Below are 82,789 nucleotides of genomic sequence, written 5' to 3' on the forward strand. Positions count from 1 at the left end.
TGAATTCCTTATCGGCGCTTTGGGTAGAAGGGGCGGGAGGAGAAGTCTCCCACGGTCTGTACTGGTCAGAGTCAGAATCGAGTCTGTAGTCCCGCCCACCCCTTCAAGTCTAAACATACAAGCGAGCCTGCTCGCGAAGGCGTCCTGCCAGACAACATGACTGTCAGCTGGCAGAACGCTTTCGCGAGCAGGCTCGCTCCCACAGGGGAATGAATCAGTGCGTGCGGGCGACCGCGAACTCGCTCAGTTCAACCAGCGCATCGCGATATTCGCTCGCCGGCAGCGCTTCAAGGCACTTGATCGCACGGGCCACATAATCACGGGCCAGTTGTGCGGTGTATTCCAGCGAACCGGACGCTTCCACGGCGATGCGGATGCTTTCCAGGTCTTCGATCCCGCCTTTCTGGATCGCCTGACGCACCAGTGCTGCCTGTTCCGCCGTGCCTTCGCGCATGGTGTAGATCAGCGGGAGAGTCGGCTTGCCTTCGGCCAGATCGTCACCGACGTTCTTGCCCAGGGTTTCTGCGTCACCTTTGTAGTCGAGCAGGTCATCAACCAGCTGGAACGCCACACCCAGGTGATCGCCGAAGGTGCGCAGGGCTTCGCTCTGCTCGGCGGTGGCGCCGGCCAGGGCGGCGGCGCTGTGGGTCGACGCTTCGAAGAGCATCGCGGTCTTGCCGCGGATGACCTCCATGTAGGTTTCTTCGCTGGTGCTAGCGTCACGCACCTTGGACAGCTGCAACACTTCGCCTTCGGCGATGATGCGCGTGGCTTGCGACAGAATCTTCATTACCGGCATCGAGCCGAGTTCGACCATCATTTCGAATGAGCGCGAATACAGGAAATCGCCGACCAGCACGCTCGGAGCGTTGCCCCACATGGCGTTGGCGGTCGAGCGGCCACGGCGCATGCCGGACATGTCGACCACGTCGTCATGCAGCAAAGTCGCGGTGTGCAGGAATTCGATGGTGGCGGCCAGCAGGCGCATGTCATCGCCTTCGCGACCCAGGGCCTTGCCACACAGCAACACTAATAAAGGACGCAGGCGTTTGCCGCCGGCCGAAGTGATGTAATCGCCGATTTTCGATACCAGCGGCACTCGAGACGTCAGCTGCTTCTTGATGATGCCGTCGACGGCGCTAAAATCGTCCGCCACCGCGCGGTAGAAAGCTTGGGGTTGCATCAGCGAGAGTCGCTCCAGAAGGGTTGCGCGGCATGCTAGGACCCCCGTCCAGAGCTGTCAAGGCGCGATAGACGGCTACTTGCAAGCCTGCGGCGGCTTGCGTACAATCGCGCACCCTGAACTTCCTGGGCAGCACCTGCCTTACGCAATTGCACTTGGGCCGTTCCAGCCCCATGCAGCCATGCCAGCCAATACCTCTTCTTATAAAGAGCTGGGTGAGCAGGATTATCGGAGAAATACCATGTACGCAGTAATCGTTACCGGCGGTAAGCAATACAAGGTCGCTGAAGGTGAATACCTGAAGATCGAAAAACTGGAAATCGCTACTGGCGAATCCGTTACTTTTGATCGCGTTCTGTTGGTCGCCAACGGCGACGACGTGAACATCGGCGCACCAGTTGTTGCTGGCGCAACCGTCAAGGCTGAAGTGATCTCCCAAGGTCGTCACGATAAAGTCCGCATCATCAAGTTCCGTCGCCGTAAGCACCACATGAAGCGTATGGGCCACCGCCAGTGGTTCACCGAGATCAAAATCACCGGTATTCAGGCTTAATTACAGCCTAATTCCTCACTAGGAGAATTGAACTCATGGCACACAAAAAAGCTGGTGGTAGTACCCGTAACGGTCGCGACTCAGAAGCCAAACGCCTTGGCGTGAAGATGTATGGCGGCCAGGTCATCAAGGCCGGCAACATCATCGTGCGTCAGCGCGGCACCCAGTTCCACGCTGGCTACGGCGTTGGCATGGGTAAGGATCACACCCTCTTCGCGAAAATCGAAGGCGTGATCAAGTTTGAAGTAAAAGGCGCCTTCGGTCGTCGTTACGTGAGCGTTGTCGCGGCATAATCGCGAGATCGCTGGAAGAGCCCTGTCTTGCGACGGGGCTTTTTCGTTTGTGGGGTGAGTCTCTTGCAAAACTGTTTGTATGGGCTGTCGGCGTGCGCTGCAGGTCGTGTCTTGGGGGCGCTGCGCTCATTTTTGCAAGAGTCTTATGTCTTGATTGTTTTTCGGCTCGTCCGTATGGCGAGAGGCGTTGGTTATGAAGTTTGTTGATGAAGTATCGATTCGCGTAAAGGCCGGCGATGGCGGCAATGGCTGCATGAGTTTCCGTCGGGAAAAATTCATTGAAAACGGCGGCCCGAACGGCGGTGATGGCGGTGACGGCGGCTCCATCTACATGATGGCCGACGAAAACCTCAACACGCTGGTGGACTACCGTTACACCCGTCACTTCGATGCCGAGCGTGGCTCCAACGGCGGCAGCACCGACTGCACCGGCAAGAAAGGCGAAGACCTGATCCTGCGTGTGCCCGTCGGCACCACCGTGATCGACTCCGCTACTCAGGAAGTGATCGGCGACCTGACCAAGGCCGGTCAGAAACTGATGGTGGTGCAGGGCGGCTGGCACGGTCTGGGCAACACCCGTTTCAAATCCAGCACCAATCGCGCGCCGCGCCAGACTACGCCAGGCAAGCCGGGTGAGCAGCGCGACCTGAAACTGGAAATGAAAGTGCTGGCCGACGTCGGTCTGCTGGGCTTGCCGAACGCCGGTAAAAGTACCTTTATCCGTTCGGTCTCGGCCGCCAAGCCGAAGGTCGCTGACTACCCGTTCACCACCCTGGTGCCAAACCTGGGCGTGGTCAGCGTCGATCGCTGGAAGAGCTTCGTCATTGCCGACATTCCGGGTCTGATCGAAGGCGCTTCCGACGGTGCCGGCCTGGGCATTCGCTTTCTCAAGCACCTGGCGCGTACCCGTTTGCTGCTGCACCTGGTCGACATGGCGCCGCTGGATGACTCCAGTGCTCCGGATGCCGCTGAGGTAATCGTCAACGAGCTGATCAAGTTCAGCCCGTCGCTGGCCGAGCGTGATCGCTGGCTGGTGCTGAACAAGTGCGACCAGATCCTTGAAGAAGAGCACGATGCTCGCGTCAAGGAGATCGTTGATCGCCTGGAATGGACCGGTCCGGTGTACGTGATCTCGGCCATCGCCAAGATCGGTACCGAGCGTCTGTGCCACGACATCATGCGCTACATGGAAGACCGTGCCGATCGGCTCGCCGCAGATCCTGCGTACAAGGAAGAGCTGGCCGATCTCGACCAGCGCATCGAAGACGAAGCCCGTGCGCAGTTGCAGGCGCTGGACGACAAGCGTGCCCTGCGCCGCAGCGGCGTGAAGTCGGTCCATGACATCGGTGACGACGACTGGGACGAAGAAGATGTGGATGACGAGGACGGTCCGGAAATCATTTACGTGCGTGACTGATCCGTTGCGATAAACTTGAACGCCGCTCAATCGAGCGGCGTTTTAGTATCTGGAAATCGATCGTTGGTCGCCAATAGCCACGATTAACGTTACGGGCAGTGCCAGGTCGCGCTGTCCTCAAGCTAAGGTTGAAGATGATGCGGAGCAAGGTGACAGGTGCGCAGCGTTGGGTCGTGAAGATCGGCAGCGCTTTGCTGACGGCGGATGGCAAGGGGCTGGATCGCGCGGCAATGGGTGTCTGGGTCGAGCAGATGGTGGCGCTGCATGAGGCGGGCGTCGAGCTGGTGCTGGTGTCCTCCGGGGCGGTGGCGGCTGGCATGAGTCGCTTGGGCTGGACGGCGCGACCCAGTGCCATGCACGAGCTCCAGGCGGCTGCTGCAATCGGTCAGATGGGGCTGGTGCAGGCGTGGGAGTCGAGCTTCGCCGAGCATGGCCGGCATACCGCGCAGATTCTCCTGACCCACGACGACCTGTCGGATCGCAAGCGCTACCTGAACGCCCGCAGCACCTTGCGGGCGCTGGTCGAGCTGAAAGTCATCCCGGTGATCAACGAAAACGACACCGTGGTTACCGACGAAATCCGTTTCGGCGACAACGACACGCTGGCGGCACTGGTGGCCAATCTGGTCGAGGCTGATCTGCTGGTGATCCTGACCGATCGTGACGGCATGTTCGACGCCGATCCGCGCAACAATCCCGATGCGCAGCTGATCTTTGAAGCGCGCGCCGATGATCCGACGCTGGATGCGGTGGCTGGCGGTACCGGTGGTGCGCTGGGGCGCGGCGGCATGCAGACCAAATTGCGCGCGGCGCGGCTGGCGGCGCGTTCCGGTGCGCACACCATCATCGTGGGCGGTCGGCTTGAGCGTGTGCTTGATCGCCTCAAGGCGGGTGAGCGCATCGGCACGCTGCTGTCGCCCGAGCGCGGCATGCTCGCGGCGCGCAAGCAATGGCTGGCCGGGCATCTGCAAACCCGTGGCACTTTGGTGCTTGATGAGGGGGCGGTGGCGGCGTTGTCCAAAGGCAACAAGAGCCTGCTGCCGGTGGGGGTGAAACTGGTTCAGGGCAGTTTCCGTCGGGGTGAGATGGTTGTCTGTGTGGCGCCGGACGGTCGTGAGATCGCCCGTGGTCTGGCCAACTACAGCGCCCTGGAGGCGCAAAAAATCATCGGTCAGTCGTCGGATGCGATTGTCGGTTTGCTCGGTTACATGGCGGAGCCGGAACTGGTTCACCGTGACAACCTGATTCTGGTCTAAGGAAAATTCGATGCGTGTAGCGAAAGGATTGTTGGGTCTGCTGATGGCCATGCCGTTGCTGGCCTCGGCCGAGGAGATCGGTCAGGTATCGACTGTGTTCAAGTTTGTCGGCCCGAATGACCGGATCGTGGTCGAGGCCTTCGATGATCCGAAAGTCGAGGGTGTGACCTGCTATCTGTCGCGCGCCAAGACCGGCGGGGTGAAGGGTGGCCTGGGGCTGGCCGAGGATCGCGCCGAAGCGTCGATCGCCTGCCGTCAGGTCGGGCCGATCAAGTTCAAGGGTGAGCTTAAGGATGGCGACGAGGTGTTCAAGGAGCGCACCTCGCTGGTGTTCAAGACCATGCAGGTGGTGCGTTTCCTCGACAAGAAACGCAATACCCTGGTGTACCTGGTTTACAGCGATCGCTTGATTGAAGGCAGTCCGCAGAATGCTGTGACGGCGATCCCGATCCTGCCGTGGGTGCCGGTCCAGCAATAACACCGCAAAACCAACTGCAGGAGTGAGCCTGCTCGCGATAGCGGTGTGTCAGATGAGGGTTTCTATCTGACACACCGCTATCGCGAGCAGGCTCACTCCTGCATTTTTTTGCGTCGCATTCACCAAATTCCAGGCAATAAAAAACCGACCCTGAGGTCGGTTTTTTAATGACTACGTCGCTTAGGCAGCTTCTTTCAGTGCCTTGACGTGGCCATTCAGACGGCTCTTATGACGAGCAGCCTTGTTCTTGTGGATGATGCCTTTATCGGCCATGCGGTCGATAACTGGCACAGCCAGAACGTATGCAGCTTGAGCTTTTTCAGCGTCTTTTGCGTCGATGGCCTTAACTACATTCTTGATGTAGGTACGAACCATGGAACGCAGGCTGGCGTTGTGGCTGCGACGCTTCTCAGCCTGTTTTGCACGTTTTTTGGCGGAAGGTGAGTTGGCCACCGTCGAGCTCCTCGAAAGACTTTTTAGGAAATAGCAAACAAAATAGGCCGCGAATCATGCCGATGAAGACTTGTCTTGTCAAGGGCACTTGAATCGTTCCGCTAAGTGGTAGGTAGAAAGAGGCGGGATATTTATTTCCGGCGCTTGACCTGTAAACTCGCGAGCTTTGGCTCTGTGCTGTTGCGGCGCGGAGTATCGCACAAGTGGGCGCATTGTTCGCCTGCTGTTTATCGACAGGCACAAACTCTCTCAATGAATCTGCTCAAATCGTTGGCCGCCGTCAGCTCTATCACGATGCTTTCCCGGATTCTGGGGTTTGTTCGTGACACGCTGATCGCGCGGACATTCGGCGCCGGGATGGCGACGGACGCTTTCTTTATTGCCTTCAAACTGCCCAACCTGCTGCGGCGGATCTTTGCCGAGGGCGCTTTCTCCCAAGCGTTCGTGCCGATCCTGGCCGAATACAAAAGCCAAAAGGGCGAAGAGGCGACCCGCACCTTTATTGCCTATGTCTCGGGGTTGCTGACCCTGGTGTTGGCGCTGGTCACCGCGCTGGGCATGATCGCTGCGCCCTGGGTGATCTGGGCTACGGCGCCGGGTTTCACTGATACCCCGGAAAAATTCCAGCTCACCTCCGATCTGTTGCGGGTGACCTTTCCTTATATATTGCTGATCTCGCTGTCGTCGCTGGCCGGGGCGATTCTCAATACCTGGAACCGTTTCTCGGTGCCGGCCTTTGTGCCGACCCTGCTCAACGTCAGCATGATCGTATTTTCCCTGTTCCTCACGCCGTACTTCGATCCGCCGGTCATGGCCCTTGGCTGGGCGGTGCTGGTCGGCGGTCTCGCCCAGTTGCTCTATCAACTGCCGCACCTGAAAAAGATCGGCATGCTGGTGCTGCCGCGCCTGAACCTGCGCGACAGCGGTGTGTGGCGGGTGATGAAGCAGATGCTGCCGGCGATTCTCGGCGTCTCGGTCAGTCAGATTTCGCTGATCATCAACACCATCTTCGCCTCGTTTCTGGTTGCCGGGTCGGTGTCGTGGATGTATTACGCCGACCGCTTGATGGAATTACCGTCGGGTGTATTGGGTGTAGCGCTTGGCACGATTCTGCTGCCGACATTGGCCAAGACTTACGCCAGCAAGGATCGCCACGAGTATTCGCGGATTCTCGACTGGGGCCTGCGTCTGTGCTTTGTGCTGGTGCTGCCGTGCGCGCTGGCGCTGGGGATTCTTGCCGAGCCGCTGACCGCTTCGCTGTTTCAGTACGGCCAGTTCAGCGGCTTTGACGCCGAGATGACCCAGCGTGCGCTGATCGCCTATTCGGTCGGCCTGCTCGGGATTATCGTGATCAAAGTGCTCGCGCCGGGTTTCTATGCGCAACAGAACATCCGGACGCCGGTGAAGATTGCGATCTTTACGCTGGTCTGCACTCAGTTGTTCAACCTGGCGCTGATCGGTCCGCTGGCCCACGCCGGCCTGGCGCTGGCAATCAGTGCCGGCGCCTGCCTGAACGCCGGGTTGCTGTTCTATCAACTGCGCAAGCAAAAGATGTATCAACCGCAACCGGGCTGGGGCAAATTCGGCTTCAAACTGGTGGTGGCCGTGACGGTGATGTCGGCGGTGTTGCTGGCAGGCATGCATTTCATGCCTGCCTGGGATGAGGGGCATATGCTCGAGCGCTTCCTGCGCCTGGGCGCGCTGGTGGTGGCCGGGGTGGTGGCGTATTTCGGTATGCTGCTGCTGATGGGTTTTCGCCTGCGCGACTTCAATCGCAAGGCCTTGAGCTAAGGTTTCAGCCTTTATATACAGGCACGGGCCGGCAGTTTTGTCGGCTCGTTCACTTTGCGTTACGGTGTTGCCTGTCGTCGGCCGTCGGGTGTGGTTATAATCGACCACTTTATGAGCAAGAAGCGCGTTATGCAGCTGGTTCGAGGCCTCCACAACTTGCGCCCCCAGCATCGGGGCTGCGTCGCCACTATTGGCAACTTTGACGGTGTTCACCGTGGTCACCAGGCTATCCTGGCCCGACTGCGTGAGCGTGCGCTCGAGTTGGGCGTACCCAGCTGCGTGGTGATTTTCGAACCGCAGCCACGGGAATTCTTTGCCCCTGACACCGCGCCGGCACGTCTGGCGCGGCTGCGCGACAAGCTGCAGCTGCTGGCCGCCGAAGGCGTCGACCGGGTTCTGTGCCTGGCCTTCAACCAGCGTCTGAGCAAGCTCAGCGCCAGTGAGTTCGTCGCTACCATCCTGGTTGATGGCCTCGGCGTGCAGCATCTGGAGGTCGGTGACGATTTCCGCTTCGGCTGTGACCGCCTCGGTGATTTCGATTTCCTGCTGCAGGCCGGGCAGGTCCACGGTTTCTCTGTCGAGGCTGCGCAAACCGTCGAGCTGGACGGCATTCGCGTCAGCAGCACGCAAGTGCGCAACGCCTTGGCCGCCGCCGATTTTGCCCTGGCCGAACGCTTGCTCGGGCGCCCGTACCGCATCGCCGGTCGCGTGCTGCATGGCCAGAAACTGGCCCGGCAACTGGGAACGCCCACTGCCAACATTCAACTCAAGCGTCGTCGCGTGCCGTTCACCGGGGTCTATCTGGTGAACGTCGATATCGACGGCAAGACCTGGCCCGGCGTCGCCAATATCGGCGTGCGCCCGACGGTGCAAGGGGATGGCAAAGCCCACCTCGAGGTCCATCTGTTAGATTTTGCCGGCGATCTGTATGACCGGCGTTTGACGGTGGTTTTCCACCAAAAGCTGCGTGAAGAGCAGCGCTTCGCCTCTCTGGAGGCATTGAAAACGGCGATCAATGCGGATGTCGCCACCGCCCGTGCACTAGCCGCACCTAGCGCCCATCGCTAATGAAGAGCCTTAAATGACCGACTATAAAGCCACGCTAAACCTTCCGGACACCGCCTTCCCAATGAAGGCCGGCCTGCCACAGCGCGAACCGCAGATCCTGCAGCGCTGGGACAGTATTGGCCTGTACGGAAAGTTGCGCGAGATTGGCAAGGATCGTCCGAAGTTCGTCCTGCACGACGGCCCTCCGTACGCCAACGGCACGATCCACATCGGTCACGCACTGAACAAGATTCTCAAGGACATGATCATCCGCTCGAAAACCCTGGCGGGTTTCGATGCGCCGTACGTCCCGGGCTGGGACTGCCACGGCCTGCCGATCGAGCACAAGGTTGAAGTGACCCACGGCAAGAACCTCGGCGCGGACAAGACCCGCGAGCTGTGCCGTGCCTACGCCACCGAGCAGATCGAAGGGCAGAAGTCCGAATTCATCCGTCTCGGCGTGCTGGGCGACTTCGCCAACCCGTACAAGACCATGGATTTCAAGAACGAGGCCGGTGAAATCCGCGCCCTCGCCGAGATCGTCAAGGGCGGTTTCGTGTTCAAGGGCCTGAAACCGGTGAACTGGTGCTTCGACTGCGGTTCGGCCCTGGCTGAAGCGGAAGTCGAGTATGAGAACAAGAAGTCCTCGACCATCGACGTGGCATTCCCGATCGCTGACGAGGCCAAACTGGCTGCCGCGTTCGGACTCGCGTCGCTGAGCAAACCTGCCTCGATCGTGATCTGGACCACCACCCCGTGGACCATCCCGGCCAACCAGGCACTGAACGTGCACCCGGAATTCAACTACGCCCTGGTCGATATCGGCGACAAGCTGCTGGTGCTGGCTGAAGAACTGGTCGAAGCCTGCCTGGCGCGCTACGGCGTGGAAGGTTCGGTGATCGCCACCACCACCGGTAAAGAACTGGAACTGATCAACTTCCGTCACCCGTTCTATGATCGTCTGTCGCCGGTGTATCTGGCTGACTACGTCGAACTGGGCGCTGGCACCGGCGTGGTTCACTCCGCCCCGGCCTACGGCGTGGACGACTTCGTGACCTGCAAGAAGTACGGCATGGTCAACGACGACATCCTCAACCCGGTGCAGAGCAACGGTGTGTACGTGCCGTCGCTGGAATTCTTCGGCGGCCAGTTCATCTGGAAGGCTAACCCGGCGATCGTTGAAAAGCTCTCCGAAGTCGGTGCGCTGATGCACACCACCGTCATCGAACACAGTTACATGCATTGCTGGCGTCACAAGACCCCGCTGATCTACCGCGCCACTGCGCAGTGGTTCATCGGCATGGACAAAGAGCCGGTCAGCGGCGACACCTTGCGCGTGCGCTCGCTCAAAGCCATCGAAGACACCAAGTTTGTTCCGGCCTGGGGTCAGGCGCGTCTGCACTCGATGATCGCCAACCGTCCGGACTGGTGCATCTCGCGTCAGCGCAACTGGGGCGTGCCGATCCCGTTCTTCCTCAACAAGGAAAGCGGCGAGTTGCACCCGCGTACCGTCGAGCTGATGGAAGAAGTCGCCAAGCGCGTTGAAGTCGAGGGCATCGAAGCCTGGTTCAAACTCGACGCCGCCGAACTGCTGGGCGATGAAGCGCCACAGTACGACAAGATCAGCGACACCCTCGACGTCTGGTTCGATTCGGGCACCACCCACTGGCACGTGCTGCGCGGTTCGCACCCGATGGGCCACGAGAGCGGCCCGCGCGCCGACCTGTACCTGGAAGGTTCCGATCAGCACCGTGGCTGGTTCCACTCGTCGCTGCTGACCGGTTGCGCCATCGACAACCACGCGCCGTATCGCGAGCTGCTGACCCACGGCTTCACCGTCGACGAGTCCGGCCGCAAGATGTCCAAATCGCTGGGCAACGTGATCGCGCCGCAGAAGGTCAACGACACCCTGGGCGCCGACATCATGCGTCTGTGGGTCGCTTCGACCGACTACTCCGGCGAAATGGCGGTGTCCGAGCAGATCCTGCAGCGCAGCGCCGACGCCTATCGTCGTATCCGTAACACCGCGCGCTTCCTGCTTTCCAACCTGACCGGTTTCAACCCGGCCACCGATCTGCTGCCGGCCGAAGACATGCTGGCGCTGGATCGCTGGGCAGTGGATCGCACGTTGCTGCTGCAACGCGAGTTGCAAGAGCACTACGGCGAATACCGTTTCTGGAACGTCTACTCGAAGATCCACAACTTCTGCGTACAGGAGCTGGGCGGTTTCTACCTTGACATCATCAAGGATCGTCAATACACCACCGGCGCCGACAGCAAGGCGCGACGCTCGTGCCAGACCGCGCTGTTCCACATCTCTGAAGCGCTGGTGCGCTGGATCGCGCCGATCCTCGCCTTCACCGCCGATGAGCTGTGGCAATACCTGCCGGGCGAGCGTAACGAGTCGGTCATGCTCAATACCTGGTACGAAGGCCTGACCGAACTGCCGGAAGGCTTCGAGCTGGGTCGCGCCTACTGGGATCGCATCATGGAAGTGAAAGTCGCGGTCAACAAAGAGATGGAAATCCAGCGTGCGGCGAAAGCCGTCGGTGGCAACCTGCAGGCCGAAGTCACGCTGTTTGCCGAAGAGGCGCTGAGCGCCGACCTGGCCAGGCTGAGCAACGAATTGCGCTTTGTTCTGATCACCTCGACGGCCAGTGTCGCGCCATTTGTTCAGGCTCCGGCCGATGCAGTGGCCACCGAAGTCAGCGGTCTGAAACTGAAGATCGTCAAATCGGCGTTCCCGAAGTGCGCGCGTTGCTGGCATTGCCGCGAAGACGTTGGCGTGAACCCGGAACATCCGGAAATCTGCGGCCGTTGCGTCGACAATATCAGCGGCGCTGGCGAGGTTCGTCACTATGCCTGACGCCGTGGGCCGTTTCGGACGGCTGAGCTGGCTGTGGCTGAGCTTGCTGGTGCTGGTCATCGACCAGGCCAGCAAGTTCTACTTCGAAGGCAAGCTCGAAATGTTCCAGCAGATCGTGATCATTCCCGATTACTTCAGCTGGACCCTGGCGTATAACACCGGCGCTGCGTTCAGCTTCCTGGCTGACAGTTCCGGCTGGCAGCGCTGGTTGTTCGCTCTGATCGCAATCGTGGTCAGCGCGGTGCTGGTGGTCTGGCTCAAGCGCCTGGGGCGTAACGAGACCTGGCTGGCCGTCGCATTGGCGCTGGTGCTGGGCGGTGCGCTGGGCAATCTGTATGACCGCATTGCCCTGGGCCATGTGATCGACTTCATTCTGGTGCACTGGCAGAACCGCTGGTATTTCCCGGCGTTCAACTTTGCTGACAGCGCGATTACCGTTGGTGCAATCATGCTGGCACTGGACATGTTCAAACCGAAGAAAACCGAAGAGACCGCTCATGACTGAACAGGTATCGGCTGAGCAACGCATCGGCCAGAACACGGAAGTCACCTTGCACTTTGCCTTGCGCCTGGAGAACGGCGACACCGTCGACAGTACCTTCGACAAGGCTCCGGCGACCTTTAAGGTCGGCGACGGTAACCTGCTGCCGGGCTTCGAAGCGGCACTGTTCGGCTTCAAGGCCGGCGACAAGCGCACTCTGACCGTCGAGCCGGAAAACGCTTTCGGTCAGCCGAACCCGCAGAACGTGCAGACTATCCCGCGTTCGCAATTCACCGACATGGAGTTGTCACCGGGTCTGCTGGTGATCTTCAACGATGCGGCCAATACTGAATTGCCGGGCGTGGTGAAAGAGTTTGACGACGCGCAAGTGACCGTCGACTTCAACCACCCGCTGGCAGGCAAGACGCTGACCTTTGACGTCGAGATCATCAGCGTCAAAGCGATCTGAGTAATAATGCAAAACCAATGTGGGAGCGAGCCTGCTCGCGAATGCTGAATGACATTCAACGTTGATGTTGTCTGACACACCGCTTTCGCGAGCAGGCTCGCTCCCACACTGTTTTCCACAGAATTCGTTATTTCTTGCGCGCAAGACACGAGGCACAGCATGCAAATCAAACTCGCCAACCCCCGTGGCTTCTGCGCCGGCGTGGACCGGGCGATCGAAATCGTCAACCGCGCCCTGGAAGTCTTCGGGCCGCCGATCTATGTGCGTCACGAAGTGGTGCACAACAAGTTCGTCGTCGAAGACCTGCGCAGCCGCGGCGCAATTTTCGTCGAAGAGCTCGATCAAGTGCCCGATGACGTCATCGTCATCTTCAGCGCCCACGGTGTCTCGCAAGCCGTGCGCAACGAAGCCGCCGGTCGAGGCCTGAAAGTCTTCGACGCCACTTGTCCGCTGGTGACCAAGGTGCACATCGAAGTGGCCAAATACAGCCGCGACGGTCGCGAATGCATCCTGATCGGTCACGCCGGTCACCCGGAAGTCGAAGGCACCATGGGTCAGTACGATGCCAGCAATGGCGGCGCGATCTACCTCGTCGAAGACGAGAAAGACGTCGCCGAGTTGCAGGTGCGCAACCCGGAAAAACTCGCCTTCGTCACCCAGACAACCTTGTCGATGGACGACACCAGCCGCGTTATCGATGCCCTGCGCACGCGCTTTCCGGCCATCGGTGGCCCGCGCAAGGACGACATCTGCTACGCCACGCAAAACCGTCAGGACGCCGTCAAGCAACTGGCCGACGAGTGCGATGTGGTGCTGGTAGTCGGCAGCCCGAACAGCTCCAACTCCAACCGTCTGCGTGAACTGGCTGAGCGCATGGCGACTCCGGCCTACCTGATCGACGGTGCCGAAGACCTGCAACAGAGCTGGTTCGACGGCGTCGAGCGTATCGGTATCACCGCGGGCGCTTCGGCACCGGAAGTGCTGGTGCGTGGGGTGATCCAGCAATTGCAGGCCTGGGGCGCAACCGGTGCCGATGAGCTGGCCGGCCGTGAGGAGAACATCACGTTCTCGATGCCGAAAGAGCTGCGCGTGCGTTCGATCTGAGGTTTCTGCTTTTGTCGCACAGCGCCTGTTCAGCCTCCTGACTGCTCAGGCGCACGCGACCGGTCGCCGCCAGCACGATCTGACGCTGACTGACCGGTGCGCGCGGCGAGCAGATGTGTATTGTCCCTGCCTGAAACCGGCGTCCCGGCATCAGCGGTTGGCCCAGATGACTGAACCGCACATAACGGCTCACCCACCAATTGCCGACAATCGGCACCTTCGCCTCACTGGCGCGCTCCAACAGTAGCGGATTGCTGCTGTCCTCCGGGCCCTTGCCACTGATATCCAGAATGATCCGCCAGCCCCGACTCCAGTCATCGTCGATGCCGTGGATGACTACGCTCTGATTGTGGGTGATCGCCAGTGTGCGAGCGTTGCGGATCCCTTCGAGCAGCGACTGCGCGGCGTGGTCGCGTTGAGTCGCTTGCTTGAGCGCGGCGAACGCCGGGCTCACCAGCAGCAGAACAATTGCGCCAATCGCCAGTCCCATAAGCAGTTCAATCAGGCTGAAACCGTGTTGCGGCATGAAAAATCCCTCCGTGGAATGGAATGAGCGGCGCAATCCGTGCGCTGCGCAGGGCAAATCATTCGGCGCATACCGAGCGAATGTTCTAGCGTGTAGAAGCAGGTATAGCCGACGGCAACGGAGGGCATCGATGGATCTTCGTACAAAAGGTTTCACGCTGGTCGAGTTGCTGGTCGCCATCGCGGTGTTCCTGGTGCTGATCACGCTGGCGGTGCCGGCGTTTACCCGCACGATTCAAAGCAGCAAGGCCGATACCGAAGTCGGCGACCTGCAGCGCGCCATCAATTTCGCTCGCTTGGAGGCGATCAATCGCGGCGTGACCACCCGACTGCGTCCGACCGCTGGCGGCAGCGTCTGGATCGGTGAGCTGGCGGTCTACGACGGTACTGGCAATCCGGCCAATGTGTTGCGGGTTGTTCCAGCGATGAGCAGTGGCGCGACTCTGACGCTACCCTCAGGAGTGACCGCACTGGACTTCAACAATCTCGGCGGTCTGGCTGCGCCGTCGACGGCGGTGGTCATCAATTACACGCTGGGCACGCAAAGCAGGACGCTGAACGTGTGTTTGAACGGACGCATTCAACTGGGTGGAAATTGCGGATGAGGGCAGGGAGCAAAAACGCACAGGAGGGCATGACGCTGATCGAAGTGCTGGTCGCGTTGCTGATTCTCACTGTCGGGCTGTTGGGCGCGGCGGCGGTGCAACTCAATGCGCTGAAGTACACCGACAGCTCGCGGATGACCAGCCAGGCCAGTTTCATCGCCTATGACATGATGGATCGCATTCGCGCCAACTCCGGCGCCGACTACACCGTTACGCCGCCGACCTCGGGCAACCTCAGCGTTGCGCGTGATCAGGATCTCTATGACTTCACCACCAATATCGCCAGTTTCGGTGGTCCGACCGCGACGGGCAGCATTACCCTCAACCAACGGGTTTACACCATAACCATCACCTGGAGCGATGCCCGTGCGGCCAACGCTGCCAGTGCCCAGCGCAGTTTCGTGCTGACCAGCCGGGCAACGGTCGATCCGGTGGTGACACCATGAAGCGCTGGAATCGTGGTTTCGGCCTGATCGAATTGCTGATCGCCCTGGCATTGGGGCTGATCGTCGTGCTCGGCGTGGTGCAGATTTTCATCGCCGCAAAAAACACCTACGTCAGCCAGAACAGCGCGGCGGCGATGCAGGAAGACGCACGCTTTGTTTTGAGCAAGATGATTCAGGAAATTCGCATGGTCGGCATGTTCGGCTGCCTCGGCACTATCACCGATTCGAGCAGCGCGGGCGATTTCAACACAGCGCAGCTCACCCCGATCAGTTGGGATAACACCAATCTCAAACTGACCCTGGTCACTGCCGATGTCGGCAGCGGCGGGGGGACGCCGACCTGGACGGTGATTTCCGATTGTCGCAACAGTGCGGTCGCCTACAGCGGTTTGCGCAGCCCGACGACAGGGCAGATCGCTTTTCCGATCCGGCGTCTGCTCTACAGCTTCAGCAACAACCAGATCCTCATGGGCACCGGCGGCGGCAACCCGGCACAGCAAGTGCTGGTGAACAACGTCAGCGCCTTCAACGTGACGTTCGGTCTGGCCAGCTCCGCGACCGATGTAGCGGCGTCAACCTACAGCAGCAACCCCGGCGACCCCGCGCGCATCCGCAGTGTGCGCCTGAGCCTGACCCTCACCGACCCGAACAATCGGGTGCGCAATCAAACCTTCAACGTGGTTGCGGCATTGCGCAACCGCTTGCAGTGAGGGGGGCGGCGATGAGGATTCCCTTGCAGCAACGCCAGGCACAGCGCGGCATGGTCTTGCTGGTCAGTCTGGTGTTTCTGCTGTTGCTCACCTTGATCGGTCTGTCATCCATGCAAAGCGCCAACCTGCAGGAAAAAATGGCCGGCAGCGTGAGCTTGCGCAATCAATCGTTTCAGGCTGCCGAAGCGGCGTTGCGAGTCGGTGAAAGCGCGGTGCAACTGGACAGCTACGCGCTGGCGGTGTGCAGCGGCACGACGCAGTGTGCGCCGCCGGCAGAATCGTCAGTGGTCAATTCAGCCGGCTTCAATTCGACCTCCGGGGTGACCTGGATCGCTGCCGGTAATGGCTTTTATGGGGTACAGAACATCGGCACGACGCTGACTGCGGTAAATGTGCCGAGCAACACTTCGGCGACCTTGTATCGAGTCACTGCGGTCGGCATCGCCGGCAATTCGCGTAGCGTGGTGGAGAGTGTCTATGCGAAGTATTGAGCGCTGTGCGTCACTGCTGATCGGCATGCTGCTGAGTGTTTATCTGGCGGCGCCAGCGTGGGCATTCACTCCCTCCGATTCACCGCTGTTGAGCGCGGCCGCAGTGGCGCCGAATGTGATGCTGATGATCGACGATTCGGGGAGCATGAACAGCATCATTTACGCCACCGGATTTGATCCGTCTGTCAACCGCACACCCGCCCGGCAGTGCAATGCTTTTCTGGGACTGTGCTCTGCGCTGAATGCTCCACAGATCACCGGCGACACGGTGTTTCTTTCGAGCCTGCCGACCTCCGGGTGCTCGGGGGGCGCGTATGCGTTCTATAACAACAGCGTCACACCGTTGTGCCTTAAGCTGCCCGACCCGGTAGGCAATGAGAATACCCGGTATTCCGCCGATTACATTTCCTGGATTGTCAGCCAGGCCATCAGCAGCGGCACCCGGGATTTCACCACCGGCGCAATTCCCAACGATTTCCGGATGAATGTCGCGCGCAACGTTTCCACCGCGTTGGTCAGCAGCAACCGCACCTTGCGCATGGGCCTGTCGACGTTCAACCCGGCCACCAGCAGCAACCCGGGCAATGGCGGCTTCATCGCCCGCTCGATCACCGATCTGTCGCCCGTCACCGGCAGTGTGACCCAGGCCCAGGCCGACGCTAACTACAACGCGCTGATTTCATCGATCAACGGCTTGAACGCCGTGGCCAATACGCCGTTGGCCGAGAGCTATTACGAAGTCACTCGCTACATGCGCGGCCTGCCGCCTTATTACAACGGCACGCCAGCGACCTATACCAGCCCGATTCAGTATCGCTGCCAGAAAAATTACGGTGTGGTGATCACCGATGGCCTGCCGACCTATGATCGCACCTTCCCGACCAACGACCCGCTGGGCGGCAACCGCTTGCCAAACTGGGACGGCGTCAATAATGACGGCGACAACCTCAACGGCGACGGCGAAGGCGACACGCTGTATCTGGATGACATTGCCAAGTTTGCTTTCGACATCGACATGCGCTCGACCGGTACCGATGCCGCCGGCAAAAGCTGGAACGCAGTGGATTTTCCCAGACAGAACATGAACACCTACACGGTGGGTTTCGCGTCGGACAACGACATGTTGTCCGACGCCGCCAGCTATGGGCAGGGCAGGTATTATCAAGCCACGGACAGCTCCGGGCTCAATGCGGCTTTATCGTCGGCATTAAGTGATATCACTTCCAAGGCCGGCTCTGGTGGCGCCGGCGTTGCCAGCAGCAGCACCTTGACCAGTGGCAGCAGCTTTTATCAGACCACTTACGACCCCAAGGATTGGCGCGGCACGATCAGGTCGTTCGGCTTCACCTCGACCGGTACGGTGAATACCTCGACGGCGCAATGGACGACCGACACCACTATCGTGCCCTCGGCCACAGCGCCGACCTTCCAGTCATGGAACACCGTGAGCAATGCGCCGATTGCCCTGGCCTTCGGCAACTTTTCCCCAGCTCAGCAGACCACGCTGAATCAGGGCCTGCCCACCAGTATCAATGGCAATGATCTGGTTGAATGGAGTAAAGGCACCAACAAGGCCGGGCTCAAAGTGCGCACCGCGCTGCTCGGCGACATCATCAATTCACCGCTGGTGCTCGCGTCGCCGTCGGACAAGACCGCATCCGATCTGTCGGGCGATAGCACTTACACCAGCTACCTGACCACCAAGGCTGCGAACATGAATGCCAGTCTGGTAGTGAACGCCAATGACGGTTTCGTCAACGTGATCAATTCGGCGAACGGCACCCGACGTTACGCGTACATGCCTTCCAGCGTGCTGCCGTCGTTGCGGCTGATCGCGGACACCAATTACGTCAACGGCGTCAGCCACAAATTTCTGGTGGATGGTCAGGTCGGCGTGTTCGATGCGCAGGCCGGTACCACCTGGAAAACGCTGGCCATTGGCGGAACGGGAGCCGGCGGCAAAACCTTCTATGGGCTGCAACTGTTCGATGCCTCGGCGGGCAATGTCATCAGGGCATTGTGGGAGGTCAGTGCGCCGGTCACCGCCAGCACGGCGAACGCGTTCAATGATCTGGGTTACGCCTATGCCCGTCCGGAAGTGGCACGCTTGGCCAATGGTCGCTGGGCGACTTTCATCGCCAATGGCTACGGCAGCAATTCGGGGGTTGCGGCTTTGTATGTACTGGATGCGCTGGATGGCTCGCTGATCAGGAAAATCGTGATCGACAGCACGGAAACCACTAACGGTCTTTCTTCGGTGAAGCTCAGGGTCAATTCCTCGAATGTGGTGCAGGCTGCCTACGGTGGCGACCTGAAAGGACGCATGTGGAAATTCGACTTGAGTGCAACGGCGCCTGAAAGCTGGGGCGTGGCGTTTGCCGGCAAGCCCTTGTTCACCGCCCCGGGTGGGGCAACGCAGCCGATCACCGCGCAACCGCTGCTGGCGGATAACCCACAGGGTGGCAAGCAGGTGTTCTTTGGCACCGGCAAGTTCAACGAAACCGCCGACAAGACGAACAAGGATCTGCAGGCTTTCTATTCAATCTGGGATGCAGAAGGTGGGGCCGGACAAATCACCGTCAGCAGTTTGCAGGCACAGGCGATTACCGGTTCGTTCTCCGGCAGTTCCGGGCAGTTCCTCACCACCAGCCAGAATGAAACGACGTATCCGGGGGAGAAAGGCTGGTATTTGCCGCTGGTGTACAACAACGTGCTGACCGGCGAGCGCGTGATCAACCAGGCCAGCATTGTGTTGGGGCGAGTCGTTTTTACCACTGCCAGCGTCGACACCACCGACCCGTGTTCGAGCTTTGGTACGGGCAGACTGGTCGAACTGGATGCGTTCAACGGTAAGATGCTCAACTACGCCGTGATTGATACCAACGGTGACCGCTTGGTCGACAGCAATGACACGATATCCAGTGGCGTGGTATTCACCGGTGGCATTCCGACCCTTAACGTCATATCGGCCGGTGGTACGGGAAAGGTCTTGACCGATACCAGTGGCGTCATCACCACCGTTGTGGAAAAGGGTGGCGGCGGCAGCCGTCGTATCATGTGGCGACAAATCCAGTAAGCGAGAGTTTGAGGCATGCGCAGATCCAGCCGAGGCTTTACCCTGATCGAAATCATGATCGTCATTGCGATTATCGGGATCATCCTCACCATCAGCGTCCCCAGCTACAACGAATACGTGAAGAAGGGCCGGCGCGCCGAAGTGGTAGCGCTGCTCTCGGAGCAGGCGCAGACCCTCGAACGTTTCTACACCCGCAATAATGTCTACACCGGCGTCACCGGGCTGAGTACGGGAAATGACTTCTACACCATCACCCCGACCCTCACCGACCAGACATTCCTGCTGACCGCGACCCGTAAAACCGGCACGGCCATGGCCACCGACAAGTGCGGGGACTTCACCCTGACCAACACCGGCGTGCGCAGCATGAACAACGCGACCACCGGAGTGACCGCCAAGGACTGCTGGGGCCGCTGACGTATTCTCTTTCGGGCGCCTTTTGCGCCCCCTGTCTTTTTTACGGTTGGATCAAACATGACCAGGCAACAGCAAGTGGTGATTGTCGGTGGCGGGGTGATTGGCCTGCTCACTGCCTACAATCTTGCCTCCGAAGTGCGCAGCGTAGTCCTGCTGGATCGCTCGAATGTCGGCCAGGAATCGTCCTGGGCCGGCGGCGGCATCGTCTCGCCGCTGTACCCATGGCGCTACAGTCCGGCGGTTACCGCGCTGGCGCATTGGTCGCAGGATTTTTATCCACAGCTCGGCGAGCGTCTGTTTGCCGGCACCGGGGTTGATCCTGAAGTGCACACCACCGGTCTGTACTGGCTGGATCTGGACGATGAGGTCGAAGCGCTGGCTTGGGCGGGGCGGGAACACCGGCCATTGCGGGCTGTGGATATCTCGGCGGCGCATGATGCGGTGCCGGTGCTAGGCAGTGGTTTCAGCCGGGCGATCTACATGGCCGATGTCGCCAACGTGCGCAATCCACGACTGGTCAAATCGCTGAAGGCCGCCTTGCTGGCGCTGCCGAACGTGACGATTCATGAGCAATGTGACGTCAGTGGCTTCGTCCGCGAAGGCAAGCGCGTGGTCGGCGTGCAGACCTCCACTGGCTTGATCAGCGGCGACCAGATTGTGCTGACAGCGGGGGCGTGGAGCGGTGATCTGCTCAAGACGCTGAACCTGACGCTGCCGGTCGAACCGGTCAAAGGCCAGATGATTCTCTACAAGTGCGCGGCTGATTTTCTGCCGAGCATGGTGCTGGCCAAGGGGCGTTATGCGATCCCGCGTCGCGACGGTCATATTCTGATCGGCAGCACGCTGGAGCACGAAGGCTACGACAAGACCCCGACCGATGTGGCGCTGGAAAGTCTCAAGGCTTCAGCGATCGAGTTGTTACCGGCACTGGCGGACGCTGAAGTGGTGGGGCATTGGGCCGGGCTGCGGCCGGGGTCGCCGCAAGGGGTACCGTATATCGGACGCGTGCCGGGGTTCGAGGGCCTGTGGCTGAACTGCGGGCATTACCGCAACGGCTTGGTGCTGGCGCCGGCGTCGTGTCAGTTGTTTGCCGATGTGATGCTGGGGCGAGCGCCGATCATTGATCCGGCGCCGTATGCGCCTGAGGGCCGCATCTGAAGCAAGAACAAAGGATCGCAGCCTTCGGCAGCTCTCACATTGGAATGCGTTCCCTGTAGGAGCTGCCGAAGGCTGCGATCTTTGCGATCTAATCCAAACCCAGTTTTTTCAGCCGATAGCGCATCGATCTGAACGAAAGACTCAGCCGCTGCGCCGCCGCCGTGCGGTTCCAGCGAGTCTCCTCCAGCGCTTGCAGAATCAGCTTTCTCTCGACGCTCTCCAGATAATCCTCGAGATTGTCGATTTGCGTCAGATCGGCCAATGCGCCATCCGCCGAGCAATTGCCTTCGCTCAAACGCAGATCCTGCGCCTCGATCGTGCGGTTTTCACACAAGGTGTGCGCGCGTTCGAGGACATTCTCCAGTTCGCGTACGTTACCGGGAAACCGATAGTTTTTCAGGGTCTCCAGCGCCTGCGGATGCAGACGCGCTTCGGGTTGCCCGGTGTCTTTGGCCAAGCGCTTGAGCACGTGCGTGGCGAGCGATTCGATGTCGTCGCGGCGTTCGCGCAGGGAGGGCACGCGTAATTCGATGACATTGAGCCGGTAATACAGATCCTGGCGAAAGCGCTCGGCCGCGACTTCGGCTTCGAGATCCTTGTGCGTGGCGCAGAGAATGCGCACATCGACCACGTTTTCCTGCTGACCACCGACGCTGCGCACGGCTTTTTCCTGAATCGCGCGCAGCAGTTTCACCTGCATCGACAGCGGCAGATCCGCGACTTCATCGAGAAACAAGGTGCCGCCGTGGGCCGCGTGAAACAGCCCGGGCTTGTCTTCGACGGCACCGGTGAAGCTGCCTTTGCGGTGGCCGAAGAATTCGCTTTCCATCAGCTCCGACGGGATTGCTCCGCAATTCACCGGCACAAACGGCTGGTTGGCGCGGGGACCTTGTTCGTGGATCAGGCGGGCGACCAACTCTTTGCCACTGCCGGACTCACCGCTGATGTACACCGGCGCCTGACTGCGTGCGAGTTTGTCGATCTGTCTGCGCAAATTGGCCATCGGCTGTGAATCGCCCAGCAACCGTCGCTCGATTGCGCTACTCAAGCCAGCGGCTGTCGGCATGCGCAACGCCGAGCTGACCAGTTCGCGCAGTCGCGGCAGTTCTACCGGTTTGGTGAGGAAATCGAACGCCCCGGCCTTCAGCGCATTGATCGCGGTTTCCAGACTCCCGTAAGCGGTAATCATCGCTACTGGCAGGTGCGGGTTGCGTTGCTGGATGTGCTGCACCAGCTCCAGCCCGGTACCGTCGGGCAGGCGCATGTCGGTCAGACACAGGTCAAAATGCTCGCGCTGCAACAGCGCTCGAGCTTCGCCCAGATTACGTGCGCTGAAGGTATCGAGTTTCATCCGTCCCAGGGTGATCTCCAGGAGCTCGCGGATATCCGGTTCGTCGTCGACGATGAGAATTTTTTGCCGTGGGCTTGTATTCAACTTTGTTTCCGTCCGTGAGCAAAGGTGATGCGAAAGCAGCCGCCGCCTTGGCGTGATTTGAAGTCTAGGCGTGCCTGGTTGCTTTCGCACAGCTCACGGGACAGATAAAGGCCAAGGCCGGTGCCCTGGCTGCTGGTGGTGAAGAACGGTTCGAACAGATGCGCCTGTTCATCGACCGGCACGCCGGGGCCATTGTCCTGCACTTCCAGTACCGCCAACTGGCTGTCCGGGTCGACGAACAGCGCCAGCCAGACCTCGGCCTGATCGTGCAGCAGGGCGCTGTGGCGCCAGCCGTTGCGTATCAGATTATCGAGAATCTGTCTGAGCTGGTTGGGGTCCATCAGGGTGGTGAAATCTCCCGAATTGATCCGCAGGTGAATGTGCTGGCGTTCGCTGGCCTGCTCGCGGCTTTCGGTGACGAAGTTTTCCAGCCATGGCTTGAGGTCCAGTCGTTGCGGTGCGCTTTGCTGGCGGCGGGACAGTTGCAGGACGTTTTCGATGACTCGGTTCATGCGCTGGGAGTGGTCTTGAATAATCTGCGTCAGACGCCGATCCGCGCTGTCGAGTTCCTCGGACTCGGCCAATAGCTGCGCGGCATGGCTGATCGCGCCCAGTGGATTGCGGATTTCGTGGGAGATGCCGGCAGTCAAGCGCCCGAGCGCGGCGAGCTTGAGTTGCTGGGCCTGTTGGGTGATTTGCGCCAGGTCTTCGAGAAAGACCAGGGTCTGCTGATTCGGGCTCTGCTCGAGGGCGATGAAGCTCGGTTGCAGTTCCAGGCCGTTGCCGGGGATTTTCAGGCTTGGCGGGCGCAAGGTCGGGTTGTTGCGCCACAGTTGCAGGCGCTCGACCAGTGCCGGCGAGTATTCGTCGATCAGATGGCCGTGCAGGTGAGTATGTCCAAGCAAGCTCTGCGCACTGTGATTGGCCAGTTGCACCCGGCGTTCCTGGTCGAGCACCAGAATGCCGGTGCGCATGCGCTGCAGGATCAACGCATTGAGCGCTTCCAGACCGACCACTTCGCTGGCGCGCTGTTCAGCCAGCGTCTCACTGACCTCCAGGCGCCGGATCAGCCCTTGCACCAGCAATGAGGCGGCAAAACACAGCGCGCCGAGCGTGCCGGCTTGCAGGTAGGCGTTGGCGCTCAGGGGATGGCTCAGGCTCAGCAGGAAGCTCAGGCCGACGATGCCGATGGCAGCGATGGCGGCGATCAGCAGGCCGATGCGCCGCCGTAGCAGGGTGTTGCTGATCGCCACCGAGACGACGAGCAAGTTGCCCAGCGCACTGGCCACGCCGCCGGCCGCGTAAAACAAGCCGCACAACAGCAGTACATCGACGAAGGCCAGGGCGAACAGTTGCGCCGGGCGCCGGGTGTTTTCGAGGAATACCACCAGCAGCATATTGATGATCAGGTACAGCCAGCTGCCGCCGCGCAGCAGATCGTCGTTGGCCGACGTCAGCAGCCGGTTGTCCATGTTGCTGGAGATCAGCAACACCAGGGTGATGCCGACACTCAGTCGGTACAGATGATAAAGGCGCAGCAGACGCTGAGCCTGTTTGTGGTCGGCGTTGGTGGCCTCAGCGGCCACTGGCGCCCGGGCCTTGCTCAAGATGAGCCTGGCTGCAATACCATTGTTGCTGGTTACCCAGAGCGCGGTCGCGCGGCAAGTGCACGCCGCAATGGGCGCAACGCACCATCGGCGGGGCATCGTGTTCGCGCGGTGACTGGGCGGACGAGGCGGGGGCCTTGAATTTGCGCCAGAGCCAGATGGCGGCGAAGATCAGGGCAATCCAGAACAATAAACGAAGCATGATGAGCGGCTTTTCGACTGATGATCCGGCAGTTTAGCCAAGGAGCCGATCAGCGCACAGCCTAATAAAAGCGCGGCAATAAAAAAGGGAGATCCGCAGATCTCCCTTTTTCGTGCATCCGGTGCAATCAGTCGAACAGACCAAAGGTCATGTAGCTGAACCAGGAACGGTCGGTGTCGCTGGATTCCGGCTCTGGCTCTTCGATCACGTCGCCGTTTTCGTCTTTGGGCTTGAGCTCGTTCGGGATCGCGTCTTTCGCGTCCTGGAATTGCTTCTGCACGTCCTGGTTGGCGCGGGTTTCGCCCGGCGGCAGCGGTGGGCGCGATTCGATCAGGCCCAGGGTCGCCTTGCTCAGGAACGAGCGGTTGTCGGCTTCGGCCACTCGCGGCACGAACTGACCGTCCTGCAGGCTCGGGTGATCCGGGTAGTTGAGCTTCAGGGTTTCCAGGCTGGTCGCTGCCAGATCATCGAGGTGCAGACGCTGGTAGGCTTCGGTCATGACCGCCAGGCCGTCACCGACCGATGGGGTTTCCTGGAAGTTCTCTACCACGTACTTGCCACGGTTGGCAGCGGCTACATAAGCCTGACGAGTCAGGTAATAGTCAGCCACGTGGATTTCATAGGCCGCCAGCAGATTGCGCAGGTAGATCATGCGCTGCTTGGCGTCCGGCGCGTAGCGGCTGTTCGGGTAGCGGCTGGTCAGCTGGGCGAACTCGTTGTACGAGTCGCGGGCGGCGCCCGGGTCACGCTTGGTCATGTCCAGCGGCAGGAAACGCGCCAGCAGGCCGACGTCCTGGTCGAACGAGGTCAGACCCTTGAGGTAGTACGCGTAATCCACGTTCGGATGCTGCGGATGCAAACGAATGAAACGCTCGGCGGCGGACTTTGCAGCTTCCGGCTCGGCGTTCTTGTAGTTGGCGTAGATCAACTCCAGCTGAGCCTGATCGGCGTAGCGACCGAACGGATAACGCGACTCCAGAGCCTTCAGCTTGGCTGTGGCGCTGGTGTAGCTGTTGTTGTCCAGATCAGTCTGAGCCTGCTGATACAGCTCGGCTTCGCTGAGGTTTTCGTCTACGACTTCCTTCGATGAGCAAGCAGCGGTCAATGCGAGGATGGCGATCAGCAGCAGGTGTTTCACTTGCATGGCGGCTTGCGTCCCTATGACGGCCGCTGTCTTGGGCGGGGCCGTCCTGTTATGATGAGCGCCCCGTTGAAAAGCCTCGGGGCAAAAGACGCCGTATTTAACCACAAGCGCGCAGCCGAAACCAAAGGCTGTGCCGACGCCCAGTCCGAGCATGTCCGATAAAATTGAACTTCGCGCAGAGGTGCCGTCCGAATTGGGCGGCCAACGCCTCGATCAAGTCGCCGCCCAACTCTTCGCTGAGCACTCACGCTCGCGCCTTTCCGCCTGGATCAAAGAAGGTCGCCTGACTGTGGACGGGGCGGTCATCCGCCCGCGCGACATTGTGCATGGCGGTGCCGTCCTCGAGCTGACTGCCGAGCAGGAAGCCCAGGGCGAGTGGATCGCCCAGGACATCGAGCTCGACATCGTCTATGAAGACGACGACATCCTGGTGATCAACAAGCCTGCGGGCCTGGTGGTGCACCCGGCTGCCGGTCACGCCGACGGCACCCTGCTCAACGCCCTGCTGCACCATGTGCCGGACATCATCAATGTCCCGCGCGCCGGTATCGTGCATCGTCTGGACAAGGACACCACCGGTCTGATGGTGGTGGCCAAGACCATTCAGGCGCAGACCAAACTGGTCGCGCAGTTGCAGAGCCGCAGCGTCAGCCGTATCTACGAGTGCATCGTGATCGGCGTGGTGACGGCCGGTGGCAAGATCAACGCGCCGATCGGCCGTCACGGCCAGCAGCGCCAGCGCATGGCGGTGATGGAAGGCGGCAAGCCGGCCGTCAGTCATTACCGCGTGCTGGAGCGCTTCCGTTCCCACACCCATGTACGGGTGAAACTGGAAACCGGTCGCACGCACCAGATTCGCGTACACATGGCGCACATCAACTTCCCACTGGTGGGCGATCCGGCATACGGCGGGCGTTTCCGCATTCCGCCAGCCGCTAATCCGACCATGGTTGAATCGCTCAAGCATTTCCCGCGTCAGGCCCTGCACGCGCGCTTCCTTGAACTGGACCACCCGACGAGTGGTGAGCGCATGAGCTGGGAATCGCCGCTGCCGGAAGATTTCGTCTGGCTGCTGACCCTGCTCAAGCAGGATCGCGAGGCCTTCGTCGGATGAACTGGCTGACGCCGGACTGGCCTGCGCCGGCCAGCGTCAGGGCCTGTGTCACGACCCGCGAGGGTGGTGTCAGCGAGGCGCCGTTCGACAGCCTCAATCTGGGCGATCATGTGGGTGATCGTCTGGAGGCAGTGGCCGAAAATCGCCGCCGTTTGACCGATCATTTCTCCATACAGCCTGCCTGGTTGCAGCAAGTGCACGGCATTACCGTGGCGCATGCTGATCCGGGCATTGTTGCGACCGCAGACGCCAGTTGGACGGCAACACCGGGAATCGCCTGCGCGGCAATGACGGCGGACTGCCTGCCGGCCCTGTTCTGCAACCGTGCCGGCACCCGGGTTGCGGCAGCCCATGCTGGTTGGCGTGGCTTGGCGGCGGGCGTACTTGAAGCCACCCTCGACAGCCTCGATGTTGCGCCTGAAGACGTTCTGGTCTGGCTCGGCCCGGCCATTGGCCCACAAGCCTTCGAAGTTGGCCCGGAAGTACGCGAAGCCTTCATCAATCAATTGCCTGAAGCAGCCGAAGCCTTTGTACCGAGCAGCAATGTTGGCAAGTTCATGGCTGACATCTATCAACTGGCGCGCCTGCGCCTGGCAGTGCGCGGTGTCACCGCTGTTTATGGTGGCGGTTTCTGCACCGTGACCGATCCGCGCTTCTTCTCTTATCGCCGTGCGTCGCGCACCGGTCGCTTCGCTTCCCTGGTCTGGCTTGAGGCGCCCAGCCTCACAAATACGATTCCTTTTTGACGGCGTCTGTTTCCGTCATGCTGCGTTGCCGCTCCTCGCCATAGCGGGCTATGACTCGTCGCGGCGCCTTGCCTGACGAAAACAGCCACTCGTCAAAAGAGGATCGTATTTGCGAAGCTGGGCGCCAGCTAAACTCTCTGATCTGCATCAACCCTCCGACGCTTGAATCTTGCAGAATCGGCCGCATCTATAGCGGTATCTGGCAGGTTTCTTTATTCAGGATGGTTTCTCAGGTCCGGCCTGCTCAAAAGGAAGGTGACCCATGCGTATAGACCGTTTAACCAGCAAATTGCAGTTGGCCTTGTCCGACGCCCAGTCGTTGGCGGTTGGCCACGATCATCCGGCCATCGAGCCGGCGCACTTGATGCAGGCCATGCTTGAACAGCAGGGCGGTTCGATCAAACCGCTGCTGATGCAGGTGGGCTTTGACGTCAACAGCTTGCGAAAAGAGCTGACCAAAGAACTCGATCAATTACCGAAAATCCAGAACCCGACCGGCGACGTGAACATGTCGCAGGATCTGGCGCGCCTGCTCAATCAGGCTGACCGTCTGGCCCAGCAGAAGGGCGACCAGTTCATTTCCAGCGAGCTGGTACTGCTCGCGGCGATGGACGAGAACAGCAAGCTCGGCAAGTTGTTGCTCGGCCAGGGCGTGAGCAAGAAAGCGCTGGAAAACGCGATCAACAACCTGCGTGGCGGCGAAGCGGTGAATGACGCCAACCATGAAGAGTCGCGTCAGGCCCTGGATAAATACACCGTCGACCTGACCAAGCGTGCCGAAGACGGCAAGCTCGATCCGGTGATCGGTCGTGACGACGAAATCCGTCGCACCATTCAGGTTCTGCAACGCCGCACCAAGAACAACCCGGTGCTGATCGGTGAGCCTGGAGTGGGTAAAACCGCGATCGCCGAGGGGCTGGCGCAGCGCATCATCAACGGCGAAGTACCGGATGGTCTCAAGGGTAAGCGCCTGCTGTCGCTGGACATGGGCGCGTTGATCGCTGGCGCCAAGTATCGCGGTGAGTTCGAAGAGCGCCTCAAAGGCCTGCTCAACGAACTGTCGAAGCAGGAAGGGCAGATCATTCTGTTCATTGACGAACTGCACACCATGGTCGGCGCCGGTAAGGGCGAAGGTTCGATGGACGCCGGCAACATGCTCAAGCCCGCGCTGGCTCGTGGCGAGCTGCATTGCGTCGGCGCGACCACGCTCAACGAGTACCGCCAATATATAGAGAAGGACGCGGCGCTCGAGCGGCGTTTCCAGAAAGTCCTGGTGGATGAGCCGAGCGAAGAAGACACCATCGCCATTCTGCGTGGCCTCAAGGAACGTTACGAGGTTCACCACAAGGTGGCGATCACTGACGGCGCGATCATCGCGGCGGCCAAACTCAGTCATCGCTATATCACTGACCGGCAGCTGCCGGACAAGGCCATCGACCTGATCGACGAGGCGGCCAGCCGTATTCGTATGGAGATCGACTCCAAGCCGGAAGTGCTCGATCGTCTGGAGCGGCGCCTGATTCAGCTGAAAGTGGAATCCCAGGCACTGAAAAAAGAAAGCGACGACGCGGCGAAGAAACGCCTGGAAAAACTCCAGGAAGAAATCGAGCGTCATGAGCGTGAGTATTCCGATCTGGAAGAAATCTGGAACTCGGAAAAAGCCGAGGTGCAAGGCTCTGCGCAGATTCAGCAGAAGATCGAACAGTCGCGTCAGGAACTGGAAGCGGCGCGCCGCAAAGGCGACCTGAACCGCATGGCCGAGTTGCAGTACGGGGTGATCCCGGATCTGGAGCGCAGCCTGCAAATGGTCGACCAGCACGGCAAGAGCGAAAACCAGTTGCTGCGCAGCAAAGTGACCGAAGAAGAGATCGCCGAGGTCGTGTCGAAGTGGACCGGCATCCCGGTGTCGAAAATGCTCGAGGGCGAGCGCGACAAGCTGATGAAGATGGAAAGCCTGCTGCACAAACGGGTGATCGGTCAGGAAGAAGCCGTGGTTGCAGTGGCCAACGCCGTGCGGCGTTCCCGCGCCGGCTTGTCCGACCCCAATCGTCCGAGCGGCTCGTTCATGTTCCTCGGCCCGACCGGTGTCGGTAAAACCGAGCTGTGCAAGGCGCTGGCCGAATTCCTCTTCGATACCGAAGAGGCGATGGTGCGGATCGATATGTCCGAGTTCATGGAGAAACATTCAGTGGCTCGTCTGATCGGCGCGCCACCAGGCTACGTCGGTTATGAAGAAGGCGGGTATCTGACCGAAGCGGTGCGTCGCAAGCCGTACTCGGTGATCCTTATGGACGAAGTCGAGAAGGCGCACCCGGATGTGTTCAACATCCTGCTGCAAGTGCTTGAGGACGGTCGCCTGACCGACAGCCATGGCCGCACCGTGGATTTCCGCAACACGGTAATCGTGATGACCTCGAACCTCGGCTCGATGCAAATCCAGGAACTGGTCGGTGATCGTGAAGCACAACGTGCAGCGGTGATGGACGCGCTGACGTCGCACTTCCGTCCAGAGTTCATCAACCGCGTCGACGAAGTGGTGATCTTCGAGCCGCTGGCGCGCGATCAGATCGCCGGCATTACCGAGATCCAGTTGGGACGTCTGCGCACTCGTCTGGCCGAGCGCGAGCTGAAGCTGGAGCTGAGCCCGGAGGCGATGGACAAGCTGATCGCCGTCGGTTACGACCCGGTTTATGGCGCGCGTCCTTTGAAACGGGCGATCCAGCGCTGGATCGAAAACCCGCTGGCACAGTTGATCCTGTCGGGTCATTTCATGCCTGGCGACACCGCCACCGGCAAGGTCGAGAACGACGAAATCGTTTTCGGCTAAGCCTCGGCGGCAATGAAACCGTGAAGGCCTCGCATTGCGAGGCCTTTTTTTCGCCAGCCTGTTGAACTCAAAGGAAAAGGCTTGTAAAGTGCGCCCCGCAGTCAGTCATCGGCAGCGTTTCAACTCACTGGGTTGGAATCTGAAATAAGTTGCAAATCATTAACTTGAAAGCAATTTAGGGGGTTGACAGAGGTGCGACAGGTTGTAGAATAGCGCGCCTCAGACACACGAACGCAGCGATGCGAACGGGTGGCGAGATGCAACAAAGCTTCACCGTTGTAACTTGAAATATGTAGTTCCGTGATAGCTCAGTCGGTAGAGCAAATGACTGTTAATCATTGGGTCCCAGGTTCGAGTCCTGGTCACGGAGCCAATTTCAAATCGGGGTATAGCGCAGTCCGGTAGCGCGCCTGCTTTGGGAGCAGGATGTCAGGAGTTCGAATCCCCTTACCCCGACCATATTTGGGTCGTTAGCTCAGTTGGTAGAGCAGTTGGCTTTTAACCAATTGGTCGTAGGTTCGAATCCCACACGACCCACCATTTTTGAAACCAGTTAGCGCTGGGATCGAATCTTAAGATCAGAGGCCAAAAGCGCTGATCGAAGAAGGCGATCTTTGAAAGGTCGCCTTTTTTTTACCGGGGTATAGCGCAGTCCGGTAGCGCGCCTGCTTTGGGAGCAGGATGTCAGGAGTTCGAATCCCCTTACCCCGACCATATTGAAAAATCCTCGTATCGAAAGATACGGGGATTTTTTTTGCCTTTCGAAAGGCCGATCCGTTCAAGTCGTCATACAACCTGCCGATAGCCCGCTAACACGAGGGGACTGTCAACGCTTCGCCCCTGAATCTGGCCATTACAAGAATAAGGGCGTTCGTCATGTTGCTTCGTCAGTTGAATATTGCTCCCCGGGCCGCCTTGGGATTTGCCCTCATCGCGGTGTTGGTGGCCTTGCTCGGCGTATTTGCGCTGGGGCAGATGTCGAGCATCCGTGACAGTGAGGTGGCGGTAGAGAATCGCTGGTTGCCGAGCATTCGTGGCGGCGACGAGATCCGCGAACTGATGCTGCGCATCCGCACCATTTCCCTGCGCATGGCGCTTGATCAGGATCCGGCCAATATCGCCACCTATCGCGGCCAGATGGACACCCGCGACAAGGAGCTGAGCGAGAAAATCGCCGCCTACGACAAACTGGTCGACACTGCCGAAGGCCAGCAGCTGTATGACCAGTTCAAGAAAACCTTCGCCGCCTATCGCACCGGCATTGCCCAGTCGTTCACCCTCGCCGAGCAAGGCAAGCGTGACGAGTTGACCAAATTGTTGCTGGTTGACATGAAGACCGTGGTCGATGGCTCCGGCAAGCAACTCAACGATCTCGCCGATATGTTCGCCCGCCAGGTGGCTGCCGAAAGCGAGAAGTCCGCCGCGCATTATGAAACCTCGCGGACCATCGTCACGCTGTTCATTGCCTTGGCAGCGCTGGCCACGGTAGTGCTGGCGATGTTGCTCACGCGCAGTATCGTGCGTCCCCTGAGCAGCGCCGTGGATGCCGCTGAAAGTGTGGCCAAGGGCGATCTCACGCGACCGATCGAAACCCATGGCAATGACGAAGTCAGCCGCTTGCTCAAGGCGTTGGCGACCATGCAGCAGAACCTGCGCGAAACCCTGCAAGGCATCAGCGGGTCGGCGACGCAATTGGCTACCGCTGCCGACGAACTGAGCGCCGTCACCGTCGACAGCACCCAGGGCCTGCAGCAGCAGAACGACGAAATCGAACAGGCCGCGACCGCGGTCAACCAGATGACTGCGGCGGTTGAGGAGGTTGCACGCAACGCCGTATCGACGTCCGATGCCACGCGCCAATCCAGCCAGTCGGCGCAGTTGGGCCAGGAGCGCGTCAGCGAAACCGCGACTGCGATCAATGCACTGGCCAGCGACGTCCAGCACACTGGCGAGCTGGTACAGTCGCTGGCGAATCAGTCGCAAGACATCGGTAAGGTGCTGGATGTGATTCGCGCCATCGCCGAGCAGACCAACCTGCTGGCGCTCAACGCCGCCATCGAAGCGGCGCGTGCCGGTGAAAGCGGACGTGGCTTCGCGGTGGTGGCCGATGAGGTGCGTGCACTGGCTTATCGCACGCAGCAATCGACGCAGGAAATCGAGCAGATGGTGCAAGGCATGCGCAGCGGATCGAGTCTGGCGCTGGATTCGATGCAGGCCAGCGCTTCCCGGGCGGCGAGTACCTTGATCCTGGCTGAGCGGGCCGGAGAGGCGCTGGTGACGATCACGGCTTCGGTACACGAGATTCACGAGCGCAATCTGGTGATCGCCAGCGCCGCCGAAGAACAGGCCCAAGTGGCACGGGAAGTGGACCGCAATCTGGTGAACATCCGCGACCTGTCGGTGCGTTCCGCTGCGGGGGCCGATCAGACCAGCGCGTCGAGCCATGAATTGTCGCAACTGGCCAATGCGCTACAGGGCATGGTGCGACGCTTTCAGCTCTGATGAACAGAGATCAATTGCAGGCCTTCGCCTGCTGATTTGCGCACAACACGAAACAATGTGGGAGCGAGCTTGCTCGCGAAGGGGCCGAATCATTCAACGACAGTGTTGACTGACCCACCGCTTTCCCGAGCAAGCTCGCTCCCACAGGTTGGCGCTTTAGTGCAGTTTCAGACGCGGCTCGGTGCCACGGCCAATCTTGCTTCCCAGCATCAGCATCGCCGTGCGAAACGGCCCGTACAACGCCATCTGGTGCATGCGGTACAGCGACACATAGAACATCCGCGCCAGCCAGCCTTCGAGCATCACGCTGCCGGTCAGATTACCCATCAAGTTACCCACAGCAGAAAAACGCGACAGCGAAATCAGCGAGCCGTAGTCAGTGTATTTGTACTCCGGCAGGGTCTTGCCTTCGATGCGCAGCTTCAGCGATTTGGCCAGCAGCGATGCCTGCTGATGCGCAGCTTGTGCACGCGGCGGTACGTTGCGATCGGTGCCTGGTTGCGGGCAGGCCGCGCAGTCACCGAAGGCAAAGATGTTTTCATCGCGGGTGGTTTGCAGGGTTGGCAGCACTTGCAGCTGATTGATGCGGTTGGTTTCCAGGCCGTCGATGTCCTTGAGGAAGCCCGGTGCGCGGATGCCCGCTGCCCAGACTTTCAGGCTGGCCTTGATCTCGTTGCCATCGGCGGTAATCAGACTGTCGGCGGTCACTTCGCTGACAGCCGCATTGGTCATCACATTGACTCCGAGCTTCTCCAGGGTCTTGTGCACCGGCCCGCTGATGCGCTCCGGCAGGGCGGGCAGCACCCGTGGACCGGCTTCGATCAGGGTGATGTGCATGTTTTCCGGTTTGATCCGGTCCAGACCATACGCCGCCAGTTCATGGGCGGCGTTGTGCAACTCGGCCGCCAGTTCGACACCGGTGGCGCCCGCGCCGACGATGGCCACGCTGATCTGCTCGACCACATCGGTCTGCCCGGCGTGGGCGCGCAGATAGTGATTGAGCAGTTGCTGATGGAAGCGCTCGGCCTGTTTGCGCGTATCAAGAAACAGGCAATGCTGCGCCGCGCCCTGAGTGCCGAAATCGTTGGTGGTGCTGCCGACGCTGATCACCAGTGAGTCGTACGGCACTTCACGTGCAGGCACCAGTTCGACGCCGTTTTCGTCGTAGGTTGCGGCCAGCTGGATTTTCTTCTGCGCGCGATCGAGCCCGCTCATGCGCCCGAGCTGGAACTCGAAGTGGTTCCATTTCGCCTGGGCGACATAGTTGAGTTCGTCTTCGGAAGAGTTCAGAGAACCGGCGGCCACTTCGTGCAGCAGCGGTTTCCAGATGTGGGTCAGGTTCGCGTCGACCAGCATGACGCTGGCCGTGCCGCGCTTGCCCAGAGTCTTACCCAGACGGGTAGCCAGCTCCAGACCGCCGGCGCCGCCGCCGACAATGACAATACGATGGGACATAGGGATAACTCGCAAGGTTTTTAAAGGAAATCTTTTTCGCAGTTACCCAAGCGAGCGCCAGGCAGCTCATAGCGTCAGGTAACTGATAAATCGGCTCAACAGGCCCAGACCAATGGTCACCGCCAGCACCAGCACCAGGAGCATCCACGGCCGGAAAGGCCGGCGCTCGACACGGTGTTGGGACAATTGCAGGTACTCTTCGACATGCTTTTGGTCTTCGGGGTTCAGGCGGCTGGTCATATTTGCCTCGTCAGGTAGACGTTACTGAATGAGCACAGGCTACAGCGGTTTTCAGCCCGGATTGAACGCAGCGTAGCCGCTGTCCGGGACCGGTTCGACGCACACGCTATCGTCGAGGCGAATGATGCCGCTTTGTAACACCCGAGCGGTGATCCCGCCATGCCCGCGCACGGCTTGAAAAGTGCCCGGGCCGAGATTGTTCTGCAAACGTGCGCAGGGCTGACACCAGCCAGTGGTTTCGAGTATCGCCTGCCCGATGCGAAAGCGCCGCCCCTTCAGGCTAAACAAATTGATTCCGCTTATAACGAGATTGCGCCGCAGATCTTCAGGCCGGATAGGCTGGTCATCGGGGCGGCCCATCAATGCGTTGATTACCGCCAGGTGCTCCCACTGAATCAGCGTCACCTGTCGCGCATTGCGAACGCCCGGGCGGGCGTGGTCGCCGGTGAGTCCGGCTTCCAGGCGCGCCTCGACCGCCTCGAGTTCAAGCATCGGCCCACGGGATTCGGGACGCACGCCTATCCAGCGCACGCGGCCGGTCTGCGGCACTTCGGCGATCAACTGCTGCAGCGGCGTCACAGGCTGATGCCTACGTCGAACACGATGCTGCGGCCGAGGTTGCTGCGCAGGAAGTCCGGTGCATCGGGGTGGGCGAACAGCACGCGGGCGAATGTCGGGCCAACCAGCGACAGCGAACGCCAACCCTGGCGCAGGTATTCGGTCGGTGGCGGGAAGTGACTGTTGAGGTCCAACACTTCGCGTTTGAGGCTGGCGAAAGCGATGATGTCCAGCTCACCCAGATCCATGCCGCGCTCCTTGTAGTTGTGCGCTTTCTTGCGCAGGGTCGGCGCCAGGCGCAGGAGAAATTCATTGGCCGGGATGCGTTTGGGCTTGGCCTCGCGGCGCACCAGTTGGCTCAGGGAAAACGCGCTACGTCGGCGCTGCAATTCGTCCCGCCACTCATCGTTGAGGCGGCGGCCTTCATCGAGGACGAAAAATACTTCGAAATTGGCATCGCGGAACAGCACGTCCGGCGGCTCACCGGCCGGGGCGAATTCGTCGGCGCGGTAGGGGATGTTCAAGCCTTGCAGCAGGCGCTGGCAGACCCAACGCTCACGCTCCCATTTGCGGGCATTGGACAGGAACGCGTTGGCTTGCTCGGCCGCGATGGTCAGCAGGCGTAAATAATCTGAGTCATCCATAAGGCCAAGCTTAGCGTCCAAATGCGACAGGCAGATAGCTTTGCATTGGCCCAGATATAAACGTCGTGCGATTGCGCCCTTGTAGGAGCTGCCGAAGGCTGCGATCTTTTACTCTCGTTCTTTCAAAGTCAAAGATCGCAGCCGTCGGCAGCCCTACGGGGGATATGTCGTTGGGAAGGTGAAGGGTCATGATTGGAGCTGAACTGCTGTCCTCGGCAAGCCTGACGCTCGGCTGGCTGATTTACCTGCCGGTGCTGCTCTGGGCGATCGTTCGCGCGCCCTGGGTCGAGTTGTTCAGCGACAGTCGTCGTCAGCACTTGTTGTTCGGCACGGTGTTCGCACTGTTTCTGCTGTGGCTGGTGCGCAGGGATTTCGACACCGGCGTGTCCTATCACTTCATCGGCATGACGGCCGTGACGCTGTTGCTCGATTGGCCGCTGGCAATCGTCGGCGGCCTGGTTGCGCAGATCGGCCTGGTGCTGTTGGGGCGTCAGGATCTGGCCGCGGTTGGTGTCAATGGCGCGTTGCTGATCCTGTTGCCGGTGCTGATCACCGAATGGGTGGCGATCCTCGTCGAGCGTGCGCAACCACGAAACCCTTTTGTTTATATCTTTTGTTCCGGGTTCTTCGCCGCCGCGTTGTCCGGCCTGTCGTGTCTGATTCTGAGCCTGACGCTGCTCTGGTACGACGGCCTCTTCGCCATGCCGGAATGGCTGGAGGATTTCGTCGGTTATCTGTGGCTGCTGCTGTTTCCCGAAGCGTTCATCAACGGCATGGTCGTCAGCGCATTGGTGGTGTTCTGCCCGGAATGGCTGGAGACCTTCAACCGCACCCGCTACCTGTCGGCGCCGTGGAAGGACGACGATCCGAAGTCCTGATCCACAGCAAACCGGCTACGTTTTTTATGCGGCCCTGAGCGGTCAGTGACGGGGATCGAAATCGCCGGAGAACAACTCGTCTTCGGCATCCGGAGCGAGCGGAATCTTGTGTTCTTCCGAGGCCCAGGCGCCGAGGTCGATGAGTTTGCAGCGATCGGAGCAGAACGGACGGAATTTGTTCGCCGGGGTGAATTCGACGGGGGCGCCGCAGGTTGGGCATTCAACGGTTGGAATCTGGCTCATGCTTGGCCTCCGGATAAAGTCAGGTAAAAGTGATGCAGACGTTCGACCTCGCTGTGCAGCCAGGCGAGGTCGCGATCGTTAACGATCACATCGTCGGCACGGCTCACGCGGTCTTCACGGCTCGATTGCGCCTTGAGGATCGCCTGCACTTGTTGTTCGCTGGTCTGGTCACGCTGCAGAGTACGTTCGATTTGCAGTTGCTGCGGCGCATCGATGACCAGAATGCGTTGAGTCATTGCGTATTGCCCGGACTCGATCAGCAACGGCGAAACCAGAATCGCGTAAGACGATTTTGCCTGCGCCAGATGATGCGCGATTTCTTCGCCGATCAACGGATGCAGCAGCGCTTCGAGCCAACGCCGTTGTTCCGGGTCTTCAAAAATCAATTTGCGCAGGGCGGCGCGGTCCAGCGTGCCGTCGGCCTGCAACACATCGGGGCCGAAATGGTCGGCGATTTTCGCCAGCGCCGGACGCCCTGGCTCGACCACCCAGCGCGCCGCATGATCGGCGTCCACCACATGCACACCGAGGTCGATGAAGTGCTGCGCCGCCGCGCTTTTGCCGCTGCCGATGCCGCCGGTCAGGCCGAGAATCCAGGGTTTTTCCACAGGGGTATTCATTTCAAACCGACAGACTGCCAATAGAAGTCGGTTATTTGACCACCCCAGAGCAAGGCAATCCAGCCGGCAATTGCCAGAAAGGGCCCGAACGGGATCGGCGTCGAGGTTTCCTGGGCGCGCAGGCGCAGCATCACCACCCCGACAACCGCGCCCACCAGCGATGACAACAGAATCGTCAGCGGCAGAATCTGCCAGCCTCCCCAAGCCCCGAGCAAGGCCAGCAGCTTGAAATCCCCGTGGCCGATGCCGTCCTTGCCGGTGAGCAGTTTGAACAGCCAGAACACCGACCACAGCGCCAGATAACCCGCGACCGCGCCCCACAGCGCATCGGGCAATGGCACGAATACGCCGAAGCTGTTGACGATCAGCCCCAGCCACAACAACGGCAGCACCAGCACATCGGGTAGCAGCTGATGTTCGCAGTCGATCAGACTCATCGCCAGCAAGCCCCATGTCAGCAAGATCAGCAGACCTGCCGGCCAACCGAAGCCGAGATGCCAGGCGATGAAGGCCGAGAGCAGGCCGCAGGCCACTTCGGTCAGCGGGTAACGTTTGCTGATCGGCGCCGAGCAGGCCGAGCAGCGCCCGCGCAGCAACAGATAACTGAGCAGCGGAATATTTTCCCAGGGGCGGATCCGGTGTCCACAATGCGGGCACGCGGAATGCGGCAGCATCAGGTTGTAGGTCGGCCCAGGTGTTTCAATGGGCAGGCCGAGCACATCATGGGCCTGCTGGCGCCAGTCGCGCTCGAGCATTTTCGGCAGACGCCAGACCACGACATTGAGAAAGCTGCCAACCACCAGGCCAAGCAGCAGCGCGGTGACCACAAAGGCCAGCGGATACACGGCAAACAGTTCGTCGATAGGCATGTCAGATCGCTGAGCCGAGCTGGAAGATCGGCAGGTACATGGCCACCACCAATCCGCCGACGATGACCCCAAGCACCACCATGATGAACGGTTCCATCAGGCTGGTGAGGTTGTCGACCATGTTATCGACTTCGGCCTCGTAAAAACCGGCGACCTTGTCGAGCATGTCATCCAGCGCCCCGGACTCCTCGCCAATGGCGGTCATCTGCACCGCCATGTTCGGAAACACGCCGGTGGTGCGCATCGAGAAATTCAGCTGCATGCCGGTCGAGACGTCCTGACGAACCCGCAGCACCGCACGCTTGAACACCACATTGCCGGTAGCGCCGGCGACCGAGTCCAGCGCTTCCACCAAAGGCACACCGGCAGCGAATGTGGTCGACAGGGTGCGGGCAAAACGTGCCACCGCGGACTTGTACATCAACGTGCCCACCAAGGGCAGTTTCAACAACCAGGCGTCGCGGCGATCACGCAGGGCCTGCGAAGTCTTCAGCGCATGGCGCGTGCCGAAAAACGCCGCGACCAATGCCAGCAGAATCGCCCACCACCACTGCTGCATGAATTCCGACAGGCTGATGATCATCAGGGTGAAGCCTGGCAACTCAGCGCCGAAACCGGAAAACACCGACTGGAATTGCGGCACTACTTTGACCAGCAGAATGCCGGTCACCACCGCCGCCACCAGCACCACGGCGGTAGGGTAAGTCATGGCCTTCTTGATCTTGGCCTTCAGCGCTTCGCTTTTTTCCTTATAGGTCGCAACCCGTTCGAGCAGAGTATCGAGAGCGCCGGACTGTTCGCCGGCGTCGACCAGGTTGCAGTACAACTCGTCGAAGTATTGCGGCTTTTTGCGCAGCGCCGTGGCGAAGCTGTTACCGGCCGCAACCTCCTGTTTGACCTCGTCGACCAGTTTGCGCATCGCCGGGTTTTCAAAACCTTCGCCGATGATGTCGAACGACTGCAACAACGGCACGCCGGCCTTCATCATGGTCGCCATCTGCCGGGTGAACAGGGCGATGTCCTGCGGCTTGATCCGTTTGCCGAAACTCAGCAAAGACGCGGATTTCTTGCGCACCTTGCCGGGGTTGATCCCTTGTTTGCGCAGTTGCGCCTTGATCAGCGCGGGGGTCTGTCCGCTCAACTCGCCGCTGACTTTACTGCCTTTGCGGTCCGTGCCTTCCCAAGCGTAAATGCTGACTTTCGCTGCCTTGACCGCCATGTTCAATCCTTGGTGACCCGGTTGATTTCCTCAAGGCTGGTGATGCCTTGCATGGCCTTGTGCAGCCCGGAAGTGCGCAGATCGGCGAAACCGTCGCGACGCATCTGAATGTCGATTTCCAGTGAATTGCCTTCCGCCATGATCAGCCGTTGCAGGTCCGGTGTGTTCTTCACCACTTCATAAATCCCCACGCGTCCTTTGTAGCCGCCGTTGCAGTGATCGCAACCGACCGGCTCGTAGATCGTGAAATGACCGATGCGTTCCTCGGGGAAGCCTTCCTTGAGCAAGGTTTCGTGCGGGATCTCCAGCGGCCGTTTGCAATGTGCGCACAACTTGCGCGCCAGACGCTGGGCGATGATCAGGCTGACCGAGGTGGCAATGTTGAAACCGGGAATGCCCATGTTGTGCATACGCGTCAGGGTTTCCGCTGCGCTGTTGGTGTGCAGGGTCGACAGCACCAGGTGGCCGGTCTGTGCGGCCTTGATGGCGATCTCGGCGGTTTCCAGATCGCGGATCTCGCCGACCATGATCACGTCCGGGTCCTGACGCAGAAACGAGCGCAGTGCCTGGGCGAAGTCCAGCCCTTGCCGAGGATTGACGTTGACCTGGTTGATGCCTTCCATGTTGATTTCCACCGGGTCTTCGGCGGTGGAAATGTTGATGTCGACGGTATTGAGGATGTTCAGGCCGGTGTACAGCGACACGGTTTTACCGGAACCGGTGGGGCCGGTGACCAGAATCATCCCTTGCGGTTGTTTGAGGGCGGCCAGGTACAGGGCTTTTTGCTCGGCCTCGTAACCCAACGCATCGATGCCCATTTGCGCACTGGACGGGTCGAGAATCCGGATCACCACTTTTTCGCCCCACAGCGTCGGCAGTGTGTTGACCCGGAAATCGATGGATTTGCTTTTCGACAGGCGCATCTTGATCCGCCCGTCCTGGGGTTTGCGCCGTTCGGAAATATCCAGGCTGGCCATCACCTTCAAGCGCGCGGCGATGCGCCCGGCCAGTTGAATCGGTGGCTTGGCCACCTCGCGCAGCATGCCGTCGGTGCGCATCCGCACCCGGTAGTTTTTCTCGTAGGGCTCGAAGTGCAGGTCCGAAGAGCCGCTTTTGATCGCATCCAGCAGCATCTTGTGCACGAAGCGCACGACCGGTGCGTCGTCGGCATCGAGGCCGCCAATGACATCTTGCTTACTGTCATCGATGGCTTCGACGTCGAGCCCGTCGAGATCGACGTCGGCCATGTCTTCCAGGCCGGAGGCGTGGCTGTCGAAGAACTTGTCGATGGCGTCGCTGAGCTTGTCATCCTCCACCAGAATCGCTTCGGTGCTCAGGCCGGTGCTGAACTGGATATCACTGATCGCCTGCTGATTGCTCGGGTCGGAAAGCCCCACAAACAGCTTGTTGCCACGTCGCCACAAGGGCAGGGCGCAATGCTGACGCACCAGTTTTTCACTGACCAGGCCCTTGGGCTGTACCTCTTTGTCGAGGCAATTGAGGTCGAGCAAGGCCATGCCGAAATGTTCCGAGGCGATCTCGGCGATCTGCCGGCTGTTGACCAGTTTGTTGTGCACCAGGTAGTTCACCAGCGACACGCGATTGCGCTGGGCCTGCGCCCAGGATTGCCGGGCGCTTGTTTCGGTGAGCAGTTCGGCCTGGACCAATTGCTTGGCCAGACCGCTCAGAGCGATGTCATTCATGGGGATTCCGCACGCTTGCCGTTCATGACTTATAGCCTAGTCAAGTGACAGCGCCAAACACGGCGCGTGCAGGTGACAAAAAGTGTCAGATAATGCGGTTGCGGGTTGTAGGAAACGGCGTTGGGGAATGAGCGCGCCCAGCAGACGGGGCCAAAAGGGCGTTGGCATGGGCTGTGCTGGGCCTTGTTCAGATCATGAGATTTCGACTCATGCATGGAGCGTGTCTATGAAAAAACAACAAGGCTTTACATTGATCGAGCTGCTAATCGTTGTGGCGATCATCGGCATACTGGCGACTATCGCCCTGCCGCAGTATTCGAAGTATCAGGCGCGGTCGAAGGTGACGGCGGGGCTGGCGGAAATTACTGCGCTGAAAGTGCCGTTTGAAGACACCATCAATCAGGGGACTGCTCCGGATATCACCAACGTGGCTAACGGTACGACAACCACTTCCAACTGCACCTTGGCAGTGACAGGTACGGCGGCGACAGGTGCAGGTACTATCACGTGCACTCTGCTGAATGCTCCTGGCCCGGTACTCGGCAAGACCATTACGCTCTCGCGCTCAGGAGCCGCTACGGGTAATACCTCGGGCGCATGGACGTGCGCAACCACGGTAAATGCTGATTACTCCCCACGGGGTTGCACTGCCAGCGGTACTTGATTCAGCACGCACCTGACGAATGAATGCCCCGCACTGCGGGGCATTTTCTTATCGCGACCGCTTCACAAAAGCTCCAATAATTTCAGCAGCTTATGAACTTTCCAAAAAACCGCAACTTGCATGCGAAATTGCGTTGAGTCATGCATTTTGCATGAAAATGAAAACCAGCGTTTTTTATAACTCATTGTTTTTAAACGACTTTATGCGGTCGAAAAAGTTGGCACAGCGTTCGCAATATCTCCGGTAACCCTGCTGACAAGCGTTACAGCAGACTTCCAGTAAAAACAGGAGTTACTCGTATGAAGAAGTTCGCTATCACTGCCGCTGCTACCGCTCTGACCCTGACCATGGCTGGTGGCGCTTTCGCCCAGACCGCTCAGGCTACCCAGGCGCCAATGGTTCTGGCTGCCGGTGAAGTTACCAAGGCTAAAGAAGCTACTTCCGACACTTGGATCACCACCAAAGTGAAAAGCGATCTGGTTACCGAAAAAGGTATTCCAGGCACCGACATCAAAGTCGAAACCAACAAAGGTGTAGTTTCCCTGTCTTCTGACGTCGCTGTTACCGAAGCTCAGAAAACCACCGCTGTGAACATCACCAAGAAAATCAAAGGCGTTAAAGCGGTATCCGCTGACGGCCTGAAAGCCGAGTAAGGCAAGACTTCTCGCCTGGACCGGGAGAAGACGCGGCAGACGGGCCGAGTCATACGTCCGCCGCAACTTTAGAGTTCATGCGAACGGTCACACGGATGTGACCATTACAGGCCCCGGCACTTGTGTCGGGGCTTGTTCTATTTGGAGAATCAAAAGATCGCAGCCTCCGGCAGCTCCTACCGGGAATGCATTCCCAATGTAGGAGCTGCCGAAGGCTGCGATCTTTTGCTCTTCTCAGTTACCGCGCTGCCAGTGGCATCGACCGAAGATCAACGTGGGAGCGAGCCTGCTCGCGAATGCGTAGTGTCAGCCGACAAATTCGTCGCAGACAAACCCTATTCGCGAGCAGGCTCGCTCCCACAGGGCGGATTTCGTTCGGTTCAGTTACCTCGTTTGCTGTTGATCTGCCGCAGGCGATTGCCTTCGAAGCGCAGGTATTGGTACATGCCGTTGTTCGGGCCGTAGGTCCATTCCTCGACCTGAAACTCCTCGCGGCGATTGGCGCTGCGCTTGTAGCCGAGCACGTCGCGGCTGACCGGCTCACCACACTTCTGCAGCACTTCGCTGGCGCGGTCGCCGAGGCTGATCAACTGGCTGCCGCAGCGCAAGGTGTCCGAAGCCGACGCGTGGCCAGCGGCGCACGCCAGTGCGAGCACAGCCAGCCAGTTACGCACGGTCATTCGGCATCCAGATGCATTTGCGTCACCACCCGACCATCGCTTTCAGCCTCGCCGAGATTGGCGTCGATGAAGTACACCCGGTCATCTTCCAGCTTGCCCTTGTCGACCAGGTAATCCTTGATCGTGCTGGCGCGGTCCTGGCCCAACTGTCGCAGCAGTACATCGCTGCCACTCCAGAACGCGATCACGCCCGCGCGCATTTTCGCCGTGCGCTCTTCCTTGCCCAGATCTTTCCATTCTGCCGGTGGTTGGGTTTTCAGGCGGGTGCGGTAGATACCTTCCAGCAACGCACCTTTCTCGCTCTCGGGCACTTGCAGCAGCGAGGCCTGAGCCGGGACTTTGTCGCCACGGCGCTGGAGCATCTTGTAGTAGTTGTACTGATATTCACGTTCCAGACGTTGCTCGGCCAACAGCGGCCCATCGCTGCTTTTCGCGGCGGTGCCTTCGATTTCCAGGCGCAACGCCGGACGCTCCTTGAGTGCTTGCGACAGTTTCACCAGCGCCGCCTCGGCGTCTTTGCTCAAGTCGCTGGAGCCCGGCGCGAAGGACACGGTACCGAGATCTTCGGAGCCGCCACCCCTGACCAGCCCGCCGATCATCTTGAACGGCGCGGCGGCGGCTTTGACGATCAGGTTGCGCAGGGTCTGCCAGACGATCGGCATCACGCTGAACTGCGGATTGTTCAGGTCGCCGGTCACCGGCAATTCGATGGAGATCTTGCCGTCGACGTCCTTGAGCAGGGCGATCGCCAGTTTCAGCGGCAGGCTTACCGCATCCGGGCTGTCGACTTTCTCGCCCAGCTGCAGTTGCTCGACCACCACCTTGTTTTCGGCTTTCAATTGACCCTTGGTGATCAGGTAATGCAGATCAAGATTGAGCCGGCCCTTGCGGATGCGATAGCCAGCGAATTTGCCGGAGTAGGGCGTCAGGGTTGTTAGCTCGACCCGCTTGAAACTGGTGGCAATGTCGAGGCTGGCCATCGGGTCGAACGGGTTGACCGCACCCTTGATGGTCACCGGTGCATAACGATCGACCTTGCCTTTGACGTCGACGCTGGCGGGTTTGGCCTGACGGCTGTCGATGGTGCCGATCTGGCCGTTGAGCTGCTGCACGGCGGTGGCGAAATTTGGCGTCAGGCTGAAGTCGGCGAAGTTGGCCGAACCGTCGTTGATCGCGATGGCGCCGATGTGAATGCCCAGCGGCTTGTCCTGGCTGGCCGGTTTGGGCGCCGTACTTTTTGCGGCGTTGTCCGCCGGTTGCGGGATCAGCAGGTCATCGACGTTGGTGGTGCGGTCATCGTTGATCATGAAACGCACGTACGGCTGCAACAGGTTGACCTTGTCGATCGACAGGCTGTCGCCGTGCTGATAATTCAGGCCTTCGACCACCACTTGCTGCCACTTGAGGAAGTCGCGGGTCTTGAGCGTGTCGAGGGTGTGCAATTGATCGATCTGCGCGCGGCCGGTCACGCTGAGCGCCAGCGGTTCGGTGCTTTTGAGGTTGACCTTGAGGTCGCTGCCGAGCATGCCGCTGCGCAGTTCCAGGCGAATGAACGGGTTGATATAGGACTGCGCGACACGCAAGTCGACGTCCTGGGTTTTCACGTTGAGCTGCGCGTTGACCGGGGCCAGATTGACCGTGCCGTCGGCGCTGATTCTGCCTTGTTTGCCCAGGCCGCTGTCGAGTTTGAGCTTGAAAGGCGAACCGTTGAGGCTGTCGAAATCCTGCAGGTCGACGTTCAGCGGGGTGATGTCCAGCGCCACCGCCGGTTGCGCCGAACGGTCGGCTAGATGGACGGTGTAGTTGCGTAGTTGCACGTCTTTGATCAGCACCTGCCATGGCTTGCTCGGTGCGGTAGAGTCAGTCTTGGGCGAGTCGGCGGCAGCGGGGGCATTGGCCGGTTCGGCGGCGGCTTTGGCGGCCGGTTTCGAAGGCTGGCTGGCGAACAGTTTCTGCCAGTCCAGTTGGCCGTCGGCTTCCAGCGCCGCCCAGGTTTCCAGCTTGTTGCTGCGGATCTTGCCGACCACCACTTGCTGTTTGGCCAGGTCGACAGAGGTCTCGCTGACGTCGAGGCGTTCGAGCCTGGCCAGCGGACGTCCGTCCGGGGCCTTGATGGCGAATGGCGCGACGCTTAGTGCCACGTTGTTCAGCAGCAGTTCGGTTTGTTTCGACAGGTTGAGTTTGTACTCGGTGCTGAGGCTGACCACGCCGTTCTCCAGCACCAGCGGCACCGCGTCGCGCACGTATGGCCAGAAGGATTTCATCTGGCCATCGGTGACTTTCAGCGTGCCTTCGGAAGTGAACGGGATCAGGCTGAAGTTGCCGGTCCAGTCGATTCGCCCGCCAGCGGGGCCGATGGCTACGAGGGTCATGTCAGCGCTGTCCTCAGGCAATGTGCTGAGGTTTTTCAGCTCGAAACTGAGGTCGTCGTAAAGAAACTCGATGGGCTCGCTGGGGCGCACGTCCTCGAAATGCACGACGCCGCCGGCCAGTTTGATGTTGTCGATGCGCAGCGGAAACGGCTTGGCGTCAGGATCGGCGGGTGTCGGCTCACTGGGCGGTACGTTGAACAGGCCCAGCAGATTGAGCTTGCCGTCCTTGGCGAAGAGGATTTCGCTCTTGGGTTTGTCCAGTTCGATGTCCGACAGGTGCAGCGCTTTGGTCCACAGGCTGTCGAGTTGCAGGTTGGCGTACAGGCGATCGAAGCCGACCTGCTCCTTGCCCGGCTCGCCGATGACCAGCCCCCACAAGGTGACCTCAAGACTGAACGGGTTGAGTTCGATACGCTGCAGGTGCGCTGGCAGGGTCGCATAGTTCGCCAGTTGCTGGTTGGCCACACGCAAGGCAATGCCCGGCAGGATCAGAAACCCCAGCAGGCTGTACAAGGCCAGGGCAGTCAAAAGGGCGCCAATCGCGCGGATCAATCCTTTGGGCATGTGCGGCTTCATCTGTCTGAATCGGAGTGCCTTGGAGTATGGCACGCGATTCTGGTTCCGAAGTGCTTGATGTGGGACAGGATTGTTCAGTTTTATCTGTACGAACAAATCCCATGTGGGAGCGAGCTTGCTCGCGATGGCGTCGTATCAGGCAGCCTTTTTGGTGACTGATGCACCGCTTTCGCGAGCAAGCTCGCTCCCACAGTGGAGTGTGGCTATCCGAGAATTGGGGATCACAACTGCAGAATCAGCGTCTTCAGCGGCGGTTGCTGGTCCAGCGACGGGAAGTCGGCGCCCGGTGTCATCACGCTCCACTCGCGCACGGGGCGCCCGGCCTTCTCGGCGCAACGCAGCACCTGTTCGCGCCAGTCATCCATGCTTACTTTCGCGAGGTTGTTGCAGCAGATCAGCACGCCGTTGTCGGCGGTGGTGAGCAGGGCCGGTTTGAGCAGGCTTTGATAATCGCGCAGCAGGTCGACGGTGCCGAACGCGCTTTTCGCCCAGGCCGGCGGGTCGAGCAGCACCAAGTCGTATTGGCGTTGTTCGAGGCGTTGATAGCTCGGCAGTTTCTGCCCGCGGCGCTGGCTGATCGGCAGGCCGGCGAGCTGGCGGATCGCCGGGAAGTAATCGGACTGAATGAATTGCATCGGCGGCAGTTGCGGGTTGAGCAGGCCGTTTTCGCGCCCGACCGCCAGATTGCCCTCGGCGAAATCCAGATTGCATACCTCACGCGCACCGCCAGCCGCGGCACTGAGGCCCACGCCACAGGTATAGGCGAACAGGTTGAGCACGCTTTTACCGTCAGCGTGATCCTTGACCCAGCCGCGGGTGTTGCGCAGGTCGAGGAACAGCAGCGGATCCTGCCCGGCATGCCGCCCGCGCACGCGGTAGTTCAAGCCCCATTCGTGACCGACCAGATCCGCCAGCGCGGCGTCTTCGGCTCTGTAGACGCTGTCTTCGCGATCGATTCGCGAGTTGCCCCGGGAGCGGTCGTTGTAGACCAGCAGGGTTTCAAAACCCAGCGTCTGGTTGACCATCGCATGCAGTTGCAGCAGGTCATCACGCTCCAGCGTCTGGTGAAAGCTCTGCACCAGCAGTTGCGGGCCGTAACGATCAATCGTCAGACCGCCGGCACCTTCCTGGCTGCCATGGAACAGGCGGTAGCAATCGGTGCCCTGGCTGTGCAGGACAGCGAGCAAGTCCTGGCGTTGATCGAGGGCGGCGCGCAGCGCCTGATTCAAGGAAGACATGCGGGCGCCTTGCTGAAAAAACGCGAATTCTATCAGCTACTAGCTTCAAGCGGCGAGCTACAAGCTACAGGCCAACGCAGGCCGCTTTAGCTTGCAGCTTGTAGCTAGAAACTTGCAGCTCTCAAGTATTGAGCCGCTTGTCGACCAGATCCTGCACCACACTCGGATCAGCCAGGGTCGACGTATCGCCGAGCGTGTCGAGTTCATTGCAGGCAATCTTGCGCAGAATCCGCCGCATGATCTTGCCGGAACGGGTTTTCGGCAGCGCTGGTGCCCACTGGATCAAGTCCGGTTTGGCGAAGCTGCCGATCTCCTTGCTGACATGCGCCAGCAGGTCTTTCTTCAGCTCATCGTTGGCGTCCGTGCCATTCATGGGCGTGACGAAGGCATAGATGCCCTGACCTTTGACGTCATGGGGGTAACCGACCACAGCGGCCTCGGCAATGCTGTCGTGCAGTACCAGCGCGCTTTCCACTTCGGCGGTACCGATGCGGTGGCCGGAGACGTTGATCACGTCATCGATGCGTCCGGTGATCCAGTAATCGCCGTCCTCGTCGCGGCGGGCGCCGTCGCCGGTGAAGTAATAGCCGGGGTAGGGCTTGAAGTAGGTGTCGATCATCCGCTGCGGATCGCCGTAGACGCTGCGGATCTGCGCCGGCCAGCTGGATTTGATCGCCAGTACGCCGCTGCCGGCACCCTGGATTTCCTTGCCGGTTTCGTCGAGCAGCACCGGTTGCACGCCGAACATCGGTTGCGTCGCGCAGCCGGGTTTGATCCGTTGCGCACTGACCAGCGGGCTGAGCATGATGCCGCCGGTTTCGGTCTGCCACCAGGTGTCGACGATCGGGCAGCGTTGCTCACCGACGACGTTGAAATACCATTCCCACGCTTCCGGGTTGATCGGCTCACCGACGCTGCCGAGCAGTCTGAGGCTTGCACGCGATGTTTGTTTCAATGGTTCGGCGCCTTCGCGCATCAACGCGCGCAACGCGGTAGGTGCGGTATAGAAGATGTTGACCTTGTGCTTGTCGATCACCCGCCAGAAACGCGAACTGCTCGGGTAGCTCGGCACGCCTTCGAACATCAATGTGGTTGCACCGTTGGCGAGCGGGCCATAGACGATGTAACTGTGGCCGGTGACCCAGCCGACGTCGGCAGTGCACCAGAACACTTCGCCGTCGCGGTAATCGAGCACGTATTTGAAGGTCATCGCCGCCTGCAGCAGGTAGCCGCCGGTGGTGTGCAGCACGCCTTTGGGTTTGCCGGTGCTGCCGGAGGTATAGAGGATGAACAGCGGGTCTTCGGCGTCCATCGGTTCTGGTGGGCAATCGTCACTGACTTCGCGCACGGCCTGGTGATACCAGAGGTCGCGACCCTCGACCCAGTCGACTTTACCCTGAGTGCGCTCGACCACCACAACGGTGCTGACGTTCGGGCAACTTTGCAGGGCTTTGTCGACGTTGTTTTTCAGTGACACAAAACGGCCACCACGCACGCCCTCATCGGCGGTGATCACCGTGCGGCAGTCGGCGTCGAGGATGCGGTCGCGCAGGGAGTCTGGAGAAAATCCGCCGAATACCACCGAATGAATCGCGCCGATCCGTGCGCAGGCGAGCATGGCGTAAGCCGCTTCGGGGATCATCGGCATGTAGATGCATACCCGGTCGCCTTTCTTCACGCCACGGCTTTTCAGTACGTTGGCCAAGCGGCAGACATGGTGATGGAGTTTGTTGTAAGTGATTTGCGCCGATTCGGCCGGGTCATCGCCTTCCCAGAGCAGCGCGGTCTGTTCGCCACGGCGTTCGAGGTGGCGGTCGGTGCAGTTGTAACTGACGTTGAGCTTGCCGCCGGTAAACCACGCCGCTTCACCGGTTTTCAGGTCATGGCGCTGGACGTGCTGCCACGGCGTGCTCCAGTCGAGGAAACGCGTGGCCTGCTCGGCCCAGAAAGTGTCGGGGTGTTCAATCGATTCGCGGTACAGACGCCGATATTCGTCCTGGCTCAGTTGAGCCGCCTGGCGCACGGCATCGGCTTTGGGGAACGTGCTGATATCGAACATGACGGTTCCTTATTCTTGTGGTGCGACACGAATAAAGATGCGCCGAGCGCTGCGCAGGTTCAAGTCATGCGCCAAAACAACTGTGGGAGCGAGCCTGCTCGCGAAGGCGGAGGACCAGTCAACGAAGGTGTTGAATGAAAAACCGCTTTCGCGAGCAGGCTCGCTCCCACAAGGGCATAGCGTTCGACCGAAGGCCGCTTTTATCCGCGATGACGACCGCGGAAGTAGTTGATCAGGCCCTGAGTCGAGGCATCGTCAGCCACGGTCTCATCGCTGCCAACCAGACGGTTGTAGACGCCTTTGCCCAGCTCCTTGCCCAGTTCCACGCCCCACTGGTCGAAGGCGTTGATGCCCCAGACCACGCTTTGCACGAACACTTTGTGTTCATACATGGCCACCAAGGCGCCGAGACGACGCGGGCTGATGCGCTCGACCACCAAAGTGTTGCTCGGACGGTTGCCCGGGATCACCTTGTGCGGCGCGAGTTTGCGCACGTCGTCTTCGCTCATGCCTTTGTCGCGCAGTTCGGCTTCGGCTTCCGGCAACGTCTTGCCGAGCATCAGCGCCTGGCTCTGCGACAGGCAGTTGGCGTACAGCCACTGGTGATGGTCGGAGACCGGGTTGAAGCTGACGATCGGCACGATGAAGTCAGCCGGGATCAGTTGGGTGCCCTGGTGCAGCAACTGGTGGTAAGCATGCTGACCGTTGCAGCCGACGCCGCCCCAGATCACCGGGCCGGTATCGGTCGACACCGAGGTGCCATCCTGACGCACGCTCTTGCCGTTGGATTCCATGTCCAGCTGTTGCAGGTGTTTGGTGATGTTGCGCAGGTAATGGTCGTACGGCAGGATCGCGTGACTCTGTGCGCCCCAGAAGTTGCCGTACCACACGCCGAGCAGGGCCAGCAGCACCGGCATGTTCTGTTCGAACGGCGCGGTCTGGAAATGCTGGTCCATGGTGTACGCGCCGGACAGCAGTTCCTTGAAGTTGGACATGCCGATGGCCAGTGCGATCGGCAAACCGATCGCCGACCACAGCGAATAACGACCGCCGACCCAGTCCCACATCGGGAAGATGTTTTCTTCGCGAATGCCGAACGCTACAGCGGCGGCGTTGTTGCTCGACACGGCGATGAAGTGACGATAGAGCTCGGCTTCCGAACCACCCTGAGCCAGATACCAGGCGCGCGCAGCCTGAGCGTTTTTCAGGGTTTCAAGGGTATTGAACGACTTCGATGAAACGATGAACAGTGTGGTTTCAGCGCGCAGCTTTTGTGTCAGTTCATGAAATTCACTGCCGTCGATGTTCGCCAGGTAATGGCAACGCACGCCTTTCTGAGCGTAGGACAGCAGCGCTTCGGAGACCAGCTCGGGGCCGAGGAACGAGCCACCGATGCCGATGTTGACCACGTCGGTGATCGGCTTCTCGGTGTAACCACGCCACAAACCATCATGGATGCGCCCGACCAGATCGGTGATCTGGTTCAAGACCTTGTGCACTTCCGGCATCACATTGACGCCGTTGACCGACAGCTTGTCGCCTACCGGGCGGCGCAGGGCGGTGTGCAGTGCCGGGCGACCTTCGGACGAGTTGACGATTTCGCCGTCGAACAGCGCTTTGATCGCGCCCTTCAGATCGACTTCATTGGCCAGACCCACCAGCAGGTTGCGGGTCTGGGCGTTGATCAAATTCTTCGAATAATCGAGAAACAGTCCGCAGCTGCTGAGGGTGAACTGATTGAAACGCTGCGGATCGGCGTTGAAGGCTTCGCGCATGCTGAAATCCTGCATGGCCTGGCGGTGATCTTTCAACGCTTGCCAGGCGGGCAGAGCGGTAACGTCGTGAGGAGTGCGGTAGTACGCCATCGCTGCGGTTTTCCTTTTTACTTGAACGGCCTTTTGAACACGGTGCAGATCCGGCACGTCCTTTTAGAGCGTGGGATCAACTGCGTCGACACGATTTCTGGACACAGGGCGAATACAGTAAACCTCGCGCTGCGTTCTGTCTTGACTTTGTCTGACCAGATCCCTGTACTTTTTTAACATCTGCACGGGAATTTGGCCGACAAACGGAGATGCCTGGAAGACTTTCAGGCACTCGGCATGGGCTGGCCGATGATTTTTGCAGCGCCGAAAACGCCTGTGGGAGCGAGCCTGCTCGCGAAAGCAACGTGTCAGGCGACCTTTATGTCAGCTGATACACCGCATTCGCGAGCAGGCTCGCTCCCACAGGGAAATTCGTCGCTGCTTAAATCGGGCTATCGAGATTCAAGTGCAGGTTGTCGATCAACCGCGTGGTGCCGAGGAACGCCGCCACCAGAATCACCAGATCACGATCTTCAGCCACCGCCGGACGCAACGTCAGGCCGTGGCGGATTTCCAGATAATCCGGACGCAGCCCCGCCGCCTTCAGCACCTGCAACTGCGCAGCAATCAGCGCCGGATAATCACGCTCACCCTGCTTGATCGCTTCGGCAATGTCGCTCAGCACTCGATAGACCACCGGCGCCACGGCCCGCTGATCCTCGCTGAGAAAGCCGTTGCGCGACGACAGCGCCAGACCATCCGCCGCGCGCACGGTCGGCTCGCCGATGATCTGGATCGGCATGTTCAGGTCGTGGACCAGCGCGCGGATCACTGCCAGTTGCTGGTAATCCTTCTGACCGAAGATCGCGAGATCGGGCTGGACCATGTTGAACAGTTTGCTGACCACCGTCGCCACGCCTTCGAAATGCCCCGGACGGCTGGCGCCGCACAGGCCTTCGGACAGTTGCGGCACGCTGACCCGGGTCTGCCCGGCCATGCCGTCGGGGTACATTTCTTCGACGCTCGGTGCGAACAGCAGATCGCAACCGGCCTCGAGGAGTTTTTCCTGGTCGGCGGCGAGGGTGCGCGGGTATTTGTCGAGGTCTTCGCCGGCACCGAACTGCAGCGGGTTGACGAAGATGCTCGCGACCACGAAGTCCACTCGTTGGGTGGCTTTGGTGATCAGTGCGACGTGGCCGCTGTGCAGGTTGCCCATGGTCGGCACGAAGCCGATGCGTTTGCCTTCACTGCGGGCGCGGGCGACGGCGGCGCGCAGTTCGCGTACGGTTTTGACGGTGTTCATGCAGAGAATCCGTGTTCGATGCCGGGGAACGTGGTGGCTTTGACTTCGTGGACGTAAGCCTTCAGAGCGGACTGGATGCTGTCCTGGCCATGCATGAAGTTCTTGACGAATTTCGGTACGCGGCCGGTGATCGACAGGCCAAGCATGTCGTGCAGCACCAGGACCTGACCATCGGTGGCATTGCCGGCGCCGATGCCGATCACCGGAATGCTCACGGCCTGGCTGATCTCGGCCGCCAGTTCGCTCGGTACGCATTCGAGCAGCAGCATGGCTGCGCCGGCCTGCTCCAGCGAGATCGCATCGGCACGCATCTGCCGCGCCTGATTCTCGTTGCGGCCCTGCACTTTATAGCCGCCGAGGATGTTCACCGCTTGGGGAGTCAGGCCCATGTGCGCGCAGACCGGCACACCGCGCTCCGCCAGCAGGCGAATCGACTCGGCCAGCCACAGCGCGCCTTCGACCTTGACCATGTGCGCGCCGGCCTGCATCAACTGGGCGCTGTTGGTCATGGTCTGTTCGAGGGTGGCATTGGCCATGAAGGGCAGGTCGGCGAGGATCAGGGCATCGCGGTTGCCACGCTTGACGCTGGCGACGTGGTAGGCCATTTCCGCCGTGGTCACCGGCAGGGTGCTGTCGTGACCCTGCAGGACCATGCCGAGGGAGTCGCCGACCAGCAGCACTTCGACACCGGCCTCGTTGCAGGCGTGGGCGAAGGTCGCGTCATAGCAGGTCAGCATGGTGATTTTTTCGCCTTTCTGCTTGAGGCTCTGGAGCGTGGTCAGGGTGATGGCTGGCATGTAAAAAATCCTCGTTCAGGCGCTCTGGAAACTACTGCGAGTCACGCGCGTGATTCTTCATCTACTCAGGCGCACGGTCTTGTGTCGTGCTTTAAAAAGGCCTGGATTGCGCCCGTAAGTGCCGGGTTGGCGGCAGCGGGACGCCTATAGTCGTGATGAGCCAACAGGAAGTCAATTGCGTGTGTTACCGCATTGTTACGCGAGAGGTGTTACCGGCGTTACTGATGCGATTCAGCGGCGCGGCGGGCCTGAATCGAGGAGATTTTGTCCGACAAGAATGGTGAATATCACACGATCAACTGTAGGAGCTGTCGAGTGAAACGAGGCTGCGATCTTTGATTTTCAGCATCAAGATCAAAAGATCGCAGCGTTCCGCAGCTCCTACAGACGTTCAAGTCCGACAAACGGGCAGGCGGTCAGCAGGTCTGTCAGCGTGCGGCCATCGGCGAGACGCAGATCTTGCGGCGCCAGTTCAGCGAGGGGATAGAGAACAAAGGCCCGCTCCTGAATCTGGTAATGCGGGACTTTCAAGCGGGGCTCGTCAATCAACCGATCGCCGAACAGAAGGATGTCCAGATCCAGCGTGCGCGGCCCCCAGCGCTCCAGCCGCACGCGTCCCTGATCGTTTTCGATCGCCTGCAAGGCGTCGAGCAACTCCAGTGGTGCAAGGCCACTGTCGAGCGCGGCCACGGCGTTGGTGTAACGCGGCTGGCCCGGCAGCAACGAGTCGCTTTGATAGTAGGCCGAGACGCCAGCGAGGGTGGTGTGCGGCAATTGCCCCAGCGCTGCGACGGCGCTGCGCAATTGACCGGCCGGGTCAGCGAGGTTGCTGCCCATGCCGATGTAGACGCGTTCCATAGCTTACTCGCCCGTCGCGCTCGGGGCACCGGCGCGCTTGCGCTTGGCACCGCTGCTGCGGCGACGCTTGCGTGGCGCGCCACTGGCGTCTTCGCCCTTGCCGCTGAGGTCGCGGATCATGTCGCGACGCTCGCTGTCGTTGGCGTCCTGATAATCCGTCCACCATTCACCGAGGCCATCGGTCTCCTCGCCGGCGCTTTCACGCAGCAGCAGGAAGTCGTAACCGGCGCGGAAGCGCGGGTTGTCCAGCAACAGATCGGCACGTTTGCCGCTGCGCCGTGGCAGGCGTTCCTGCATGTCCCAGATTTCGCGGATCGGCATGGTAAAGCGCTTCGGAATCGCGATGCGCTGGCACTGTTCGGCGATCAGTTCGTGGGCGGCTTCCTGCATCGCCGGAATCGGCGGCATGCCGCGCTCCTGCAAACGCAACACGCGGGCGGGCAGCGCTGGCCAGAGCAGGGCGGCAAAGAGGAACGCCGGGGTCACCGGTTTGTTCTGCTTGATGCGCAGATCGGTGTTGGTCAGCGCTTCGCTGATCAGCGTGTGGGTGTATTCCGGGTTGTATTCCAGCGCCTCGGCACTGGCCGGGAACAGCGGGGCGAACAGTTGCAGATCGACCAGCATTTCAAAAGTGATTGCGCCGTGCCCGGAGAGGAACAGCTTGAGCACTTCTTCGAACAGCCGCGCCGACGGGATCTCGCGCAGCATCGGCGCCAGTTCGCGAATCGGCTGCACGGTGTGCTTTTCGATACCGAAGTTGAGCTTGGCGGCGAAACGCACGGCGCGCAGCATGCGCACCGGGTCTTCCTGATAGCGTTGCTTCGGATCGCCGATCAGCCGGATCAAGTGATTGCGGATGTCGTGCACGCCGTTGGCGTAGTCGAGAATGCGCTCGCTGACCGGGTCGTAATACAGGGCGTTGATGGTGAAGTCACGGCGTTGCGCGTCTTCTTCCAACGTGCCGTAAACGTTGTCGCGCAGAATCCGCCCGCTCTCGTTGCGCGAAGACTGATTGCTGTCTTCGTCGTCTTCGTTGACCGGGTGATTGGCGCGGAAGGTCGCGACTTCAATGATTTCGCGACCGAAATGGATATGCACCAGCTTGAAGCGACGGCCGATGATCCGCGCATTGCGGAATTCGGCACGCACCTGCTCGGGGGTGGCGCTGGTGGCGACGTCGAAGTCCTTGGGCGTGATGCCCAGCAGCATGTCTCGCACACAACCGCCGACCAGGTAAGCCTGGTAACCAGCACCTTGCAGGCGTTCGACGATATTCACCGCATAGCGGCTGAATTGCGTTTTCTGCAGCGAATGTTGGCCGCTGTTGAGCACTTCAGGGGTGCTGCGGATGTGTTGCGTACGACGCACGGGAGTTCGGAATGACTGGAACAGCTTCTTCAGCATGGGATGCACTGTTTGAAGGAATGTTCGGCCATACCAAAAGAATGACCGCATGATGGGCGCAGATTCTAGCATTTAGTCGGGGGATGGTGTAGGACGCGGCGGATATGAGCTGCAAGCCGCATGCTAGAAGGGTCAAGCAAAGAAAAGCAGGGGGATTTTGTCGGGCGGGAGAAACTACAAGGGGAGCCGAAGCTCCCCAAGAAGTAGTTGCGTGCTCTTTTTATTATTGATTCGGGCTTCTTGTTTTTGTTGAGTGCCCTCGCCACGAGGTGTTTCCTTCGTGACCCTCCCAATCGGGAGCCAAGAGCAAACGGATTGCTTTGGTCGCTGAATTGCAGTGATCTGTCGATCCAACCAGTACAGGCTCTGTCTTAGGACAGTTTTTGTTGTTCTCGGCCTGGTCGTGGGGCAAGCCCCAAATACAACGCCTCTCCAAAAGAATCAGTTAGCTGCGCCTCTCGCCGTCTTGTTTTTATTGTGCGTGAGTCGATTCGTCTTATTTTTATTGTCTTGTGCATTGCTTGTTATTGTTCTTGTACCAGACATATAGCAGGGTGCGTGCCAACTTTTGTCCCGCCCAGTAAAACAAGGGGTCAGGTCGATATAACCGTTTTGCAGGGGCGAAAAAAAGCCGGGGTTTCGTTACCGATAACCCCGGCTTCTGTTACGTGAATCGACTGCGGTAACAGTTTTTTCACATTGTCATGCGTTACCCGCGCACGCGGTGGGTGACGCTCAGCTTTCGCTGGCAACCCCGGTCTTGCGCCGTGGAATGCCCAGGCGCTGGCGGCGTTCCCACAGGCATTTGCGGCTGACGCCCAGTTTGCGTGCCAGCTCGGTCTCGGTCATGTGGTCCTGATGCTCGAGGACGAAGTGCTGGAAATAGTCTTCCAGCGACAGATCCTCGGTCGGCTCATGGCTGTTGTTGCTGGCGTTACCGCCGGTTTGCGGCGGCAGGCCGATGAACTCGTCGTCCTCCAGATCGCTCAGCTCGATGTCGATGCCCAGCAGGTCGGCGGAAATCTCCGGGCTTTCGCTGAGAATCACCGCGCGCTCGACTGCGTTTTCCAGCTCACGAACGTTACCCGGCCAGGAGTAGTGGCGGATCGCCTGTTCAGCGTCGGCGGCAAACTTCAGGTCAGTGCGATTGATGCGTGCGCTCTGCCGGGCGAGGAAGGCATTGGCGATTTCGTTGACGTCGGCGCCACGTTCGCGCAGGGGCGGCAGCTTCAAGGCAATGACGTGCAGACGGTAATAAAGGTCTTCACGGAACTGGCCGATTTTCGCCAGACTCTTGAGGTCGCGGTGGGTCGCGGCGATCAGGCGCACATCGACTTTCTGTGATTGCACCGAGCCGACGCGGCGGATTTCGCCTTCCTGCAAGACCCGCAGCAGGCGCGCCTGGGCTTCCAGTGGCAATTCACCGATTTCGTCGAGGAACAAGGTACCGCCGTCAGCCGCTTCGACCAGACCGGCACGCCCGGCGCTGGCACCGGTGAACGCGCCTTTTTCGTGGCCGAACAGCTCGGACTCGATCAGGCTTTCCGGAATCGCCGCGCAGTTCACCGAAATCATCGGCGCCTTGGCGCGCTTCGACAGATTGTGCAGGGCGCGGGCCACCAGTTCTTTACCGGTTCCCGACTCGCCCTGGATCAGCACGTTGGAATCGGTTGGCGCGACCTTGCGGATCTTGCTGTACAAGTCCTGCATCGGCGGGCAGGAGCCGATGATGCCGATTTCACCGTTGCTGTTGTCCACAGTGGCTTTGCCGCCATTGGCAGACTTGCTCGCCGTGGCTTCGCCGGCAGTGGGCGCCGACTGGCGATCACGCAGGATGCGCGCAACCGCCTGGAGCATTTCGTCGTGGTCGAACGGCTTGGCGATGTAATCGACCGCGCCCATTTTCATCGAGTCGACCGCCGAGCGCAGGCTGGCGTAGCTGGTCATGATCAGCACCGGCGTGCCCTGGCCAAGCTTGATCAGCTCGGTGCCCGGAGCGCCGGGCAGGCGCAGGTCGCTGACGATCAGATCGAACTCAGCAATGGTGAAGCGTTCTTGTGCTTCCTGCACTGATCCGGCTTCGCTGACCTGGTACTGGTTGCGTTCCAGCAGGCGGCGCAAGGCGGAGCGGATAATGGTTTCGTCTTCGACGATCAAAATGTGCGGCATTGATTCGATACTCTCGACGGTCTCAGTTCACAGCGGACGTCGCTTCGACATGACGCGGTAAAGTCACCCGGATCCGGGTGCCGCGTTGGCTTTGTACATCAGCCGGGCTGTCGATGGTGATTTGTCCATAATGCTCTTCAACGATGGAATAGACCAGTGCAAGGCCCAGACCGGTGCCTTCACCCGGATCCTTGGTGGTGAAGAAAGGTTCGAACAATCGGTCCATGATGCTCGACGGAATACCACTGCCTTCGTCTTCGACGATCAGATCGACCGTGTGTTCGCCGGCTTCGCTCTTGACCCGTACCGCACTGTGCGGCGGCGAGGCGTCACGGGCGTTGGAGAGCAGATTGATCAACACCTGGGCGAGTCGTTGCGGGTCGCCTTCGACCCAATGCTCGGGATCGCACAGGTTGTAGAACTGCACTTCGAAATTGCGCCGGTTTAGCGCCAGCAGGCCGATGGCATCCTGCGCGACTTCGGCCAGACACACCGGTTCGTCGCTGTGCTGATGGCTGCCGGCATGGGCGAAACTCATCAGCGACTGGACGATGCGCGAGACGCGTTTGGTCTGCTCGAGAATCTGCCCGCTGATCTCCGTCAGCTCGCCGTCGTCTTCACGCTCTTCGCGCAGGTTTTGCGCCAGACAGGCGATGCCGGTGATCGGGTTGCCGATCTCATGGGCCACGCCCGCCGCCAAGCGACCGATGCTGGCCAGGCGTTCGGAGTGCACCAGTTTGTCTTCGAGCATCTGCGTTTCAGTCAGGTCTTCGACCAGCAGCACCAGGCCGCTGTTTCCCGGCGCCAGCGGCTCATCGATCGCCGCTTTGTGCAGGTTCAGCCAGCGGGTCTGGCCATCGAGGGCCAGGTGCTGTTTGTGCAAATGTTCGTCGGGCAGGTTGATGAAGCCTTGCAGCAGTTCTTTCCACGGGTTGGCGATGGTGCTCAGGCGCGAACCGACTACCCGTTGGGCGGCGATCCCGGTCAGCTCTTCCATGGCCTTGTTCCACATCAGGATCTCCTGATCCTTGGCCAGCGAACAGACGCCCATCGGCAGTTCCTGCAAGGTCTGCCGGTGGTAGCGGCGCAGGGCGTCGAGTTCAGCGGCCAGGCCTGTGAGGCGCGAGTGGTAATCCTCAAGACGGCTTTCAATGAAGTGGATATCTTCGGTGACGTAGTTTTCGCCGCCGGCCTTATAGGGCAGGAAGGTTTCCACCATGTCCTGGGCCACGCTTGGCCCCATCAGGCCGGACAGGTTGGCCTCGATGCGGTCGCGCAAGCGGCGCAAGGCGTAAGGGCGGCGTTCATCGAAGGGCAGATACAGATCGCGCAACGCTTGCTCGACTTCTTTCTGCGCCGCCTTGGCGCCCAGCGGTTTGGCCAGTTGTGTGGCGAACTCCTGCGGCGAGGCCGCGTGCAGTTCGCGCCGTTGCGGGCGCCGGACGTTGTCCACGGCACAGGCTTCGGCGGCGCTGGCCTCTTCGGGGCTGGCGTTGGTGAACAGCGAGACCAGAGTGAACATCAACACGTTGGCGGCCAGCGAGGCAATGGCCGCCATGTGCCAACTGGTGTCGTCGAGCACGTAGATCATATTCAGCAGCGGGATGTAGAAACCCTGCAGATTGCCGACCAGCGGCAGCAACATGGTCACTACCCAGACCGTGATCCCCGCCAGCAGACCGGCGATAAAGCCGCGACGATTGGCGGTCGGCCAGTACAGTACCGACAACACCCCGGGCAGAAATTGCAGGGTCGCAACGAACGCGACGATGCCAAGGTTAGCCAGATCCTGCTCGACGCCGAGCATCAGGTAGAAACCGAAACCGGCCATGATGATCGCGACGATCAGCGCCCGGCGCGTCCACTTCAGCCAGCGGTAGATATTGCCCTCGGCCGGCGGTTGATAGAGCGGTAGCACCAGATGGTTCAACGCCATACCCGACAAGGCCAGCGTGGTGACGATGATCAGACCGCTGGCGGCGGACAGACCACCGACATAGGCGAGCAACGCCAGCGGTTTGCTGTTGGCGGCGATGCCGATGCCGAGGGTGAAATATTCCGGGTCGGTGGTGGCCCCGAGTTTCAGGCCGGCCCAGAGAATCAGCGGCACGGCGAGGCTCATCAGCAGCAGAAACAGCGGCAGCCCCCAACTGGCACTGACCAGCGAGCGCGGATTGAGGTTTTCCGTGAAGGTCATGTGGTACATGTGCGGCATCACGATGGCCGAGGCGAAGAACACCAAAAGCAACGTGCGCCACGGGCCTTCCTGCAGCGGCGTGTGCAGCGCGGCGAGGGCGGTCTGGTTTTGCAGCAGCCACAGTTCAAGCTGTTGCGGGCCGTCGAAAACGCCGTACAGCGCATACAGACCCACGCCGCCGAGGGCGATCAGCTTGATGATCGACTCGAAAGCAATGGCGAACACCAGCCCTTCGTGTTTCTCGCGGGTGGCGATATGCCGGGAACCGAAGAAAATCGTGAACAGGATGATCAGCGCACAGAACGCCAGCGCTACGCGGCTCTGCACGCGCTCGCCGGTGAGAATGCCAATGGAGTCGGCCACCGCCTGAATTTGCAGGGCCAGCAAGGGCAGCACGCCGATCAACATGAAAATCGTGGTCAGCGCGCCGGCCCAGGTGCTGCGAAAGCGGAAGGCAAACAGGTCGGCCAATGACGACAGTTGGTAGGTGCGGGTGATTTTCAGAATCGGATAAAGCAGCACCGGCGCCAGCAGAAACGCGCCGGACACACCGAGATAACTGGACAGGAAGCCGTAACCATACTGATAGGCCAGACCCACCGTGCCGTAGAACGCCCAGGCACTGGCGTAAACCCCCAGCGACAGGGTGTAGGTCAACGGGTGGCGAATGATCGCGCGCGGGATCATGCCTCGTTCGCTGACCCAGGCTACGCCGAACAGCGCCGCCAGGTACGCGGCGCTGATCAGGATCATCTGGGTCAGGCTAAAGCTCATCGGCATCTTTTTGGCTCTGCAGGATGAAGGTCACGACAATCAGGATCAGCCAGAGCAGATAAGGGCGATACCAGGCGCCCGTCGCGTCGATCCACCAATCCATGATGGCGGGGGAGAACAGGTAGATCCCGACGACCAAAAGCAGGACCAAGCGATAAATGTACATCCCGGCCTCTCTTTTTTATGCGCGTGCCCGAAAACGTGCGGCGATGGTAACGGATGGGCGCGCGACTGCAAGTGCCGTCATTGCAGTTGCGCTTCGGGCAGGGTCAGTGTGCGCGGGATCCTGTCGGCGTCCCAGTGGGCGCTGCCCCAGGCGAGCAGTTCGTGCGGCGAAGCGTGGGCCAGTTCGTTGCCGGGGTTTTGCCCCAGCGCACGCAAGGCCCGCAGCAACAACGGCGTGGCTTGATCGGCCTCGAGCGGTGGTGAACGGTAGGACTTGCCAAGCTTGTTGCCGTCCGGCTGGGTGATCAGCGGCAGGTGCAGATAGCGCGGCTGTTTCAGGCCGAGCAGTTCCTGCAGGTACAACTGACGCGGCGTCGAATCGAGCAGATCGGCGCCGCGCACAATGTCGGTGATGCCTTGCCAGGCGTCATCCAGCACCACGGCCAGTTGATAGGCGTAGAGCCCGTCACGGCGGCGGATCACGAAATCACCGATCTCGCGGCCCAGATGCTGGCGGTATTCGCCCTGCACGCGGTCGATGAAGTGGTACTCCAGCTCCGGCACGCGCAGGCGGATCGCGGCGTCGTGCTGATCATGCCCAGCGTTGCGGCAAAAACCCGGATAAATCCCGTGATACGGCTCCAGCTGTTTGCGCGAGCAGGTGCAGGCGTAGGCCAGGCCATGGTTGAACAGGCTGTTGAGCACTTCAGCGTAGGCCGCGTGCCGATCGCTCTGGCGCACCATCTCGCCGTCCCATTCGAAGCCGTAGCTTTCCAGCGCCTTGAGAATCGCCGCTTGCGCACCGGGCTCTTCCCGTGGCGGGTCGAGGTCTTCCATGCGCACCAGCCAGCGCCCACCGACCGATCGGGCGTCGAGGTAGGAGGCCAGCGCAGCAACCAGCGAACCGAAGTGCAGGTGGCCACTGGGCGTGGGGGCGAAGCGGCCGATGTAGGCGGGGGATGTGTTGGCGGTCATGGAAACGATAAAAGCTATTCAGAATGTACGCAGGTTACCCCTGTGGGAGCGAGCCTGCTCGCGAAAGCGGTGTGTCAGTCAATAATGAGTTGTCTGAAAGGACGCTTTCGCGAGCAGGCTCGCTCCCACAAAGGCAGGGGCAAGTTCGGCGGGCAAACCGTAGAAACAAAAACGGAGCGTTCGCACGCTCCGTTTTTCGTTCAGGTCGAGATTACTTGCCGACCTGCTTTTCCTTGATTTCCGCCAGGGTCTTGCAGTCGATGCACAGATCCGCGGTCGGACGGGCTTCGAGGCGCTTGACGCCGATCTCGATGCCGCAGGACTCGCACCAGCCGTACTCTTCGTCTTCGATCAGCTGCAGCGTCTTGTCGATTTTCTTGATCAGCTTGCGCTCGCGGTCGCGGGCGCGCAGTTCGAGGGCGAACTCTTCTTCCTGGCTGGCACGGTCGGCCGGGTCAGGGAAGTTGGCCGCTTCGTCTTTCATGTGATCAACCGTACGGTCGACTTCCTGCATCAAGTCCAGTTTCCACTTGTTCAGGATCTTGGTGAAGTGCGCGCGCATCGGAGCGCCCATGTACTCTTCACCCGCCTTCGAAACGTAAGGTTCGAAGCCGCTGATCGACGCTTGCTGCTGTTGCTTTGCTTGGGTGGACATGAAATAGACCGCCTCTACTCTTGTAATCCATTGCGCAGGATTGCTCCATCACCGACACCTGCCGGCCCTGCGGCTGCAAGCGGGCGAACTTACCAGATCAAATCAGCCTGCGCTACTCCCGGATGTCGAGTCCCCGGCGGGTGGCGCTTGCAGATGTTTGGCAAGCCGTGTCTGTGGGGGTGGAGGCCTGTTCAATCACTGATTTTAGTCAATCCTGGAGTGTACGTTCAGATCGTTACAGTCCAGCGTTCTTGAGGCTGTGACCTTCGCGGGTTCTCGCTCGTTCCGGCAGACGGGTAGAATCGTCTCTTTTTTCCCGTCGAAGGCATTCCAATGGCCCCCTACAGTGCGCGCAGTCGTGCGATTGAACCGTTCCATGTAATGGCGCTGCTGGCGCGGGCCAATGAATTGCAGGCCGAGGGCCACGACGTGATTCATCTGGAAATCGGCGAACCGGACTTCACCACCGCCGAGCCGATCATCCGCGCCGGGCAAGCCGCGTTGACCGCAGGCAAGACCCGCTACACCGCCGCCCGTGGCATTCCCGAGCTGCGCGAGGCGATTGCCGGGTTCTACCGGACGCGCTATGGCCTGAACATCGACCCGCGCCGGATCCTGGTCACGCCGGGTGGCTCCGGCGCGCTGTTGCTGGCCAGCGCATTATTGGTCGATCCGGGTAAACACTGGTTGCTGGCGGACCCGGGCTACCCCTGCAACCGGCACTTTTTGCGTCTGGTCGAAGGCGCGGCGCAATTGGTGCCGGTCGGGCCGGATGTGCGTTATCAGCTGACCCCGGATCTGGTCGAGCGGCATTGGGATCACGACAGCGTCGGCGCCCTCGTCGCCTCGCCGGCCAACCCGACCGGGACCTTGCTGAGCCGCGATGAATTGGCCGGGTTATCCTCCACGATCAAGGCCAGGCACGGGCATCTGGTGGTGGACGAGATCTACCACGGCCTGACCTACGGCACCGATGCCGCCAGTGTGCTGGAAGTCGATGACAGCGCCTTTGTCCTCAACAGTTTTTCCAAGTATTTCGGCATGACCGGTTGGCGCCTGGGTTGGCTGGTGGCGCCGGAGGCGGCAGTCAGCGAACTGGAAAAACTCGCGCAGAACCTCTACATCAGTGCGCCGAGCATGGCGCAGTACGCGGCGCTGGCCTGTTTCGAGCCGGCCACCATTGCCATTTTCGAAGAGCGCCGCGCCGAATTTGCGCGCCGTCGCGACTTTCTCCTGCCAGCGTTGCGTGAACTGGGTTTCAACATCGCCGTTGAACCTGAGGGCGCGTTTTATCTGTACGCGGATATCAGCCGTTTCGGCGGTGACGCCTTCGCGTTCTGTCGACATTTTCTCGAAACCGAGCATGTGGCCTTTACTCCGGGTCTGGATTTCGGCCGTTATCAGGCCGGCCACCATGTGCGTTTTGCCTACACACAAAATCTTGCGCGTTTGCAGGAAGCGGTGGAACGCATTGCGCGCGGCTTGAAGAGCTGGCAAGGCTGATGCGCTTTTATCCGGCTCTGGAAGAGGCGCGGCTGATTCGTCGCTATAAGCGTTTTCTTGCCGATATCGAAACGGTTAGTGGTGACTTTCTGACCATTCACTGTCCGAACACCGGTTCGATGCTCAACTGTCAGGTCGAGGGCGGACAGGTCTGGTTCAGCCGCTCCAACGACCCGAAACGCAAATTGCCCGGGACCTGGGAAATCGGCGAGACCCCGCAGGGCCGCCTGTTTTGCGTGAACACCGCACGAGCCAATGGACTGGTCGAGGAAGCCTTGCAGGCTGGCGTCATTACCGAATTGGCCGGGTTTACCGCGCTGAAGCGTGAAGTCGCGTATGGCCAGGAAAAAAGCCGTATCGATTTCCGTCTCGAATACCCCAACGGCCCAGCCTATGTCGAGGTGAAGAGCGTCACCCTGGGCTTCGATGGTACGGCGGTGGCGGCGTTTCCCGATGCGGTGACCCAGCGCGGCGCCAAGCATCTGCGTGAACTGGCGCATCTGGCGCGCGACGGCATCAGGGCGGTGCAGTTGTACTGCGTGAATCTGACCGGAATCGATGCGGTACGCCCGGCCGAGGAGATCGATTGGGCCTATGCCGAGGCGCTGCGTGAAGCAGTCACCTGCGGTGTCGAAGTGCTGGCCTACGGCGTGCGTCTCGACCATGAAGAGATGGTCATCGACCGCCGGCTCGACGTCTTGCTCGACGGTTAAACGTCGACCCACACGCCTTGTGTATCTTCCCGGCATTCAATTGCCATGAGCGACTGCCCGGCGCAGGGGCCTGCAACGCATTCGCCATCTTCAATAAGGAACAGTGCGCCGTGGGTGGCGCACTGGATCAGGCTGTTGCTCGGATCGAGAAACTGGTGTGGCTGCCATTCCAGTCCGACGCCACGGTGCGGGCAGCGATTGAAATAGACATAGGCCTGCCCGCCGCGACGTACAGCAAAGAGCTTTTTGCCTTCGATTACGAAACCGCGACTGCAGGCTTCGGCAAGATCGCTGCCGGCGCAGAGAAACTTCATGGCTATCCTCTAGTGTCCGCTGGTGTGTGGATATGTCCGAGCTTGACGTTCAAATGCAAACAATTATCAAATGGCGGCCTTCTCCCAAAGGGAGTCTGGCCGTTGTCGAGGATACTTGGCTCGCTGCGCCCATGCCCGGGAAACCTTGTTCAAGGAAGCTGTGTATGCGCCTGAAAACCCGCGTTGCCGTGCTGTGTGTCGGCCTCTTTGTCAGCCATCAGGCGACAGCGGCGGATTTGCCGCACCGCTGGGTCAGCGCCGGCGGTGCGTTATCGGAATGGGTCAGCGCTTTGGGCGGCGAGTCGAAACTGGTGGGGGTCGACACCACCAGCCAGCATCCCGAGTCGTTGCAGTCGCTGCCGAGCATTGGTTATCAGCGCAGTCTGTCGGCAGAAGGCATTTTAAGCCTGCGCCCGGACATTCTCATCGGCACCGAAGAAATGGGGCCGCCACCGGTTCTGGCGCAAGTCAAAGCGGCCAGGGTCAGGGTCGAGTTGTTTTCGGCGCAGCCTGATCTGCCGACGCTGGAAAAAAACGTCACTCATCTGGGCCAGTTGCTCGGCGCGCAGACACAGGCGGCGCAGCTGCTGCAGACTTATCAACAGCAACTTCAGGCGCAGGCAGCGCGGGTCGCACAAGTGCAAACCACGCAGAAAGCCCCAGGCGTCGTGCTGTTGCTCGGGCATGCCGGTGGCAAGCCGTTGATCGCCGGCAAGGACACTGCCGCCGATTGGCTACTGCAAAAGGCCGGTGGCCACAACCTTGCGACGCACACCGGTTACAAGCCCTTTTCCGTCGAGTCGCTCGCCAGCCTCGATCCCGAGGTGTTGGTGTTCGCCGACCGTGCGCTGAGCGGCGAAGCAGCAAGAGCAGCGTTGTTCAAGGAAAACCCGATTCTCGCTTCAAGCCGAGCGACCAGGGCCGGACGCGTGATGGAGCTCGATCCGACCCTGCTGGTTGGCGGACTCGGGCCGCGGCTGCCCGCTGCTTTGCAAGCCCTGACTGACGGTTTCTACCCGGCCAAGGGCGGCCAATGACCACACTGGTCAAACCTCGTGGCTTGTTTACCGGCCTGACATTGCTGTGTCTGCTGGCGATCTGGCTGTCGCTGGCGCTGGGGCCGGTGAGCCTGCCGCTAGTGGATACCTTGCGCGCGGCGTTGCGCCTGATTGGCATACCGCTGGCGCCCGATGGGCTGGAACAGGCAGAACTGATTCTCGGGCAGATTCGCCTGCCGCGAACCTTGCTCGGGTTGGCGGTCGGCGGCGTGCTGGCGCTGTCTGGAGTGGCGATGCAGGGTTTGTTTCGCAATCCGTTGGCCGATCCGGGGCTGGTCGGGGTTTCCAGTGGTGCGGCACTGGGCGCGGCGATTGCGATTGTCGGCGGCTCTTTCTTTGGCGGCCTGCCGGAGTGGCTCGGCCCTTACCTGTTATCCGTGTGCGCGTTTCTCGGTGGACTCGGCGTGACGGCGTTGGTCTATCGCTTGGGCCGGCGTAACGGTCAGACCCACGTAGCGACCATGTTGCTGGCCGGCATCGCGCTGACCGCGCTGGCGGGTTCGGCGGTCGGCCTGTTCACCTATCTGGCCGATGACGCAACGCTGCGTACCCTGACATTCTGGAACCTCGGCAGCCTCAATGGCGCCAGTTATGCACGGCTGTGGCCATTGCTGGTCATCTCCATTGGCGTAGCGCTGTGGCTGCCGCGTCGGGCCAAGGCGTTGAATGCATTGTTGCTGGGGGAATCCGAGGCTGGGCATTTGGGTGTCGATGTCGAACGGCTCAAGCGCGAACTGGTGTTCTGCACCGCATTGGGCGTTGGCGCGGCAGTGGCAGCAGCGGGCATGATCGGTTTCGTCGGGCTGGTGGTGCCGCATCTGGTGCGCCTGCTGGCCGGTCCCGATCATAAAGTGCTGCTGCCAGCCTCGGTGCTGGCGGGGGCGAGCCTGCTGTTGCTGGCCGATCTGGTGGCGCGGCTGGCGCTGGCGCCGGCGGAGTTGCCGATCGGTATTGTTACCGCGTTCATTGGCGCGCCGTTCTTCCTTTATCTGCTGCTGCGAGGGCGTGCCTGATGTTATGCGCGCGCGATCTGCATGTTTGCCGTGGCCGTAAAACCGTGCTCAGCGGGGTCACGCTGCAACTTGAACCGGGTGAGGTGCTCGGCGTGCTGGGGCCGAACGGCGCCGGGAAAAGCACCTTGCTCGGCGCCTTGTGCGGAGAATTGCTCGCCAGTGACGGCAACGTTTCGCTTGATGGTCAGGCGTTGAGTCACTGGAGCGGCACGCAGCGCGCGCAGCGTCTGGCGGTGTTGCCGCAGGTGTCGACGCTGGATTTTGCCTTCGCCGTCGAAGAGGTCGTCGGCATGGGCCGTTTGCCGTACCAGACCGGGCGCGTGCGTGATGACGAAATCGTCGCGGCGGCGCTGGCGGCCGCAGATGCCGGGCATCTGAGTGGGCGCAGTTATCTGGCGTTGTCCGGTGGGGAGCGTCAGCGCGTGCACCTGGCGCGGGTGCTGGCGCAACTCTGGCCGGGGCAGGCTGGGCAAACCTTGTTGCTCGATGAACCGACGTCGATGCTCGATCCGCTGCATCAGCACACGACCTTGCAGGCGGTGCGCGCGTTTGCCGGTCGTGGCGCAGCGGTGCTGGTGATCCTGCATGATCTGAATCTGGCGGCGCGCTATTGTGATCGGGTGTTGTTGCTGGAGCAGGGGCGCCCGGTTGCGCTGGACACCCCGCAGCAGGTGCTGCGCCCGGACACCCTCAAAGCCGTTTTCGGTCTTGAAGTATTGGTGCAACCGCACCCGGAGCGTGGGCATCCGTTGATCATCGCCCGCTGATCAATCATCGAGGTGTCGCATGCGTGGATTGTGGTTGTTGGCGCTGGTGTTGCTTGCGGGATGTCAGCACTTAGCGGCTCCGCCGGTGAGCGGCGAAATTCGCGATCTGCGCAGCGGCGAGGTGCTTACCGCGCAGCAACTGCTGACAAGGCTGGTTGAGCCTGAACGTTTGATCATGGGTGAGCAGCATGACAATGCCGATCATCATGCTGCGCAATTGTGGCTGTTGCAGTCGCTCGGCGAGCAACGAGCGCAGGGCAGTCTGCTGCTGGAAATGCTCACGCCGGATCAACAACTGAAAGTCGATGCGTTGCGCCAGTCGAAATCCATACCGACTGATCTGCCCACTGCACTGGCCTGGCAGGATGGCTGGGACTGGAATCTCTACGGGCCGATCGTGCGCTTCGCCCTGACGCAGCCGTATCCGCTGCTGGCGGCCAATCTCGATGACAGCGAAATCCGCGCGTTCTACCGAAAACCACCTGCTCTTGACGGGCCGCGCAGTAACGCGCTGGCGGTGAGAAAAACGTTGCTTGGACAAGTCAGTGAATCTCACTGCGGCTTGTTGCCCGAATCACAGCTGCCAGCGATGTTGGCGATTCAGCAACAGCGTGACCGGCGCATGGCCGAACGCATGCTGGCAGCGCCCACGCCTGCAATCCTGCTGGCTGGGGCATGGCATGCGCGCAGGGATGTCGGCGTGCCGCTGCATCTGCTGGATCTGGGCGCTGGCGAAGCGCCGGTCGTATTGATGCTGGCGGAGCAGGGCGATGCGGTGACTGCCGCGATGGCCGATTACGTTTGGTATACCCAGGCCACACCGAAGGTGGATTACTGCGAGCAAATGCGCCAACAGTTCGCCAAGTGACTTTCCGCAGACAAAAAAAGACCCGGTAAAAACCGGGTCAAATAACCGTGATTAGCCTGATGAGGAGATAATCTGAGAGTCCGAACCAAGGGCTTTTCAGAATATCGACTGATCTCGCGACCAGTTGTGATAATCATAGCGATTCTCATTACCGAGTCAACCCGTGTTTCCGCTTTTATGTAATCTAATCTTGCGAGCGGAGGCGAAGGCCCGCAGGAACGGGGCTCCAGGTCAACTGCGACTTGTCGTCAATTGAGTGATCTGCCGGTTCAACTGGCCGATGCGTCGAGCCATCCCCACGATCAGGTTGTGCGCGATCTTCGGATTGCTGCGGGTCATGCTCAAAAACTGATCACCGGGAATCAACATCACCGTGCTCGGTTCGCGCGTCACCACCGTGGCGTTGCGCGGTTCGCCGGTGAACAACGCCATCGCGCCGAAAATCTCGTCCTTGCGCACGTCGCCGACCTTGTGCCCGTCAACAAATGCCTCAGCATGCCCGTCGATGATCACGAATACATGGTCTGCCGCGTCGCCCTGCTGAATCAGCACGGCGCCGGCCTCGACCCGTTTGAAGCCATTGGTGCTGCGAAACTCCCGAGGTTTCAGTTCGGCGACGGCATGGGCGAGCAGCGCCATCTGCCCGAGCAAGTAGTTGAGCAACTGCTCCGCCCGTTCAGGCTCGGCGTATAGATATTGCAAGACTTCAACACGCCGATAGGGCAGCAGGCGCAAAACTCCCTCAGTGTACAAGCGGCAATCGTTCCATTGCTCGCCACGTTGCAGACCAATCAGATCGCCTTCCTGCCAATACAACAGCGCTCGTCCTGCGATGCAGCCATGAACAATGCCCTCGGTCAGCAGAAACAACTGATCGCCCGGCAACTGCGCGAGCAGGTCGTCAGTGGCCTCCAGCTCCAGAACAGCCCCGCAGGACGGCAGGTTCTGCAGCCATTGCCCGGGCAAGCCCTGCAAGCGATTGATCAATGTGTCGGCATATGCCGATTGTTCCCCCAGTAAATACATGGCGTGCGCGCCTGTTCAGTTCTTGTGGCGCGCGGAAATGGCTTCGAGCTGCTTGTTCAGTGCGTCCTTGCGCTCGGCGGGAATGTCGTTCCAGTGCACATCCATCAACGCGCCCTCGATCGCATACAACAACACCTTCGAAGCGCGGAACCCCCGGGTACGCACGGCCCGGTAGGCATCCACCGCGCCCAGGCGACGCAAGTCAGAGGCGCTGTGGATGCCCACGGCATGCAGCCATTGCGCCGACGTCTTGCCAAGATTTTTCAAGTGTTGCAGTTCATCATTCATCAAGCCTCCTTGCGACGGCCGAATGGTGCGTGGGCAAGCTTCTCAGCAGTGTAGTCATCAGTAGGAAAAGCGTGGTTGTTTGGTAGGATTCGACGCAAATGATTCTAAGAAAGCCGATGAAGGAGCTGCGAACGCAGAAGGGAGGGAGGTAAGCGGTTAACGATGTGGGAGCGAGCCTGCTCGCGAAGACGGTGTATCAGACACAATCGATATCGACTGACACTACGCCTTCGCGAGCAGGCTCGCTCCCACAGGGGAAAGGCGTGGTGTCAGGAAGATTTCCAGATCTCAGCGCGTGCGATATCGCAACCGCGTACCAAAATTCATCGACATCAGAATCTCGTCGGCACTCAGTTCCGGTGGAAAGTACGCGCCGGAAATCTGCGCATGGGCCAGGCTGGCGCCTTCGAGCGATGCCTTGCGGAAATCGATGCCGCGCAAATCGGCGGAGCGGAAGTACGCGTCGCGGAAATCCACGCCATCGGCGTTCAGTTCACGCAGATCGAGGCCACGGAAATCGCCGCCGACCATATCGATCTGGCCGTCCTGTGGACGTTCCTTGTTGAAGCCTGTGACGTCATCTTTGTGCAGCAGGGTGTAAAGCGGTGTGTCGAGCAGTTTCGGCTGGCTCATGTCAGATCACCTGTTGGTTTTATGACGCCAGTATAGTGCCACTATTTGACGGCCGTGAAGCGAGCGAGGGCTTCACGGCCGAAATAGTTTTTTACAGACCTGGCAAGCGCTGGCGGATCTGCGCCACCACGGTGTCCAGCGTGCCGGATTCATTGGTCTGCACACGTTTGCTACGCAGGATTTCTTCCGGCGTCAGCGCTTCGCGGTTGGCCTGCTGTGCTTCGATGACTGCCAGGGTGGCGTCGGACGGATCCTTTTGATCGGCCTGCCGAACCGCCAGCCAGCTTTCGATCACGGCTTGCGGGGCGTTGCAGTCCAGGATCAGGAATGGCGTGCCGGTGGCTTCGGCAATCTTCGCGGCGTTATCGCGCTGCTCACGCTTGAGGTAAGTCGCGTCGATCACCACCGGGAAACCGGCGTGCAGGATCACTTCTGCGATCTCATGCAGGCGCGCGTAAGTCGCGGCGCTGGCGTCAGCGCTGTAAATGCCGGCCTGCACATCGTTGCCAACGGTTTGCTCGCCGAACATACGCTTGCGCTCGACATCGGAACGCAGGCGGATCGCGCCCAGTGCTTCGACCAGACGCATGGCCACGTGGCTCTTGCCGACGGCGGAGACGCCGTGGGTAATGGCCATGAAACGCGAAGGAATGGTGCTGTAGCTTTCCGCCAGGTTGGCATAGTTGCGGTACTGGCGCAGGGTGGTGGCGCGTTGCACCGCAGTCGCTTCCGCCGGCATGCTGAACAACGCAACCTTGGCACGCACCAGGGCGCGGTAGGCTTTGTAGAAATTCAGTACTTCCAGGCCCTGATAATCTCCGGTCAGCTCCAGGTACTGGCTGATGAAACGACGCGCCAGCGACTTCAGACCCCGGTCTTCAAGGTCCATCGCCAGGAAACCGGTATCGGCGTAGACATCGGTGAAGCGGAACGGCTCGTTGAACTCGATGCAGTCGAAAATCACCACCTTGCCGTCGATGACCGTGGCGTTGCCCAGGTGGATATCGCCGTGGCATTCGCGGGTGAAACTGTCGGCCTTGCGCTGGGCAAGCAGCGGCTTCAGGCGTTCGAAGCTGCTTTCGGCCCAGGCTTGCAGGGCTTCAAGTTGCAGCAGGTCATTCTTGTCGCTGAGGAACGGCAGGATCTGTTCGAAGTTCTGCCGAACCGGCGCCATCACGCTGTCCGGAGTACCGGCTTCGTGTTCAGCCGGGACTTTCGGGGCGTTGAGATGAAAGTGCGCGATCTGCTCGGCCAGCGCGTCGATGTGTTGGGTGGTCAGTTCGCCGTTGGCTTGCAGGGTGCTGAGCAGGCCGCTCTGCGGGAACTGGCGCATTTTCAGTAGGTATTCGATTGCCGGGCCATCGCCACCCAGTTGCGGTGCATCGACGCTGCCGGTGACTGGCAACACGTCCAGATACAAATCAGCGGTCAGACGCTGGTTCAGGCGCAGTTCTTCCGCGCAGAAGTGCGCGCGTGCGTCGAGGCTGGTGAAGTCGAGGAAGCCGAAGTTCACTGGCTTCTTCACTTTATAAGCAAAGGGGCCGGTGAGGATCACCCACGAAATGTGGGTTTCGATGACCTGAAATCCTTCGACGGGATGCGGGTAGAGGGCCGGGTTTTGCAGGGCAGCGATCAGGGACTGGCTCACGGGCGATCCTTCAGAGGCGGGGGAGATTCGAGGCGGCCATTATGGCTGCTTGCCCGCCTGACGCAAACCTCCGAGCGTGCCTGTTGAGGATCGATAAAGTGCGTATAATCCGCCGCCATGACTCGATCCCGATCCCCCCGTACCAAGAAAAAACCACCAGCCAAGGGCCTCAGCCCGTGGCTGAGCTGGGCCATTAAACTCAGTCTGGTCGGCCTTGTGGTGCTGGCCGGCTTCGCCGTTTACCTCGATGCCGTGGTGCAGGAGAAGTTCTCCGGCAAGCGCTGGACCATCCCGGCCAAGGTGTACGCGCGCCCGCTCGAGCTGTTCGTCGGACAGAAGCTCAGCAAGGACGATTTCCTCACCGAGCTCGATGCCCTCGGCTATCGCCGCGAAGCCGTGAGCAACGGTCCTGGCGCTGCAGCCGTCAGCGGCAGCACGGTTGATCTGAACACCCGTGGCTTCCAGTTCTACGAAGGTCTGGAAAAACCGCAGCCGGTGCGTGTGCGCTTCTCTGGCGATTACGTCGCCGAGTTGTCCGCGTCCAACGGCTCGAAGCTGTCCGTGGTGCGTCTTGAACCTTTGATGATCGGCGGCATTTATCCGAAAAATCTTGAAGACCGCATCCTGATCAAGCTCGATCAGGTGCCGCCGTATCTGCTCGAGACCCTGATCGCCGTCGAAGACCGCGACTTCTACAGCCACTGGGGCGTGTCACCGAAATCGATTGCCCGCGCGGTGTGGATCAACACCTCCGGCGGCAAGATGACCCAGGGCGGCAGTACGCTGACCCAGCAGTTGGTGAAGAACTTCTACCTGACCAGCGAACGCAGCCTGACCCGCAAGCTCACCGAAGCGATGATGGCCATGCTGCTCGAACTGCATTACGACAAGAAGGAGATCCTTGAGGCCTACCTCAACGAAGTCTTCGTCGGGCAGGACGGCCAGCGTGCGGTGCACGGTTTCGGCCTGGCCAGCCAGTTCTTCTTCGGCCAGCCATTGTCCGAGTTGAAACTGCATCAAGTGGCGTTGCTGGTCGGCATGGTCAAGGGGCCGTCCTACTACAACCCGCGGCGTAATCCTGAGCGCGCGCTGGAGCGGCGTAATCTGGTTCTCGATGTGCTGGCGCAGCAAGGCGTGGCAACCGCCGAGCAAGTCGAAGCGGCGAAGAAAATGCCGCTGGGCGTGACCACGCGCGGCAAGCTGGCGGACAGCTCGTTCCCGGGCTTTATCGATCTGGTCAAGCGCCAGTTGCGCGAAGACTACCGCGACGAAGACTTGACCGAAGAAGGTCTGCGCATCTTTACCAGTTTCGACCCGATCCTGCAGATGAAAGCCGAAGCCTCGGTTAACGACACGTTCAAACGTCTGGCCGGGCGCAAGGGTTCCGATGACGTGGAAGCGGCGATGGTCGTGACCAACCCGGAAACCGGCGAAGTCCAGGCGATGATCGGCAGCCGCCAGGCCAGTTACGCCGGTTTCAACCGCGCACTGGATGCGGTGCGCCCGATCGGTTCGTTGATCAAACCGGCGGTGTACCTGACCGCGTTGGAGAAGCCGAGCCAGTACACGCTGACCAGTTGGCTGTCGGACGATCCGTTATCGGTCAAAGGCGCGAACGGTCAGGTGTGGAAGCCGCAGAACTACGATCGCCGCTCCCACGGCACTGTGTTCCTGTATCAGGGCCTGGCGCATTCCTACAACCTGTCGACCTCGCGTCTGGGCCTGGAAGTGGGGGTGCCGAACGTGCTGAAGACTCTCGGTCGACTTGGTGTCACCCGTGAGTTCCCAGCGTTCCCGTCGATGCTGCTGGGTGCCGGCGGTATGACGCCGATCGAAGTGGCAACCATGTACCAGACCCTGGCCAACGGTGGCTTCAATACACCAATGCGCGGTATTCGCAGTGTGTTGACCGCCGAGGGCGAGCCGCTCAAGCGGTATCCGTTCCAGATTGAGCAACGTTTCGATCCGGCCTCGATTTACCTGATCCAGAACGCCATGCAGCGGGTGATGCGTGAAGGTACCGGCAGTTCGGTTTATAACGTGCTGCCCAAGACCCTGACGCTGGCGGGCAAAACCGGTACCAGTAACGATTCGCGCGACAGCTGGTTCGCCGGTTTCAGTCAGGATCTGCTGGCGGTGGTGTGGCTGGGTCGCGATGACAACGGCAAAACCCCGTTCACCGGGGCCACCGGTGCACTGCAGGTCTGGACCAGCTTCATGCGCAAGGCCGATCCGCTGCCGCTGGACATGCCGCAGCCGGAAAACGTCGTGCAGGCCTGGGTCGATTCGCGCACCGGGCAGGGTTCCGATGCCAACTGCCCCGGCGCGGTACAGATGCCGTATATTCGCGGCAGCGAGCCGCCACCCGGCGCCGCGTGCGCAAGCGAAACACCTGCCTCACCGGAGTCGGTGATGGACTGGGTCAAGGGCTGGATGAATTAAGCAAAGAGGGTTTCAAGTGAACAAGTGGTTGATTCCAGCGGTGACCGCCGTGGCTTTGCTCAGCGGCTGCTCTACCGTACAGCGTGGCTCGATTCCCGTGGTGGATTCGGGCACGGCCGTGTCCAACAGCGAACGCATTGGCGCCAACGGCGGCTTCCGCCAGACCACGGTCAAGCGTCCGGCGCAGGGCCAGACTCAGGCGATTCCGCAAGGCGATACCGGCGTGGTGGTAATGGTGCCGGGTGGCGGTGCTGCGGTGGCGACACCGATCAGCTCTTCGCCGATCGTCCCGGGCCCGGCATCGGGCGGCATCACATCGGGGCCGTACAACCCATCGGCGGTCGAGTCGGCGCCAATCAATTCAGGCAGCTACAGCATGCCGTCGACGCCGAGTGGAATTCCTTCGGCCAGCAGCGGTGGCGGTCTGTCGGCGGATGAGCAACTGGATGGCCCGGTGCTCGCCTTGCTGACCACCGCGCAACAGCAACAGGCCGGTGGTGACCTCAATGGTGCGTCCTCGAGTCTGGAGCGTGCGCAACGGGTTGCCCCGCGTGAGCCGCAAGTGCTCTACCGTTTGGCGCAGGTGCGCATGGCCCAGGGCGATGCGCCGCAAGCCGAACAGTTCGCCCGTCGCGCGCTGACCATGGCCAACGGTCGTCCCGATCTGCAAGCCAGCCTGTGGGAAATCATCGCTCAGGCCCGTGAGAAACAAGGCGATGCCGCCGGCGCTGCTCAGGCGCGTCAGAAGGCCAAGGTTTCCCTGTGATGGATGCGCGCTTCCCGAAAATCGCCGATCAGTTGTTGCTGATCGAGCGAGAGCTGCGCACCCAGGGCTGGTGGGATGAAGTTGAGCCGTCGGCCGAAGCGCTCAGCAGTGTCGAACCGTTTTCGGTCGACACGCTGGACTTCGAGCAGTGGCTGCAATGGATCTTCCTGCCGCGCATGAAGATGATCCTTGAACAGGATCTGCCCTTGCCGAATGCCTCGGGCATTCAGGAAATGGCCGAGATGGTCTTCGCCCAGCGCAATCTGCAGGGCAAGGATCGGCAGCTTCAGGTGTTGCTCAAAGAGTTCGACCTGCTGATCACCGCATCGCGCTGAATACGGTTGTGTAGGAGCTGACGAGTGCAACGAGGCTGCGATCTTTTGATCTTGCTCTTCAAATAAGTCAAAAGATCGCAGCCTTCGGCAGCTCCTACACAGCTCTACGAGCAATTCTCGGCAATCTGCTTCTTCGCTTCGACAATGCGCTCCTGACGCTGCGCATCGTCGAGCCGCCGTAAATCCCCCTCGACTTCCTCACGCAACCGCGGATTGTTCTGCAGTTGCGCCAGGTTCGTGCGTGCCTGCTCGCAAAACGCTTTGAGCTGCGCCTGCTGCTCGGCGACCTGTTTCTTCACCTTCGCATCAATGGCTTGTTGGTCGCCGAGTACGCCGCCGCCCGGCATCGGCGCAGCTTTCGGCGTGGGCGAGGAGGGCGTTTGCACGGTCATGGACGGTTGGCCCTGCGGCGGCTGCGCATCGAAATGCGTGACACCCTGGGCATCGACCCATTTGTAGATTTGAGCGGCCGAGCACCATGAGCTGAGGCCGATCAGTAGAGTGAGAAGGAGCGTTCGCATGCTGATTCCTTGGTAAAAATGCGCAATTGACGCTAACAGAGTAGCGCTTTTCAGGTTTTTTCTTGCGTTCTCATGTGCTTACCCACAATTAACCCCACAGACGACTTGACTTGCAGGGGGCGAAACAGAAGAATCCAAAGTCCGCTGTAGAGGGACTGCCAGAAGCAGGCCCGCTCGGTAGATCATGAGGCGCACATCCGCGCCGACCTGTTACACCCGCAACGCGTTACCTCGCGCTGGGTGGGAAAGGCCCGCAACACTTGGGACGATCCCAATACTTGCTCAGTCAGTGCTGACGTAGTCGGCGACCACCGTCGCTCATGCTCTGCCGAGAAGTAAACCTATTAAGACCCGCCCCTTTTTTGTGGACGGTATTCTGGCGTTTTAGAGGTGAACAACGTGGAGCTTTTATCTGGCGGTGAGATGCTCGTCCGCTTCTTGCGTGACGAAGGCGTCAAATATATCTACGGGTACCCGGGTGGTGCTCTTCTGCATGTTTACGATGCCCTGTTCAAAGAACCGGAAGTGACCCACATCCTGGTTCGTCACGAACAAGCGGCAACCCATATGGCTGACGGCTACGCCCGTGCCACCGGTAAAGCCGGCGTGGTATTGGTGACTTCCGGTCCTGGCGCCACAAACGCCATCACCGGTATCGCCACCGCCTATATGGATTCGATTCCAATGGTGATCATTTCCGGTCAGGTGCCAAGCACCATGGTCGGCACCGATGCGTTCCAGGAAACCGACATGATCGGCATCTCCCGGCCGATCGTGAAGCACAGCTTCATGATCAAGCACGCTTCGGAAATCCCGGAAGTCATGAAGAAAGCCTTCTACCTGGCGCAATCCGGTCGTCCGGGCCCGGTCGTGGTCGATATTCCGAAAGACATGACCAACCCGGCCGAGAAGTTCGAATACGTTTTCCCGAAAAAAGCCAAGCTGCGCTCCTACAGCCCGGCCGTTCGCGGTCACTCCGGGCAGATCCGCAAAGCAGCAGAAATGTTGTTGGCAGCCAAGCGCCCAGTGCTGTACTCCGGCGGCGGCGTAATCCTCGGCAACGGCTCCGCGCAACTGACCGAACTGGCGAAGATGCTCAACCTGCCGGTGACCAACACCTTGATGGGCCTGGGCGCTTTCCCCGGTACTGACCGTCAGTTCATCGGCATGCTTGGCATGCACGGCAGCTACACCGCCAACCTGGCAATGCACCATGCCGACGTGATCCTCGCCGTCGGTGCTCGTTTTGACGATCGCGTGATCAACGGCCCGGCGAAGTTCTGCCCGAATGCCAAGATCATTCACATCGACATCGACCCGGCGTCGATCTCCAAGACCATCAAGGCCGACGTGCCTATCGTCGGGCCGGTCGAGAGCGTCCTGACCGAAATGGTCGCGATTCTCAAGGAAATCGGCGAGACCCCGAACAAGGAGTCCGTGGCCAGTTGGTGGAAGCAGGTGGATGAATGGCGTGGCGATCGCGGCCTGTTCCCTTACGAAAAGGGCGACGGCAGCAAGATCAAGCCGCAGACCGTGATCGAAACCCTCTGCGAAGTGACCAAGGGCGACGCCTTTGTGACCTCCGACGTCGGCCAGCACCAGATGTTCGCCGCGCAGTACTACACGTTCAACAAGCCGAACCGCTGGATCAACTCCGGTGGTCTGGGCACGATGGGCTTTGGTCTGCCAGCTGCAATGGGCATCAAACTGAGCTTCCCGGATGACGACGTTGCCTGCGTCACTGGCGAAGGCAGTATCCAGATGAACATCCAGGAACTGTCGACCTGCATGCAATATGGCTTGCCGGTAAAGATCGTCATCCTCAACAACGGTGTTCTGGGCATGGTTCGTCAGTGGCAGGACATGAGCTACGGCAGCCGTCACTCCCACTCCTACATGGAATCGCTGCCCGACTTCATCAAGCTGGCTGAAGCTTACGGCCACGTTGGCGTACGCATCACCGAATCGAAAGATTTGAAGTCGAAGATGGCCGAAGCGTTTGCGATGAAGGATCGTCTGGTTGTGATCGATATTTCGGTCGACACCAGCGAGCACGTCTACCCGATGCAGATCAAAGACGGCTCCATGCGCGATATGTGGCTGAGCAAGACGGAGCGTACTTAATCATGCGGCACATTATTTCCCTGCTTCTGGAAAACGAACCCGGCGCTCTGTCTCGCGTAGTCGGCCTGTTCTCGCAGCGCAACTACAACATCGAAAGCCTGACCGTGGCCCCGACCGAAGACCCGACCCTGTCGCGTCTGACGCTGACCACCGTGGGCCATGATGAAGTGATCGAGCAGATCACCAAAAACCTGAACAAGCTGATCGAAGTGGTCAAGCTGGTGGACCTGTCGGAAAGCGCTCACATCGAACGCGAACTGATGCTGGTCAAGGTCAAGGCCACTGGCGCCCAGCGCGCCGAGATCAAACGCACTACCGATATCTACCGTGGGCAGATCGTCGATGTCAGCGCCAGCGTGTATACCGTTCAGTTGACCGGTACCAGCGACAAGCTCGACAGCTTCATTCAGTCCATCGGCACCGCATCGATTCTGGAAACCGTCCGCAGCGGCGTGACCGGCATTGCTCGCGGCGACAAAGTTCTCAGCATCTAAACCAAATTAGCGCATGGCCTGAATGGCCGGATATAAGGGGAAATTCATGAAAGTTTTCTACGATAAAGACTGCGACCTGTCGATCATCCAGGGCAAGAAAGTTGCCATCATCGGTTACGGCTCCCAGGGCCACGCTCAAGCGTGCAACCTGAAAGACTCCGGTGTCGACGTTACCGTCGGTCTGCGTAAAGGTTCGGCCACTGTTGCCAAAGCCGAAGCTCATGGCCTGAAAGTGACCGACGTTGCTTCCGCTGTGGCTGCTGCCGACCTGGTCATGATTCTGACCCCGGACGAGTTCCAGTCCTCGCTGTACAAGAACGAAATCGAGCCGAACATCAAGAAAGGCGCCACCCTGGCCTTCTCCCACGGCTTCGCGATTCACTACAACCAGGTTGTTCCGCGTGCCGACCTCGACGTGATCATGATCGCGCCGAAAGCACCGGGCCACACCGTGCGTTCCGAGTTCGTCAAAGGCGGCGGTATCCCTGACCTGATCGCGATCTACCAGGACGCTTCGGGCAACGCCAAAAACGTTGCGCTGTCCTACGCCGCTGGCGTTGGTGGCGGCCGTACCGGCATCATCGAAACCACCTTCAAGGACGAGACCGAAACCGACCTGTTCGGCGAGCAGGCCGTTCTGTGCGGCGGCACCGTCGAGCTGGTCAAGGCCGGTTTCGAAACCCTGGTTGAAGCTGGCTACGCGCCGGAAATGGCCTACTTCGAATGCCTGCATGAACTGAAGCTGATCGTTGACCTCATGTACGAAGGCGGTATCGCCAACATGAACTACTCGATCTCGAACAACGCCGAGTACGGCGAGTACGTGACCGGCCCGGAAGTCATCAACGCCGAGTCCCGCCAGGCCATGCGCAACGCCCTGAAACGTATTCAGGACGGCGAATACGCCAAAATGTTCATCAGCGAAGGCGCAACCGGCTACCCTTCGATGACCGCCAAGCGTCGTAACAACGCCGCTCACGGTATCGAAATCATCGGCGAGCAACTGCGCTCCATGATGCCGTGGATCGGTGCCAACAAGATCGTCGACAAAGCCAAGAACTGAGTCGTCGACCCTTGTGCGAAAAACGCGGCCTCGGCCGCGTTTTTTCGTTTGGGCCGGTGGTTCTGGTATAAAGCTGCATCGTTTGTGGCCGAACTGTCGTCCTCAAGCTTCTGTCGAATTTTTTTCCAAACCGTTGCAAGGTAATGTCCATGAGCGAACGTCCCGAAGAGCCGAACAAGGCTTCCGACGCCGAAAGCCTGCTGCCCATCGATGAGCACATCGAAGAAGGGCACGACGCCGAAGGTCGTAAAGTCCGGCATCGTGGTATCTATCTGCTGCCGAACCTGTTCACCACTGCCAACCTGTTCGCAGGCTTCTATTCCATCATCAACTCGATGAGTGCTCAGGCCGCTTTGAGTGCCGGCGACTCGGTGAACGCGAGCAAGTATTTCGCCTTCGCCGCGATCGCGATTTTCGTCGCGATGGTGCTCGACGGCCTCGATGGCCGCGTGGCGCGCATGACTAACACGCAAAGTGCCTTCGGTGCCGAGTACGACTCGCTGTCGGACATGGTCGCGTTCGGTGTCGCGCCGGCATTGCTGGCCTTCGGCTGGGCACTGGGCGACATGGGCAAGGTCGGCTGGATGGTCGCCTTCATTTATGTCGCGGGTGCAGCGCTGCGTCTGGCGCGTTTCAATACTCAGGTTGGCACGGCGGATAAACGCTACTTCATTGGTCTGGCCAGCCCGGCGGCGGCCGGTGTCGTGGCGGGGATCGTCTGGGCGTTCAGCGATTACGGCATCCAGGGGTCGAAGATGTCGTTCCTGGTGGCGTTGATGGTGGCGGCAGCCGGCATGCTGATGGTCAGCAACATCAAGTACAACAGCTTCAAGGAGCTTGATCTGAAAGGGCGCGTTCCGTTCGTGGCGATCCTGGCTGTGGTGTTGGTGTTCGCCGTAGTGTTCAGCGATCCGCCGCGCATACTGCTGCTGGTGTTCCTCGCTTATGCGGCGTCCGGTCCGGTGCAATACCTGCTGCGTCTTCGTCGTCACAAAAACGCCGAGTGATGTAATTTCCCGCATACTCCGCAGTCTATGGGTGCACCTGTCCTCCAAAGCTGCGGAGTTGTCATGTTGATCAAGATCCCCAAAGCATCCGACTGCCATGAGTCGGATGTCACGCCTGAAGCCATTTATCTTTCCCGTCGCCAACTGCTCGGCGCCACTGCAGCCGGTATTGCCGTGAGCAGCCTGCCGCGTTGGGCCAGTGCTGCGGATGCCTCTCGCTACTCCGATGTCGAGCCTGGCAAGGCGCCGGCCTGGTTTGCCGAAAAGCTTCCGACCACCCAGTGGGGGGCGGTCAACGTCAAGGATGAGGCGATAACACCTTATAAAGACGCCACGCACTACAACAACTTCTATGAGTTCGGTACCAGTAAGGGTGATCCAGCGGCAAATGCTGGCGCACTGAAAACCGAACCGTGGAGCGTGGTAATAGACGGGGAGGTGGGTAAGCCGGGGCGTTATGCGCTGGAAGACTTCATGAAACCGTATCAACTGGAAGAGCGTATCTATCGTCTGCGCTGCGTCGAGGCTTGGTCGATGGTCATCCCCTGGATCGGTTTTCCCATCTCGGCGTTGCTTAAACAGGTCGAGCCCACTTCCAAGGCCAAGTACATCCGCTTCGAAACCCTACAGGATCCCAAGAGCATGCCCGGCCAGCGTTCCGGTTTTGCCTTGATCGACTGGCCGTATGTCGAAGGCTTGCGTCTGGATGAGGCGATGAATCCTTTGGCGATTCTGGCGGTGGGCATGTATGGCCGCGAACTGCCGAATCAGAACGGTGCTCCTTTGCGTCTGGTGGTGCCATGGAAGTACGGCTTCAAAAGCGTGAAATCCATTGTGCGCATCAGTCTGGTCAGCGAGCAGCCAAAGACCACTTGGCAAAGCATCGCGGCCGACGAGTATGGCTTCTATGCGAATGTGAACCCTACGGTCGACCACCCGCGCTGGACCCAAGCGCGCGAACGGCGTTTGCCGAACAGTCTGTTCAAACCGAATGTGCGCGATACCCAGATGTTCAACGGCTACTCGGATGAAGTCGCTTCTTTATATACAGGGCTCGATCTGCGGAAGAACTACTGATGCGCTATCCGTTCTGGCGAGTGGGCGTTTTCATTGCCGCAGCGATTTGGCCATTGCTGTGGTTTTATCAGGCGTTCGCCGATCTGCTCGGGCCTGATCCGGGCAAGGTGCTGGTTGATCGTCTCGGGCTTGGCACACTAATGTTGCTGTTGATCACCCTGAGCATGACGCCTCTGCAGAAGCTGACCGGTTGGGCGGGGTGGATTGCTGTGCGGCGACAGTTGGGCCTTTGGTGTTTTGCTTTTGTCGCGTTACACCTGTTCAGCTATATGGCGTTCATTCTTGGCTTCGATTGGTCACAGCTCGGTGTCGAGCTGCGTAAACGGCCTTACATAATTGTCGGTACGCTGGGGTTTCTCGGGTTACTAATATTGGCGGTGACGTCCAATCGCTATAGTCAGCGGCGTTTGGGTGTTCGTTGGAAGAAGCTGCATCGCCTTGTGTACGTCATTTTGGGGCTGGGTTTGCTGCATATGCTGTGGATCGTGCGGGCTGATCTGGAGGAGTGGGCAATCTATGCCTTTATAGGTGCGGTTCTCTTGGTGCTTCGTGTGCCGCCGGTTACGAGCCGAATCCCGCGTTTATTAGGCAAAAAGCAAAATCTGCACGAAAAGCGAAATTAACGGTTGACGGCAGATTCCAGAGGTCTATAATTCGCCCCACTTCCGGCGCAGTCGAAACGGAAAACTCCTTGAGATTCAAAGAGTTAAGCGATTTTCGACGACGACTTGCTTCAGATCATCGAAGCCTGGAAGGAGTTGAAAGAGCGGTGATATGTAGCTCTTTTAACGGTTCGATCCTCTCGGTCGAAAGCGGAGGAAAAGAGGTGTTGACAGCAGCGCTTAACGCTGTAGAATTCGCCTCCCGCTAACGAGAGATCGGAAGCGCAAGTGGTTGAAGTTGTTGAAGAATTCTTCGAAAACTTCTGAAAATAATCACTTGACAGCAAATGAGGCTGCT

General features: G+C 60.1%; 76 protein-coding genes and 4 tRNA genes. 44 read left to right on the forward strand and 36 right to left on the reverse strand.

Annotated elements, in window-relative coordinates:
* Positions 1-214: 214 nt before the first annotated feature.
* Positions 215-1,183: a polyprenyl synthetase family protein gene (locus VNV36_RS01245; RefSeq protein WP_016773120.1), complete on the reverse strand. Its 969-nt coding sequence runs from the start codon at positions 1,181-1,183 to the stop codon at positions 215-217.
* Between the two features lie 241 nt (positions 1,184-1,424).
* On the opposite strand from VNV36_RS01245, the gene rplU reads away from it, so the two are divergent.
* The 5 genes from rplU (at position 1,425) to VNV36_RS01270 (ending at position 5,180) form a co-directional block, all read left to right on the forward strand.
* Positions 1,425-1,736: a 50S ribosomal protein L21 gene (gene rplU / locus VNV36_RS01250; protein ID WP_007924746.1), complete on the forward strand. Its 312-nt coding sequence runs from the start codon at positions 1,425-1,427 to the stop codon at positions 1,734-1,736.
* A gap of 35 nt (positions 1,737-1,771) precedes the next feature.
* Positions 1,772-2,029 carry a 50S ribosomal protein L27 gene (gene rpmA, locus VNV36_RS01255; RefSeq protein ID WP_003228360.1) on the forward strand — a complete coding sequence of 86 codons (258 nt, stop codon included), beginning with the start codon at positions 1,772-1,774 and terminating at the stop codon, positions 2,027-2,029.
* A gap of 193 nt (positions 2,030-2,222) precedes the next feature.
* Entirely contained in the window at positions 2,223-3,446 is a 1,224-nt protein-coding gene (gene cgtA, locus VNV36_RS01260; RefSeq protein WP_325715487.1) for an Obg family GTPase CgtA, read from the forward strand.
* Positions 3,447-3,583: 137 nt separating this feature from the next.
* Entirely contained in the window at positions 3,584-4,702 is a 1,119-nt protein-coding gene (gene proB, locus VNV36_RS01265; protein WP_325715489.1) for a glutamate 5-kinase, read from the forward strand.
* 10 nt (positions 4,703-4,712) lie between these two features.
* Complete coding sequence (locus VNV36_RS01270) at positions 4,713-5,180, forward strand: CreA family protein (RefSeq protein ID WP_039761698.1); 468 nt, start codon at positions 4,713-4,715, stop codon at positions 5,178-5,180.
* A 180-nt stretch (positions 5,181-5,360) separates the two neighbouring features.
* Here VNV36_RS01270 and rpsT read toward each other — a convergent pair whose 3' ends face one another.
* Positions 5,361-5,633, reverse strand: coding sequence for a 30S ribosomal protein S20 (gene rpsT, locus VNV36_RS01275; protein ID WP_003228351.1), 273 nt, complete (start codon positions 5,631-5,633; stop codon positions 5,361-5,363).
* Positions 5,634-5,885: 252 nt separating this feature from the next.
* On the opposite strand from rpsT, the gene murJ reads away from it, so the two are divergent.
* The 6 genes from murJ (at position 5,886) to ispH (ending at position 13,391) form a co-directional block, all read left to right on the forward strand.
* On the forward strand, positions 5,886-7,424 hold the full coding sequence (gene murJ, locus VNV36_RS01280) for a murein biosynthesis integral membrane protein MurJ (RefSeq protein ID WP_325715492.1): 1,539 nt from the start codon (positions 5,886-5,888) through the stop codon (positions 7,422-7,424).
* Positions 7,425-7,553: 129 nt separating this feature from the next.
* The gene (gene ribF, locus VNV36_RS01285) at positions 7,554-8,492 is read left to right on the forward strand and encodes a bifunctional riboflavin kinase/FAD synthetase (RefSeq protein WP_325715494.1); all 939 of its coding nucleotides are present in this window, start codon (positions 7,554-7,556) and stop codon (positions 8,490-8,492) included.
* A gap of 13 nt (positions 8,493-8,505) precedes the next feature.
* Complete coding sequence (gene ileS / locus VNV36_RS01290; protein ID WP_325715496.1) at positions 8,506-11,337, forward strand: isoleucine--tRNA ligase; 2,832 nt, start codon at positions 8,506-8,508, stop codon at positions 11,335-11,337.
* Positions 11,330-11,842, forward strand: a complete 513-nt coding sequence (lspA, locus tag VNV36_RS01295; protein WP_325715498.1) for a signal peptidase II — start codon at positions 11,330-11,332, stop codon at positions 11,840-11,842. The genes ileS and lspA overlap by 8 nt, the downstream gene beginning before the upstream one ends.
* On the forward strand, positions 11,835-12,287 hold the full coding sequence (fkpB, locus tag VNV36_RS01300; protein ID WP_325715500.1) for an FKBP-type peptidyl-prolyl cis-trans isomerase: 453 nt from the start codon (positions 11,835-11,837) through the stop codon (positions 12,285-12,287). Before lspA ends, fkpB begins: the two co-directional genes overlap by 8 nt.
* 159 nt (positions 12,288-12,446) lie before the next feature.
* Positions 12,447-13,391, forward strand: a complete 945-nt coding sequence (gene ispH / locus VNV36_RS01305) for a 4-hydroxy-3-methylbut-2-enyl diphosphate reductase (protein WP_042610500.1) — start codon at positions 12,447-12,449, stop codon at positions 13,389-13,391.
* Here the strand turns inward: ispH and VNV36_RS01310 are convergent.
* The gene (locus tag VNV36_RS01310) at positions 13,348-13,917 is read right to left on the reverse strand and encodes a GspH/FimT family pseudopilin (protein WP_325715504.1); all 570 of its coding nucleotides are present in this window, start codon (positions 13,915-13,917) and stop codon (positions 13,348-13,350) included. The genes ispH and VNV36_RS01310 overlap by 44 nt on opposite strands.
* 130 nt (positions 13,918-14,047) lie before the next feature.
* Between VNV36_RS01310 and VNV36_RS01315 the strand changes: the two genes are divergently transcribed.
* Genes VNV36_RS01315 through thiO form a run of 7 tightly spaced genes read left to right on the forward strand, consistent with a single transcriptional unit; the run spans position 14,048 to position 20,819 of the window.
* Positions 14,048-14,521: a GspH/FimT family pseudopilin gene (locus tag VNV36_RS01315; RefSeq protein ID WP_325715506.1), complete on the forward strand. Its 474-nt coding sequence runs from the start codon at positions 14,048-14,050 to the stop codon at positions 14,519-14,521.
* Positions 14,518-14,967 carry a type IV pilus modification protein PilV gene (gene pilV / locus VNV36_RS01320; protein WP_325715508.1) on the forward strand — a complete coding sequence of 150 codons (450 nt, stop codon included), beginning with the start codon at positions 14,518-14,520 and terminating at the stop codon, positions 14,965-14,967. Before VNV36_RS01315 ends, pilV begins: the two co-directional genes overlap by 4 nt.
* The gene (locus VNV36_RS01325) at positions 14,964-15,677 is read left to right on the forward strand and encodes a PilW family protein (protein WP_325715510.1); all 714 of its coding nucleotides are present in this window, start codon (positions 14,964-14,966) and stop codon (positions 15,675-15,677) included. The genes pilV and VNV36_RS01325 overlap by 4 nt, the downstream gene beginning before the upstream one ends.
* Before the next feature lie 11 nt (positions 15,678-15,688).
* Positions 15,689-16,168, forward strand: coding sequence for a pilus assembly PilX family protein (locus VNV36_RS01330; RefSeq protein WP_325715512.1), 480 nt, complete (start codon positions 15,689-15,691; stop codon positions 16,166-16,168).
* Positions 16,155-19,244, forward strand: coding sequence for a pilus assembly protein (locus VNV36_RS01335; protein ID WP_325715514.1), 3,090 nt, complete (start codon positions 16,155-16,157; stop codon positions 19,242-19,244). Before VNV36_RS01330 ends, VNV36_RS01335 begins: the two co-directional genes overlap by 14 nt.
* A gap of 15 nt (positions 19,245-19,259) precedes the next feature.
* Complete coding sequence (locus VNV36_RS01340; protein ID WP_325715515.1) at positions 19,260-19,661, forward strand: type IV pilin protein; 402 nt, start codon at positions 19,260-19,262, stop codon at positions 19,659-19,661.
* 57 nt (positions 19,662-19,718) lie between these two features.
* Positions 19,719-20,819, forward strand: coding sequence for a glycine oxidase ThiO (thiO, locus tag VNV36_RS01345; protein ID WP_325715516.1), 1,101 nt, complete (start codon positions 19,719-19,721; stop codon positions 20,817-20,819).
* A gap of 88 nt (positions 20,820-20,907) precedes the next feature.
* Here thiO and VNV36_RS01350 read toward each other — a convergent pair whose 3' ends face one another.
* The 4 genes from VNV36_RS01350 to VNV36_RS01365 form a co-directional block, all read right to left on the reverse strand.
* Entirely contained in the window at positions 20,908-22,254 is a 1,347-nt protein-coding gene (locus tag VNV36_RS01350) for a sigma-54-dependent transcriptional regulator (RefSeq protein ID WP_325715518.1), read from the reverse strand.
* Positions 22,251-23,840, reverse strand: a complete 1,590-nt coding sequence (locus VNV36_RS01355) for a sensor histidine kinase (RefSeq protein WP_325715608.1) — start codon at positions 23,838-23,840, stop codon at positions 22,251-22,253. Before VNV36_RS01355 ends, VNV36_RS01350 begins: the two co-directional genes overlap by 4 nt.
* Positions 23,830-24,063: a PP0621 family protein gene (locus tag VNV36_RS01360; RefSeq protein ID WP_325715520.1), complete on the reverse strand. Its 234-nt coding sequence runs from the start codon at positions 24,061-24,063 to the stop codon at positions 23,830-23,832. Before VNV36_RS01360 ends, VNV36_RS01355 begins: the two co-directional genes overlap by 11 nt.
* A 127-nt stretch (positions 24,064-24,190) precedes the next feature.
* Complete coding sequence (locus tag VNV36_RS01365; RefSeq protein WP_325715522.1) at positions 24,191-25,207, reverse strand: outer membrane protein assembly factor BamD; 1,017 nt, start codon at positions 25,205-25,207, stop codon at positions 24,191-24,193.
* Positions 25,208-25,358: 151 nt separating this feature from the next.
* Here VNV36_RS01365 and rluD point away from each other — a divergent pair, with 151 nt between their 5' ends.
* The 8 genes from rluD (at position 25,359) to VNV36_RS01405 (ending at position 32,396) form a co-directional block, all read left to right on the forward strand.
* Positions 25,359-26,321 (forward strand): 23S rRNA pseudouridine(1911/1915/1917) synthase RluD, encoded by a 963-nt coding sequence (rluD, locus tag VNV36_RS01370; protein WP_016773140.1) that lies wholly within the window; start codon positions 25,359-25,361, stop codon positions 26,319-26,321.
* Positions 26,318-27,067, forward strand: a complete 750-nt coding sequence (gene pgeF / locus VNV36_RS01375) for a peptidoglycan editing factor PgeF (RefSeq protein ID WP_325715525.1) — start codon at positions 26,318-26,320, stop codon at positions 27,065-27,067. Before rluD ends, pgeF begins: the two co-directional genes overlap by 4 nt.
* Positions 27,068-27,329: 262 nt before the next feature.
* Positions 27,330-29,894 carry an ATP-dependent chaperone ClpB gene (clpB, locus tag VNV36_RS01380; protein WP_325715527.1) on the forward strand — a complete coding sequence of 855 codons (2,565 nt, stop codon included), beginning with the start codon at positions 27,330-27,332 and terminating at the stop codon, positions 29,892-29,894.
* A 297-nt stretch (positions 29,895-30,191) separates the two neighbouring features.
* Positions 30,192-30,267 (forward strand) — tRNA-Asn (locus VNV36_RS01385).
* A 9-nt stretch (positions 30,268-30,276) separates the two neighbouring features.
* Positions 30,277-30,353: transfer RNA gene (locus VNV36_RS01390), tRNA-Pro, on the forward strand.
* A gap of 5 nt (positions 30,354-30,358) precedes the next feature.
* A tRNA-Lys gene (locus VNV36_RS01395) sits at positions 30,359-30,434 on the forward strand.
* Positions 30,435-30,531: 97 nt separating this feature from the next.
* Positions 30,532-30,608: transfer RNA gene (locus VNV36_RS01400), tRNA-Pro, on the forward strand.
* Between the two features lie 162 nt (positions 30,609-30,770).
* Positions 30,771-32,396, forward strand: coding sequence for a methyl-accepting chemotaxis protein (locus VNV36_RS01405; RefSeq protein WP_325715529.1), 1,626 nt, complete (start codon positions 30,771-30,773; stop codon positions 32,394-32,396).
* Positions 32,397-32,552: 156 nt separating this feature from the next.
* Here VNV36_RS01405 and VNV36_RS01410 read toward each other — a convergent pair whose 3' ends face one another.
* The 4 genes from VNV36_RS01410 to VNV36_RS01425 all read right to left on the reverse strand — a co-directional run bounded on the left by VNV36_RS01410 (position 32,553) and on the right by VNV36_RS01425 (position 35,293).
* Positions 32,553-33,851, reverse strand: a complete 1,299-nt coding sequence (locus tag VNV36_RS01410) for an NAD(P)/FAD-dependent oxidoreductase (protein ID WP_325715531.1) — start codon at positions 33,849-33,851, stop codon at positions 32,553-32,555.
* 66 nt (positions 33,852-33,917) lie between these two features.
* On the reverse strand, positions 33,918-34,091 hold the full coding sequence (locus VNV36_RS01415) for a DUF3094 domain-containing protein (protein ID WP_007909875.1): 174 nt from the start codon (positions 34,089-34,091) through the stop codon (positions 33,918-33,920).
* A gap of 51 nt (positions 34,092-34,142) precedes the next feature.
* Positions 34,143-34,670, reverse strand: coding sequence for an MOSC domain-containing protein (locus tag VNV36_RS01420; protein ID WP_325715532.1), 528 nt, complete (start codon positions 34,668-34,670; stop codon positions 34,143-34,145).
* Entirely contained in the window at positions 34,667-35,293 is a 627-nt protein-coding gene (locus VNV36_RS01425; protein ID WP_007909887.1) for a DUF1780 domain-containing protein, read from the reverse strand. The genes VNV36_RS01420 and VNV36_RS01425 overlap by 4 nt, the downstream gene beginning before the upstream one ends.
* A 188-nt stretch (positions 35,294-35,481) precedes the next feature.
* On the opposite strand from VNV36_RS01425, the gene VNV36_RS01430 reads away from it, so the two are divergent.
* On the forward strand, positions 35,482-36,171 hold the full coding sequence (locus VNV36_RS01430) for an energy-coupling factor ABC transporter permease (protein WP_325715534.1): 690 nt from the start codon (positions 35,482-35,484) through the stop codon (positions 36,169-36,171).
* Between the two features lie 42 nt (positions 36,172-36,213).
* Here VNV36_RS01430 and yacG read toward each other — a convergent pair whose 3' ends face one another.
* Genes yacG through pilB form a run of 5 tightly spaced genes read right to left on the reverse strand, consistent with a single transcriptional unit; the run spans position 36,214 to position 40,825 of the window.
* Complete coding sequence (gene yacG / locus VNV36_RS01435; RefSeq protein ID WP_186569368.1) at positions 36,214-36,414, reverse strand: DNA gyrase inhibitor YacG; 201 nt, start codon at positions 36,412-36,414, stop codon at positions 36,214-36,216.
* On the reverse strand, positions 36,411-37,034 hold the full coding sequence (gene coaE, locus VNV36_RS01440; RefSeq protein ID WP_325715538.1) for a dephospho-CoA kinase: 624 nt from the start codon (positions 37,032-37,034) through the stop codon (positions 36,411-36,413). Before coaE ends, yacG begins: the two co-directional genes overlap by 4 nt.
* Entirely contained in the window at positions 37,031-37,903 is an 873-nt protein-coding gene (locus tag VNV36_RS01445) for a prepilin peptidase (protein ID WP_325715541.1), read from the reverse strand. The genes coaE and VNV36_RS01445 overlap by 4 nt, the downstream gene beginning before the upstream one ends.
* Before the next feature lies 1 nt (position 37,904).
* Positions 37,905-39,122, reverse strand: coding sequence for a type II secretion system F family protein (locus VNV36_RS01450; protein ID WP_325715543.1), 1,218 nt, complete (start codon positions 39,120-39,122; stop codon positions 37,905-37,907).
* Positions 39,123-39,124: 2 nt separating this feature from the next.
* Positions 39,125-40,825 (reverse strand): type IV-A pilus assembly ATPase PilB, encoded by a 1,701-nt coding sequence (gene pilB, locus VNV36_RS01455; RefSeq protein WP_325715545.1) that lies wholly within the window; start codon positions 40,823-40,825, stop codon positions 39,125-39,127.
* A gap of 226 nt (positions 40,826-41,051) precedes the next feature.
* On the opposite strand from pilB, the gene VNV36_RS01460 reads away from it, so the two are divergent.
* Entirely contained in the window at positions 41,052-41,489 is a 438-nt protein-coding gene (locus VNV36_RS01460; RefSeq protein WP_325715547.1) for a pilin, read from the forward strand.
* Positions 41,490-41,788: 299 nt separating this feature from the next.
* Positions 41,789-42,142, forward strand: coding sequence for a BON domain-containing protein (locus VNV36_RS01465; protein WP_325715549.1), 354 nt, complete (start codon positions 41,789-41,791; stop codon positions 42,140-42,142).
* 380 nt (positions 42,143-42,522) lie between these two features.
* Here the strand turns inward: VNV36_RS01465 and VNV36_RS01470 are convergent, their stop codons facing one another.
* From VNV36_RS01470 to dksA, 14 genes are all read right to left on the reverse strand, one after another.
* Positions 42,523-42,822 carry a DUF2845 domain-containing protein gene (locus tag VNV36_RS01470; protein ID WP_325715551.1) on the reverse strand — a complete coding sequence of 100 codons (300 nt, stop codon included), beginning with the start codon at positions 42,820-42,822 and terminating at the stop codon, positions 42,523-42,525.
* Positions 42,819-45,770, reverse strand: a complete 2,952-nt coding sequence (locus VNV36_RS01475; RefSeq protein ID WP_325715553.1) for a DUF748 domain-containing protein — start codon at positions 45,768-45,770, stop codon at positions 42,819-42,821. The genes VNV36_RS01470 and VNV36_RS01475 overlap by 4 nt, the downstream gene beginning before the upstream one ends.
* A 221-nt stretch (positions 45,771-45,991) precedes the next feature.
* Positions 45,992-47,008, reverse strand: a complete 1,017-nt coding sequence (locus VNV36_RS01480) for a class I SAM-dependent rRNA methyltransferase (RefSeq protein ID WP_325715555.1) — start codon at positions 47,006-47,008, stop codon at positions 45,992-45,994.
* A gap of 121 nt (positions 47,009-47,129) precedes the next feature.
* Entirely contained in the window at positions 47,130-49,067 is a 1,938-nt protein-coding gene (acs, locus tag VNV36_RS01485; RefSeq protein ID WP_325715557.1) for an acetate--CoA ligase, read from the reverse strand.
* Positions 49,068-49,267: 200 nt separating this feature from the next.
* Positions 49,268-50,932: a glucose-6-phosphate isomerase gene (gene pgi, locus VNV36_RS01490; RefSeq protein ID WP_325715559.1), complete on the reverse strand. Its 1,665-nt coding sequence runs from the start codon at positions 50,930-50,932 to the stop codon at positions 49,268-49,270.
* A gap of 382 nt (positions 50,933-51,314) precedes the next feature.
* Entirely contained in the window at positions 51,315-52,175 is an 861-nt protein-coding gene (gene panC, locus VNV36_RS01495; RefSeq protein WP_325715561.1) for a pantoate--beta-alanine ligase, read from the reverse strand.
* On the reverse strand, positions 52,172-52,972 hold the full coding sequence (gene panB / locus VNV36_RS01500) for a 3-methyl-2-oxobutanoate hydroxymethyltransferase (RefSeq protein ID WP_325715563.1): 801 nt from the start codon (positions 52,970-52,972) through the stop codon (positions 52,172-52,174). The genes panC and panB overlap by 4 nt, the downstream gene beginning before the upstream one ends.
* Before the next feature lie 381 nt (positions 52,973-53,353).
* Positions 53,354-53,830 (reverse strand): 2-amino-4-hydroxy-6-hydroxymethyldihydropteridine diphosphokinase, encoded by a 477-nt coding sequence (folK, locus tag VNV36_RS01505; protein WP_325715565.1) that lies wholly within the window; start codon positions 53,828-53,830, stop codon positions 53,354-53,356.
* Positions 53,831-53,833: 3 nt separating this feature from the next.
* Entirely contained in the window at positions 53,834-55,234 is a 1,401-nt protein-coding gene (locus tag VNV36_RS01510) for a polynucleotide adenylyltransferase PcnB (RefSeq protein WP_325715567.1), read from the reverse strand.
* Positions 55,235-55,969: 735 nt separating this feature from the next.
* Complete coding sequence (locus VNV36_RS01515; RefSeq protein WP_325715569.1) at positions 55,970-57,403, reverse strand: sigma-54-dependent transcriptional regulator; 1,434 nt, start codon at positions 57,401-57,403, stop codon at positions 55,970-55,972.
* Positions 57,404-57,425: 22 nt separating this feature from the next.
* Complete coding sequence (locus VNV36_RS01520) at positions 57,426-60,380, reverse strand: sensor histidine kinase (protein ID WP_325715571.1); 2,955 nt, start codon at positions 60,378-60,380, stop codon at positions 57,426-57,428.
* Positions 60,364-60,540 (reverse strand): hypothetical protein, encoded by a 177-nt coding sequence (locus tag VNV36_RS01525; protein WP_003176118.1) that lies wholly within the window; start codon positions 60,538-60,540, stop codon positions 60,364-60,366. Before VNV36_RS01525 ends, VNV36_RS01520 begins: the two co-directional genes overlap by 17 nt.
* Before the next feature lie 77 nt (positions 60,541-60,617).
* Complete coding sequence (gene gluQRS / locus VNV36_RS01530; protein ID WP_325715573.1) at positions 60,618-61,514, reverse strand: tRNA glutamyl-Q(34) synthetase GluQRS; 897 nt, start codon at positions 61,512-61,514, stop codon at positions 60,618-60,620.
* A gap of 211 nt (positions 61,515-61,725) precedes the next feature.
* Positions 61,726-62,169, reverse strand: a complete 444-nt coding sequence (gene dksA / locus VNV36_RS01535) for an RNA polymerase-binding protein DksA (protein WP_325715575.1) — start codon at positions 62,167-62,169, stop codon at positions 61,726-61,728.
* A gap of 333 nt (positions 62,170-62,502) precedes the next feature.
* Here dksA and VNV36_RS01540 point away from each other — a divergent pair, with 333 nt between their 5' ends.
* Entirely contained in the window at positions 62,503-63,672 is a 1,170-nt protein-coding gene (locus VNV36_RS01540; protein WP_325715577.1) for a pyridoxal phosphate-dependent aminotransferase, read from the forward strand.
* On the forward strand, positions 63,672-64,385 hold the full coding sequence (gene sfsA / locus VNV36_RS01545; protein ID WP_325715579.1) for a DNA/RNA nuclease SfsA: 714 nt from the start codon (positions 63,672-63,674) through the stop codon (positions 64,383-64,385). The genes VNV36_RS01540 and sfsA overlap by 1 nt, the downstream gene beginning before the upstream one ends.
* On the opposite strand, the gene VNV36_RS01550 is transcribed toward sfsA, so the two are convergent.
* The gene (locus tag VNV36_RS01550; RefSeq protein WP_325715580.1) at positions 64,382-64,699 is read right to left on the reverse strand and encodes a Rieske (2Fe-2S) protein; all 318 of its coding nucleotides are present in this window, start codon (positions 64,697-64,699) and stop codon (positions 64,382-64,384) included. The genes sfsA and VNV36_RS01550 overlap by 4 nt on opposite strands.
* 164 nt (positions 64,700-64,863) lie before the next feature.
* On the opposite strand from VNV36_RS01550, the gene VNV36_RS01555 reads away from it, so the two are divergent.
* Genes VNV36_RS01555 through VNV36_RS01570 form a run of 4 tightly spaced genes read left to right on the forward strand, consistent with a single transcriptional unit; the run spans position 64,864 to position 68,405 of the window.
* Positions 64,864-65,736, forward strand: a complete 873-nt coding sequence (locus VNV36_RS01555; protein WP_325715581.1) for a heme/hemin ABC transporter substrate-binding protein — start codon at positions 64,864-64,866, stop codon at positions 65,734-65,736.
* 50 nt (positions 65,737-65,786) lie between these two features.
* Positions 65,787-66,770: a FecCD family ABC transporter permease gene (locus VNV36_RS01560; protein ID WP_325715610.1), complete on the forward strand. Its 984-nt coding sequence runs from the start codon at positions 65,787-65,789 to the stop codon at positions 66,768-66,770.
* Positions 66,770-67,537: a heme ABC transporter ATP-binding protein gene (locus VNV36_RS01565; RefSeq protein WP_325715583.1), complete on the forward strand. Its 768-nt coding sequence runs from the start codon at positions 66,770-66,772 to the stop codon at positions 67,535-67,537. The genes VNV36_RS01560 and VNV36_RS01565 overlap by 1 nt, the downstream gene beginning before the upstream one ends.
* Before the next feature lie 19 nt (positions 67,538-67,556).
* Entirely contained in the window at positions 67,557-68,405 is an 849-nt protein-coding gene (locus tag VNV36_RS01570) for a ChaN family lipoprotein (protein ID WP_325715584.1), read from the forward strand.
* Between the two features lie 231 nt (positions 68,406-68,636).
* Here the strand turns inward: VNV36_RS01570 and VNV36_RS01575 are convergent, their stop codons facing one another.
* From VNV36_RS01575 to VNV36_RS01590, 4 genes are all read right to left on the reverse strand, one after another.
* A complete protein-coding gene (locus VNV36_RS01575; protein ID WP_325715586.1) occupies positions 68,637-69,431 on the reverse strand; it encodes a Crp/Fnr family transcriptional regulator in 795 nt (264 codons plus the stop codon).
* Positions 69,432-69,446: 15 nt separating this feature from the next.
* On the reverse strand, positions 69,447-69,719 hold the full coding sequence (locus VNV36_RS01580; RefSeq protein WP_016773175.1) for a TfoX/Sxy family protein: 273 nt from the start codon (positions 69,717-69,719) through the stop codon (positions 69,447-69,449).
* A gap of 288 nt (positions 69,720-70,007) precedes the next feature.
* Positions 70,008-70,352, reverse strand: coding sequence for a pentapeptide repeat-containing protein (locus VNV36_RS01585; protein ID WP_325715589.1), 345 nt, complete (start codon positions 70,350-70,352; stop codon positions 70,008-70,010).
* Positions 70,353-70,443: 91 nt separating this feature from the next.
* Entirely contained in the window at positions 70,444-72,000 is a 1,557-nt protein-coding gene (locus VNV36_RS01590; protein WP_325715591.1) for a bifunctional aminoglycoside phosphotransferase/ATP-binding protein, read from the reverse strand.
* A gap of 117 nt (positions 72,001-72,117) precedes the next feature.
* Here VNV36_RS01590 and mrcB point away from each other — a divergent pair, with 117 nt between their 5' ends.
* Genes mrcB through VNV36_RS01605 form a run of 3 tightly spaced genes read left to right on the forward strand, consistent with a single transcriptional unit; the run spans position 72,118 to position 75,543 of the window.
* Positions 72,118-74,442 (forward strand): penicillin-binding protein 1B, encoded by a 2,325-nt coding sequence (gene mrcB / locus VNV36_RS01595; protein ID WP_325715593.1) that lies wholly within the window; start codon positions 72,118-72,120, stop codon positions 74,440-74,442.
* Positions 74,443-74,458: 16 nt separating this feature from the next.
* Positions 74,459-75,208, forward strand: a complete 750-nt coding sequence (locus VNV36_RS01600; RefSeq protein WP_325715595.1) for a tetratricopeptide repeat protein — start codon at positions 74,459-74,461, stop codon at positions 75,206-75,208.
* Positions 75,208-75,543 (forward strand): YqcC family protein, encoded by a 336-nt coding sequence (locus VNV36_RS01605; RefSeq protein WP_325715596.1) that lies wholly within the window; start codon positions 75,208-75,210, stop codon positions 75,541-75,543. Before VNV36_RS01600 ends, VNV36_RS01605 begins: the two co-directional genes overlap by 1 nt.
* Before the next feature lie 104 nt (positions 75,544-75,647).
* Here the strand turns inward: VNV36_RS01605 and VNV36_RS01610 are convergent, their stop codons facing one another.
* Entirely contained in the window at positions 75,648-76,064 is a 417-nt protein-coding gene (locus VNV36_RS01610; RefSeq protein ID WP_325715598.1) for a DUF4124 domain-containing protein, read from the reverse strand.
* Between the two features lie 399 nt (positions 76,065-76,463).
* Between VNV36_RS01610 and VNV36_RS01615 the strand changes: the two genes are divergently transcribed.
* From VNV36_RS01615 to msrQ, 6 genes are all read left to right on the forward strand, one after another.
* On the forward strand, positions 76,464-78,188 hold the full coding sequence (locus VNV36_RS01615; protein WP_325715600.1) for an acetolactate synthase 3 large subunit: 1,725 nt from the start codon (positions 76,464-76,466) through the stop codon (positions 78,186-78,188).
* Between the two features lie 2 nt (positions 78,189-78,190).
* A complete protein-coding gene (gene ilvN, locus VNV36_RS01620) occupies positions 78,191-78,682 on the forward strand; it encodes an acetolactate synthase small subunit (RefSeq protein ID WP_003176102.1) in 492 nt (163 codons plus the stop codon).
* A gap of 46 nt (positions 78,683-78,728) precedes the next feature.
* Complete coding sequence (gene ilvC, locus VNV36_RS01625; RefSeq protein ID WP_003228216.1) at positions 78,729-79,745, forward strand: ketol-acid reductoisomerase; 1,017 nt, start codon at positions 78,729-78,731, stop codon at positions 79,743-79,745.
* Between the two features lie 149 nt (positions 79,746-79,894).
* Entirely contained in the window at positions 79,895-80,752 is an 858-nt protein-coding gene (gene pssA, locus VNV36_RS01630) for a CDP-diacylglycerol--serine O-phosphatidyltransferase (RefSeq protein WP_016773182.1), read from the forward strand.
* Between the two features lie 63 nt (positions 80,753-80,815).
* The gene (gene msrP, locus VNV36_RS01635) at positions 80,816-81,829 is read left to right on the forward strand and encodes a protein-methionine-sulfoxide reductase catalytic subunit MsrP (RefSeq protein WP_325715604.1); all 1,014 of its coding nucleotides are present in this window, start codon (positions 80,816-80,818) and stop codon (positions 81,827-81,829) included.
* Positions 81,829-82,452: a protein-methionine-sulfoxide reductase heme-binding subunit MsrQ gene (gene msrQ / locus VNV36_RS01640; protein ID WP_325715606.1), complete on the forward strand. Its 624-nt coding sequence runs from the start codon at positions 81,829-81,831 to the stop codon at positions 82,450-82,452. The genes msrP and msrQ overlap by 1 nt, the downstream gene beginning before the upstream one ends.
* The last annotated feature ends 337 nt before the right edge of the window (positions 82,453-82,789 follow it).

Source organism: Pseudomonas sp. (assembly GCF_035554175.1).
Taxonomy (GTDB): domain Bacteria; phylum Pseudomonadota; class Gammaproteobacteria; order Pseudomonadales; family Pseudomonadaceae; genus Aquipseudomonas.

What these genes read in the sequence shown, in the direction of transcription:
- panC (WP_325715561.1), bottom strand. Translation starts at nt 52,175, where the DNA reads ATGAACACCGTCAAAACCGTACGCGAACTGCGCGCCGCCGTCGCCCGC.
- msrP (WP_325715604.1), top strand. Translation starts at nt 80,816, where the DNA reads ATGTTGATCAAGATCCCCAAAGCATCCGACTGCCATGAGTCGGATGTC.
- mrcB (WP_325715593.1), top strand. Translation starts at nt 72,118, where the DNA reads ATGACTCGATCCCGATCCCCCCGTACCAAGAAAAAACCACCAGCCAAG.
- ribF (WP_325715494.1), top strand. Translation starts at nt 7,554, where the DNA reads ATGCAGCTGGTTCGAGGCCTCCACAACTTGCGCCCCCAGCATCGGGGC.
- VNV36_RS01410 (WP_325715531.1), bottom strand. Translation starts at nt 33,851, where the DNA reads ATGTCCCATCGTATTGTCATTGTCGGCGGCGGCGCCGGCGGTCTGGAG.
- VNV36_RS01270 (WP_039761698.1), top strand. Translation starts at nt 4,713, where the DNA reads ATGCGTGTAGCGAAAGGATTGTTGGGTCTGCTGATGGCCATGCCGTTG.
- acs (WP_325715557.1), bottom strand. Translation starts at nt 49,067, where the DNA reads ATGTTCGATATCAGCACGTTCCCCAAAGCCGATGCCGTGCGCCAGGCG.
- pilB (WP_325715545.1), bottom strand. Translation starts at nt 40,825, where the DNA reads ATGAATGACATCGCTCTGAGCGGTCTGGCCAAGCAATTGGTCCAGGCC.
- VNV36_RS01525 (WP_003176118.1), bottom strand. Translation starts at nt 60,540, where the DNA reads ATGTACATTTATCGCTTGGTCCTGCTTTTGGTCGTCGGGATCTACCTG.
- VNV36_RS01335 (WP_325715514.1), top strand. Translation starts at nt 16,155, where the DNA reads ATGCGAAGTATTGAGCGCTGTGCGTCACTGCTGATCGGCATGCTGCTG.
- VNV36_RS01480 (WP_325715555.1), bottom strand. Translation starts at nt 47,008, where the DNA reads ATGTCTTCCTTGAATCAGGCGCTGCGCGCCGCCCTCGATCAACGCCAG.
- gluQRS (WP_325715573.1), bottom strand. Translation starts at nt 61,514, where the DNA reads ATGACCGCCAACACATCCCCCGCCTACATCGGCCGCTTCGCCCCCACG.
- coaE (WP_325715538.1), bottom strand. Translation starts at nt 37,034, where the DNA reads ATGAATACCCCTGTGGAAAAACCCTGGATTCTCGGCCTGACCGGCGGC.
- ileS (WP_325715496.1), top strand. Translation starts at nt 8,506, where the DNA reads ATGACCGACTATAAAGCCACGCTAAACCTTCCGGACACCGCCTTCCCA.
- thiO (WP_325715516.1), top strand. Translation starts at nt 19,719, where the DNA reads ATGACCAGGCAACAGCAAGTGGTGATTGTCGGTGGCGGGGTGATTGGC.
- VNV36_RS01405 (WP_325715529.1), top strand. Translation starts at nt 30,771, where the DNA reads ATGTTGCTTCGTCAGTTGAATATTGCTCCCCGGGCCGCCTTGGGATTT.
- panB (WP_325715563.1), bottom strand. Translation starts at nt 52,972, where the DNA reads ATGCCAGCCATCACCCTGACCACGCTCCAGAGCCTCAAGCAGAAAGGC.
- VNV36_RS01605 (WP_325715596.1), top strand. Translation starts at nt 75,208, where the DNA reads ATGGATGCGCGCTTCCCGAAAATCGCCGATCAGTTGTTGCTGATCGAG.
- rluD (WP_016773140.1), top strand. Translation starts at nt 25,359, where the DNA reads ATGTCCGATAAAATTGAACTTCGCGCAGAGGTGCCGTCCGAATTGGGC.
- VNV36_RS01430 (WP_325715534.1), top strand. Translation starts at nt 35,482, where the DNA reads ATGATTGGAGCTGAACTGCTGTCCTCGGCAAGCCTGACGCTCGGCTGG.
- dksA (WP_325715575.1), bottom strand. Translation starts at nt 62,169, where the DNA reads ATGTCCACCCAAGCAAAGCAACAGCAGCAAGCGTCGATCAGCGGCTTC.
- VNV36_RS01245 (WP_016773120.1), bottom strand. Translation starts at nt 1,183, where the DNA reads ATGCAACCCCAAGCTTTCTACCGCGCGGTGGCGGACGATTTTAGCGCC.
- VNV36_RS01360 (WP_325715520.1), bottom strand. Translation starts at nt 24,063, where the DNA reads ATGCTTCGTTTATTGTTCTGGATTGCCCTGATCTTCGCCGCCATCTGG.
- VNV36_RS01475 (WP_325715553.1), bottom strand. Translation starts at nt 45,770, where the DNA reads ATGAAGCCGCACATGCCCAAAGGATTGATCCGCGCGATTGGCGCCCTT.
- VNV36_RS01540 (WP_325715577.1), top strand. Translation starts at nt 62,503, where the DNA reads ATGGCCCCCTACAGTGCGCGCAGTCGTGCGATTGAACCGTTCCATGTA.
- rpmA (WP_003228360.1), top strand. Translation starts at nt 1,772, where the DNA reads ATGGCACACAAAAAAGCTGGTGGTAGTACCCGTAACGGTCGCGACTCA.
- VNV36_RS01610 (WP_325715598.1), bottom strand. Translation starts at nt 76,064, where the DNA reads ATGCGAACGCTCCTTCTCACTCTACTGATCGGCCTCAGCTCATGGTGC.
- VNV36_RS01415 (WP_007909875.1), bottom strand. Translation starts at nt 34,091, where the DNA reads ATGACCAGCCGCCTGAACCCCGAAGACCAAAAGCATGTCGAAGAGTAC.
- rplU (WP_007924746.1), top strand. Translation starts at nt 1,425, where the DNA reads ATGTACGCAGTAATCGTTACCGGCGGTAAGCAATACAAGGTCGCTGAA.
- VNV36_RS01550 (WP_325715580.1), bottom strand. Translation starts at nt 64,699, where the DNA reads ATGAAGTTTCTCTGCGCCGGCAGCGATCTTGCCGAAGCCTGCAGTCGC.
- ispH (WP_042610500.1), top strand. Translation starts at nt 12,447, where the DNA reads ATGCAAATCAAACTCGCCAACCCCCGTGGCTTCTGCGCCGGCGTGGAC.
- VNV36_RS01580 (WP_016773175.1), bottom strand. Translation starts at nt 69,719, where the DNA reads ATGAATGATGAACTGCAACACTTGAAAAATCTTGGCAAGACGTCGGCG.
- ilvN (WP_003176102.1), top strand. Translation starts at nt 78,191, where the DNA reads ATGCGGCACATTATTTCCCTGCTTCTGGAAAACGAACCCGGCGCTCTG.
- VNV36_RS01445 (WP_325715541.1), bottom strand. Translation starts at nt 37,903, where the DNA reads ATGCCTATCGACGAACTGTTTGCCGTGTATCCGCTGGCCTTTGTGGTC.
- clpB (WP_325715527.1), top strand. Translation starts at nt 27,330, where the DNA reads ATGCGTATAGACCGTTTAACCAGCAAATTGCAGTTGGCCTTGTCCGAC.
- lspA (WP_325715498.1), top strand. Translation starts at nt 11,330, where the DNA reads ATGCCTGACGCCGTGGGCCGTTTCGGACGGCTGAGCTGGCTGTGGCTG.
- sfsA (WP_325715579.1), top strand. Translation starts at nt 63,672, where the DNA reads ATGCGCTTTTATCCGGCTCTGGAAGAGGCGCGGCTGATTCGTCGCTAT.
- VNV36_RS01465 (WP_325715549.1), top strand. Translation starts at nt 41,789, where the DNA reads ATGAAGAAGTTCGCTATCACTGCCGCTGCTACCGCTCTGACCCTGACC.
- folK (WP_325715565.1), bottom strand. Translation starts at nt 53,830, where the DNA reads ATGGAACGCGTCTACATCGGCATGGGCAGCAACCTCGCTGACCCGGCC.
- ilvC (WP_003228216.1), top strand. Translation starts at nt 78,729, where the DNA reads ATGAAAGTTTTCTACGATAAAGACTGCGACCTGTCGATCATCCAGGGC.
- VNV36_RS01585 (WP_325715589.1), bottom strand. Translation starts at nt 70,352, where the DNA reads ATGAGCCAGCCGAAACTGCTCGACACACCGCTTTACACCCTGCTGCAC.
- VNV36_RS01565 (WP_325715583.1), top strand. Translation starts at nt 66,770, where the DNA reads ATGTTATGCGCGCGCGATCTGCATGTTTGCCGTGGCCGTAAAACCGTG.
- yacG (WP_186569368.1), bottom strand. Translation starts at nt 36,414, where the DNA reads ATGAGCCAGATTCCAACCGTTGAATGCCCAACCTGCGGCGCCCCCGTC.
- VNV36_RS01555 (WP_325715581.1), top strand. Translation starts at nt 64,864, where the DNA reads ATGCGCCTGAAAACCCGCGTTGCCGTGCTGTGTGTCGGCCTCTTTGTC.
- msrQ (WP_325715606.1), top strand. Translation starts at nt 81,829, where the DNA reads ATGCGCTATCCGTTCTGGCGAGTGGGCGTTTTCATTGCCGCAGCGATT.
- murJ (WP_325715492.1), top strand. Translation starts at nt 5,886, where the DNA reads ATGAATCTGCTCAAATCGTTGGCCGCCGTCAGCTCTATCACGATGCTT.
- VNV36_RS01310 (WP_325715504.1), bottom strand. Translation starts at nt 13,917, where the DNA reads ATGCCGCAACACGGTTTCAGCCTGATTGAACTGCTTATGGGACTGGCG.
- VNV36_RS01425 (WP_007909887.1), bottom strand. Translation starts at nt 35,293, where the DNA reads ATGGATGACTCAGATTATTTACGCCTGCTGACCATCGCGGCCGAGCAA.
- VNV36_RS01325 (WP_325715510.1), top strand. Translation starts at nt 14,964, where the DNA reads ATGAAGCGCTGGAATCGTGGTTTCGGCCTGATCGAATTGCTGATCGCC.
- VNV36_RS01315 (WP_325715506.1), top strand. Translation starts at nt 14,048, where the DNA reads ATGGATCTTCGTACAAAAGGTTTCACGCTGGTCGAGTTGCTGGTCGCC.
- VNV36_RS01470 (WP_325715551.1), bottom strand. Translation starts at nt 42,822, where the DNA reads ATGACCGTGCGTAACTGGCTGGCTGTGCTCGCACTGGCGTGCGCCGCT.
- cgtA (WP_325715487.1), top strand. Translation starts at nt 2,223, where the DNA reads ATGAAGTTTGTTGATGAAGTATCGATTCGCGTAAAGGCCGGCGATGGC.
- VNV36_RS01575 (WP_325715586.1), bottom strand. Translation starts at nt 69,431, where the DNA reads ATGTATTTACTGGGGGAACAATCGGCATATGCCGACACATTGATCAAT.
- pilV (WP_325715508.1), top strand. Translation starts at nt 14,518, where the DNA reads ATGAGGGCAGGGAGCAAAAACGCACAGGAGGGCATGACGCTGATCGAA.
- VNV36_RS01460 (WP_325715547.1), top strand. Translation starts at nt 41,052, where the DNA reads ATGAAAAAACAACAAGGCTTTACATTGATCGAGCTGCTAATCGTTGTG.
- VNV36_RS01515 (WP_325715569.1), bottom strand. Translation starts at nt 57,403, where the DNA reads ATGCCGCACATTTTGATCGTCGAAGACGAAACCATTATCCGCTCCGCC.
- VNV36_RS01570 (WP_325715584.1), top strand. Translation starts at nt 67,557, where the DNA reads ATGCGTGGATTGTGGTTGTTGGCGCTGGTGTTGCTTGCGGGATGTCAG.
- pssA (WP_016773182.1), top strand. Translation starts at nt 79,895, where the DNA reads ATGAGCGAACGTCCCGAAGAGCCGAACAAGGCTTCCGACGCCGAAAGC.
- pgi (WP_325715559.1), bottom strand. Translation starts at nt 50,932, where the DNA reads ATGGCGTACTACCGCACTCCTCACGACGTTACCGCTCTGCCCGCCTGG.
- VNV36_RS01340 (WP_325715515.1), top strand. Translation starts at nt 19,260, where the DNA reads ATGCGCAGATCCAGCCGAGGCTTTACCCTGATCGAAATCATGATCGTC.
- VNV36_RS01510 (WP_325715567.1), bottom strand. Translation starts at nt 55,234, where the DNA reads ATGCTGAAGAAGCTGTTCCAGTCATTCCGAACTCCCGTGCGTCGTACG.
- proB (WP_325715489.1), top strand. Translation starts at nt 3,584, where the DNA reads ATGCGGAGCAAGGTGACAGGTGCGCAGCGTTGGGTCGTGAAGATCGGC.
- VNV36_RS01365 (WP_325715522.1), bottom strand. Translation starts at nt 25,207, where the DNA reads ATGCAAGTGAAACACCTGCTGCTGATCGCCATCCTCGCATTGACCGCT.
- pgeF (WP_325715525.1), top strand. Translation starts at nt 26,318, where the DNA reads ATGAACTGGCTGACGCCGGACTGGCCTGCGCCGGCCAGCGTCAGGGCC.
- fkpB (WP_325715500.1), top strand. Translation starts at nt 11,835, where the DNA reads ATGACTGAACAGGTATCGGCTGAGCAACGCATCGGCCAGAACACGGAA.
- VNV36_RS01330 (WP_325715512.1), top strand. Translation starts at nt 15,689, where the DNA reads ATGAGGATTCCCTTGCAGCAACGCCAGGCACAGCGCGGCATGGTCTTG.
- VNV36_RS01520 (WP_325715571.1), bottom strand. Translation starts at nt 60,380, where the DNA reads ATGCCGATGAGCTTTAGCCTGACCCAGATGATCCTGATCAGCGCCGCG.
- VNV36_RS01450 (WP_325715543.1), bottom strand. Translation starts at nt 39,122, where the DNA reads ATGGCGGTCAAGGCAGCGAAAGTCAGCATTTACGCTTGGGAAGGCACG.